The sequence below is a fragment of the Clostridium weizhouense genome, from assembly GCF_019431045.1.
In the GTDB taxonomy this organism is placed as follows: domain Bacteria; phylum Bacillota; class Clostridia; order Clostridiales; family Clostridiaceae; genus Clostridium; species Clostridium weizhouense.
In genome coordinates this window covers 1-115,343 of record NZ_JAHXPT010000006.1, presented here as the reverse complement: position 1 = coordinate 115,343, position 115,343 = coordinate 1, and the positions used below count along the sequence as shown (strand labels likewise).

The window sequence follows — 115,343 nt, the reverse complement described above, 5'->3', positions numbered from 1 at the left end:
CAAGAATATTAAATTTATTGATGCACTTTTGTATTTACACAATTGTTCTTTTTGTTTTGCCTCATTTATCTTTTTATAATTTAGAATTATATAAACTATAATAATCACTAGAAGTATACTTACTAACATTATGTTTTCTGTAAAGAACCTATGAATTATATTTATAGTTCTATAAATATAATCCTTAACAGTTACATGTTCAATTCCAAATATTTTTTTATATGTTTGTATTCTAATTGCAGTTGATGGTGCAAAAATCATTACTAAAAAACCTATTCCTAAAGATATAAATGAACTCCATATCCATAAATAAACTTTTTGCTTTTTAATTATTCTATATATAATAGTACATACATATATTATTATAAAAGTAATTACGGTATTTTCATTTGTTAATCCTGCAAAAAAACCTAATATTGTATGTAATAAAATAAGTACCTTTTTATTCTCAAGTAAATTTCTATTATCAAATATCACTCTTAAAGGAATAGTGAATGTCAATAAAATAAAAACAGCCCATAAATAGTTTCCACTTCCAGTTCTCCAAAAGAATATTTCCCCTAATGCTGGTTGAAACAAAATAATTAAACAAAAACTTATTATTACACTAATAACATCATTTTTTTCTGTCATTTTCATTTTTCTTCCAAAAGCGTATATTGGTATCAATAATACATACAATACACTTATAATTGCATTTCCAATATAGTAGTATAATTTATTAGTACTACAAAAAATAATTGCTATCTGTTCACCAATCCTGATATTCCAAGTAGATGCTTGCCTAATAATCCTTTGCATAATTAAACTTATATGTTCTCCTATAGAAGATGGTTCATAGTGAGAAGAAAAACTAACTAAAGCAAAATCTTCTCCCATAAAAGGTGTGTTTATATTTATACTTAGAAAAAATAAAAACATTCCACTTAATATACACAAAAATAATATTAATAAATATCTCTTATTATACTTTTTAACCAACAATCGCCACCTCATTTCAAAATAAAATGATAACTAAAAATTATTTACTAATTACTTACGCTTTTTAATCTTGCTTAAACTTATTATAAAAGTTAATAATCTTATTTATTATTAATTTAAATATATTATCTTCACACCAATATTTATACAAGTACGTATCCTTAATAATATCTTGTATCACATTTTTTGAAACATTTGGATTTGTAGTTTTTCCACTTTTAATTTGTTCGAAGAAATTGCTTAAAACTAAATTTACTTCCTGTTCTGCAATATTACCTAATTCTCTAAAACTATTATTATTATGTAATCTATAATAATAGTTAGTTTCTTCTATATACAAAGGTTCTTGTATAATTGACGCTCTTAAAATAAAATCCCAATCATGAATATATTTATATTCTTTAAATCCATCTAGCTTTTTATATAATTCTTTAGTGAAAATCATATTTCCTGTAGATATAGCTATATTTTCAATCATTAATGCATGAGATACCTTCCCACATTCACAAATACGTTTTTGTATTCTTCTGAAATTATCAGCCTCTTCTCCAATTGCTAATTCTGAATTAGAATCTATTACTTCAATACTCGAGAAGGCAATTTGTACCTTCTCGAATTTCATTCTTGGTATTATTTTCGAAAACCTATTTCTTTCATATACATCATCTGCATTAATTACAGCAATATATTTTCCTTTTGCATTTTCAATCCCCTCATTAATAGTGTAATGAGCACCTTTATTTTCATAATGATCAATATATTTTATATTTGTAAATCTATTTGCTATTTCACAACTTGTTATAAAATCCTTTATTAAGTTTATACTGTTGTCTTTTGAACAATCATCTACAATAATTAATTCTATATTTTTATATTCTTGATTTTTTATTGATTCCAAACATTCAATTATATATTTTTCATAATTATATGAAGGTACTATCACACTTACCAATTCATCTATCATATTTTCCCCCTTAATAGTTTGAATCTATAGCTTCTTTAGTTGCTTTTAAATATTGTGTCCCATACCTTTCATCTGGCTCTAAATGAGTTCCTTCAGCCCATTCATTCCACGCATTTATAAAAACATATTGATATGCTTCATCATTATAATTATTAGTATAATCAACAATACCTGTTATCCATTTTTTGTATTCCTTAGGATTAGCATAAGCAAATACATTTGAATTTGCACCTCTTCTTGCTGTATTATCCCAACTTAACATAGCTCCTCTAAATGCTTTATAATAGTCTGGTCTCTTATTTACATATCTTGATACCACATCTCTATAATCATAAATATTACCACCAAATTCTTTAACTAAATTTGGCATAGTTTTAGATATTTCTCCTGTTATAATACCATGTGGTGGAAACTCAACTGCAGAATCACCGCCATATATATTTGGATCAGTTAATCCAAATGATTGAACTAATGAAACATGTAGATCATCAACTCCATTTTTCTTGCATACTTCTTTCCACTTTGTAATTGTTTCTGCTAAATTAGGGAATAATTCTGCTCTATAAATAAGTAATATTGGTGCTCCATTAACTTTTATATATCTATCATCCTTTAATATTGGAATAATGTCTTCTATAAACCTATTATCTGTATCTTCATTATGTTCTTGCTTAATAAGTACTTCTTTTTCTTGCCCATCCCATCTTCTACTCCATGTTTCATTTGCCCAACAGATACAAAATGGAAAATCAAGCCCCTTATCAGCTAATAAGTTATCCAATGGCTTTTCTAATAGTCTTTTTCCATTAAACCAATAATAATAGTAACAAAAACCATGTATTCCATATTCCTTAGCTAATTCAATTTGTTTATATTGTATACTTTTATCTTCTACTAAATTATAATATCCTAATTTCCCCGGTACATGTGGTTGATAATGCCCATCAAAAAGTGGCTTTCCTTTCGTTACATTAGTCCATTCTGTAAAGCCCTTCCCCCACCATTCATCATTTTCTGGTATAGCATGATATTGTGGTAAATAAAATGCAATTGGTTTTACATTATTTTTTAGTTGTGAATTTTCTACTATTCTATAATGATATAAAACCTTATCTATAACGTGAATATCTGATATATCTATTTTATCTTCTAAATAATTTTCTATTTTACTACTATGTATAACTAATCCTTTTCTAAAGATTATATTCTTATTTCGTTTTTGGTTAATAGCATCTTCTTTATATAATGGTGCTATATAAGCATCTTCTAATATCCTATCTTCATTAAATGTTATTATTTTTGCATTATTTTTATCTAAAACTTCTTCTATTCTTTTAATAGATGAACCTGCTAAACTATCTCCTGCTGTAACCATAATATAATATACATTATCAATATCAAATTGTTTTTTCTTAATAAATTTTAATACATCATCATTTGTAATTAATTCTTCTTCACATTCCATGTTAGTACAATTATTAATCAAATCTTTATTTTTTAATATTAACTCGTTATTAAGCTTAGTATATAAGTTAATTATTTTATTAAAATTTTGCTTTTGTACGCTTTTTACTGTATTTAAATAATAATCTTCTATTATACTATTATTTGTTGAATTAATGATTAAAACAATGTTATGATTATTCACTGATTGATACTCATAGTTTTCATCTATATATACATATGGCTCTAAAATTGATTGTTCTGAATTTCCAGTTTCAATATTTTTAAACTTATTCATAATTTTATTATATGTAAGTTTTATTCCATCTTTTTTTATACTTCTAAATACTTTTTCTAAATTATTATATGATATTTTTTCATTAATGCCAGACAAATTTAGTTTCTTAATATCTACTATGTGTTCTAGTAACAAATTTTCTTTATCATCTAAAAATAATATATTTATTTTATTTACTGTTTTTTTAAGTGAATTTATCTCTAATATTATTCCACTTTCTAATGCTTTTTCATTATTTTTAAAATATTTATAAACATCACTTCTTCTACATTTCTGTAACTTAAATTTACAAGTATTATCTTTATCATCTGTAATTTTTATTTTAATATCTTTTTCTGTATTAAATGCCCATCCTTTAAGACGTAAATCCATTTTACCTTTATTTAAAGATAACTGAGTATTTTCTATATTATAATTAAACATCTTGCTTTATATCTCCTTAATTTAAACTTGTTTAATAACTTTTTTTATTAAAGATAAATTATTATATTGTTGTATTCTATCATTAACTTGTTTAAGCTTTAATTCTAATTTTTCTATTTTCTTAATATGATCATTTATTTGATTTTGTTTATCTTTTATTATTTTTTCTTTATTTTTCATTTCATTTTCTTTATCTTTTATTGTTTCTTTTTTATCTTTTATTTCATTTTCTTTATCTTTTATTTCATTTTCTTTATCTTTTATTTCATTTTCTTTACCTTTTATTTCATTTTCTTTAATTTCTATAAATTGATTTAATTCACTTACAACTTCTTTAGATATTATTTGAACTTTAAACATTAATTCTATTTTATTTGTTTCAGGTTTAATATTTAATAATAATATCTGTGGATCGTCATTATCAAACAATATAGATTTATTATTTAATTTTATTCCATTAGTATAATAATCTATACTGTATTCTTCAGTAGTATATCCTAATATTTTATCTATGATAACTATACTTTCACTATTTGCCGGATCAACTCTTAATTGTTTTATATTTGGATTTACATCTATTTTAACTACATAATCTTCATTTTCATTTAACTCTGGATAAATCTTAAATGAATTTTTTTCATTAAATCCCTCACCATAATCATAAAATATTTGAATTATATTTTTAAAGTAATTTATTTTTTGTTGTTCTAGAACTTTTGGCACATCTATATTCGCTAACGTTGTCTGACCATATAACTTATTTAATGGATAAAAATTATCTAATACATACTTTTCAAAATTAATTTCCATGTTATTGTATTGTATTATTTCATCATCCGTAATTCCTAATAATTTATATAAACCTATATTTATTAATTCTGTCCTTTTCTCTGATTCTTCTATATATATTCTTATCGCTCTGTATATAATATAATTTATTGGAATAGGAAATTTAAATGTCCATTCATAATCAATAATATTCCATTTTTTTCCTACTATAATATTATTAAAAATTAAATCAATATTATTTAAATCAGCTGCTTTTAATGAAGGTGGTAAATTAACTCTACCAAATACTCTTATAAATTCATCTGTTAACTTAAAATTTTTTTGTTCGATTCCATAACATATTTTAGATGCATATTCCTGTATTTTTTCTAATATTTTAATATATTGTTTGTTATATAGTAACTCATCTAATTCTTCTGCTAAAGTTTTTCCATATATATATTCAAATTCTAAACAGTTTTCTAGTTTACTACATTTATTTATACTTATATCAGATCCTTTATACTGATTAAATAATAAATTATAATATACATATATATTATTAATATGCTTCTGTGCTTCATCAGTAAGTGCTCTTTTTTGGACAAATTTTGTTCCAGTTGAATCTTTTAATATATCTGTCCTAATTTTAAATTGATCAGATCTTTCATTTGAATATTTAGAATATATAATGTTTTTCACTAATTCTCCCCCCTTTTCTCCAGAACAACTAAATATGAATTCGAATATACAGGAAATAGCTCTTGTTCTATAAGAGAATCATATACTTTACCCTCATTAAATAAAATCATTCGCTCAGTATCAAAATTTCGCATATTATTATTTAATTCACCTTTTTTAGGTAAATATTCATCTGAATAAATTGTTGTTGGTAGCTTATAATCAGGATATGGATAATAAAATTTATAATTATTAATCCCACTAGACTCTATAATATTTTTCAGCTCATTTTTAGAAAAAGTTTTTACTCCACCTGTATGAGAATAATTTTCTAAACTTTCGAAATATTTGCTTACATGATCTTCTTTACAACCTGCCCAATATTTTAGACCTAATCTATTTTCTATAGCGATAATAATTTTTCCATCGTCTTTTAAATGTTTGCTTATTATTTTTAAAAAATTTTCATAAGGACGTTCTGTTGAAATGTATGATTCTGCATATTCAAATACACCTATGAGTGTTATATAATCATATTTTTCTGTAATATCTTTTTCTATTTCTTCAAAATTTCCTACTAAAATTTCTATATTATCTTTGTTTTTGTTTCTATATGCATTAATAAGACTTCTTTTTTTTGATAATTCTATGCATGTAACACTTTTGGATTTATCTGCTAATGTCCCTGTAATTGCACCACATCCAGATCCTATTTCTAACACATTTTGTTTCTTATTTATAGGTAACCATTCAATAATATTTGATCTTATGTGAGACAGATGATACATTATTGCCCATTTCTTACGTTCAGCAATAATACTATTAAATTGTTTTTCCTCATAATTTTTTACAATGTCTAAAAGTTCTTCTTCAACTTCTCCATCACTGTATAAATCCACACCAGGATAATATTTATAGTTTAAAGTTATATTACATATTTTTTCATCCATATATATATACCTTTCTTAAATCCTTTAATTAGTTTATTTTTATATCTGAATTCATATCATAAAAACCTACTGAATTTTTATCTGAAATAACAGTTATATTGCACACATCATAAAGCCTATGATATACAGTAAAATTTCCATCTCTATAACCAGTACATCCTAATGATAATAGATATTCTCCACCTTGCAAATTCATTTTCTGTGTAAAAGTTATTTGCTTTTCTTTCCCTTTTTCTAATTTATTTACGTATACTTTTTCCAACATAGTATTCGTTCCTGTAATATCCGTACCTTTTAAATCCTTGATTGTAAAAGCAAAAATAGGATCTTCAATTTTTGAATTAAAAATAACTTTCATTTTAATGCTACATACTTCATTTTTAATTACATTATTAGTTATTAAACCTTTATTATCTATTATAGCAAAATCAACTATTTCAGCCATCTTATTCCCGTATTCTAATTTATTAGGATTAATATTCATTAATTTGTTCCATTTTTCAATTTTTTCTGTTTGTTGTTGTCTATCTTGATTATTCTCTTCCGCATCTTCTAATTGATTTACTAAAACCTTCTTATATATATCAATTACTTCTTTAGATTTACCTTCGCTTAATTTTTCTCCATTATTTAACAGAATTACTCTATCACAGTATTTCCCAACACTTCCAAGATCGTGACTTACAAATAAAATTGTTTTCCCTTCTCTTTTAAAATCCTCAAATTTTTTATAACATTTAGCTTGGAAAAATACATCGCCTACTGAAAGTGCTTCATCAACAATCAAAATTTCAGGTTCAATATTAATAGCTACTGCAAAAGCTAATCTTACAAACATACCACTTGAATAAGTTTTTACAGGTTGATTAATGAATTCACCTATATCTGCAAATTGTATAATGTTATTTACTTTTTGATCAATTTCATCTTTTGTAAATCCCATCATAGTTCCATTTAAATATATATTTTGTATTCCTGTATATTCTTGATTAAACCCGGCCCCTAATTCTAATAATGCAGATATTCTGCCATTTACTTCAACACTTCCTTTAGTTTGATTTAACACTCCTGTAATAATTTTTAATATAGTAGATTTTCCTGAACCATTAGTTCCAATAATACCAACTGTCTCACCTTTTTTAACTTCAAATGATACATTACTTAGTGCATAATGCTCCCTACTATATATTTTCTTTGATAAACTTAATGATTCCTTCATTCTATCTATTGGTTTATCATATAATTTATAAACTTTACTTAAATTATTCACCTTTATAGCTATATCTGACATTTATACCTCCTGCATTCAATTGCTAATTAATAATAATTAACTAGTAATTGTGAACAAAGCCTCTATTTTCTTATTAATTTTATAAAACATCTGCAAAGTGTGGTTTAAGTTTTTTAAATATTACTGCTCCTAATAGAAATAATCCCAATGCTATTATCCAAAAATATGCAGTTTGAAAATATCTTTCAAAAAACCAAACATGATTTATAAATGTATCTCTATATCCTTCTACTATATAATACATTGGATTTAATTTTACTATCCATTGATATTTTCCAGGTACTATTGTATAACTCCACATTATAGGAGTCATCCACATTCCAACTTGCAAAAATATGTTTATTATTTGTCCTAAATCTTTAAAAAATATTACTATTGCACTTGTTGCATATGATATTGCAAGCACCATAAAAAATGTACAGAATGAATAGTATATTAATTGTATAGTATATTGAGTAGGATAAAAACCATAAATTGCTCCTACTAAAAATAAGAATCCAATAAACACTAAATGTATAAATAGTGCTGAAATTATTTTTACTATTGGAAGTATACTTATTTTAAATACTACTTTTTTAACTAAATAACTATACTCTAACATACAATTTGTTGCATTAAGTAAAGCTTCTTGAAAGAAAAACCAAGGTACTAATCCAACCATAAACCATAATATGAATGGTACATCCTTTATTGGCGATCCCGCTTTCAATCCAAATTCAAATACAAACCAATAAACTAATATTGTAACTATTGGTTGAACAAAAGCCCATGTTATTCCTAAATAAGAACCTGCATATTTTGTTTTAAAATCATTCTTAGATAAATTCCATATAAGAGTTTTATTATTTTTTAGTTCTTTAAATAATTTTACAATAATTATTGATTTTTTAATAATTAGAAACATAAGCATATCTATACATATACAAATAATAAATTTCAATATTCGGTTTACTAAATTTTGATTATCATTTAAATTTGATATTAAACTTGAATCTAGTTTATAATTTATATATGAATCATTACCTATAGTTTCTATATTAAAAGAATTATTATATTCAGTTATATCTCCAATTTGATTTTGATTATTTTTATCTAAAAATTGCTTCATATCTAAGTTTATATTTTTTCCTAAATATGATATTTTTATATCTGAAATATTTATATTTGAAGGTTGATTACCTAAATCGAAGCGTAATTCTTTTATATCTTTTGGAATTGAATATTTTATAGTTTCCTCTTTATTAGCTTTAGTATAATTAACTTTTTGAGATTGTTCTTCTGTCCATGAAGTATCATATCCGTAAAATAATTGATACGTATCTGCCTTTTTAGATATTAATTTATAGCTCAAATTTACATTTCTATTATCTAAATTACAATACTTAAATACTAGTAAATTTGATATAATAACTAACAATAGTAGCATTATATATTTTATATACTTTTTTTTACTCATATTAAACTTATCCTCTTAATTCTGTTAAATATCTTTTCAAAGCATCTTCCCACTTAGGCAATAAATTAAATCCACCATCTACAAGACTCTTTTTAGAAAGTCTAGAATTTAAAGGTCTAACTGCCTTTGTTGGATATTCGCTTGTTGGAATAGGATTGATTTTACAATTTAATCCTTCCATTTTCATAATTTCTTTTGCAAATTCTGCCCACGAACATGTTCCTTCATTAGTTGCATGATATACTCCATACTTTTCTGATGCAACTATATCACATAAAACTGGTGCTAAATCTGCTGTGTAAGTTGGACTACCAATTTGATCACATACTACATTTAAACTTTCTTTTTCTGCTCCTAATCTAATCATTGTTTTAATAAAGTTATTTCCATTAATACCAAATACCCATGAAATTCTAACTATAAAATACTTATCTGAAATTTCTTTTACTTTTAATTCACCTTGATATTTAGTTTTTCCGTAAACTGATAATGGATTGATATTACCCTCTACCTCAAATGGTTCCTCTCCTAATCCATCAAATACATAATCAGTAGATATGTAAACCATCTTTGCATCTATTTTTTTACATGCCTTTGCTATATTTTCTGTTCCATATACATTCACTTTATTACAAACTTCTTCTTCATCTTCTGCTCTATCAACTGCTGTATATGCAGCACAATGTATAACACATTTTGGCTTTAAATTTAAAATATATTCATTAACAGCATTCGTATCTGTTATATCTAAATCTTTTATGTCTATTCCTAAACATTCAATATTTCTTATTTTTAATTCTTTTACTACATCATATCCTAGTTGACCATTTACTCCAGTAACTAAAATCATATTTTTCCTCCTTTATAGTAACCCCTTTTTAGTCATCTTAATAATATATTTAAATATATTATTAGGTATAAAAGGTAAAAAAGTTTCTACTAATATAGAAATTTTATGAAACTTTCTATATTTTATCATTATATTTAAATCTTTAAGTGATGGTTTAATAGAATATCTCTTTCTTGCTTCAATCCATTTTAAACAATCACTTATATACTCTAATAATTCATCTCTATATGCTAATCTTTTTTTTAACGACTTATAACGTTTTAAAAAAGCATCTATTCTCATTTTATAATATGTTTGTTTATCATAAACACCTGTTAATATTCCTGTTTGATTAAAACTATGCTGTCTATATCTAACTAGGGACTTATTTATAAATTCTATTTTTCCTTCTATAGCAGCTATAATTGCAATCCATTGATCATGAATTAATGTTGTTTCAAATGGTATAGCTTTTTTAGCAATATCTTTTTTAACCATCATTGCACATCCTGTTACAAAGTTAACCATTAATAAATCTTTAGCTAAGTTATAACCTTTTTTATAAACAATTCTTTTTCGTATATCAGTTAAACTATTAGCTATCTTTTTATCATTTTCATCAATTATAGAAAGATCGCTACATGCAAGTGTAATTTCTTTACCTATGAATTTTTCTATCATTAACGATATTTTATTTGTTTCCCATATATCATCTTGATCACAATAAGCAAAAAATTCTCCTTCACCAACTTTAGTAAGATATTCAAAAGCCTTATTAGAACCTTGATTTTTTTTACCTCGAATTAAAGTATACGAAAAATTTGTAATATATTTTTTAAATAATTCTTCATCTACAGGGAATTCAGGACAATCATCATAAATTAATAATTCTAAATTACCATAAGTTTGATTATTTAATGAAATTAATTGCTTTATAAGCCACTCTTTATTTGGTTTATAAATGGCTAAAAGTATACTTACTAATGGTAAAGTATCATAAATATTCATTTTATTTAATTTATAATCCTCTTTTTTAACCATATTGTTCAATTGACAATGGACAATGGACAATAGACAATTTCGGATGAAATTCTTTTAGAATTTCTAAAATTATATAATACATTTGAAAAATCACATAGTGATTTTATCCTTCATTGTCAATTGTCAATCGTCAACTGTCCATTCTCCTTATTTATTTTCAAAAAATTATTAATTGTACTTTATAAACTATCTATTTGTGTACATTTTCTCATAGTAATTTGCATATTCACCACTTAAAATATTTTCCCACCAAGTTTTATTATCTAAGTACCATTTTATAGTCTTTTTAATTCCTTCATCAAACCCAGTTGTAGGAAGCCATCCTAGCTCATTATGAATCTTAGTTGGATCTATTGCATATCTCATATCATGACCTTTTCTATCTCCTACAAATTTAATTAAATCCTCAGATTTTCCAAGTTCATGAATTATAGTTTTAACTACACCTAAATTAGTTCTTTCATTATGTCCACCAATATTATAAACTTCTCCTATAGTTCCTTTATGGATTATTAAATCAATTGCACTACAATGATCTTCTACATATAACCAATCTCTAACATTTTCACCAGTTCCATATACAGGCAATTCCTTATCATTTAAAGCATTAGCTATCATTAATGGAATTAACTTTTCTGGGAAATGATATGGACCATAATTATTAGAACATCTTGAAATTGTAGTTGGTAGTCCATAAGTTCTATTATACGCTCCAACCAAAAGATCAGCTGATGCCTTACTTGCTGAATATGGGCTTGAAGTATGAAGTGGAGTTTTTTCTGTAAAGAAAAGATCTGGTCTATCTAAAGGTAAATCTCCATAAACTTCATCTGTAGACACTTGATGATATCTTTTAATTCCATATTTTCTACAAGCATCAAGTAAAATTTGAGTTCCAATAACATTAGTCTTTAAGAATATTCCTGGATCTTCAATAGAACGATCAACATGACTTTCTGCTGCAAAATTTACTATTATATCTGGTTTTTCTGTTTCAAACATATTATAAACAGCATCTCTATCAGCTATATCTATTTTATAAAAACTAAAATTAGAATTATCTTTAACCCCCTTTAAAGTTTCCATATTTCCTGCATAAGTTAAAGCATCAACACAAATTATTTTATAATCATTATATTTATTAAGCATATAGTGAACAAAATTTCCACCTATAAATCCTGCTCCACCAGTTACTACTATCTTCATTCGATACACTCCTTTTTTCAATGAACAACTTATTTAATTGACAATGGACGATTGACGATGGACAATGGACGATTTTAGATAAAATTCCTAATGGAATTTCTAATGAAAATATATATTTTTAAGAAAAGCCGCAGGCTTTTCATCCTTAATTGTCAATTGTCCCGTATCAATTGTCCCGTGTCAATTGTCAATTATTGTCCCCTGTCAATTGCCAATTAATGATGCATTGTTCATAATTTCTTATGAATTACACATTAAGTATACTAATATATAAAACTACAATCGCTATCCTTAAGAAATGGTGCTTTTTTATCCTTTTCTGAAATTATTGGGTTTTCTATTCCCCATTCAACACCTATTTCTGGATCATCAAATTTAATACTTCTATCACTTTCATGATTATAATAATTATCTGTTTTATATACAAACTCTACATCATCTGTTAAAGTTAAAAATCCATGTCCAAATCCTCTTGGAATAAATAATTGTTTCTTATTTTCTGCCGAAAGTTCTACTGCTACCCATTCTTTATATGTAGGAGAACCCTTTCTCAAATCAACAGCTACATCCAAAACTGCACCTCTAACACATCTTACTAATTTAGCTTGTGCATGCTCTCCATTTTGAAAATGTATTCCTCTTAAAATTCCCTTTTCCTTTGAATATGATTGATTATCTTGAACAAAATCACAAGCAATTTCTGGTGTTTTAATCTTAGAATAAGTTTCCATAAACCATCCTCTTTCATCTCCAAAAACCTTTGGCTCTACTATATAAACACCTTCTAATTTAGTTTTAATTAAATCCATTATTTTAAAACACCCCTCTTTACAATTGACAATGGACAATTGACAATGCACGATTGACGATTGACGATTGACAATTTGAGATGAAATTCCTAACGGAATTTCTGAAAATATATTTTTTAAGAAAAGCCGCAGGCTTTTCATCCTCAATTGTCAATTATTTACCCATTGTCCATCGTCAATTACTACTATTTCTAACTATACTATTTAATATTCTACATATTTCTTTACAATCTTGTAACAAAGATTTCATTTCATTTTTACATAATATATCACTTAATAACATAAGTTCTAACCAATGTTCTGTTTCATCTGCTTCTTTCAATGCAATACTAATTTTATTTCTAAAATCTGCCTTACTAATTGCATTTATAGATTCTTTTACATTAGCACCTATACTTGTTCCTGAACGAAGTAATTGCTTTGATAATACAAATTCTTTTTTATTATTAACTAAATATCTATAAATTTCTATTATTTTTAATGCAAAACTAAAGCATTTATCAACTATTATATTTTCCTTCATAACATCCTCTTAAATCTCAGATATTATGAGTCTTGACACTTATTAAATTAACAATTCTAAATTAGCATCTGAATTTGTGAAAACAAATTTAATGCAATATATACAATCAAAAACTACTTAGTAGTTTTGTCCTTCATTGTCAATTGTCCTCTGTTAACTGTCAATTAATATATAATTTTTCCTTCAGCTACATTTTTTAAATGTTCACCATATGGACTTTTTCCATATTGCTCTGCACTTTGAAGTAAAGTTTCTTTATCAATCCAACCATTTTTATAAGAAATCTCTTCTAAACATGCTATTTTAAGTCCTTGTCTAGTTTCAATTACTTTTACATATTCAGTCGCTTCTGTTAAGCTATCAACTGTTCCTGTATCAAGCCATCCATATCCTCTGCCTAGAGTTATTACATCAAGTTTACCTTCTTCAAGATAAATTCTATTTAAATCAGTAATCTCTAACTCTCCACGAAGAGATGGTTTTAATTTTTTTGCATATTCACAAACTTTATTATCATAGAAATAAAGTCCTGTAACTGCGTAATTAGATTTTGGTGCCTTTGGTTTTTCTTCTAAAGAAATAGCTCTACCATTTTCATCAAATTCTACTACACCAAAACGTTCTGGATCATCTACATAATATCCAAAAACTGTTGCACGCTCTTCATTTTGTACTGCTTTTTTAAGATGAGCTGTTAATCCATTTCCATGGAATATATTATCTCCAAGTATCATTGCACAGCTATCATTTCCTATAAATTCTTCTCCTAATATAAAAGCCTGTGCTAATCCATCCGGAGATGGTTGAACTTTATAAGATAAATTTATTCCATATCTTGATCCATCTCCTAATAACTTTTCAAAATTAGGTAAATCCTTAGGAGTTGAAATTATTAATATTTCCTTTATTCCAGCTAACATTAAAGTTGATAGTGGATAATAAATCATAGGTTTATCGTATACTGGTAAAAGTTGTTTAGATGTTACCATTGTTAATGGATAAAGTCTTGTTCCACTTCCACCTGCTAATATTATACCCTTCATAAAAATCCTCATTTCTTTAAAATTTCATATTTTTAATCATTATTCTCTTTATTTTACCATATAGCACTAAATAAATAAATGTAAGTTACAATAATTTTCCTTTGTCATTTCTTCCCTACACTAGATTTCATCTCACATTGCAAATTTATGTATATAATGATATTATCAACTTAAATAATTAGAATAATGTATAAGTTCTAATAAAGTTTGTTCATTAATATAAAATTTAAACTATTTATAGATGTGATAACTTATTAGAACATATAATTTGAGTAAAAAAGATAATTTCTTGTTACTTTTTAAATATTTATATTGTACATGTAGTCACATATAAATAATATAATGTAAAGGAGAACATTTATGATAAAAGAAAATCAAAATTTATTAAATAAAATTAATGCTTTTTCAGATATTTTAATTTTATTTATATCAATGATATTAGCATATTTAATTCGTTTTTATCTATTTTCACCTGATACTGAATATATTAGGTTAATTAAATATATACAATTTACTATTATTATTGTTCCAATAAATTTAATAATATATAACTTTTTTAATTTATATCATTCATTTAGAACAACAGCTTTTAAAAAAGAATTTATTCAAGTAATTAAAGCAAATACTATTTTAACTGCATTATTATTATCTTCATTATTTGTTTTTAAATTAGTTGATATATCTAGATGGGTTGTTGTTATATTCTACTTTGTAAATATGGTTTTAGTTTTATCTAAAAGATTAATATTAAGAAAAACTCTATCAAAGATGCGTTCAAATGGTATAAATTTAAAACATGTAATAATTATAGGTGCTGGTGAAGTTGCAAGTGAATATTTAAAGGTAATTAAATACAATAAAAGCTTTGGTTATAGCTATGCTGGATATGTAGCAAATTCTTCAAACTTTGAAGGGGACAAGCTTGGAAACTATACTGATTTATTTGATGTTTTAAGTAAATATAATGTAGATGAAGTAGTTTGTGCACTTGATATTGAAGATGCTAAATATTTAGAAAATATTGTTTCTGCTTGTGAAAAAAGTGGTACTAAGATTTCAATAATACCTTTTTGTTATAAATATATCCCTAGTAAACCATATATAGATCAAATAGGAAGTATTCCTCTTATTAATATTAGAAGAGTTCCTCTTGATAACTTTGGAAATGCTTTTATGAAAAGAATTTTAGATATAATAGGTTCTTTATTCTTGATTACATTGACAAGCCCTATAATGATAGTTACTTCATTGATAATAAAATGTACTTCTAAAGGTCCTATAATATTTAAACAACCTCGTGTTGGATTAAATAAAAACATATTTACAATGTACAAGTTTAGATCTATGAAGGTTAATTCTGAGGAACAAACAGGTTGGAGTACAAATAATGATCCTAGAAAAACTAGATTTGGTTCTTTAATTCGTAAATTCTCTATAGATGAATTACCTCAATTTTTTAATGTATTAAAAGGTGATATGAGTTTAGTTGGTCCAAGACCGGAACTTCCTCATTTTGTTGATGAATTCAAAAATGAAATACCTCTTTATATGGTAAAGCATCAAGTAAAACCTGGAATAACTGGACTAGCTCAAATAAATGGATATAGAGGCGATACTTCTATTAAAAAGAGAATTGAATATGATATACATTATATTGAAAATTGGGACATCCTTATGGATATAGGAATCTTGTTTAAAACGGCTTTTAAAGGATTTAAAAATAATGAAAAATTAGTAATCAAAATTCAAGAAAAACCAATAATTCAAAATAATACAAATGTACAACAAAATAAAATTAATGTATAAAAGGTTGTACTACAGAAATTTATATATTGTTCTGTAGTACAACCTTCCTTTTATAATTTTTTCTAGTTCTATCACTTTAAATAAACCTATATTATTCAGCATATTCAAGAATTTCTCGTATTCCTTGAATCTTCTCTATCGTTAATCCTGTTATAGAACTTATCATTTCTAGTTTCTTGCAACACTCCCTTGTACAATGTTATAATATTTTATATTTGTATAGTAACTTACAAAAATAAAATATATAGGATGTGTGAACATTGGAAAAAAAGAAAAATATTTATGAAGAGAATTCTTTAGGCTTTTTTCTTCCCATTTCATTTATACTCTTAATTATTCCTTTAATTGTTCGTATGAAACTTGTGAAAGTTGATTCATTTGCTTCTGATGTATTAGGTTCAGCAACACAAAGTGATTTATTTTCACAAAACAAAGCTTTTTGGTTAATGCTTTTTTGTATTGTATTAATTATAATTGCAGCTATATCTTTTAGAAAAATATTTAGAAAAACTGATAAAATCGTTACTTCTATTGTAATTTTAACAGGAGTATTTTTAATTTTAACTTTACTTTCTGCAATATTTTCTGATTATAAGCAAGCTGCATTTCGGGGAGTATTTGATAGAGCTGAAGGATTTATTACAATTGCTTGTTATATTACATTGTTTATTTACTCACTTTATACGTTTAAAACAACAAAAAATTATAAATATATGATTATTCCTATTCTTATTGTTATTTTAATCAATGCTTTTTTAGGAGTTTTTCAATATATAGGTAAAGATTTAATAAATTCTAAGTTAGGTGTATCTTTAGTTGTTCCTAGTGAATACAATGTTAAACCTGGTGAACTTAATTTACTTTTTGAAAAAGGTAAATTATATGGTACTTTATTTCACTATAACTATGTTGGTAGTTTAGTTGGAATTGTGTTACCTATATTATTTTCTTTAACAATATTTGAGAAAAATATTAAACATAAAATAGTATTAGGAATTGGAACTCTACTTTCATTATGGTTATTATTCGGAAGTACATCCCGTGCTGGTATTATTGGCATCACTGTAGCTACTATATTTGGAGTTATAATTTTCGGAAAAATAATTTTCAAAAGATGGAAACCTCTATTAATTGGTGTTTGTGCTTTAGCTATTGTTATTGTTGGACTTAACTTTGTAACTAAAGGTTCTATATTTGAAAGAATTCCAACTTTAGTGTCAGATGCTTTTAGTGTATTTAAAGATACTAGTGATTTTGATTACACAGAGCATGTTCCTATTAAGGATATAAAACACGCTAATAAAGGTGTAGAAATTCTATTACCTAATGATACATTAAAAGTAGTTGCTCAAAATGGAGCTTATAAATTTACAAATTCAAATAATGAAGAGATAGAATATGTAAGAGATAAAAATTTATTATCAACTCAAGCTGAAGGATTCAAAAATATTTCATTTAGTTTTGGAAAACTTAGAGATAAATCTACTAGAGCAGATGGGCTTGTATTAAATGTTGATGGAAATCCTACATTTATGTTTGAATTAAAACCTGATAATAGTCTTCATTTAGTAGATGCAAATAGTTATATAAACACTGAAGTAACCTTCCCTGAATCAATTGGTTTTAAAGGAAAAGAACAACTTGGATCTGCAAGAGGATATATTTGGTCAAGATCATTACCTTTATTAAAAGATAATATTTTATTAGGTAAAGGCCCTGACAGTTTTATATATCAATTTCCACAAACTGATTTTATAGGAAAATACTATGCTTATGGTACTCCTAATATGCTTATTGATAAACCACATAACATATATTTACAAACAGCATTAAATGAGGGAGTAATTGCTTTATTAGTATTCTTAGCTATTATGATTATTTACATCGTTGATAGTATGAAATTATATGCTTTAAAGAAAGAATACAATAAGCAACAAATCTTAGGTGGGGTAACTTGTCTAGGCGTTATTGGATATCTATTTGCAGGAATATTTAATGACTCAGTTGTAAGCGTTGCTCCTGTATTCTGGATTGTTCTAGGAGTTGGTGTTGCACTTAACTTTATTAATAGAGAAGAACTTAAAAATTAAATTTTCTTTTAAAGTATAATCAATATATAAGATTAACTTAAATAGACCTTTGGTGAGTATACCCAAGGTCTATTTTTATATATTTAATTATAATAATTTATTTATGCAGTAAATATATTCTCCAAAATCTTTTATATGATTTTCAATTATAGATTGAACGATTTTCATACTTATTGCTTTATAATCATGAACTGCAATATTTCTAAAACCCACCATAGATTTCATCTTTTTAGTTAATTCATCATCTATTATATTATTTTTATTAAGCACCTCAAAAGAATCCATACTATTTTGAGGAATTCCCAATTCCTTTTCTGATACAATGTGCATTGCTAAATCTATAGACGCTTCACATGCTCTTTGTATATTTAATATTATAGAATCTTGTTTTGTATAATCATTTAAATTTTCTGGATTGTAATCATATACTTCATTAATTCTATTTAAACATCTTTCAATAGTTTCAATCTTATTATAAATCACATCATTTCCCATATACTCTTCCCCTTTCTTTTATTTTCTTTAAAATGACTTCACGCTCTTCATTAAGCATTGCATAAGACTTAAGAGCTCTCATTTCAAAAAACATTCTTTTTGTATCATCACTACAATATATTCTCTTTCCTGTGCCTATTACTTGAGCTTTAAATACTGTAGATGATGTATTTAAATTTATCAAATCTACTTCTCTTTTAAAAATATCTGCTAATTCTTGAGCTTTTATAAAACATTCATAAGAATCTACATCTTTCTCTGTTAAAAATGCAATATCAATATCACTGTCATCTCTCAAGGTCCCTTTAGCTGCTGAACCAAATAAGGCACATGAAAATAAATAACAGGTCCAAAGTTGCAATGGATATTTTTCATCAGGCAAGGAGATTAATTGTCCTCATAGCATGCCTATTAGGTCAATTTAACGACGCAGCATGATGGAAAATAGGCTAGCAAATGGACTTGTTATTTTTTGATTGTGCCTAATATTGCAATAGGATTAAATTCTTCTTTTAATATTTCAATAGCTTTATCTAATTGAATCTCCAAAATTAATCCCTCCTTAATAAATATTCTTATCATAATTATATATTATAACCAATTTAATGTGAACAACTACACCACGTTTTAATTGACAATTGACAGTTGACAATGAACAATTAATTGTTGAAAGCCACAGGCTTTCTAAAAATATATATTTAGAAATCACTTTGTGATTTCATCCTAAATTGATAATTGTCCATTGTTCATTGTCAATTAAAAAAGGACCCCCTTAAAAGGGAGTCCCTAATTAATTGATGCTTGTACTAAAAGTACATTACAATTATTATACTAATTAACTTTTATCAGACTATCTGATCCAAGCTCCATTAGCTCCTAAAGTGTAACCATCAACAACTGTGTTAGCTTGCATAGCTCCTGAAGCATTGCAGAAGTACCAAGTTCCGTTGTCGTTGATCCATCCAGTTTGCATAGCACCTGAAGCGTTTAAGAAGTACCAAGTACCATTTACGTTAGCCCATCCAGTTAACATAGCACCTGAAGCGTTAGTGTAGTACCAAGTTCCGTTGTTGTTGATCCAACCAGTTTGCATTACACCTTCAGCGTTTAAGTAGTACCAAGTACCGTTTAAGTTTAACCAAGCAGTAGCTTTAGTTCCATCTTCTTTAACATAAGTCCAAGTTCCATCAGCAGCTTGTACCCATCCTTTAGTTACTTCAACTGGTTTTTCAGTTTCTTCTTCTTTGTTTCCGATTACTGAATAAACTTCATCATCTTCATTCCAAAGAACCATGTTATCTTTGTTGTAAACTGACATTTTTTCCATTGATCCGTCTACTTTATAAACTTTATCCCAATCTTCTTTATTATCGAATTTGTAAACAAATCCTGATTTTAATATCCAAAGATTTCCTTCAGCATCAACTTCGAAAGCTTTAACATCATCTTCTTGATCAGCTTCATTTTCATTTAAGTAGTAGTATCCTTTAGATGTTTTTAATTCTAAAGATCTAACATCTACTTTGTCACCAGATTCATCATAAGTATATGCAAGAATCTTTCCATCAACTACTGAATAAGTTGTTTCAGTTAAAGTCATTGCTGCTCCATCTTCATCTGCTACAGCGTAGTTAGTTACTGTTTTAGCATATTTAGCTCCATCTATATCATCTGAAGCTTGAGCTTTAGATATTTTTTGAATTACTTTGAATTCTACTGTTGATGTTGCTGTAGCAACAGCTTTACCATTGATTTCTTTTATTGTATCAGTTCCAGCAGTTATTTCTATAGTTGCTTTTCTGTATATGTTGTTTTTATCTTGTCCAATTACATCTGCAGCTGTTATTTTAGCTCCAACTTCTTGTCCAGCTCCAACACCATCTTCTTTATCTTCAGTGTTCTTTAAAGTAACTGTTTTAGCAGATGTTCCTGTAGTAACTTCAACTTTTATTTTTCCTAAGTTGTAGTCTGCATCTATGTAGTTACCTTTAGCATCTGAATAAACGTTCTTTCCGTCATACTTAGCTTCATACCAAGTTTCTCCGAATTTTGAACCTTCCATTTTTTCTAATTTTGGAAGATCTTTTGCAGTTGCATCAGTGTATCTGTCATCATTATCTTTTTTAACTTTGTTTCTTAATGCTACAGAAGCATCATCCATATTATCTTCAGCTACGCTATCATCTGTAACTTTACCATTTGTTAAATCAACATAGTAATCATCTGTATCAACAGTAGCATATTTTTCTCCGTATATTGAGAAGTCTGATCCTGTATCAACATCTTCTAATTCAGTGTATTTTCCATTGTTTAAGAAGTATACTGCATCAGTATCTCCATCTTTAACATTACCATCTATAACGAAAGCGCCATTCTTGTATGCTACTGCGCTATAAACAGTACCATCTTTAGATTCTATTCTTTTATAATCTGCAGCGTTAACACCAGTTGCTGGAACTAATGAAACTACAGCAGCAGCAGCTACTAATAAAGCTGTCATCTTGTTTGCTCTTTTAAACATATTGAAATTCCTCCTAAGTTTTATAAGTATACTATAAATAATACCATCATTGCCTAAAATGTAAAAGTCAGATTTTGTTATTTATGGTCAAAAAAAGTGTAAAAACACTATTTTTTTAAAATTTTTTTTTATTTTTTATTTTAAAATCCTATTTTTATTCTTTTTTTGGTTATTTTATATTTATTTTCCATTCAATAATTAAACTTTTAATAAAAAATTTAGTATATATATAATTTTTTTCCTTGTATTATTATTTAATTAATTACATTTTTTTCATAATATTCTCTTGTATTTTTTTGAAAATATGTATGTTGATTTTTTATAAATTATTCTGTTAATCACCTCTTAATCAATAGTTTAGAATATTTTTATAATTTTATTACTGGAATAAGTTAAAATTTAACTTTTCATTTATACTTTTATCAAACATAAATTTATTATATAATAGTAATTTAAGGCCAAAAAAACCACCTCACACAATCCTAAAATTGTTTGAAATGGTTTTTTATATATAATATTACTTATTTAAAGTATTTAAACTTATACTTTAACTAGTTTTCTTAAAGTTAATATCTATAAATTTACTTTATTATTACTTCAGTCTGGAGAACTGGAATATGTTTTAAACCAAAAGTAAATCTTATATTTTGTTTCGCTGGTATATAATACAATCATATTAATTATATTTAGGTCCTTTTTTCATCCTTCTTTATATTTTTTATTTTTTAACAATTATTTACACTAAATATTTATCTATGTTAATACAAAAAAATACTACCTTAAAAATTCATACATCTCTATCTCTGTACTACAATATTAATCCCAGCTTAAAATATAGATATAAAAAAAGTAGATATATTTACTTAATGATATCTTATAAATTCTACTTTAATCTTCTATCATTTCTGAGTGAAATTTATTTCGTTCTTAAAACATTAGGAGAATTTCACAAGATTTTTTCAGAAATAATAGACTCATTTAAATACAATCTATCATATATATATAGCAAACTATACCTACTATTATTTAATATTTTTATCTTTCCCAAGATAATAAATAATCTCATATTTCATAAAAATACAATATATAAAAACAAGAATACATATAATCAATAATATAATTAGAGCAAACATTTTATCCTTTATAATTATACATGCCTTATTTATATATACTACTTTCCTTAAGGTAATCTATATAAAAAAATAACATTCTTTATATACCCTACTTTCCCAACATAATCTGTATAGAAAAATAACAATTAATACGAAATGATGCATCAAGAAAATAAGCTCTAGCATTTCTTGATTTAAATATGTACTTTGCGTTAAGAATATTGTTACTGTTTGAGTGCATGCACCAGTTTAACAATATTTAGCAAAGTACATATTTAAATTTTAGAAATACTTAGCTAATTTTCTAGCATCTGTAGTATTAATTGTTATTTTTAGATTCCAGAATTATCTTATCCAAGCTCCATTTGCTCCTAATCTGTATCCATCTACAGTTGTATTAGAAAGCATTCTTCCTGATCCTTCTAAATAGTACCATGCTCCATTATCATTTAACCAACCAGTTTTCATTGATCCATTAGAATTTAAATAGTACCAATTTCCTCTATCATTAAGCCATCCTGTCTTCATAGCTCCAGATTCTTGCATGAAGTACCATGTTCCATTAACATATTGCCATCCAGTTAACATATTACCATTACCATTTAAGTAATACCAATTTCCTCTGTCATTAAGCCATCCTGAATGTGCCATAGAACCATCAGCATTTAGATAGTACCAGTTACCATAAGGACAAACCCATTTATTAGATTGCATTATGCCATTGTAATCCATGTAGTAATACTTTCCATTTGAGTTAACCCAATTATTTTTAATTTGATTTCCAGCTGTATCAAAGAATATCCAATTTCCATTAACATCTTGATCCCAACCAGTCTTTATATCTGGATCTGTTTCTGATCCTGAATCACTCTTTCCATCAATTACTGAGTAAACTTCATCATCTTCATTCCAAACAACCATATTGTCTTTATCATAAACAGATATTTTTTCCATTGATCCATCTACTTTATAAACTTTATCCCAATCTTCATCGTTATCCCATTTATAAACGAATCCACCATTTAATGCCCAAAGGTTACCATCAACATCTATATCAAATGAAGTTTCATTTTCTAAATCTTGATCAGAATCTTTAGATATATCTGTATAATAATGTCCACTTCTTGATTTTAGTGAAATTGTTTGTGCATTTATATTTTCACCATCAACCTTATATTCAATAAGTTTTCCATTAACTGCTGTAAATTCTCCACCTAATAACTCTTCTCTATCTGCATCTTTATCAGATATAACATAGTTATTTACAGTTTTAGCATATTTAGCTCCATCAATATCCTTAGAAGCTTGAGCTTTAGATATTTTTTGGATAACCTCAAAGCTTACTGAAGAGCCATCTGCTGATTTTTTGAATACATCAGAATGTTCATCAATTTTAACACCATTTATTTCTTCTAATGTAACTTTAGATGTACCTATACCTTTTGCATTATTTGCAGCATTTTGAATTTCAGTAGCATCTGCTATTATTTGTGCCTTTGCTGCATTTGCAGCAGCTATTGCTTTTGCATCTTTTTGAGCAACATCAGTTTCAGCATCATATGCATTTTGCGCAGCATTAACTATAGCATCTTGTACAGCTTTTACAATACCTGTAGCACCAGCTGTTAAGGCATCTTTTATTTCTTGAAGAGTTGTTTTTCCATCAGTTAATTTGTTAGCTTCTGGAGTTACTACAGTTACTGCAGCAGCTGTTGTTTTAACTGTTTCAACTGTTGCACCTTCTAAGCTTGCTTCATTATCAACTTGATCTTTTATTGCCTTTTTAACACTACCTTCTACATTAACACCTTCAACTGCATTTACAGCTTCTTTAATATCATTAATTGTAAGGTTTGCAGCAGTTCCATCAGTAACTAATGAATTATCAACATTAATTGTAATAGTTGCTGTTCTATAAATATTGTTAGAATCTTGAGCTATTACATCTGCATCTGAAACTTTTGCACTTAATGCTTTTTTATTATCTCCAACATTATATTTATCATCTGTATTTTCTATATTTACACTCTTACCATCTGCTCTCACTCTAACTTTTCCTAGATTATAATCAGCATCGATATAATTTCCTTTTACATCTGTATAAACAGTTAATTCACTATCTTTATCAGTTGCTCCATTAGTTATATAATCAGCTTTATAAGTAGTCTTATACCAAGTCTCACCATACTTTGAACCTTTAAGTTCTTCTAAGTTATTCTTAAGAGTATCATGATCTGAATATCTATCATCAGCTTTATTTTTTATTTTTTTTCTTAATGATGTTGCAGCATCATCCTTATTTTCATCTCTTAACCCATCATCATAAACTTTACCTGTTGATAAATCAACTGAGTAATCATCATCATCAAATTGAAGATTTTTTTCTGCAAATATTCCTGTAAATTCTGAACCTGTATCTATATCCTTTAATTCAGAATATTTTCCATTATTTAAGAAATATACTGCTTCAGTATCTTCATCTTTTACATTACCATCTATAATAAATTTACCATCTTTATAAGCTTGTGCACTATAAATAGTACCGTCCTTAGATTCTATTCTTTTATAAGAAGCAGCATTTACTCCTGTAGCTGGAACTAATGATGTTACAGCAGCTGCTACTAATAATAATGATGTTATTTTATTTGCTCTCTTTATCATACTTCTTCCCCCTGACACATTTTTTGCACCCCTGGGGTACCCCTGAGGTACCCCAGGGGTGCAATTTTATATACGAAATTGTAAATTTTATAACACTTATTTAGTTTTGATTTTTAAATATTACACTTTTATTTAGTTTTGATTTGTATATTATCAAATTAATTGATTTTAGATTTTAATAATAATTTATTTATTATTTTTGATTTTATTTTGTATTACGGAAATTTTTGATTTTTATAATTTTTTATATAAATATGTTTTAAAACATAATTATTTTATATTTAAAATCTTAAGTCTTAACTTGTTAAACATCTAATCTTATTTAATTTAATCGATATTTTTATATGATTAAATTTCCTAAAGAATTTATCTCTTTTTTTTACTCATCTGTTATATAATACAAGTAAAAAAAGTCATTTCGGTACCTTTTTGAAAATTTATTTATTTTTTGTCGATTTTACAGTTTGATTATTATGAGTAATAAATATATAAGCTCCTTATTATATTGGCGTTTAATACCAAATATAAATATCCTAAGATTTATATTAATGAAAAATCTTTATAGAACTTATATAATTTAGATCTTTAAGATAAGACTTAAGATAAGAAATAAATAAGGTAATTTTAATCGTACTACTTAAATTATAGTTTTAAATATATAGCTTTAGAATTAGCTATAAACATGGATCAATAAAACTATTTAAACCCAGTGTACTATTAAAAAAATTAGTGGGAATTTATTTCCTGTTTAACTGTTTCACTATACAATACAATATTGATTCTAAATTTCGGGCCTTATTTTAAACTTTTTTGTTATTTTTTTATTTTTTAATAAAAAAATTAAATACAATTAATTTTTCATCCATAAAGTGTAATTATATTCCTTTTTATGGATTATAATAAAGATATGAAAAATATTTATTTTTATACATATTTAACTAAGTATTAAATTTTACTTCTTTCAAATAATAATAATGTCAATATTAATATTTCTAACTGATTAAATGTTATCTTCAGTTTTATTAATCTCTTTAATATAGTGCTTCAGCTTATTATATAAAAAACATTAAGGAAGTGAAATTTTATATGAATAAAGAAAATGCATCTTATCCTCCAAAAATAAGAACAGATTATCATCCAACAAGTGAGAAAATAGAAAGTGTTTCTGTTGATGGATCTGTATCAATTGATTTACCTAATCCAGCAGTAGATAATATTGTTGTAAATAATATTGCAAATGCAGAATTTGATTATACTCAAGATTTAATGAGTCATGAGGATCTTGAGTTAAACAATAATGCAACGGAAAAAAATTATATTAAATATTGCAATAAATAATAGTAGTCTTAATAGCACCCTCAAAACAATGTCAAAAAATTTTTTCATAAAAAATAAGAGCAAACTTAAATAAAAAGTTTGCTCTTATTTTTATCATAAGGATATTTATACTATATTTTTATATATTAATATTGAACATTCCAATTTTGTTTTGTTGCATATAATGAAACTCCATCTTTTTCACTTGTTTCAAAGATTGTTACTTTCCCATTAGTTAAATTGTTATATGCATTATTTTTATTTACACTACCAGAAGCTCTACTAATTACTCCTATATCTGCACCAACATAATTTAAAAAATCTAAAGTTGATGATGTATTCAATCCATGATGAGGAACTTTTAATACATCTACTTTCTTATTAAGTAAAAGATCTAACTTTGAATAATCCTTTTCTGCTGGCCACTCTATATCTCCAGTAAACAATGCACCTAAATCTCCATAATTTAAATATACAACTGCAGATTGATCATTAAGTATCCAATATTTAGCTGGAATTCTTGAATCAAATGTGCTTAAGTAACTCTTATCTGGTTGAACAAATTTTAATATACCCTCTTCATCTATTGCTTTATATTGTACTGCATCTAAAAAAGGAATATCTAATTCTTTTATTAAATTCAAAGTTTTTTGATATACATGATAATCTTTTTTCATATCCTTAATAGTAGAAGCAAATTCTCCTTCTTCTTTTAAATCAGAATAATCTTCCATTCTTGTACGATTAGGCATATAAATCTTATTTACTTTAAAATTCTTAAGAACTTCATATAATCCACCTATGTGATCAGAATGAGGATGTGTTATAACCACATAATCTATTATTCCCTTTCCTTCTGCATCTTCTTTAAGATTTTGATCCTCTAAAAAATCAATCAATGTATTTTGACTTGATTTATTGTTATCTCCAGTATCAATTAATGCAGTTTCTCCATTTGGAAGTTTTATATAAATACAATCTCCATCTCCAACATTTAGATATTTAATATATAAATGTTCTTCCATTATTCCAGTACCTTGATAAACTCCATCATTATCAAAATGTTGCATTTTTCCATCTATAATTATATTTCCAACTGCTAATTCACTATTTGCTTTAACATAATATTTTTTATCATTTAAATCTATCCATTTATTAGATATCATTTCGCCATCTTTATTAGAATAGTACCATTTTCCATCTCTTAAATAAACTCCAGTTGCTAATACTCCACTACTATGAAAATAGTACCATTTATCATCAATATAGTTTTTTCCAAAAATCATGGCCCCTGATTCATTAAGATAAAATTTATTTGTTCCATCTTTAAACCATCCAGTTTTCATTTCCCCATCATCATCTAAGAAAAACCAATTATAATTAATTAAAGACCAGCCTGTCCTCATTATTCCAAGATCATTAAAGTTATACCATTTGCCACCTATTTCTTGCCATCCAACAACAGCTGAATAATCATCATCAAAGTAATATTTATTCTTATGAAGTTCATAATTAGGATCTTGACTTGGATCAATTATTATTGTTACATTGTTTGATGTGCTTGTACTTTTCTTGTGTTCTTTTAACTTATCATTATCTTTAATTTCTTTATCTTTTTTATCTTCTATCTTAGAATCTTTATCTTCTTCATTTTTAATTTCTTCTTCATTTTCATCATCTAAAACATCAATATCTTCATTATTATCTGAATTAATATTGTTTTTTTCTTCATCTAATATCTTTTTATTTTCTTTATTATTATCCTTAAATTTATTATTTAAGTTAACATCCTTTAAAACAGCTTCTATAGTTTGAGGATTAGATTTAGTCCCTTTATATATGTACTCATCTAGTTCAACCCAACCTTTTTTCTTCAACATACCTTCTTCAGTAAAGTAAAATCTTTTTCCGTTTATTACTTGCCATCCTGTTTTAGGCTTTACCTCATCTTCATCGTCCAAAAGTTCATCAATAACCTTGTTAGACTCATCATCTAATTTATCATCTGATGCATTGATTGTTTTTTTATCAGAATTTTTGGTCTTATCAGAATCACCCTTCCCCGTAGTATTCTTTTTCAAATCTTTATTTTCTTCTCTATTATTAGATTTATCTATACTATTATCTTTTGTTTCTTTATTAATTTCATTTTTATCAATGCTTGTACCATTATTTGTATTAACAGTAGTTAATTCCTTTTTTGTAGCTGCAAATGCAGTTACTTGAGGACATATTCCACTTATAAATGCGATAATCATAACTAAAGTTATTACTCTTTTAAATTTATTCTGCATAATATTCATTTGCTAAAATTATATAAAAATTATATTTTGATAATGACTTACGATAAATATATACATTCCAACAACTAAAAAACGTTATACTTTTTTTGTTTTGTATTATGTTGTAATATGATTTCTACAATCAAATTTTAAATTATCTTCAACAAGGTGATTTAAACAAATGTAGATTTTAAATTTAATATATATTTTTTTAATTTAAAACATGATATATTCAAAATTCACTTAATAATCACTTATATAAATTTAAATAATAATTATTAAGTTTACTTGTCCATAGTATATCTCTAACTCATTCATATTAACTTATATTTTAAATTAAATATATAACTAATAAATTTTATTAACTATCATTATCAATAATAACCTTTATAAATTTAAAGCAAAAACCCCTCCCTTCGAAAACTTTTTCAGATTATATTATACCCTATATAGAAAATTTTCTCATAATTATTGTAAAAATTTAAGAAATTTTTAAGTAAGTTGCATTAAATAATATAATAGATTAAAGAGTTCGTTGTCTATTATTTTTTAAATATACTTAAGTCATATAAAAACAATACTTTAAATATGTTATAAATACATTATTTAGTATCGATACTATAATTAACTAACTTTATAGTAAAAAATTATTTTTATAAATTTTATCTATGATTTTAAATAATTAACTTAAAATATCTTAAACTTTTATACAGGGGTAAGTTAGAATTTAAATTTATCTTTATTATTTTTTTGAATGTTCCTAAAATAAATTTTTATTCTATAACTAGTATCTTCGATTTTATAATAGCTATACTTACAAATAATAACAGTAAAAAAAATTCATATAATAAATAAAAATTTTTTAAATAAAAAATCCCCCATATACCCCTAGGGTACCTCTGGGGTATATGGAGGTTACCCCTGGGGTACCCCAGAGGTATTAATTTAAAGCTAGATTAAATTTTTCATCCATAAATTTTTTGGTATCTTTTATAACATCTTTCCAGTCATCATTTCCAACATACCAAAATTCTGCTGTAAATTTTCTTACACCAAGTTCCCATGACTTTTTAATTATTTCTTCAAAATTAACATGTCCTGTTCCGAAAGTAATTTCTCTGAATTTTCCTGGAACAGTCTCTTTTAAATGTACAGCAGCAATATGTCCTCTTCCTGTTTCAAAATCTTCAACAGCAGTTGTACCATAATCTAAAGTAGCATTTGTTACATTTCCGCAGTCTGGATAAACTTGAAGATATGGTGAATTAACTAAATTTACAAAATCCATTGCTTTTTCTACAGTATTCATAAATTCTGTTTCCATAGTTTCAAAGGCAAGTATTACGCCCTTACTTGATGCCATTTGAACAGATAATTTTAAATTTTCTTCAAAATATCTTTTAGTTTCATCATTCCCTTGTTCATAATAAACATCATATCCAGCAAGTTGAATTATCCTTATTCCTAAATCTGAAGCTAAATCTATGGCCTTTTTCATTATTTCCATACCCTTAAATCTAGTATCTTCATTCATGCTTCCTAATGGATATTTTCTATGACCACTAAGACACATTGTTCTAATACCAATTCCTGTTTTGAACATTAAATCTACAAGTTCTTTTCTTTCCTCACAAGACATATCAAGTCTAGCTAACTTCTCATCTGTCTCGTCTATACTTATTTCAACTGTATCAAATCCACATTCCTTAGCACAATTTAATTTTTCTTCCCATGATAAAGAATTTGGCATAGATTTTTCATACAATCCTAATGTATATTCCTTCATAAGATCACATTCACTTCCTTTACAACTTCTAATTCAAATACATACTTTTATATTTCTCTATTAATTTACCATGTTTTAAGTACAAATTGATTTTTAGTATGTATTTGAGTCAAGTTTCCTATTATACTTTTGTCCATGAGTTTTATACTAAAATATCAATATATTAAACATGCTACTTTCTATTGACCATAGTAAGCATTAGGCCCATGTTTTCTCATAAAGTGTTTATCCATAAGGTCTTTTGGCATAGACTTAATATTTTGATTAGCTAAAACTTCTGTATTCCATGCCATCATTGCAACTTCTTCTAATACAACTGCATTATGAACAGCTTCCATTGCATCTTTTCCCCATGTAAAAGGCCCATGATTTTTTACTAATACTGCTGGTACATGCTCTGGATTTATATGTTTAAATGTATCTACTATAACTCCTCCAGTATTATATTCATAACTTCCTTTAATTTCTTCTGGTGTCATATCTCTAGTACAAGGAATTTCATCATAAAAATAATCCGCTTGAGTTGTACCATATGGATTAATTCCTCTTCCTGCTTGAGCAAATATAGTTGCCCATCTTGAATGAGTATGAACAATTCCACCTATTTCTTTAAAATCATTGTATAGTTTAACGTGGGTTGGCGTATCTGATGATGGCTTGTACTTTCCTTCTACAACATTTCCATCTAAATCAACCACAACCATATCTTCTGGTGACATTTTGTCATATTCAACACCTGATGGTTTAATTACTATAAGTCCTTTTTCTCTATCTATTGCAGAAACATTTCCCCATGTAAAAGTTACTAAATTATATTTAGGTAAAAGCATATTAGCTTCATAAACTTCTTTTTTTAAATTCTCTAACATATATAATCCTCCTTACTTTGATGAAATACATAAGATTCTTATAACTATACATTCCACTTATTAACTTCTCTTACTTGAAAAATTTAGCTTTAATTACTGCATTTAATATTTAATTTCAAATTGTCATGCTTATTAATTGCTATATTTTAAGTTAATATTGATATTGTAGTATAAGGGTGAACTGGCATTGGAATTTGCTTTTTAGAACTCTTTTCTTTAATCTGTTACAAAATAAAGTGCTGCTTCTCCAAGTTCTCTATTAGCTGAAATTATGATGTCTCTATCTTCGTCATGTACAACAGCTACATTACTTGGTCCTATTCCTGCCTCAATAACTTCTGTTTTAAATGTAAGTTTTTCTTTATCTTCACATTGAATTACAAATAATTCTTTTTCAACTCTTCTATATCCACCAATTATGCTTGGAATTCCTCTTAATTTTCCTCCCCAAACAACATGTCCAAAGTCCATTTCTTTAGGGTATTTATAAATTGGTTTATATTCTCCATCTATTTTTTTATTTATTAAAAAGTTACTTCCATGAAAATCTTCAATTGTAACTAATTCATCTTCACCATCTTCATCAATATCAACTACTGCAATATCACTAATAGGTCTGTCCATTATTTGTTCAACATTCCAGTCATCATTTTCATTTTGTGGTGGAGTAACTACGAATGCTCCTTCTTCACAAGTAACTATACCTGCCATCTTTCCATTCCAAGTAGTTCTACAATATCCATGATTCTTAGTTAATCCTTCTTTTATAACCTTAAGTTCTATAGGTTGACTTAAATCATCTGGAAGTACCCCTACATATATCTTACCTGGATCTGACCAATCATCTTTAAATTCTTTTGAATTACATAAAACTGAACCTAAAAAGTAATTAACTCCATTAGCTGTTAATATATCAAATCTATGAACATATGGTAAATCTAATATAGTCTTTACATCCCAAGTTCCATCCTTTTCTGGTCTTGCCCAAACTATTGTTGCTTTTTCAGATTGAAAAGTTGGGAAAAAGTTTTGAACTGCTAAAAAATCTCCATTTTTACCTGGGATAGGAATCATAGACATTGTTCCTCCTGGTCCATCCCAAACTGTTGATTGTTTAAAGTCCTCTCCTGTATAACTATAACAAGCACCTTCTCCTTCTGTTGCAAGTAAAATGTGTCTTTCACCATTTACAGTAGTACTTCCTGTTGCATAACATCTATGTAGTTCTGTTAAAAACTTCTTTTCAAATTTCATAATTAATTCCTCCACCTCAATTTTTTGAATGTGACTTATATACACATTTTTAAAACAGTATATTTACTTTTAATAAAGTAACCCTAAACTGCTATTATTAATCTGTTTAATTTTAAAATATATATTTTTATCTATACATGATCCCCCCTAAGAACCTTAGTTCTTTTATTTATCTGTTTTTATAAATTTAATATGTTGTAAAGGTAATATGTTCTTAGGTAATTTCTTTATGTTCTTAAGTTGTTAGGTTTTATATATTCTTAGGTAAATATTTTTAATGCCCAGATGCAATTTAAATTACATCTGAGCTATTTACTAATTGAACTAAGATTCATTGGATGTTTATATCTATAAATTTTTAATTTATATGTGTTTTAAAATAGTGTTGATATTTTAGTATAATAGTTAACTGGCATTGGAATTTGCCTACAATATTAACATTCACTTAAAACATAGTTACTATTTTTTATTTACTACATTTTCTATTACTTTTTCTTCAATTTCTTTTTCTGATAGAACATTTCTTAATCCTATAACTATAGTTCCTGCATCTTCAGCTCTTTTAAAGTTTGATTTTAATACTTCTGAACAAAATACTACATCAAAGTTAGATGCTTGGCTTTTAGCTTCTCCCACACTGTTATGTTGAATTGTTACATCTATACCTAATTTTTTAAATACTTTACCTATTTTCATCTTTATTATTTGGCTTGATCCCATTCCACTTCCACATGCTGCTATTACTCTTAACATAATTAACATCTCCCTTAAATTTATTTTCTAATTCAAATTAATTTTTAAATATAAAGTTCTTATTAAATTTAAATATACATTTTATTTAAGCTCATTCTATTAACTCATCTTTTAAACAAAATTTATTTAAAAAGCATTAAGTAAATATATATTTTTTAACATTTGTTTTTAATTATATTAATAGTGTTTCAAAACCAAGCTAGAGTATTCTAATATTAATTTTTTAACTCTAGCCTAGTTTTTAAAATCACACAATTTGTCTTAGGCACATGAAGTAAAAGAATAATTTAAATATGTGCCTTATAATTTTAAATTAATGACTAAGCTTCTAATTTACTAAGACGCTTCTAATTCATTAAGATATTCTTCATAATCTTCAGCTATTTTGAAATAACCTTTTTTATTTTTTCTATATTGAAGTTGAGGTATAGCTAATAGTGCTATTAATGCAATTCCAAATCCTACATAGTGTAAGTTATTCATTAGTACACCAATTACTGGCCATACTGTGGCAAAGTCAAAGTTTCCATGCCATCCTCCAAACTGTGCTAATCCAAAGTAGTATGCTGCAAACGCTCCACCTAATACTTGAATTATTCCAGATGCAAAAGGGATAATCATTGCTGCTTTTAAGCCACCTTTTTTATTTGCATATACTGCAAATGTTGCATTATCAAAGAATACTGGTACGAAACCTGTGATTATTAGTACTGGACTCTTAAATACTATTAATCCTAAGATTGAGATGAATTGTCCTAATGCTCCAAATAAGAATCCTATTGTTACTGCATTAGCATGACCAAATCCATAAGTTGCAGCACAGTCTACTGCTGGTACTGAACCTGGTAAAAGTTTATTTGAAATACCTTGGAATGATTCTGTAAGTTCTGAAACGAACATTTTAACTCCAAGTTGTAATATACTTAAGTAAACTGCAAAGTTTAATGACTTTTCCATTATATAGAATATAAAGTTTCTATCTGCACTAAATCCTTTGTCTATTTGATGTAATAAGTCTGGTCCTAATATCCCCATTATTATTCCAAAGAAGAACATCATTAGGATACCTGTTGCAACAACATTATCGTTAAATATTGATAAGAATCCTGGTAATTTAAGATGTTCTATTGATTTTTCTTTATTACCAATTTTTCCTGCTATTTTATCTGTAAGCCAAATACCAAACATTTGTTGATGACCAACTGCAAAGCCCCCACCTTCAGTTAATTCTTGAGTAGCTTCAACTGTAAGATTTGATGATACTGCCCAATATGTTCCTAGTAATAAACCAAGCATAATTACTGCTTGTGTATCAATTATATTAGGGAAACAGAATAATACTATCCATAAAGCTGTTGAAGATTGTTGCACCATTATGTGACCTGTAATAAATACTGTTCTTATCTTTGTTTGCTTCCTTAACAAAACTAATACTATGTTAAAAATAAATGCTATTAAAAGTACTATCATCATAAGTGAAAATGATCTTCCTACACTTTCAACTGCTGATTGTGCTGCTGTTTGTCCAAAATATGGATCTATAACTGCTGCTGTTAAATTAAAACGGTCTTTTAATCCTGCTAATATGGGACGGAAATTATTTACTAGTCCACCTGCTGCTACATTAAGTATTAAGTAACCAACTGTTGCTTTTATAAATCCTGCTGCTGCCTCATATATAGGTCTTCTTAATAGTAAGTAACCTATAAGTACTATAAAACCTATAAAGAATGCTGGGTTAGTCAAAATATTAACTTGGAAGAACTTCCATATTGCTAATAGAAAATCCATTTTTAATTCCCCCTTAAAAATTTAATAAATTATTATGTTTGATATTAGTTCGTAACGCTATTATTAGCATCTAATGGGATATTATTAATAAGATAAAATTAACTTTTTCATAATTTTTGAGGATTATAAACTCTCTTATATTATTGACAACTATATGAGATTATAAGACTTTAAGGATTTCTTCTAAATCTTCTTTAGATTTAGCTTCAATTAACATTTTTACTAACTCTTCTTTTTCTACTATTTCAACCATACTAACTAAGTTCTTCATATGAAGATCATTATTAGTTGATGCTAATACAAAGAATAATTGTGCATCTTGTTCTGGATCATCACTAAAATGAACTGCTTTTTCAGTTTTCATAAAACAAATAGCTGTTTCATTAACACCTTTTCCTTCTTGTGCATGTGGTATACATATGTTAGGTGCTATTACTATATATGGACCATATTTATTTACATTTTCTATTATTGAATCAACGTAAGATGGTTCTATAACTCCTTGTTTAATTAAAGGTTTACATGAAGCCTTTACTGCATCTTCCCATTTTTCAAATCCTTCGTGAAATGAGTATCTTTCTTTCTCAATTAATTCTTTTAACATAATGCCCTCCTGATTTATAGGGGGAGAATATACTCCCCTTTTAATTTCATAACAGCTATCTGCTTTTGAATAATAACTTTTATTCTTTTACATCTAGTATTTGTAATAATATTAATTAATGCTAAACTCTCATTGATAATGCTTTATAAATTTCAGTCAAATACAAGTTCTCCCTGAAACTAAAAACTTCTATTTATATTTTTATAGGAATGATGTATATGGTAAGTTTATTTCTGTTGAGAAGCAATCATCAAATCCTCTTGGATAATGATATTCTCTCTTTTCATTATCTACTGGGAATGTAAATTTTCCACCTACTTGCCATATAAATGGATTAAATTTATATTGTAATCTGTCTTTTCTCATATCAAATAATTCTAAAATTTCCTTTGTATCAGCTTGGAAATTTGACCATATATCATGATGGAATGGAATAACTACTTTTGTATTTAATGATTCTGCCATTCTTAAAATATCTATTGATGTCATCTTATCAGTAATTCCTCTTGGATTTTCTCCATATGAGCCTAATGCAACATCTATTTTATGTTCATTACCATGTTTAGCATAATAATTTGAATAATGTGAATCTCCACTATGATAAAGATTTCCCCCTGGAGTTTTTATTAAATAGTTAACTGCTTTAATATCCATATCAATTGGCATTGTTCCTCTTAAGTCACCTTCTGGTGGAGCTGTAATTAATGCTGTTCTATCAAATGCTTCTAATGCAACTATTTCTATATCTTTAACCTTTACTGTATCTCCTGGTTTAACAACTATACATCTTTCTTTTGGAACTCCCCAACCTACCCATTTATCTACACATGCTTGAGGTCCTATAAAAGGAATGCTTGGATCACAATTTTGCATAACTGCCGCTGCAACGTTTACATCGATGTGATCATTATGATCATGTGTTGATAAAACTGCATCTATCTTTTTTATACCAAATGGATCTAATACAAAAGGTGCTACTCTTAAATTAGGTTGAAGTTTTTTACCTCCACACATTCTAGCCATTTGATGTTCTGGATTTATGTATGGATTAGCTTTTGTTTTCTTTCCACTTCCACACCAGAAATCTATACATATACTTGCATTACCTTCACTCTTAACCCATATACCTGTACATCCTAACCACCACATTGAAAAAGTTCCAGGTTGTACAACTTCTTGTTCTATCTCTTCATTTAACCAAGTTCCCCATTCTGGGAAAGTATTAAGTATCCATGATTCTCTTGTAATGTTTTCTACTTGTGACATTTTAAATTCCTCCTAATTATACTATATTTTTCTGTTCGTTTTGATTTATTTCTTAAGTTTTATATCTTTTTGAATGTTTTCGATTTTTTATGATATTTTTTTCTTTTTTTATTTGAACTTTATGATTTGTGTTTTTGAACTTTTTGTTTGTTTATGAGTTTATTTTAACTCAAACATTCAAATAATTCAAGTATTTTTTGAATGTTTTTAATTTTTTTATTATTAAAGCCTTTTTTGAATGTTTTAATTGAACTTTTTGAATGTTTATTTTATAATTAATATAAGCACTTATTAAACAAGTTTTATTTTTAACACAAAATTCAATATATATACTCTAATTAAGTTAATACATTTATAATCTTTTATAATCTTTTATAATCTTTTATAATCTTTTATAGAATTTTTATAGAAAATTATATCTTTAATTAACATTATCTAGTTATAGCCATATATATCATAAATTTTTAAAAACATATTAAAACTTGATAATATTATTTATATTTTGAAACTATGAAGTTTTTATTGTTACATTATCTATTGTTTTAAAATAGGTAATACTATGAACTATATATAGTAAAACTTTTAAATGTGTTTAGATTAAATTTGAAATTATAATATTACACATTTCAAAAACTAATAAATATTAACAATTTTGCCTATTTATTAGAATAAACTTATAAGGCACATTCAATATACATGTTATTTCAAATAATTATTTTTAAATATTAAGCATTACAGATAAATTAAAAATATTAGGTAAAGGTGACGATTATTATGAAGAAAACACAATCTATAGTTTCTAAAAGAAGAGAAAAAATTTTAGATTATCTTAGATCAAATGAAAGCATAAATACTAATGACTTAGCAGAAATATTGCAGATTTCTCCACTTACTTTAAGAAGAGATTTGCAAGCATTAGATGAAGAAGGATTAATAATAAGATATTATGGAGGTGCAAAATTAGTTAGCGATACGGATAATAATAATACTACTACTGATGAAAATTTAGCTGTTAAAGAAACTGATATTAACTCTATACTTACTCAAAAGAAAAATGTTATTGCAAAGTATGCAGCTGATTTAGTTGAAAATGGAGATACAATATTTATAAATTCTAGTTCAACTGCACTTTTAATGTTAAAGTATTTAGGTGATAAAAGAGTTTATATAGTTACTAACAACGGTAAATCTCTAAACTCTACTATTGGTCCAAATATTGAATTAGTACTGACAGGTGGGCAAGTTTATGAAAGAAAACAATCTTTAGTTGGAGAATTCGCTACTTATATATTATCTAAAATTACAGCAAATAAATGTTTTTTAGGGGTTAGTGGAATATCCGCTGATTCTGGAATAAGTACTTCAGTACTTCAAGAGACATTAATTAATCATGAAATGATTAATCGTTGTAGTGGGCCTATATATATCTTATCCGATAGTTCAAAAGTTGGTAGACATCATAACTTTTCTAGCGGAGATATAAATGAAATTTCCCATCTTATAACAGATTCTGATATAGATAAAAATGAAATTTCTCTTCTTGAAGAAAAAGGAGTTAAAGTAATAACTTTAGACTATTAAATTATAACAAAAGTGGCTATGCCACGTTTCAATTAACAATTGACAGTTGACAATGGACAATTCAGGTTGAAAGCCACAGGCTTTCTTTAATATATATTATTTAGAAATCACACAGTGATTTTATCCTAAATTGTCAATTGTCTATGGTTCATTGTAAATTCACCCTTATACTAGAATATCAACACTATTTAAAACATAGAAAATATGAAAAAACCCCACATATACCCCTGGGGTACCCCAGGGGTATATGTGGGGTTCAACACTTTAAAGGACTATATTAATCTCTTTTTAATGTTTTAAATCTATCTGCTGCAGCTACTTTTTCTGAACCATCTGTTATTACTTCTACAATTATAGGTTCACTGCATGAATATAACTCATCTTTTATTTCATGAAGTTGTTCTAAATCACTTATTTGATATGATTTTATTCCAGCAGCTTCACCTATTGCTTTTATTGAAGTTCTTTCTTGAACTACACCTGGAATAGATCTACCAAACATAAAGCTCATTCCTTGTTCAACATAGTTTAATCTTGCATTATTTAGTACAAAGTATACCACAGGTAATGAATATTGTTTTGCTGTTAAGATTTCACTACCGTTCATGAAAACTGATCCATCTCCTACAACAACAGCATATTTTTCTGTATTACCACTTAATGCAGCTCCTATTGAACCAGCTACACAATTTCCCATTGCTCCATGATTTAAACTAGCAATAAAATCTGATCCTTTAGGAATGAATAAATACTTGTACATATAATTCATAAATTCTCCTATGTCACACATATAAGTTGTGCTAGGATTTAAAATATTTGGAAGCATTTCAGCTAACTTTCTTGCTGATATCCCAGTATGATCTTTTACATAATCTTTATTAAGCTTTTCTACTTTAGTGATAGTCACATCTTTAGCATTAACTTTATTATCAATTACTTTTAAAGCTTCAGTTATTTCATAATATACTTTAAATCTTTCTATATGATCTTTATTTAAACTTTTCTTATTATGATCTATTTGAATAACTTTAGCTCCTTCAAATAATGAATTATTAAAGTTTCTTGTTGCACTTTCACCTAAGCTAGATCCTAAAACTAAAACACAATCAAGGTTTTCTGTATCTGCATAATTTTGAGCAAAATCAGTACTGTTAAATCCATAATTTCCTATATTAAATTCAAAATCACTATCTATTGAACTCTTTCCTTGTGGAGTAGTTGCTACATACCATCCTAATTTTGATGATATTTTTTTAATCATCTCATTATGACCTTTAGCACCTCTTCCAACTAATATTAAACCTTTTTTAGAATCATTTAATATGTTAACCGCTGTATTTAAAGCTTCTTCATCATAGTTATACTCTATTTTTTCTGGTGTATAAGGCTTGTACTCACTATCTTCTATTTCCATCATTGGAAGGTTCATAGGTATTGATAAGTGAACTGGTCCTTTAGGATCTTGCATAGCTAATTTAACAGCCTTATCTAATTCAGTTAAAACCTCTTCCTTTTTCATAATAGTCTTACTATATTTAGTTATACTTTCTGTTATAGGTGCTGTGTCTAATTCTTGAACACATCCTTTTCCTATATTGTCAGTTGCAGCATATCCACTTATAACAAGCATAGGAATATTATTTATGTAAGCATCTGCTATACCATTTATAGCATTAGTTATTCCAACTCCTCCACATAATATAGAGCAGCTAAGTTTTTTGCTTAAATCTGAATATTTACATGCAGAATATGTTGAACTAGCTTCATTCTTTGCAACTATAACTTTTATATTTGTGTCATTAAGGGCATCATATATACCTGCAACATTTCCTGATGGTATTCCAAAAACATATTCTACATTACAACTTTCAAGATAATTAACAATAGCTTTAGATAATTTCACTTTTTAACATCTCCTCAATATTTAAAATTTTACTATATTTCTTTACAATTTCAATTGCTTTTGATTTTTCTTCTTCTAAATACTTATGTTCTTCTTTAAATATTGGCATAGTAACAAAAAATACTATTTCACTATTTAAGAAAAATGGTATAAGACATGTTGATACTATTCCAAATTCCCTTAAGCAACTTGGTTTACTTAAATCTAATTTTAGCTTGTCTATAAATAATGAGTCTTTAGTTTCCATCATTTCAGACAAATAAATATCTTCAGTTATTTTAAGCATCTTTGAAGCATGATATTTCTTCCATTCTTCAAAAGAAATGTCTGTCAATTGTTTGTAATATGGCTTTATATAAGATTGATCTACAATTTTATGTACACCGATATCTTCATAATATATTACGTCCTTTAATTCGATAAACATTTTGTCCAATGTCTCTCTTGTATTCATAATAAACTCCTTTCTAAAAACAAACTCATTTTAATTTTACCATAATTTCGGGTTATTTGTTAAATATACCAATAATTATGAGTTATTTTTTATTATTTAGGGAGAATTTACTCTTTCAATTGACAATGCACGTTTTCCAAACATAGTGCAAGAATAATGGTTCTATTGAAATCCACAGGCTTTCTTCAAAGATATTTTAGAAATCTTATTAAGAAGATCTCTTCCTTCATTGTCAATTCAAAAACCTCTCCATAAACTTAGATTTCATCAATGTTTGAAGCTTCTCAAATTCTATACTTCCTAAAAAATAAAAAAAGATTTCTAAGTTTTAAAGGTAAAAATTTAACTAAAAAACTTAAAAATCTTTTAATACAAAATGTAAGATTTATTTTAAGAATATAATGTATAAAATTTTATATAAGATTATGAATGATAAATGTAAAATTTCTCTTAAATAAGCAATGTGTAAATTCTTATTTATTATAAATATTTTTATTATGCTACTAATTCCACCATTTCATCTTCATTTTCAACTTTATTTATACCTCTTATCTTCTTTTCTTCAGCATAAGCAACAATTAATAAAAGGCAAATCCCAATTGTAAGTGCGCCATAGAATATTACAAATACATCATTCCATCCATGAAAATACATTCCACCAATATTTATACCTGATGATTTAGGATCAGCTATTTTGGCTAACATAACTTTAGCTGTAGAATCTCCAAATAAATATCCAAAAGTACCACTTAAACCATTAGCAACAGCAATTGCTTTTTTAGGTGCAAATCCAACAAGAGATACCCCTATTAATAATTGCGGTCCAAATATTAATGCACCAAGGAAAAATAATGAAACATTTACCATAGCAACACTTGTAGCATATCTATATCCTAAAACTGCAAAACCAGTAAGTACTAAACAAAATACTGCAACTATTGCTCTTCTTCCTTTTAATAAATCAGATATAAATCCCCAACTAAGACTACCTATAAGAGCACCTATTTCAAAATAGAATATTGTATTAACTGCATCTCCCATTCCAAAATGTAATTGTTCAGTAACATATAAAGGAGCCCAGTTATCTATTCCTATACGAACAATATAAACAAAAACATTTGCTACACATAAAATCCAAATCCAAGGATTTTTTAATACATATTTTTTAAATACTTCAAACTTACTCATCTTGTCTAGTTCTGCACTATTTTCTGCTTTAACTTCACCAAATATTTCTTCTGCAGAGTTCCAACCTAGTTCTTCTGGTTCATCTTTTCCTACAAATAACATTGTAAAACCAATAATAGCTGCTATTATTGATGGAACTATAAACATACCTGCTACATTACCATGAAAAAATTTATTCGCTCCCCATAATGCTAACATTCCAGCTAATGCTCCACCTATATTGTGAGACATATTCCAAAAACCTAAATATCTACCCCTTTTATTGGTAGGAGTCCATCTAGTAATTGTTGAATATGCACTTGGTCCACCTGGAGCTTGAAAAAATCCACTTAAACCCCATAGTAATAATACAACTCCAGTACATTTATTCCCTGATATCAACATAATACCGATTACAAAAACCATAGTTGCAGACATCATAAGTAAAAATGACACTATACGCTTTGCATTTTTACCATCAATAAAATATCCTAATAGAGTCTTACCTAATGCATAAGTTATAGAAAATCCAAAACCTATATATCCAAGTTCAGATGTTGTAAAGCCTAATTGTTCTTTTAAAAGTGGTTGTCCAGCTTTAAGGTTATTTCTAATTAAATACATAGAAGCATATACTGAAAATACAACTAAAAATGCTTTTAAGAATTCCTTTAACCACATCTTTCTTTGATCTTCAATTGATAATGTAACTTCTTTTTTATTAATACTAAAAAAACTTGTCAATTTACTCATATCTATCCTCCAAATTATCTTAATAAGATAAATAAGTTTAAAATATTTATCTTTTAAATTTATTTATATATGTTGCAAATTTAAATTTTTAATCAAAAATATACAATTATTTAATTTATTAAACAATTATTATTGCAATATATATTAAAATTTATCTCCTAAATAATAAATTTTAATGTTTTAAATTTTAAATACTAGAAATTGAAAGTTTTTAAGTTATTAATTTAAAAAGTTACAGTATATATATTGCAATTTAAACTCTACATTTATTCAAATCATCTTGTTAAAGATAATTCGAAACTAAATTGAAAATTTTATTGTAGAAATCATATTACAACATATATATATCTTTAATTAAGTTGTTTTAAAAAATCTAAATCGTTTTTTATTTGCAAATTTAAGATTTAAAACTATTCCACATCTTAATTAACCATTCTCTATCTTCACTAGCTTTTTTGAAATCATAATTATCATATATATTTGTTTCGCAATCTTGTTCATAATTATCATCTTTTATATCTTTTCTTGTAGATTTACCTTGAGAAATACTTATTATAGCTTCCTCACCCTCTTTGCTTGTACAAAAATCTATAAAATACTTGCCAACGTCTTCATTTGGACCATTTTTAATTTTTGAAATTGCATCTATATTCCATCCAGTTTTTTCAGGAATATTAGTTATTACATTAAATCCAGAATTTTTAACTAATAATTGATCTGCTATAAAATTTATACCCATCAAATATTCTCCAGTTGCAACTTTTTGTGCTGGAATATATCCATTAGATGTAAACTGTCCTACATTTGATTTCAATTCCTTTAAAAATTCTATAGCTTTTTCTTTACCCATATTTTGTACAATGGATGCTATAATTGTATATCCTGTTCCTGATATATTAGGATCTGGTATTACAATTTCACCTTTATAAATAGGATTAAGTAAATCATCATACTTTTCTGGCATTTTTAATCCCTTATCTGCAAATTCTTTATCCCATCTATCCTTATTTATAATAATAGATAAAATATTTAATTCTAATCCTGTCCAATAACCGTCTTTATCTTTATACGCATTAGGTATGCTATCATAATTTTTACATATATATTTTTCTGAAAGTTGCTCTTTTTTCATTATATTATGAGCATCACAAGTTCCACCTATAAATATATCTGCTTTAGGATATTTTTTCTCACATTTAATTCGTTCTAATGCCTCTTGTGTAGACATCCTGATATATTCGTATGTACATCCTGTTTTTTCCTTAAACATCTCTAAAAGTGTTCTGCCTAATTCATCTCTAGATGCTACATAAACAACAATATGCTTTCCTTCTAAATTTAAATATCCATCTTTATAAATTACTTTTGAGCTTTTTTTATTACAAGCAATAAGATTAAAAGACATACATATAATTATAATAAAACAAATAAATTTCTTATTATTCATTACTAACTTTCCCCTCTAATGTTGATGAATTTAACTTTAATATTTCCCCACATATATCTTTATTGTTACCTTTAAAATATATATGTTGTCCATTTTCATCTCCCATATATTGGACAACAAATATTCCATTTTTATAGACATCAATATTTATAACATTGCAGCTTTTAACTTTTATAAAAGTATCATCTTTATCATAAATATAAATTTTTATATGTGATAAAACTTCCTTATTTTCTTTTGTCAAAGCTTTAATTCCATCATCATTATCAAGTTTAGTTGAATTACTTATTAAATCTTTTAACTTTTCCTTATCAAAATCATTCAATTCTTTTATTTTATTATTAGAATCACTAATAACTATTCTATTTCTAGTATTTATGAGATTAGCTATATTAGAAGTTGAATATAAATAAGCTAATAAATCATTTTTCAACCTATTTATTAATGGTAATTTATTATTATCATGATACATACGATTATTTAAAATAAGCACATCACTTATTTTAAAGTTATCTTGCATCCCATTTAAATAGTAAACATTTGCATCAATGCTTATATTATCCCCTTCTATAATACCGTTCTCTTCTTCTGAGAAATCATTCATAATATCACTCATAGAATTCCATATCATTTGTATAGAATTCTCATCTTCAAAAACATAATCACCCCATTTTTCATTAGAAATTTCAATTTTTATAGGTATAGACATATTTATTTTATTTACAACATCATCTTTATCACTTATTATTTGAACTCTATTGTATATAAGCCTATAATTTAAGATTGTCATTATAATACAAACTGTAATTATAGTTGTATATATGCCTATTATTTTAGTCTTTAAGCTAATTTTCTTCACTTATGTTTCCTCCTATATAATAAAAATTTAACATCTCATAAACATTTCACTTATGTTTCGTAAATGTAACATTTATTATTTTTTATAATATATAAATTCTAATAAAGTTCTTTAATTAATATAAATCTTAAAATATTTATAAATGTAACATCTTAATTAGAAGATATATTTATTGCAAAACATATATTACTTTATTTTAAATATAATTTTTACATATGTACCTTCTCCAAAATTACTTTCAATCTTTATATCACCATTTTGCTTATTCATTATTTCTTTACATATGCAAAGACCTAGCCCATTACCATTATTGTTAATTGAATTTAAATTATTTACTCTATAAGTTGGCTCAAAAAGTTTAGGTATATTTTCCTTAACTATACCTATCCCATCATCTATAATATTTAAAATTACTTCTTTATTTTCAACTTGTAATTTTATTTTTATATTGCTACATTCACTATATTTTATAGCATTATCTAATACATTTAAAATAACTTGCTTAGTCTTGTCCTTATCTATTAAAACTTCAATATCAAATACATTTTTAATTATTTCTATTTCATATTTTTTTATTCTTGGGTTAATAATTACTAAAACCTCTTCTATTATTTCTTTTAAATTACATTTCTTTTTATCTATTTTAAATTCACTTTTTCCAAGCTTTGATAGATCAAGAAGTTCTTCTACTAATTTTAAAAGTCTTATTCCTTCTTCTTTTACATAAACTAAACTTTCATCTATATCATTTTTATTCTTTAATTTAGGTATAATTTCAGAATATCCTATTATTGCTGTTAAAGGGGTTTTAAATTCATGTGTTACATTATCTAAAAAACTCTTTTGTTTTTGTTTTTCTTCTTTTAAACTTTCAATATAATTTTTTATACTCTCTGACATTACATTAAAAGCTTCAGCTAAGTCCTCAATCTCATCTCCACTTCTAATTTTTATTCTATTATCATATTCTCCTTGGGTAACTTTTTGAGAAATTGTCTTTAATTTTTTTATAGGTCCAACTATTTTTTCTGAAAGAAGCTTACTTAAAAGCCACGATATAAGAATTGATGTACATGCTAATATGCCCATAATTATAAACATATTATCTATGAGTTTTTCACTACTGTCTAAAGGATATATGTATCTTACACAACCTAATGTTGTATCTTTAAAATATATAGGACTTGAAAATAATACATATATATTTCCATCGATTTTTTTAACAACATATGCCTTATTTCCCTTTATAGCATTAGTTATATCTTCATCAAAAAAAGTAACATTATTAGAAAGTGAGTCTGTCATTATTTCACCATTTTTATTATAAATTTGAATTCTATAATTCATTTTTTTAGATAGGTATGTATTAATTAATGGTGCTTTATGTTCAAAATCTCTTTCAATATCATCATCTTTATCTTTTTCAATATAGTTTGATATGTAAACTTGAGTATTATAACTTTCTTTGGTTAATAAATCTATATTACTTTTTATTATGTTATTATATAAATTATTTATAATTGTTATATATATAAAAATTATAATTGGAATAAATATCCCCATATTCATCAAAATTATTTTTGTTTTTATATTAAAATTAAATCGCATTAAAAATACATCCTCCTAATGCCTTTATTTATAAAATTAAATAGTCTCTTTTTTAAATTCTAATTTATATCCCACTCCATAAACTGTTTTTAATTTATTTGAATACTTGCCCATTTTTTTTCTAACTCTTTGTATTAAAATATCAACCGCTCTCGTATTAACATCATACTCATCACCCCAAACTCTTTCTAAAAGGTTTTCCCTAGTAAAAACTTTATTGTAATTTTTCATCATAAGAAATAATGTATCAAACTCTTTATAAGTCATAAAAATTTCCTCTTCATCAATAAAAACTTTTCTTTCATCTTTTAGAATTTTTAATTTTTCAAGCTTTATTTCATTATCATTTTTTACTCTTGTTTTTTTTGTAACTCTTTTGCTTACTGCTTTTATTCTTAAAATAAGTTCTGTACTATTAAATGGTTTTATTATATAATCATCAGCTCCTAATTGTAACCCTAAGAGCTTGTCATTCATTTGACTTTTTGCTGTAAGCATTATAACTGGGACTTCACTATTTATTTCTTGAAATTTCTTTATAACATCATATCCACTTATATCTGGTAACATTAGATCTAATATCACAAGTTGTGGTTTTTCAGTTTCAAATTTTAAAATTGCATCTGCTCCAGTCGTACTTACAATTGCTTCATATCCTTCTACTTCTAAATTTAATCTAATTAAGTTTAAAATACTTCTTTCATCATCAACTACTAATACTCTCATAAAATAACCACCTTTAATAATTATTTATTCTGTTAAATTATTTAAAATCTTATCATTTTCTTTATCATATTTCAACTTTATTACATTAGAGACATATACCACTCTATTTTCCATGATATTTTTTAGCCATGCACCCTTTCTAAACGTAGTGCAGGAATAACGGTGCTGAATATGATTATTTTTTTACGCATCTGCCTTTTCGAACGTATGTGAGAAAAATCTGACAGCCGAATATATTTTCTTTTTATTCTTTAGGTTTCATTTCTTAATCTTTAAGCAAAAATATAATCTAAGTTATCATCAATGTTTAAAATATATAATTTCTAAAGAATAAAAAAGATTTTTAAGTTTTAATAGTAAAAAATCTTACTAAAAAACTTAAAAATCTTTTAATATAGAATGTAAAACTTGTCTTAAAGAGCAGTCTATAATACTCTTATTTTAGTAAAAATATGAGTATTATAAAAACTATTCATTTAAGAAAAATCTTAAACGCTAAGTAATTAATTATAAAACTTATTTTATGCATATAAATTTAAATAAAATTTATTCATTAATATAATTATAAATATTAATTATTATAACTTTCTATTATATTTAAAAACTTATATAGCTTGATCAATATTTGAAATAATTTTTATCTTATTAAAAAATTCTTGATCTATTTTTTTTATTTGCATCCCAGCAATAGCGCTTTCTGGCATAAGCATATATTTACTCTTAAAATTTGATTTAATATAAAGTTCACTCATTTTATCATAAAATGGTTTTACATCAGGAAAAGATGTTTTTAAATTTGAATTTTCTATAACTAATATTAATCCACTTGTGTTATTTGATTTTGTAAACGTTATGAAGTCAGACATGTAGTTTTCAGCATCTTCCTTTGAAAACATTCCTTCACTATGTAATATAGCCTTGTTTCCTATAACCTCCATAGTGTAATTAGACATTTTGTTTTTCTTATCAATTTTCAATGTTATCCCTCCAAATAAATAATCCAATTTTTGTTAATTTAATATGATATTTATATATATATTTCATTTCTAATAATAACACATTAATGCATATTATTCCATATTATCTTACAATATTACATATTTTATACTTTCATAAAATTACATATATGTAAATATATTATTAAATTAAAAATAGATAAAAGATTTATTATTATATCTTTTATCTATACAAACTAATAGACTCGTAAGCTTATCTATTTATAGCATATTTCATTAACAAATTTAGCTAATAACTTACTCATAACTGAACTTGCTTCCCTGCGTGACACGGAATATATAACTCTTTTTTATTCTTCTATCCTAAATTCCCAGCACTTTCTAAATCTGATATTACCTTTATAGTATCAAATATTTTATCTCCATTTTTTTTGATCTGAATGTTTGCAATTTCACTCTCTGGCATAATTATATACTTTTCTTTAAAATTAGTATTTATATAAACTTCAGATATTTTATCGTAAAATAATTTTGCATCTGGAAAACTCATATTAAAATATTTATTATCTATTATCAAAGTTAAATTACTTGTATCCATTGAATTAATAACTTGCATAAAATCATTCATATAAGATTGCATATCTTTTTTAGAAGAAATTCCTTCGCCTTTAACTATTAATTTGTTTTCTTCCACACTCATACTATATTTAGATAATACACTTTTTCTTTGAATTTTTATCTGTCGCACCTATTTTACAACTCCTTATGTATTTTAATATCTTAATTTTATGCTATTTTAAAGGAGAAGGTCTTTTACCTTCTCCCTTAATGTATTTATATCATTGATTTATAAAAACAAATACATTTTTAATCTTTTTAATTTGCTAATTATTTTAAAATTATTATCATTTATACATTAAAATTCTATTTTATAAACATATTACACAGTAAATGATAGCATATTTACGTATATTATTCCATTATTATTTATATTTCGATTTATTATTTCTAAATCATTAAAAAAAAGATAAAAATTTTTAGTATTTTTGTATTAAAATAATTATAAATTTAATTATTAAATTTATAACCAAGAACAAAAGTAGCTATTCCACTTTTCAATTTACAGTTGACAATGAACAATTTAGTATAATAATACATAACAAAAAAACTATTCCAAATGTATAAATACTTTTTTGAAATAGTCTCATAGTTTTTAATATATAAGTTTCAATGAAATTTGTTCATTAATATAACTCTCATAATGCTTATAAAATGTTATGATTCACTAATATATTGAGTAACTTATATAAAAAATTTATGATATATATGCTTCTATTAGATATTGTTAATTAAAGATATAATTTTCTATAAAGATTAAATAAAAAATTATAAATGTATATATGTTGTAATATGATTTCTACAATAAGATTTTCAATTTAGTTTTGATTATCTTTAACAAGATTATTTGAATAAATGTAGAGTTTAAATTGCAATATATATATTAAATTAATTAGAACATATATATTTATAACGCTTCATTAATATTTGATATTATTTTTACTTCATTAAAAAATCTGTTATTAGATTTTTTGATTTGTACCCCTGCTATATCATTCTTTGGCATAAGTATATATTTTCTTTTAAACTTTGTTTCTAAATAAATATTAGCTAATACATCATACAACTTTTTTGTATCAGGGAAACCCATTTTTAAACCAATGTTATCAATAACTAATATAAATTCACTAGTATTAAGCTCTTTAAAAATATTAATAGTATCATTTATACAAGTCTCAGCATCTTCCTTTGAAAACATTCCCTCAGCTTTAAGCAATAATTTATCATCTATAAGCTCAATACTATAATTAGATAGTTTATTTTTCTTTACCAACTTTTTTATTAAATCCACTAGAATTCCCCCTATAATAACACTTAATAAAATGTCATGAATCATAAATTAAAAAATTCAGTAAATGCCTTTATTGTGTATTCATTATCTTTAACACTTGCTAATTCTCTTATTGAATGCATTGAAAGTAATGGTGCCCCCATATCTATTACTGGAATATTTAGTTTAGATGCACTTATTGGTCCTATTGTTGTCCCACCTCTTACATCTGATCTATTAACAAATTCTTGACATGGAACTTGTGCCTTATTACAAACTTCTTTAAATATTGCTCCTGCATAACTATCAGTTGAATAGCTACCTGATGCTGCTATCTTTATTACTGGTCCTTTTCCAAGAACAGGTCTATTAGTTGGATCATGTTTTTCTACATAGTTTGGATGAAGTGCATGAGCTAAGTCAGCTGAAATCATAACTGAATTTGCTAATGTCATTTTAAATCCTTCTCTATCTTTTCCAAGAGCTAAAGTAATTCTTTCTAAAATATTTTCAAGTAATGAAGAATTTGCTCCTTGCGCTGTTAAACTCCCTATTTCTTCATTATCAAGTGCAACTAAAACTTTTGTTGCTTTATTTTCTTTACTTTCAACTAATGCTTTAAGTCCTGTATATACCATCCAAAGATCATCTAATCTTCCTGCTGATATAAATTCTTCTTGCATGCCAATTATGCTTCCTTTTTCAAACTCATATACAAATAGATCAAAATCTAATATTTCAGATTCATCTACATTTAAATTTTCACTAATCAATCTTATTAAGTAACCATCATTTTCCAATTCATCATTTGCCATAGTAAGCAATGGTAAAGTATCTTTTTGCTTATTATATTCATATCCTTCATTTATACTTCTATTCATATGAATAGCTAAACTTGGTATAATTAACACGGGTTTATTTAAATCAAGTAATTCTACTCTTGGTTTCATAGGATTTTTACTCTTTAATGTAACTCTACCTGCAATTGATAATGGTCTATCAAACCATGTACTAAGTATTGGACCACCATAAACTTCAGTATTTAATTTTACATAATGACCTTCAACTTGCATTTCTGATTTTGGTTTTATTCTAAACCCAGGTGAATCTGTATGAGCCCCTATTAATCTAAATCCATATTCTTCAATATTTTCTGATCCAACTTCAAATGCGATTATAGCAGATTGATTTTTCATTACATAATACTTTCCGCCTTCTTTTAAATCCCACTTTTCAGTTTCTCTTACTTCTTTATATCCCTCTTTATCTAAAATTTTCTTTACTTCAAAAGCTCCATGAAATGCACTTTTACTATTATTTATAAACTTTAATAAATCCTTTGCATTATTCATTGACCAAATCCTCCTTAACAATATTTTAAATTTAACCCTTAAATATAAATATGTTTGTATTTTACATACAAGTACGTATACTGCCATATTATCAAATTATATTAATTTTATCAAACTAACCTAATATTCTATTAAGTTATTAAATGCAATTTACATTTAATAAGTAATTTATTTGAATAATTTCCTGCAATTTGATACATAATTTACACAATATATTTTTATTTTTGAATAAGACAAAAGAAAGTATCTGAATTATAATGAAGTTTATTCATTAATATGAGTATTAAAAGCATAATCTAAGCTTAATTATAATTTACATATTAGTCCATATTATAATTAAGTATATTATATTTTATATATGATTTTCTTAAAATTTTAGTCCCTTTAAACATATTAAAAATAGTAAATCAGTATACTCAAATTTTACAAATAATTTTTACTGTATTAGAATAAGTTATACTTACTTGTATATGATTGGAGTGAATTTTATGTTTTCTGAATTTCTAGTTAATAAATTTATTAAAGATAATACTAATATAAAAAATGATGCTGTTAGAAATTCTTATGGTATCTTAGGGGGCATAATTGGAATTTGTGTAAATGCAATTCTTTTTTTGATTAAACTTTCAGTTGGTTTTTTTGCATCTAGTATAGCAATTATTGCAGATGCATTTAACAACTTATCGGATGCTGCATCATCTCTTATTACTATTTTAGGTTTTAAACTTGCAAGTAAACCAGCTGATAAAGAGCATCCTTTTGGGCATGGTAGAATTGAATACCTTTCAGCATTAATAGTTGCTTTTATGGTTATGCTTGTTGGATTGCAGTTTATAAAATCTTCTATTACAAGAATAACAAATCCTGAAACAGTTAAATTTGAACTTATTCCTTTTATTCTACTTTTAATTTCTATAGGACTTAAGGTTTGGCTTTCAATATTTAATAAATTCATGGGAAACAAAATTAATTCATCTGCTTTAAAAGCAGCTTCTGTTGATGCATTAGGAGATGTATTTACATCTAGTACTGTTGCTGTTTCATTCTTTCTATCAAAATTTACATCTCTTCCTATTGATGGTTTCATAGGACTTGGAGTTGCAGTTTTTATAGTTTATTCAGGTTTTTCTTTAGTTAAAGATACACTTAATCCTCTTTTAGGAGAAGCTCCTGATCCTGAACTTGTTAAAGCAATTCAAAATATGGTTTTAAGTTATGAAAATATTACAGGAGTACATGATTTAATTATTCATAATTATGGTCCTGGTAAATGTATGGCATCTATCCACGCTGAGATACCTGCTAGCATTGACATAATGAAGATACATGAAATTATAGATAAAGCTGAAAGAGAAATATCAGAATCACTTAAAATCTATTTAGTAATACATATGGATCCTATATGTATTATTGAAGGAGAAGTTAAAAAAGCTTATGATGAAATATTAAAATTAATCAATGAGTATGATCATATTGAATCTATTCACGACTTTAGAGTAATAGGAGAAGGGGATATTAAAAATTTAATATTTGATGTTGTTCTTAACAATTCAATAAAAATAAATTTAACTGATGATGAAATAAAAGAAAATATATCTTCAAGAATAAAATCAATACATCCTAATTATAATTGTATAATAACATTAGATAAACATTTCCTTTAGCAAAGTGGCTATATTATATTTCAATTGACAATGGACAGTTGACAATGAACAATTAAGGTTAAAAGCCTTTGGATTTATTAAAAGTATCTATTTTAAAAATCACACAGCTATTTCATGCTACATTGTCAATTGTCCTAATAGTTACACTATAAAGAGAGTTCATCTTCTTACCTAATAAAAAATATCCATTATAACTTTGACTTGTTATTTATTTTTATGTGCCTAAGCAAAAATCTATAATAAAAATATACCTCATAGATATGTTAAAAATATTCTATGAGGTATATTTATTATATTTAATTATTATATATAGGATATAAACAGAGTTCTTAGTTTCAGGTGAAACTTGCTTTCAACTGAATTTTAGAAATCGTTATATAGGAGCATGTAGCTGTTATGCAATTACAGATACTAGCTATCGGACAAACAGAATTCTTAGCTTCAGGTGAGACTTGCTTTCGACTGAACTTTAGAAATCGTTATTTATTATAAGCAGTTAAAAAAGGAGGAAGTTTTTTTAATGAAATGTCCTTACTGTAACAAAGAGCTTGGTGAAAAAAATGAATGTGTAACTTCTTGGTGTTACGCTTTTAAAAAAGTATTTCCTAGATATGATATTAAAGAAAATAATGTTGAAAAGGAAAATACTAACGTTATAAAAAATACTAGTGTAAAAAATAACATTAATATTAAAAATTCTGATTCAACTAAAAATATCACTAACAAAGATATTAATGAAAATATTCAAAAAGATACAGCTACTAAAAAATCTAATAACACTGCAATTTATATTATGCTTGTAATTGTTGCTGCTTTAATTATATGTTATATTTTTTTGTAGCTTTACTTGTCTTTAAATAATAAGTTAAATTTGTAATATATATTTTATTTGAAAAATTATATAAGATTAGTTCATAGAATATATAAACTAATCTTTCTAGCTATATATAATGCAAAATAAACTAATACATTAAATATATTTTTTTGAATAAACCTAACTATAAATTTACTACTATAATTATCCTTAAGTAAAGAACTCTGTTTATATAGCACCAAGTTTATTACATATTGTATCTATATTATTATAAGTTTTAGCTATTCCTTCTATATTAGTATTAAGTTCATTTATACTTGCAGATATTTCTTCAATAGCTGAAGCTGTGCTCTCGACATTTTCACTTATACCATTAACTTCATTTAATGTAGTTAAAATTGAATCATTTAATGCTTTTGATTTTTCACTAACACTATTAGATTGATTTAATACTTTAGAAGTATTAATATTTATATTTTCAAATAAATCTTTAACTGAATTTGTATGATCATTACATAATTGAATTGATTTTTGTTCTTTTAAAATCTCATTAGATACATCTGTTGTTTTATTAGATATTCCACTTAAAATCTGTGCAACTTGATCTGTTGATGATTTTGAATCCTCTGCTAATTTTCTAACTTCTTCTGCAACTACTGCAAATCCTTTTCCATGTTCTCCAGCTCTTGCTGCTTCTATTGATGCATTAAGCGCTAAAAGATTAGTTTGTGCTGTTATATCATTTATTGTATTAATAATCTCTATTATTTTAGAATTTTCATTGGATAAATCATTTATTAAATTTACAACATTTATAATATTTTCATTTACTTTTGACATTTCTTCTGATAATACAATTACTTTGTTAGAACCATCCATTACCACATTTTCTGTAGACATAGAAGCATCCTTCATTGTTTCAATAGCACCTGTTACCTCTTGAACATTTTCTACGCCAATTGACATTAATGATTTAACATTATTCATTACTTCCACTTCTTGTGTTGCCTTATTTGCAATATCACTAGACACACAGGTAATCTGACCTGATACCTCTTCTGTCATAGAGATACCATCTTTAATAGTTATATTAGCCTCGTTTAAAACTGTGATAGTTTCATTTATTTCAGATACTAACATTTCTGCCTTAGCTTTAGCCTCATTACTCATTTTAATATTATCTTCTAATTTAATATAAGTTTTCTTGGTCATAATACAAAGTAATATAAATATAAATAAACCAGATAGCATATATGAAATTAAAAACACTAGTTGATCATATCCTACTTGCTCAAATATAGTTTGTTTATTTTTCATAAAAAAATACACCATAAATCCAGTACTAGCTATGCATTGAATTACCATAGGCATTATCTCTTGATATAATAATATTAAAAATATTGATGAGAAAAATATCATTAAATTTCCTAGTGTTGGTGATGTCTGCATTAATATAACTGCAACAGTTGTTATTGAAAATACCATAAAATACATCGATGGTACTATGTACTTCATCTTTATAAGAAAAGCTTCAATAATACTTAAAATAATTGCTGCAATTATTAATGATATTGATGATATTATTGGCACATTAAGAAAAAAATTCACTATTGCTCTTAACAATACTGAACCCATAAATATCGCCAGTAATATTTTATTTTTCTTATTTATCATTTCTACATGATTCATAGGTCTTCCCCCTCATACAAATTACCTTATTTTAAAATATGTATAATATACATATAATGTTAAAAATTTATCAATTAATTATATTTTTCTTTATGTGTCTAATATTAACATATTTAATTATTTTTGTATATATTATTACATTTTTTATTAACATATTTATACAAATTATCTTTTTATTCTTTATTTATTGTATTTAAATTAACCCAAAATGTTTAATTATAATTTTATTGATATTACTAGTAATGTTTTATATAAATTAGTCGAAATATATCCTAAAAGAAAAAATACAAAAAAAATATACCCCTGGGGTACCCCAGGGGTATATGATTATAAAACCTTAGATAAAAAATCTATTGTACGAGAATTTTGCGGACTTTTAAATACTTGTTCTGGTGTTCCTTCTTCTATAATATTTCCGCCATCCATGAACACTATTCTATCTCCAACTTCTCTTGCAAATCCCATTTCATGAGTAACTACAACCATTGTCATTCCTTCTTTTGCTAAATCCTTCATAACATTTAAAACTTCTCCTACCATCTCTGGATCTAATGCAGAAGTTGGTTCATCAAATAACATAACATCTGGTTCCATAGCTAATGCTCTAGCTATTGCTATTCTTTGCTTTTGTCCACCTGATAATGATGAAGGATAAGCATTAGCCTTATCTTTTAAGCCAACCTTATCTAATAGTTCCATAGACTTTCTAGTTGCTTCTTCATTTGATAATCCTTTTACTTTTACAGGTGCTAAATTTATGTTTTGTAATACTGTTTTATGTGGGAATAAGTTAAATTGTTGAAATACCATACCCATCTTTTCTCTCATTTTATTTATGTTAACATCACTTGATGTTATATTCTTACCTTCAAATTCAATGGTACCTGAAGTTGGTTCTTCTAATAAATTAAGACATCTTAGAAATGTACTTTTACCTGATCCTGAAGGTCCAATTACAACAACCACTTCTCCCTTTTTTATATGATCGTCAATCCCTGTTAATACCTTATTTTTACCGAAACTTTTGTGTAAATCTTTAACGTGTATCACTTACCTTCATTCTCCTTTCTACATATCCTAATACTCTTGTTAATGTAAATGTAATTATAAAATATATTATAGCTGCAATTATTACTGGTTCTAAACCAAGAGCTGTATTACCTTTTACTGTATTTGCATTATACATAAGTTCTGCAACACCAATAACTGATACCATTGATGATTCCTTAATTACTGATATAAATTCATTTCCAAGTGCAGGTAATATATTCTTAAATGCTTGTGGTATTATTATTTGTACCATAGCAGTATTTTGAGTCATACCTAAACTTCTAGCTGCTTCCATTTGTCCTTTATCCACTGCATCAATTCCTGCTCTTATTATTTCTGAAACATATGCTGATGAGTTAAGTGCTAATGCTACTGCACCAACTGCCATATCTGGAATATCTATTCCTATTAACTTAGGTAATCCTATATAGATTATGTATATTTGAACTAGAAGAGGAGTTCCCCTTACAAATTCTACATAAGCTGTTGCTATAAAACTTATTAGCTTAAACTTTGAACGTCTTAAAAGAGTTAAACAAAGTCCTAAAATTGTTCCAAATAATACTCCCACCAATGCTAGTATTATTGTAAACCCTGCACCTCTTAAAAAATATTCATAATATTTTCCTAAAAATGTAAAATTCAAAATTGTCCCTCCTCATCTATTCAATATCCAATTACACCCCTGGGGTACCTCCGGGGTACCCCAGGGGTGTAATTCTTTTTTTCAATATATTAGTCCATTAATTTATTTGCTTCTATTACAAATTCATCAATTTTCTTTTCATCTTGTAACTTCTTAATTGTTTTATTAATTTCTGTTTGCAATTCAGCTGATCCTTTTTTCATAGCTATTGCAGAACCACCCTCTTCATCTTCTAATACAAGTGATGTTAATGCTATACCTTCATTTTTCTCACAATTAAATTGAGCAACTGGTAATTCAACCAATATTGCATCTACTTTATTGTTCTTTAAATCTAATACTAAATCAGTAACTTTTGCTAATGCCTTCTTTTCTGCATCTGGAAGATTTTTATCTACTAAACCTTCTTGAATCGAACCTTTTTGTACACCAATTTTCTTACCTTTTAAATCATCAAGTGATTTGATTTTATCTTCTTCACCTTTTCTAACAACAAATCCATGTTGTGCTGTATAATATATGTTTGAAAAATCTGCATTTTCTTTTCTTTCATCTGTTGGTGTCATTCCTGCAAATACCATATCAACTTTTCCTGCTTGAAGTGCTACAAGTAAACCATCAAAATCCATATCATTTACTTGAAGCTCTACTCCTAAATCTTTTGCAACTTGTTCTGCAATGCTTATATCAAATCCAACTATTTTATCTTTTCCATCTACTTCTTTATGGAATTCATATGGTGGATAATCAGCGCTTGTACCAACTACAAGTTTACCTTTTTGTTTAATTGCTTCTAATGAATTTGTAGCTTCTTTAGAATTTCCTTTACCTTCAGTTGTTTTATTTCCTGCACATCCTACAATACTTATTGCCATAGCCCCAATTGCTACAATCAATCCTAATTTTTTTAATAATCCTTTATTCATTATTAATTCCCCCTGTTCATTTAAACTATGTATTAAATTCGTTCCCTTTATGCTTTAGCATAATTATACATCACAAATTAATATTTATGCAAGTGTTTTTTGTATAAATATTAATTTTTAGTTTATAATATTAAATATTATAAATAAAATATTATCTATAACCACCTCCATTCATACTTTTTCATCTAAAAAAGGAGCTACTACAAACTTAATTTATACATTTGTAGTAATGTTTAAGATTTAATATATTTAATGCATAAGTAGTACTTCAAGGTACTCTCTACTGCATAAACACTATGATTAGATTATGCAAAAATATATTTATTATACTAAAAAAGAGCCAAATACAAATTAAAAATTAATTTGTATTTGACTCTTTTTTATTTTTAAAATAATATTAATATTCATTTTATGCATATCAATATGTATATATGCATAAAATATTCAATTATAAAAATACTATATTTTCTTGTTTTTATATCTATGTTTTCAAATAATGTTGATATGTTATTATTTTTTTATTACAGAAAGTCTGTGAAGAGCTCTTGTACACATTATATATTTTACTAATGAATCTATTTCATGATTTTCAATAACTATTACACCATCAAATTCTAATCCTTTAGCTAAATATGCTGGAATTAATACTTTTCCACCTTTATATAATATATCTTCTCTATCAAAACTTTGAATACTAATTCTTTCTTTAATCATATGAGAAAATTCTCTTAAATCATTATTGCCATTAAATATTACAGCAATATTTTCAAGACCCTCATCCTCATAATCCTCAATTATTGAAATAAGAGTATCTATAAACTCTTCATTTGAGCAAACTTCTTCTACAATTACAGGTTCACCATTTCTAACTAATGGTACTATTCTATCTTCTTTTAAGAACTGCGTTGCATATTCCATTATCTGTTGAGTTGATCTATAACTTTTATTTAAATCGTATTGTTTAACCTCTACTGGAATTTTATCTTTATTAAATAATGGTTGTAAATTAAGCATAGCTGGCTCTTCATCAGTTGTTATTAATCTTTGATTAGAATCTCCAACTATTGTGTAACTCTTGCACCCTGTAAGTTCTTTTATAACTTCAAATTGTATAATACTATAATCTTGTGCTTCGTCTATTACTATATGTTTTACTTCTTCTTTAACTTTTTTACCTTCTAATTTAACCATTAAATATAATATTCCGCTCAAGTCCATATAACCAAGTTCTTCTGTATTAGTTAATTTTTTATATAGATCTATAATATTTTCATGATTAATCCATTCATCTAATTCTTTTCTTGAATTAATTACATGTCTTATTATTTCTCTAATTTTTATTCTTCTTAAAAATTCTATATTATTTTTCTCTACATCAATTTGGTCTTTAGGTAAAGATGCTATCTTTTCCTTTATTTCTGCATTTAATTTATATACTTCTGCATCTCTTTTATCCTTTATTTTAGAAATAAGCACTCTTTTTATTTTTTCACTTCTTCTAAATAGTGGCATGTAGTTATAGTGAAGATTAAATAACTCCTCAATTTCTTTAACATTAACTATTTCTTCTCCATTAAAAGTTATTGGATTTATTTCAAAATAATTATCAGTTAGTTCTTTAATATTTTTATTTAAAAATTCTAAAAACCTTTTTGAACTTTTTTCTTTATATTCTTTAAGAGATTCTTGATTTCCATTCATAGCTTCTTCCATATAACTTCCAAAGCTCTTTACATCTGATACTTCTATCCCTATTTCTTTTTTAGCAAAATTTTCAAAAGTATTTTGTTTTATTCCCCCTTCTCCTAACGAAGGTAAAACTTGAGCTATGTAATCCATGAAAATATCATTTGGTCCAAAAATTAATACTTTATCACCAAACTGTTTTCTATAATTATAAAGCAAATACGATATTCTATGAAGAGCTATTGTAGTCTTCCCAGAACCTGCAACACCATTTACAACTATAGCCTTATTTTTATCTGATCTTATTATTTCATCTTGTTCTGATTGTATAGTCATAACTATATCTTTCAATTTATCTGATGAATTTTCAGTAAGAACCATTTGAAGTATTTCATCTTTAATATCAACTTCAGAATCAAATACTCCTTTTAATTCTCCCTTTTTTATAATTATTTGTCTTCTTGATAATATATCAGCATCAACTTCTCCTGTAGGACATGTATACTCTGTTTTTCCTAATGTTCCCTTATAAAATAGTGATGCTATCGGTGCTCTCCAGTCTACTATAACAGGCTCATAATTTTCTTCCACAGTTAATCCATATCTTCCTATATAAATTTCCTCTGGAAGATTTTCTTCTTCCATAAAAGTTACTTTACCAAAATAAGGTGATTCCTTTAATATTGTAAATTCATTTAATCTTTTATCTATAGTTTTATAAGCTTCTTCTTTAACATAATTTTCATGATCAAAATAATCAATAATTTGATCTTCATCATCTTTATACTCTTCAACAAACTTTTTTCTAGCATCAAGAATGTATTTTGCTACACCTTTTCTTCTTTCTAGATATTTAAGTATTTCTTGATTTAAAATCTTTTGAACTTCATCTAACTTATTTTGCTCTGTTAAAAAATTTATTTCTTGATTCAAAATAATTTTCTCCTCCACCTGTTAAATTAACTATTTATCTTTTTTCTCCTTTATCCTTCAAGTCATTAACAGCATCATCTATAATGGTATCTAATTTTGATCCATTTTCTACATTTACCCCTATCGCTTTTAAGAACTCACGTTTTTCTTGTTCATCTTCTTCTTTTTTTAATTTTTCATTTTCAATTCTATCTATTTCTTCATTTTTTCTTCTTGTTTCTTCTTGTTCTTCTCGTCTTTTTCTTTGAAGCTCTTTTTGTTCTTCATCCTTTAATTTCTTTTCTTTATCTTTTTTATCTTTTTCTTCTTTCATTTCAGGATACTTCTCATAAACAATATCCATAAATTCATCTCCAAAAAGAGTTTCTTTATCTAGAAGTATATTAGATATTTTATCTAATAAATCTCTATTTTCTCTAAGAATTTGTCTAGCCTTTTGATGTGCTGTTTTTATTACTTTTAATGTTTCTTCATCTAAAATAGTTGATGTTTCTTCACTACAATTCCTAACTGCTCTACCATCTAAATATCTATTTTGAACTGATTCAAGTGCCATCATATCAAATCTGTCACTCATACCATATACTGAAATCATACTTCTAGCTGATGCAGTTGCTCTTTCAATATCATTTGAAGCTCCTGTTGATACCACATTAAACACTTCTTCTTCTGCTGACCTTCCACCTAGCATAACTGTAATTTGATTCATTAAATCTTCTCTAGAAATTAAGTATTTTTCTTCTTCTGGAAGTTGCATAGTATATCCAAGTGCTCCCATAGTTCTAGGAACTATTGTTATCTTATGAACTGGATCAGTCCCTTCAAGTAAAGCAGCAACTAATGCATGACCTACTTCATGGAATGCAACCAATTCCTTTTCCTTCTTAGATAAAATTCTATCTTTCTTTTCTTTACCTGCAATTATTACCTCAACAGCATCTCTTAAATCCTCTTGAAGTACAACTCTTCTTCTATTTCTTACTGCTCTTAATGCAGCTTCATTAACTATATTTGCAAGATCTGCTCCTACAGCTCCTGGAGTTCCCTTAGCTATTTCATCAAGATCTACATCATCTCCAAGATTAACATTTTTAGCATGAACTTTAAGAATAGCATCTCTACCCTTAAAATCTGGTCTATCAACTATAACTCTTCTATCAAATCTACCTGGTCTAAGTAATGCCTTATCTAAAATTTCCGGTCTATTAGTAGCTCCAAGAATAACAATTCCTTTTGAAGAATCAAATCCATCCATTTCAGCAAGCAATTGATTTAAAGTTTGTTCTCTTTCATCATTACTTTGCATTTGATTATCTCTACTCTTACCAATTGCATCTATTTCATCTATAAATACAATACAAGGTGCTTTAGCTTCTGCATCTTTAAATAATTCTCTAACTCTTGAAGCTCCAACACCAACAAACATTTCAACAAAACTTGAACCTGAAAGTGAGAAAAATGGAACTTTAGCTTCTCCTGCAACTGCTTTTGCTATAAGAGTTTTACCTGTTCCTGGAGGTCCTACAAGTAAAACACCCTTAGGTAATTTAGCACCTATTGCTGTATATCTTTTAGGACAATTTAAAAAATCTATAACTTCTTTTAGTGATTCTTTTGCTTCTTCCTGACCTGCAACATCATCAAATGTCACACCAATTTCATTCTCTACATAAACTTTGGCATTATTTTTACCGATACCCATTATACCGCCACCCATGCCTCCGCCTGAGCCCATTTTAGAAAATAAAAATTTCCAAATGAAAATAAATAAAATCATTGGTAATATCCAACTAAGAGCGAAATCCATAATAGGATTCTGCTTTGAATATGCCCCTGTAAACTCTATTTTAGGATCTGCATTTTTTAATTTATTTATTAAATCTTCATCTTTTACGTTAGCTGTATATAAAGTTTTCCCCTTAAATTTACTATCATCTACTGGAGTTATTGTTAATTTATCATTTGATATAACTACTCTAGAAACTTCCTTATTATCAATCATTTCATAAAATTCAGTATATGATATTTCCTTTGTAGTAGCTGCCTCTTTTATATAATTAGCTACACTTATAAACATAATTACTAATAAGAAATATATAATCATAGTGGTATATCCATTTTTCTTCTTTTTATTATTACGTTGCATATCATTTCATCCTTTCTATCAAACTGTGTCAGCAATATATCTTAAAAGATTACTTCCACATATTTTTCATCATATTGTTTATTTTATTTCTTCTATTTTTTGTTTCATCATAGTCTATAATAAACATATTTTCTTTTTTAATTAGAATATCTCCTTCTTTCGGAATATCTTTAATTTGTGAAATTAATACTTCTAACATATTACCTTGATGATTTTCAACCACTACATAGTTCTCTTCAATTCTATCTACTATATATTTATCAACCATATTTATACCCTTTCCTGTATATAAAATCCCATTTTCAACTATTATACCATTATATTGTTTTAAATATATATTTTAAATTTAACAGTTTATAATATTCTATTTTAACATTTCAAAATCTTTTAATGGCCAAAATTTAACTTCCGCTTTCCCTTTTATATCTGAACTATCTATATAAGGATTAATCCATCTTCTAGCATCATTTGAACGTGGTCTATTATCTCCTAAAAAGAAGTATTTACCCTCAGGAACATCAAATGTACCATTAGTTTCACTACTGTAATCCTTATTTTTAACATAATCTTCTTTTAATTCTTCTCCGTTTACACTCACAACGCCATCTTTTACTTCTATATGATCTCCTGGTAATCCTATAGCTCTTTTTATTACCGTTTCATGAAGCTCATCAGAATAGAATACAATTATATCCCCTCTATGAATTTTATCTAAGTTATATATTCTAGTTACAAATAATTTATCTCCAATGTTTAATGTAGGAACCATTGATTCACTTGGAATATATACATTGTAAACTAAAAACTTATTTATTAAAAAAGCAATAGCTACTGCCGCAAATATTGGAACTATCCATTCATTAAAAAAGTTTCCCTTCATTTTGGTTTTAGATTTTTTTGCTTCTATCTCATTATTTTCTAATTTATCCATATTACAATCTTTTTCTACCATTAATTCCTTCTCCTTAACAAGCTTATATTCAACTTATCTTGATACTTTATCATAAAATTTTACATTATGCTTAAAATATTAATGTATCTGTCCTATTCATATTTTATAATTCATAATAATATATAAACTTCTTACTAAATTTTAAAACTCTATTATATCTATGTTGTAATTAAGTTATTACATTTATAATGTTTTGTAGCATTTTTATAGAAAATTATATCTTTAATTAATATATGATATTTATCATAATTTACACTTCTTAAAATTAGTTATATTTATAATTAATTATCATTTTAGTATTTATTTATACATTTTAAATTCACTAAATGGATATATTTTCACTTTAGCTTTTCCTTCTATTTTTTCTGCATCTATATATGGATTCTCCCAGTATCTAGAATCTTCTGATCTAGGTCTATTATCTCCTAAAAAGAAATACTTATCTTCTGGAACATCAAAAACTCCATTTCCAACCTTGCTATAATCGTTATTTTTAACATAGCTTTCATCTAAAACTTCTCCATTTAGAGTAACAACTCCATTTTCTATCTCTATATGATCGCCTGGAAGTCCTATAAGCCTCTTTATTAAGGTTGCTTCTAATTCATCTGATTGAAAAATTATAATATCTCCTCTCTTTAAATTATGAGGATTATGAACCCTTGTTGCAATAAGTCTATCTTTTACTTCTAATGTTGGAATCATAGAACCACTAGTAATCCAAACACTATAAATTACAAATTTCCATAAAGATAAACCTATAATAACTGCTGCTAATATTGTTGGACCCCATTCTCTTATAATACCTTTTTTATTATTCGTATCCTCCATATCGTCTCCACCTTTCTAATTGTATACTTAAGACAAATTTAAAAAAATAATAGATTAGTATACCTGTATATTTTGCCTTATACTTTAAGGGTAAAATCAACTAAATATTAACTATTAACTAATTTTATCTCTTTTTCTTAAACAAAGTCTACAATGAATCTTTAAGATATTATTTTCTTTAATATATGTCTAAAATTAATTTAATTTCTAAAAAAGATGACTATAAAAGTATTTATCTCATACTTTTATAGTAAATTTATATATTATAAATTGTAGTAAGCTAATAAAATTTATAATCTCAATTAAGTATATCATAATTTTTTATGTTGAAACATTAATGATTTATAACAAACTTATTACATTATAATTTTACTTTATTACACTAAAAAGAAATGTGTACCAAATATAAATTCGGTACACATTTCTCTTTTATATATTATATCTTGGGAAAGAATATTAATAAAAAGCTTTTTAATTTCATGAAAATATAATAAATTAAATTTCATTTCTTATTACATCTTCATAAGTTTCTCTTTTACAGACAAGTTTTGTTTCTCCATCTCTAACCATAACTACAGCTGATCTAGGAACTTTATTATAATTACTGGACATTGAATATCCATATGCACCCGTAGTCATCATTGCTAAAATATCATTTGCTTTAGCTTTAGGAAGATTTACATATTCTAAAAATATATCTCCTGATTCACAACATTTACCTGAAATAGTAACTATCTCTTTAGAATCATCCTCTACCTTATTGGCTAACATACATTCATACTCTGCATTATAAAGAGCTGGTCTTATATTGTCAGTCATTCCTCCATCTACTGATACATACTTTCTTATACCTTCAATATTTTTAATTGAACCTACTGTATATAAAGTAATTCCTGAGTTTCCAACAATACTTCTGCCTGGTTCTATAATTAAACATGGTCTTGCTTGACCTGTTCTAGAACAAACCTCATTAACTTTATTTATTATTGTCTCACAATACTCTCTAGTTGTCCTCGGTTTATCCTCTCCACTATAGTATATACCAAAACCTCCTCCTAAATCCAGTTCTTTTATTAAATATCCAGTATTTTGTTCAATTTTTTTTATTAAAGACATCATAATCTCAACTGTATCCTCATAAGGTTTAAGTTCAAATATTTGAGAACCTATATGACAATGCAGTCCAATCAAATTTATATTAGGTAGCTCTAACGCCCTATTTATCGCATCTTCAATCATATTACCAACAGGTGAAAATCCAAATTTCGAATCCACTTGACCAGTTTTTATATAGTCATGTGTATGTGCTTCAATGCCAGGTGTTATTCTTAAAAATATATTTTGAATTTTTTTCTGCTGACCTGCAAATTTATTTAAAAGATCCATTTCATAATAATTATCTACAACAAATCTTCCAACTCCAAGTTTAACTCCTAGTTCAATTTCATATAAAGTTTTATTATTTCCATGAAACATAACTTTTTCTAATGGAAAATCTGCTTTATATGCAGTAAATAATTCACCACCTGATACAACATCTAGATATAATCCTTCTTCTTTTATTATTCTACACATTTCAAGTGTTAAAAAAGCTTTTCCAGCATAGGCTACTCTATTTCCATTTTCATTACATTTAAAAAATTTGTAATAATCATTACAATATTCTCTTATTAATTGTTCATCCATAACGTATAGTGGTGTACCATATTCTTTAACCAATTCAGTAGTTTTAATGCCCCCAACCACTAATTCATTATCTTCAACTTTCATAGTTCCAAACAGTTTCATCCTAATCTACCTCCAATAATTATTTGTAAAAAACAAACGTCACAGATAGAATTATCTAATCTGCGACATGTGGAGTTTTGGCTAATAGTACTTTATTGCTCATTGCTTATTGCTAAAGTTTTAATGCTTATAAAACATTATGAATTATATTTTTAAAACACTCTACATTATTCATATTGAAATATTATTGCAACTATTATACCTTGTAGCTCCCCACATCAAGTGACAGTTATGCACATATTATGTACATCCCCAGAAATAAACTTTTGCATAAAGAATATTTCTTCGGCCATAATACCTTTCTCTATAAATCATTATCTGCCGATTCCTTATAGATAGTAATTATTACGGCTCCTCTACCCTAGGTTTTATTATATTACCATTTTATTCAATTATTTAAAATATGATATCATATTTTTTATTTAATTCAATATTTTTTACTATAAACCTTAAAAGTTTATGAATTAATCAACTTTAAAAGCATATGATCTTTAATAATTAACAAATATCTATGCTTCTAACTAGATATTTTAAATATATAATTTTTTATTCATTTCTATACTTATCCATTAAATCTCCCATTATACTTGCAGCTGATGGTGGAGTATATGTTATTGCATTCGCACCTGCTGCTATAGTTTCCTTAACAGACTCTGTTGTTGGACCTCCCGTTGCCATTATTGGAAACTCTGGATATATTGCTCTTATATTTCTAACTATTTTTGCTGTATTTTTTCCCCCAGAAACATTTAATATCGTTGCTCCAGCCTCTATTCTTTGTGCTATATCTTCATCTTCCGATACAACAGTAACAACAACAGGTATATCAATTGTTGCTCTTATCTTCCTTATTACTTCATTAGATGTTGGTGCATTAACAACAACCCCCATAGCACCTTTAAATTCTGCATCCATTGCTAAATTTACAACTCTTTTTCCTTGAGTTATTCCACCTCCAACCCCACAAAATACTGGTACATCGGCTGCCATAACAAGCGCTTGCGTAATTAATGGTTGAGGTGTAAATGGGTATACAGCAATAATTGCATCTGCATTTGTATTTCTAATTACTGCAACATCAGTACTAAATAATAGAGATTTTATTCTTTTGCCAAAAATTTTTATTCCACCACAGTCTCTTATCACTGCTGGAACTTCAACTACATGATTTCTTAGCGTTCCCTTTATTTCTGGAACAAGTTTTACCTCTTTTGCTACCATATATATTCCCCCCTATTACTAAACATTAATAAATTCCTCTCTACTTATATAAGTTGGAGCTTCTTGGTCAATATACTCAATAGTACAAGTTTACCCAAGCTAATAAGATAATTCCTACCTCGTTATAATACCAAAATTACACTACTAATTACACTACTAATTTTAGTAGATTTATACTAGCATATATATCTATCGTAATTAGTGCCACTACTCGAACAAGTCCATTTTCTAAGCGCTAGATTTTTTTACCTATGAATTTTTGCATTCATATTTGGAACAAAGTGGGCTACTAACATAATTGAATGGAGCAATAACTACTTTATCTATCACTCCATTTAGATTTATACTCTAACATTACTCTAAATTGTATCTAAAAAATCCAACTAATAGTTTTAGCTAAATAATTATCTAAATACATTATACTCCTTTAAGTATATCTTCTTAAAGAAATTTTTCTCTTTAAGTTTTCCACATTATCCACAGTTTTTGTCCACAACTATATTTACGGTGTTAATAACATATATTATCTTATTTTTTACCATAATTTTCAAGTAATATTTGTTATTAAATTTTACAAATTTCTATATATTGTTACATATCATTTTGTATTTACAAGATGTAGAGGATTTAACTTTAACAGTAATTATTTTATCCACAATTTTATCCACAGGGTTTTTTCACCTTTCCACAACTAGTATACAAGCTTATATCTAGAGGGTTTAACCCTATTATACGTATACATATCAACAATTTTAATTCACATAGTTATGCACAGATTAGATAACCATTTATTTTTTCTCCAAATTAATCCAAATCCTGTAATAATCACTTAATCCTAAAACTCTTATATCGACTTTATCTTATATTTTTTCTCATTAGTAAAATCTTATACTACAATTAGAATTCATATATGCACTTGAATTTTTCAAGTTATTTGTTCCATAGGCTATATAATCATTGTTTTTTTCAAGTTATCCACAAACAAATAATAAAAAATCGTTGTATTCACATTAATATTAATAATTAATATATAACAACGAACAATTATTATAAAAAACTTTACTTTACTATACAAAAAAAATCACTTCTATAAAATAGATTATATTGTATTAAAACACTATTTATAGAAGTGATTGATTATTCTTTTTTAATTTTTAATGACTCTTTACATTGTAGTCTAAGAGCAAACTGACATTAAGATTATCTTTTTATTGTCTCTATTTCTGTTGTTATTCCTTCTTTAACATTTTCCATTGAGAAATTTTTTCCTGGACATAATGTGTCATAAGTATCTCCATGTCCTTGAACTTTATTAATATTATATTTAACTATTAAATATGTTGATAAGTCTTCTAAAGCTTTAATTTCTTCTTCTGTTGGTTCCTCTTCCTCTAAATTTCCTTCTAAACATATTCCTAATGTATCTTTATTTTGTCCCTTTATATGCGCTCCTATTGCATTTTCAGGTCTCCCCCTATATATAGTCCCATCTTTTCTTATATAAAAATGATATCCTATACCGGCCCACTCTTTCTTTTTATGCATTTCATTTATTTGTTGAGGAGTCAATTCTTTAGATGCTGCATGATGAAAAACTAGTACTTTAGGTTTATTCTTATATTCCAATTCTTCATCCCATTTGTATTCTACATCATGTATTCCTAATTTATTTTCTAAATTAGGTAATTGTCTTTGCAAATCACTAATCTTTATTTTTTCTCCTTGAGAATATGGATTATCTTCTAAAAACCTTACATATCTACTCTTATCAAAATATCCTAGTATTATTAATAATGAAAATGCACTAACCATTAATATAATAATTTTATTACGAACCCTTTGTTTATACATTTGTTTTATCCTATAATTTGTTCTATTATTTTTTCTTTCAATATCTTTTGGATATATTGTATAGTTCCCATTTTCATCTCTTTTTACTACTCTTTTTCGTTGGTATCTTATTCTATTTCTATTTCCATTAATAATATTATTCACGAAACATATCTCCCCCCTTTATTCTAGGTTACATAATTATTATAAATCATTTTCAATTTTTTTCCAATTTTTGTTATAAAAATATGGATAAGCTTTCACACAACAAATCTATATTAAAATATCAACATTATTTTTAAACAATGTTAATTTATTTAATAACTTTATAACGTAAATGCTTATCCATATTTATAACTTAAACATATACAAAAAAAATAATATTCCAAAATATCCTTTAAGATTATATTTTAAATATTTGTACTAACTCATTTAATTTTTGAGAAACTTCTGATTCATGCTCTACTATTGATGCAACTTCATTCATAGCTTCAGATGTTTGATGTAATCCTTCTTTTATTTTTTGTGAATTTTCTGTACTTAACTCAGCATTCTTTGCCGTATTTTCAATAGCAGCACTAATTTGCTCCATAGATGCTCCTATCTCTTGTGACATTGAAGATAACTGCAATGACATTTCATTTACAAAACTTCCATCTTTCTCATAAGACTTTCCTACTGCTTCATATCTAGCAAGAATATCTTGTACATCATTTTTAATAAAACTTAATATTTCTTGTGTATTGCTTGAAAGATTATTAAATGCATTCTCTACTTTATTGATTGTATTTTGGATCGTAACAACTGTTTTTGATGATTCCTCTGCTAATTTCCTAACTTCCTCAGCAACTACTGCAAATCCCCTTCCAGCTTCTCCAGCTCTTGCTGATTCTATTGCAGCATTTAAAGCAAGAAGATTAGTTTGTCCAGCTATAGCATCTATTGCATCCGCCATTACCTTTATTTCTTCAACAACTTTTGCTTCTTCGATAGCTTCTAAAATATGTTGTTCTTTTTCTACACATACTTTTTGAGCATTTGAAATTGTTTTTTTACTATGTTCTTGTATTTCATCAGCTTTTTCCTTTATCTTTTCTGAATTTACACTTGAAGTTTCAGCCTTTTCTGATAACTCTTCCATATTTGCATTAATTTCTTGTATAGATGCAGATATTTCTTCAATTGTACTACTATTATCTTCTATTCCATGAACTATTTTACCAGTTGCATTATCCATACTATCCATATTTGATGTTAACTCTTGAATAGCTGCTGATATTTCTTGACTTAAAGCAGAACTGGTTGAAGATCTATTGATAGTTTCTTTAATAATTCCTCTAACACTTTCTTGTGCTTTATTTAATGAGGATTCTATTTTTCCAAACTCATTATTCTTTTTAATTATAATATCAGTTGATAAATCTCCATCTCCTATTCTCTCTGCTAATTGCCCTATTTTTTTTAATGGTATGATAATATTTCTGATTGAGTATATTATCATACATATAACCAATAATAAAGCTGCTATTAATACTAATAATTTTATTGGTGAGTCACAGATTATTATGATTCCTGTAAATATACCAATAATAAATGTAAGACTATAGACTATAATAAGCCTATTTCTAACACTAAGATTATTAAACATATTTTTTTCATCTCCTTTAACTAAATCAAATTATATAAGTTCCAATAAAGCTTGTTCATTAATATAAATCTTAAAATGATTATAAATATAATGACCTAAATTAGAACATATATATATAATTTGATTATATCATTTTCCACTGATTATTAGTATATTTTGCATAAAAGTTTGGATTTAACCATTAATGTAATTTTTTTCGACAAAGAAACACTAAGAATTTAATATATTTAAAATTTTATTTATAATAAAATGTCGATAAGATAACATAATTATTACAACACTTTAATTGATAATTATTCTAATCAATTTAACATATTATTCATTTTATGTATTAAATATGTTATTTTTGTATTATTGTATAATAATTTGAGGAAATTTATGTTAAAATATTTATATCTAGAATTTAATTAGAGAAGGGGGTGTGCTATTGCTAATTCTTAGCAATAGTGATTACTAATGATATCAAATAAAATGAAAAAATTAACAGCAAACAACTCTACTATAAGAGCAATGTTTGAAGAAGGTAAAAAACTTGCAAAAATTTATGGTGAAGAAAATGTTTTTGACTATAGTATAGGTAATCCAAATGTCGAACCACCTGAAAATATTAAATCAATAATCAATGAAATTTTAAATGAAGAATCTCCAAACCTTGTTCATGGATATATGAATAACTCTGGTTATGAAGATGTAAGAACTTCAATAAGTGATTTTATTAATAAAAAACATAGTTTAAATCTTAATAAAGATAATATAGTTATGACTTGTGGTGCTGCTGGAGGATTAAACATACTTTTAAAAACTCTTTTAAATCCAGAAGATGAAGTTATTACATTTGCTCCATTCTTCGGAGAATACAAAAACTATGTAGAAAACTTTGACGGTAAACTAGTTGTCGTAGAACCAGATACAACTACGTTTGAACCAAATTTAGATGCTTTAAAAGAAAAGATTACAAACAAAACTAAAGCCTTAATAATAAATACTCCAAACAATCCAACTGGTGTAATTTATTCTGACAAGGCATTAAAAGATTTAGCTACTGTTCTTAATGAAAAGCAACAAGAACTTGGTACTACAATCTATTTAATCTCTGATGAACCCTATAGAGAAATAGTTTATGATAATGCTGAAGTCCCTTGCATATTAAAATATTATAAAAATTCATTCATTGGATATTCTTACAGTAAATCTCTATCATTACCTGGAGAACGTATAGGATATGTTGTAATAAACAATGAAATGGACGATTTTGAAGATGTAATATCATCATTAAATGTTGCTAATAGAATATTAGGTTTTGTTAATGCTCCATCATTATTTCAAAGAGTTATTGCAAAATGCCTAGATGCAGAAGTTGATGTTAATATTTATAAAAGAAATAGAGATCTTTTATATAATCATTTAACTAAAATTGGCTTTGATTGTATTAAACCTCAAGGAGCATTCTATTTATTCCCTAAAACACCAATAGCAGATGATAAAAAATTCTGTGAAGATGCAAAGAAATTTAATCTATTATTAGTTCCAGGTTCAGCATTCGGATGCCCTGGATTTGTAAGATTATCTTACTGCATATCATATGAAAAAATTGAAAAATCATTATCAGCTTTCACTAAACTAGCTGAATTATATAATCTTAAGTAAAAAAGTGGCAATGCCACGTTTCAATTGACAATTGACAGTTGACAATGCACAATTATGGTTAAAAGCCACAGGCTTTCTTCAAATATATTTTATAAATCTTCTTAAGAAGATTTCTTCCTTCGTTGTCAATTGTCCATCGTCCATTGTCAATTTAAAAACCTCTCCATAAACTTAGATTTCATCAAGGTTTCAGGCTTCTCAAATTCTATATTTTCCTAGACATAAAAAAGTGGCAATGCCACTTTTTCTTTTATATTCGTTATATTCTAAACTTATTTACTTCATTTTCTAGTTTTTCTGAACAGTTATTTGTTGAACATGCATCTTCTAATACATTATTTATACTTTCTACAATTGCCATAATTCTTTCAGCGATAAGAGTTGCTCCACCTGCTCCATCTTGTGAAGCTGAAGATATTTCTTCTATAGTATGAGCCATACCATTTATATCTTTTTCTAAAGCCTCAGCAGTAAAAACAAAATCTGATACTAAATCATCAATAAAAGTTGCATCATCGCTATACTGCTCTCCAGTCTTTACTAATGCTTCATAATCCTTAACTATAGTTGAATCCATAAACTTAAGCATATTCTTTGAGCTTAAAACTAAATCTTCAACTGATTCAGTAACCAAGCTTATTACACTTTGAATCTCAACAGCTGCTTCCTTTGAACTTTCTGCTAATTGTTTTACCTCTTCTGCAACAACTGAAAAGCCTTTACCAGCTTCTCCTGCTCTTGCCGCTTCAATAGCTGCATTTAATGATAAGAGATTTGTTTGAGATGCTATATTAAAAATAGTATCTGCCAATAATTTTATCTTTTCTATTGATTTAGATTTTTCTATTGATTTAATAATATTTTCCTGAGTTTTATCATAAATATTTTGTGCTACCTTTTGTGAAGTTATAGCCTTTTCTTTTAAAGCCTCTGCTCTTTCTTTTATCTTCTGAACTGATTTTTTACCATCTCTTGATTTTAGTGTACCAGATTGGATATTCCCCTTTATTCTAATTGAAGCCTCATTCATTTCATTAGATGATGCTGCTGTTTCCTCTAAGCTGGCTGATAATTGTTGTGTTGTAGAAGAAATACTTTCTGTATCAACATATACACTATTTAATTTTTCACTAGTATTTTCTATGCTATGTTTTATAACTTCTGTTTCATTAATTATACTTTTAATCATTCCTTTTATTCCATGCTGCATTTGCTTGATTTCTTTTGCTATAGTACCAATCTCATCTTTTCTATTTAATACTTTATTATTAATTTTCACTCTAAAATTCCCTGAAGAGAATAATCTTAAATCTTCTTGTAATAATTCTAAATTTTTAAGTATATATTTTGATCCTAATGTAACTATAATTATTAATAAAACTAATATAACTAAACTTGTAATTCCTATAGTTAATCCTAAAGAAATAAAATCTTGTCTTATCTGATCTTGAGGTAATCCAACTAAATACATTCCTATAATCTTTCCACCTGAATCTCTTAAAGGGGCGTAACAAGCTATAACAATTTCTCCTTCAACATTTATTTTTTCAATGTTATTTTCACCTTCTTTAAGAACATTTTTAATAACGTCTTCATTTACTTTAGTTCCAATAACTTTTTGTCTATCTTTATTGGTTATATTAGTAACTATTCTAGTATCATTTAGAAATATACTTGCATACAAACCTGATTTTTCTTTTATAGAATCAACAAATGAAAAGTCATTATTAATAATATTACTACCTTTATATAATATATTCCCTTCAACTTTCCAATTACCTGGATACTTTGCATCAAGTGTTGTTAAACTAATATCAAGCGAAGTTTTCAAGTCTTTTTGTGTTTTATTTTCTAATATAGTAGCTATTCTAAAATACATGATTGATCCTAATATTAAACTAAATCCAACCAATATTAACGATATTAGAATACATACTTTACTTCTTAACTTCATAAGATTCCCTCCTAAATTTTTATTCCATAATTTTATTATCATAATTTAAAATTAAAAATTTACCCCTCAAAATAGAATTTATGTTATAAACTTACAATAATTCCTCTCATATTATAATATAAACATTTATTTGTATACATTCAACTTTATTGTAAATATTTACAAAATAAAATTAAATGTCTATCTTAAAACAGATCAGAAAAATAGCTTTAGATTAATGTTTTAACTAATCTAAAGCTATTTTCTTTAATATATATTTAAAAATATTGTTTATAAATATTATATTTGGTAAAGATACAATTTGATTTAAAATAATTCTGGAAGCTCTATTTCTCCTACTCTCAATATTATCCTACTCTCAGGACAATTATCAACCTTCAATTCATTTTGATACTTCCCTTCCTTATTAGGTAATCTTTGATTATATAAAATAAATATATTGCAGACTGTCTGTGAGCCATCATTAAAAGCAAATGTATAGTTATTATCATTTTGCTTATTCATGGTTTTACTCTCTTTTACCCCATCTGATCCTAATATATAAACTTTAACATCTCCAATAATACTTCCATCTTTTATATTAATATTTATATTATTACCTGGCTGATAATCTGAAATATATGCCCCTATAGGAACAATTGATTCTTTAGCAAAAGTATTTTTCAAAGTATTAGTATCTATACTATTTATAGATATAGAATTATTATTTTGAGAACCTTTATATATACCATGAACTATTTCCGTATAATTAATATTAATTTTAATAGTCATCTCAATTTTTGGATTATCGAAATCCATTTTAAAAGATCCTTTATTTTGTTCCTCTGTATTGGTTCTATCAGTAGATACTTTATATTGTTCCTCACTGTATTTATCTAAAGAAATATTATATTCACCTGATTTTACTTTTTCATCATTTAAATCTTTTGGCCAAGTATATCTTGATTCTAAATCTTTCTGAACAGTTACTTTAGAATTAAATCCATCCTTATTACTCAATGTAACCTCTGCATCTGTATTTAATGGATTCCCTCTAGAATCCTGAAGTATTAATTTAACTTCACCGTCTTTACTGTCAACTACAACCTTAACATTGCACTCTTTAGGATCACCATTGCTTTTATAACCAAGTATTATATTTATTTTTTCTCCAGCAAGTTGCCTAAGTGGAATTAACTTTCCAACTAAATAATACTCATTATTTTCCTTCTCTACTTTTATATCCTTACTATCATATTGAACATTTTGTGAATTATATTCAATATCTTTAAGCTCTACATCTGTAATTTTATCAGATGAATTATCATTTTTTCTTTCTAATGGTATTTTAAAATCTATTTGATCTCCTGTTAAAACTTGAACTTTTTTATCTTCAGCTACCAATAATGCTTCTAATGTTGGAACTACTGTATATTCTTTTATACGTTGAGCTCCTTTTTCATCTTCTGCTACTATTTCAATACTTACGTCTTTATTAATCCTATCATTAAAATATCTACTAGGAATTTTCAAATCAAATGATGACCCTTGAGATTTCAATTTACTTGGTAAACTATTATAATTACTTATATTCTCATATTTGTCATCATCATCTTTTTCTAGTTTTACTTTAATACTATTTATTTTAACTTTATCCCCATCAATATCTTTTACTATTGCCTTAAAGTTCAAATCCTTGTTACCTGGGATTTCATTTATATTTTCTAAAGCTGTAATTGTAGGTTTATGATTAGCACCTCTTTCAGCTTTTACTATTGTATTTACAAATAACTTTAATTCTGACCTTGGATATTGGCAATCTTCTCTGGAATTTTCTCCTGTTCCTGAAAAAGTTATATTTCCTTTAGAATAAGTGTAAAAATTATTTCTTGGATCATATTTATTAGCAACATGTACTGAATTGGTTCCTCCATATGGCGTATTGCCATCATTATTATTTTTATTATTATCAGTTAATGTAAACCATGGAATTACATTTTCATCTTCAAGATTCAATTGTAAATACTGACCATGAGTTCTTCTAACTCTTATTGTTTCACCTAATTCAAAAGGATAATTAGTTATTAATGATTTATTTACTCTATATACTTCAGTACTATTACTATTATTAACATCAGTATCAGATTTTCTAGCCCATAAAGTACTTCCTATTGCTTCTTTTGAATTTCCATATGGTTTATCTTTGTCATGAGGTATCTTATTTACTCCATCAATATCATATTCATTTATATTAAATTCCTCATCTCTATACCTAGATTGTCCAATACAGTCCCTAAATTGCTTTATAAATTTATCCGAACTTCTAATATCCTCTAATTTATACCATAATGTATCGTGAGTAAGCATTAACCCTTGTCCAACTTTTATATAATCTTTAATTTCATCTAATGCTCTCTGATTCATCTTATCACTATAACAATCTGAAAAACCAGCTATAACAATATCATAATCACTTTTTTTAAGTGAATCTCTTCCAGGTCCTTTAAAAGATCCTTGATAAAAATCTTCATAACTAATTACATCTACTTTTATATCATAATCTTTTAATTCTTTTAATAAATTTTTAAACTCTACATTTTCAGCTAAATTTAAATTTTTTCTTTGATTATCTTTTAAGTCATTTCTTCCATATGGTGCCACTTGTAAAACATTTATTTTTCTTTTTTCTTTCTTTACTCTTCTAAATAATACATTTCCATCAGCGTAAGAAATAATAGGGTTATTAAATCCTAAAACATTAGGTTTACTTACTTCTATACGCCAATCTAAATAACCTATAAATTCAGGGTAATCATTATAAAACTTATACTCAAAACTATAACTTCCATCTATAATCTTCACCTTATCCATAATTTTTACTGCTTCTTCTTCTTTGAATAACCCATCACCATTAATATCTAAATATAGTTTTATTGTTACTTCTTCATCTTTAACATCATTTAAATTTATCTTAAATTTCATATTTCTTTTATCAATACTACCCAATTCATCATCCTTACTATCACCAATTGGTTTTTCTTGTACAGATAATTTTGGTCTTTTTAAACTTGAATTTTGAGTTATTCTTTCTATATATTTATCGATAATCTTATCAAGTGTAATTTCATTATTATAATACTTATTGTAATAATCATTTACACTCATATCTTCAATTAAATTATCAGTAGTTTGATTCTGATATTCCCACAAAAGTTTATTTAATTTTCTGGCATTAGTATTATATAAATAAACATCCAAATATACCAATTGACCAGAGTTAATAAAATCTTTAATTTCCTTTGACTTTAACTCTGTAATATCATTTTCCAATCCACTATAATCATTAAACTGATACCCATTATTTTTGATACTATTATCTACATATCTACCGATAACTATAACATCATACTTTCCATTTAATTCATTTTTATTACCTATAAATTCTGGCATAGACATATGCTCAACTATTATTTCATATCCATTTCTTTGTGTTGTATCTATTCCTGTTTTATTATTGCCATTAATATTTAATTTAAAACTATCAGCTGGCTCAACTTCTAAAATCCTTATTCCTTTATCTGTTTGTTCATATGGTTCTATTTTAACAGTAGGAGAATCTATAGCTATTTCTTTTAAATTTCCATTAATATCTGTATAACTTAAGTTACTTCCTTCTTTAAGTAACTTAAGTTCTCCCTCTTTCTTTGCCTTAACAGTAAATTCAATTTCTTGATATGCTGGTGTTGCAGTATATTGATTATTCTTATCTTTTGTATATACTATTGGATTTATTTTTATTACCCCATTGTTTCCATTAGTACTTTCAAATCCACTTACCATGGTTATATTATCATCAAAATTAAGATTTAATTTAACATCATCAAATGAAACTTTTATCATATTATCTGTAATTTGTTGAAATACTTTATCTATATCACCTTCAGCAGTTGGGAAAAATGTATTTTCTGTTCCTCCCATTGACTCATGTATTTCTTTCATTTTTTGATTAGAACTACTATTTTCATCTCCAAGTCCATATCCTATAGAAAAAACATTATATTTTTTTTCATTTATTATTCCGCCTATAATTTTAGCATATTCTAAACAATTACTATTCGGATAATTTACTGCATAATACTTATCATTATCATCATCTAGTACTGTATAATAGTCTATCCACTTATTGTCCATTGAAAAATTAATTGGTTCTCCACTGCTCATAAATATCATTGTTTTATTAGTATCATCTGATTTATTTAACATATATACACCTTTTCGTAATCCATCACCAATATTTCTTCCATAATCAGCTGTTAAATTATCTATAGTATTCTTCAACTCTTTTATATTATTATCTTTTATACTATTAGAATCAGTTACTTCTACTAAATCTTTATTAATATATCCTTTATTCGTATATGTTACTATTCCTATCTTTAAATTTTTCATTTTAGGCGTTTGTCCATCTGTTGAAATAGAAGTTAATGAATCAAGAAAGTTTTTTGCAGCTTTTTTTAGTTCATATATTTTTGTAGTATAATGTCTTCTAGCTGTATTATGCTCTTTGCAATATTTTACACTGCTAATTGAATGATTAGAATTTGGTCGTTCATTCCTATGTTCTTCAGGAGTATTATCTATATATTTTTTGCACGAATAACACCAATAATAATTATAATCTTCACACCATTGATTTATTTCCTTATTAATACTGCTAGACGTATCTAAAACTAAAACTATTTCCTTCGGCTTAGAATCTTCATAATAAAAACCTTGTGGATCTACTCTATATCTAACTTTAAAATCTTGACTAACTTTAGGATTTGATGGTTCTATTCCTTTATAAGTTACTTTAATTTCTGGTACTACTTTCTCATTATTTATTGCATTAACACTAACAGGTAAAATAGTGCTTAATATAAATATTATTGTTATAAAAATAGTCAGTATTCTATACTTATTCTTGTTATGTTCAAAATTAAAATTCATTCATTTTTCCCCCTTTCTTATATATTTCTAATTCATACATTAAAAAAATTATTCTTTTTCTTTATTTCTAAATGTAAATTTAATATTTACTGGATATGTTATATCACTATAGCCTTTCTTTTTAGATAAGATAATTTCTATTTGCGCAGATGTATCATCCTTGGATAATACATTAATTTTCTCTAAATTATTTGTAAGTAATTTTTCACTGATTTTCTCTTTATCCTTCTCTTTATCCTTGTCTTTACCATTATTATTTTTGTATTCAATTATATAAAGTTCTCTAACTTGTTTTTTTATTTCAAATTCACATTCTTTACCTGATGAATTTAATGATTTAATTGATATTACTTGTGTATTATCGTTTTTATCACAACTCATACTACTTGCTTGCATCCCTATTTTGCTTAATTTTTCTTCAATTGCTTGTCCTTCTGTTTGTAAGGTGGATTTAATATTAACATCAGACATTATTCTGTTATTTGTATTAAACATTTGAAATACCATTCCTAATATAACAAGTGTTAAAGCCATAACTATTATCAACTCAAGTAAAGTAAACCCACTTTTCTTTTTACTCAATATTAAATCTACCTCCATTTCTATTACTGCACATAAAAATACATTATCTAAAATTTGCACTTAAAATTTATTATTTTTTATGTCACTAAAAGTTACTTATAACAATAAATTTTATTTCTTTATTTTCCATAATCCAGTTTTTATAAATTTATTTAAATCATATTGAACATCAACACTACTTCTATCGTTTCCTTCTGCTCCATTTAATGTAGGCGCAAAGACCTCATCAAATATTTCTTTATTGGATGATTGTATTCTATTAATTACTTCTTTATCATATAATATATTTTTCTCTTCACTACCAATAATATTTAAGTCTTTATTTATCATCATACTACCATCAAAGTCCATTTTACCCTCTATTGTTACATCTCCAGCTGTTGCAATAAATGCATTTACTTTACCTGCTTTACTATAAACATAAATATTGTCTTCATCTTCTTCAATTTCTCCTTCATTTGCTCCATTACCCTCTTTAATAATTATTGTTTTATTAGGATCTTTATTAAAAATAGCCTTTTCATTATTTCCTGATTGGTTTGCTAATTTATAATTATCCACCTTATCTATATCCTCTAAATACATTAAAGATTCAACTGTTACTGCATCTTTTCCTAATGAATTATATACATCAATATTTGCACCTTTTCCCATTCTATATACCTTCGATGCATAATCTTCTCTTTTATCTGATATCTTCATATCACTTAAATTAAAATTACTTTCACCAACTATATTTTTACCATTATCAGTATAAACTGTTGCTCCTACAGTATAAGTATTTCTCTTAGGTAATGTAACTCTACCAGCACCTTTAACACTTTCTTTTCTATTAGGATCATCCCAATATTTTTTGAAATGTTTACTCTTTTTAATAACATCATCTTCTTTTAACAACTGAAGTGGATCATAATATTCAAATTTTTCAGTATCATCTAATGGTATAGAATACGCCTGATAGTTGTCCTTTATTCCTATAGATTCCCCAGTGCTATACCCATCTTTTGTACTAGTGTTAATACGAGAAACCCCCATTATATATGCTTCTTCGTTTATTTCTATAGTAGAATTATTATCTTCTCCATTGAGTATAATACTGCTAGAAGTTCTTCCATCAATAGCATCCTTATCATGTGAATGTTCCTTATCATGTTTTATATTCTTATCATTAAGGCCATAAAACTTATCTATTTTCACACTAGAATTCTTAGCTTTTAATGTTAAATCATTATCAATAAATACCTTTCCTGTTTCCTTATTATTTTTTGATTTAGTTACATTTAAATTAGACTCTTTAGAATAATCACGATTTTCTTGTCCTAAATATATATTGGTTGCATATAAATTTCCTTCAAGCATTACATCTATATTATTCACAATATTAAAAGTCTTTCCAGTAACCACATCACCGTTAAAATTCAACTTAATTTTAGAATCTGAATTTAATTTTATTCCGCCCTTGTATTTATCATAATCTCTTGTTTTCCAATCATCTGTACTTTCATCTTTTCCTTGAACAAATATATTTCCTTTAACATTTAGATTACTATTTTTAACCTTCATATTCTCTCCAACAATTAAAACTTTATTATCTAACACAACATTAGTTATTGAATTTGAAAATGATATATCTTTATATTCTGGAACCACAATAGTATAACTAGTTTGCAATCTTCTTAGATTTTCTCCGTTAATTTGTGCATTTTCATTTTTACTCTTAAATTCTGAAGTAATAGTTATATTAAACTCATTATTATCTAATTTAATTCCATCTACACTTTTTTTTAGATTATTTAATGCATCCTGTATTTCATTATTCTGTTCATCAAATTTAAGTTTTCTCTCTAATTCATTTATTTTCTTTAAATCTTCATCACTATATACAAAAAGTTCTGGTTCTAATTTGTTATCATTAGATAATTTAATGAATTCTAGCTTAGTCATCCTTTCAAATTCATTATCATCTATATTTTTTTCAATTTCTCTATTGTTAAAAGACATAGTATTATAACTAGTATTAGTTATCGAATCTGCCAAAAAATTCTCTGGGATTTTTTCCTTATATGATGCTTGATTATTATTTTGACTTTTAGATATAAAATTTTTAAAACTTCTTTCAAATTCTAATTTGGAAAGTTCTTCTAATTCATTGTTAAATTGCCTTTTAGCCTTTTTACATTCTGATGAAGTTGAATTTTTATTATTAAGAACATTATCTCGTTTTTCTTTAGCTATTTCATATAATCTTTGATGTGGTTCCCATTGACACTTTCCTGCTTTAAGTTGTTTAACCTTAAAGTCACCATATTCAGCAGCTTTATCAAATGTTTTAATAATTATATAGTAAGCTGAATCTAATCCAGATTCTGATGAATACAAATTTTTTATTTGCGTACTTTCTTTAACTCTCATCTTGTAGTCTCCAACTGTCATTGATAACATAGCTGTTCCTACCGTAATTAAAACACTAAAAATAATAACTACAGTAATTAAACTAGACCCTTTTTTCTTTCTCTTCATTTAATCACCGCCTAATTAAATCTTACATTTTGAGTAGAATATCCAGTGAATAATTTTTCATCCCTCTTAATATTTTTATTCTTAATCTCAACTGTTATATTATAAAGCTCTGAATTAATATCATATCCTTGAACCTTCCCTAAATTACCATTTACTGATACATTCACTTTTGATGAATTTTTTAAAATAATATTTAATGGAATATCATCCTCATTATATACATCTATAATAATTTTCTTTAAACTACTATCCTTATTAATAGCTCTATAATCCTTTAAATCTAAAAATAATCTTATTTGATAGTTTTCTTTATCCTTACCTATTTCATGATAGAGAGTTAAAAGTTTATTATTTTTCTCATCCTTAATTTCTACTTGCTTTATTTTATCCTTTGTTTTTGTGTTAACAATTATCTTTAGTGAATCATCAGATTCCGTATTATAATGTAAACTTTTTTCCTTATCATCTGATTTAAGTCTTATTAAACCATTTTCTCCACTAACTGTTATATTGAAATCATGAAATTTAATATTATCATTTGAATGATTAAGGGTTATCGATGTATTTCTTTCCATTGTGATCTCAGCCTCATACCCATCTTTAAACGTTTTTTTTCCTTTAAAAATACTAGAAGAATCCTCCTTTAAATTTATTCCTGAAATATCATACATTTCATTATCAATCTTATTTATACTTCCACTCTTAATATCCTCAAATACTTCTTGTCCATACAAAGCTGCCTTCTGCTTAACCTCACCAGCTTTATTGTTATTCATAGCCAATAAAATAATCCCATATATTCCACCCATCATTATCGCAAATAAAGCAAATGCTATTATTATCTCTATTAAAGTAAAACCTCTCTGTTTCTTCTTAATATTCAATCTAAATCCTCACCTACTTATTTAGGATATCCTTACTATTCTACTTACTAACTATGCTTTTATATATTGTTGATCTTATAATATGAGGGCGAACTGGCATTGGAATTTGCTTTCTATAATCTCCTAATGAAGATTTGTCAAATTAATTGCTTGTCCTAATCTTTGATTGGGAACATGCATTAATTGGACTAATCTTTATTTTTGGAGTTATTAAAGCAAATTCCCTGTCCATGAGCTTTATATTATAAGATCAACTTTAATTTAAAACATAATCTACTTATTACTCACGCTTATGTTTTTGCCATCTCCATTTACTACTACTCTTGGATCTTTAGTATCATCTCCACTTATTTCTACTTTCACTAGCTTGTCTGTATCATTTTTAATACTTATCTTCACTCCAGATTTATCATTTGAAGTTACCCTACTTTCACTTAAAACATCTATAACAATATTGTCTGATACAGGAATAAATTCTACTCCAAGTCCTCCATATTGAGATGGATATGATTCATTTGTTGTCTTGTATTTATAATAATATTTATCATCATTTTTTGTTAACACAATTTCAATTTCTTCTTGATTATTACTATCTTCATATACATAAGAAGTTCTCAAACTATCATTACTTTTTCCTATCATAACTGTTGGTAAAACAGAGGTGTTTGATTTTGATGACATAATAAAATCACTAGTTTTTTCATCTTTAGAAACTATACTATTTCCTGCTGCTTCACCACTAAATGGATCATTTTTACCATAAGTATTATTTAAACTCCATTTTAAATACTCTTCTAAATCATCATGTATCTTTGGAACTGCATATATTTCAACATTCATATTTCCACTTATCTGTTCTAAAGTTTTTTGATTTATTGATATAGAATTAACCACAATTTTTCTATTATATAATCTGATTGAATTTAAAAAGTTATTTAATTGAGCATAACTTCCATTAAAATTAAGTTCTAATTTAATCTGTTCTATTGATGTTTTCTTAGAATCATTAGATTTGTTTGAATCACCTTCACTAGTTTGTGATTTCTTCTCTTTAATTTCAGAATTACTTGAAGAAACTTGTGTTTCTTCACTTTGATTACTTTTACTATTCACACTAGAATTTTTATTATTCTTATCTATTGCCTTATAATTATCAACCATTGATTGCAATGAGCTTTCTTTCAAATTTTCTTGTGTCTTTTCCGAAGATTCTACTCCTTCAACAGCTATAGGTTTAAAATTAAATCCACCATCTAATCCACTCTTTTTAAGTAATTGATCTAGTTCTAAAATTATATGTTCTTGACTTATTGTTGGGAAAAATAGAGATGATTTATCCTTTACTTTTGTGTCCAATACCTTAATATCACTTTTCCTTTTATCTAAAGCATTAATTGTATTTATAGAATTGTTATATTTTTCTTCAATCTCATTCTTTGATTTTGTCTTATCAGCTATCTTTGAAGTCTGTTTTAAATATATAAATTGATAATAAAGAATACTAATTAATACAATACCTAATATACATAGCATCATCTTTTCTCTTTTACTTATCTTCATATTAATTAACACCCCTTATCACGCATTTTATATCAAAGGAGTATTCTCCCTCTACAGAACCACCAATATCTAATGAATTAACAAAAGCTTCTCTAATTACATCTAATTTTTTTAAATTGTGTTGCATTTCACCCACTGCTTCTCTTGATTTTGATACCCCTTGTAAAGTTAAAACATCATTATTTATCTCTAAGTTTTTAAAAGATACATCCGTTGGAATAGTTGAACGTATATCATTTAATAATTTATCTGATACATTATCTCTTTTTGAAATCACACTAGATAACTCACTTAATGTAGAATCATATTTGGATAATACATCTATCTTAAAATTTATTTTTTCTGCTTCATTAAGTTTTTCTTGAATATCAGGTGCATTTAACTTTTCATTATAAGATTCTATACTTTTATTTAATGAAAATATTCTAAATGTATTAACACCTAAAGAAATAACTATAATAGCTCCCACTAAGGCTGCTAACTTATAGACATAAATCAATGAATCTTTTTTTTGATTATTTTGTCTTTGATACTTACTAAAAAAGTTTATATCTCTCATTATCTTCTTCCCCCTATAGCCTTATAAGTGAGCCTATAACATTAACAAACTTATCTATGTTCTTAGGACTATCATTATTAGAATTAAGAGTTATTTGTGGAAGTTCTTTTACCTTTATTGTTTCTATTCCAAGCTTTAATGTCATATATTCTTCTAAACCTTTAAGCCTTGATGTTCCACCATGAATAAAAACCTTGTCCACTTCATCTCCAAAATTTTTACTCTTATAAAACCCTATTATTTTTTCTATCTTATCAATCCATTCATCTAAAGTATTCTTTATCAATTCATTTTGAGGATTTAAATCTTCTTTTTCTAAATCTATACAGCTTATCTTAAAATCCTGTATCTCCTCAATTGGAATATTGCCGCTTTCATATAAGATTTCATCAAGATAAACTCCACCAGTTTTTATTATTCTAGTAAATTTTAAAATTCCTTTATTATAAATATCAACGTCTAAAGTAGTTGCGCCCATATCAATAAAAGCAACTGAATCCTCCTTTTTGTATTGATGTTTATTAATGACATCTATATAATTAATCAACTTATTTACAGCATTATAATTAACATCTAATGCAAAAGGTTTTAAATTTAATGCCTTTAAAAAATCATAATATCCCCTTGCCATCTTTTCAGGATAAGCAATTGCTCTAATTTCTAATTTCTTTCCTGAATCCGAAAATTCTTCTCCTATTAATGTAATTTGCAATATATAATCATCTAAATTTATAGGTAAGTATTGCTGAATCTCATATCTTACAACAGTTTCTAATTCATCCTCCTGAACTTCTGGAATCATAAGCTCTCTATTAATAATTAAAGATGAATTATTAGTACAAGTAGCTTCCTTTGCACTTATACCATTTTGCTTTAAAACCTTCCCTAATTCAGTAACAAGTAGTTCACGTTTTTCTATAAAACCATCAATAATAGCTTCTTCAGGAGTAGGAAACTCTATAAACTTATCAATTGTTAAGTTACCCTTATAATAAATTCCTTCCGTAATCTTTATGCTCTTACTCCCCATATCAAAAGCCACAACTCTTCTCTTCTTCTCTCTCTTTTTAAGGGAGTTCTTTTTTATCTTATTAGTACCCTTTAATAACTTATCTTTTAAATCCTTAACATCAAGATTCATAAAATCCTTTATCTTGCTAAAATCAAACTTTAACTTATCCATATTTTTTTAATTCCCTCCCCGTTTTTATAATTGACAATGGACAGTTGACAATGGACAATTATGGTGGAAAGCCATTGGCTTTCTTTAAAAAATATATTAGAAATCACTTTGTGATTTCATCCCAAATTGTCAATTGTCCATTCTCCATTGTCAATTTCAATTAATAGTTGCTAATAGAGTAAAGTGTAAAGCCTAAAAATTAAGCTTTACACTTTGTTGTAGTTTATTTAATTATTTTCATTATCTGTATTTTCATTATCTGTATTTCCATTTACTTTTTTCATATATTCAGATGTTGTATCTTCATCAGCAGGTGCTAATGTCACACCATTTACCAAAACTTTTACATCTCCTTTATCGAATTTAACTTTAAAATTCTCACCTTTTATTGCCTTTGGAACTGTTACCCCATCAATTCTCTTAATTATCTCTTTACCATAATCATCATTTTCATCTACCGTAATGTCCTTCTCCTCTTTAATAGTTCCATTAGCAACTAACATAGCAACTGTACTTTGAATATTTTTAGCTGCTGCTATGTCATTACTTACTTTGGCATCTTGTCTAACTTGTCCAAATTTAGGAATAGCTATAGCCGCTAAAATTGCAATAATTGCAATAACGATGATAAGTTCTACAAGTGTAAATCCTTTTTTCTTTTTCTTTAAGATTTCATTGTTGATTGGTTTAATTAATGATTTGTTCATGAAAATCCCCCCCATTTTTAAATTTTGTTATAACTATCAAACATTGGAATCATTATTGAAATTATTATAAATCCTATTGCAAGTCCCATTATCACTATTAATATAGGTTCCATTAAAGAAACCGTAGCTTGGATTCTTGTTTCTAGCTCTTCATCATAGAAATCTGCTGTCTTATTTAAAATGTCATCAAGTGATCCTGTTTCTTCTCCTATCTTGATCATTGAATAAAGCATTTGAGGAAAAAAGTTAGTTTCTTTTAAAGAAGTATTTAATGGATCTCCTCTAACTACTTTTTCTTTGACCTTAGATAAAACCTGTTGAGCTAGCTTGTTTTCTACAACACCTGTAACAATTTGTAATGATTGTACTAATGGTAATCCACTTGATAATAATGTAGATAATGTTCTTGTAAATCTAGATACTATAATCATTTCATTAAGTTTCCTCAGTACTGGAAATTTAAGCTTCAACTTGCTTGATGCAATTGAACCTTTTTCTGTTTTAAAATAATATTTAAGTGCAATAACAATTCCTATTATTGCAAGTAATATTCCAAACCAATGTTCAGTTAAAGATGAACTTGCCCAAAGTAAAAATCTAGTACTCCATGGAAGTTTTGTTCCTGTTCCTTCAAATACTGTAACGAAAGTTGGCATTACATAAGTTAAAATAAATATTACCGCTCCAAGTGCTACAAAACTTAATATAACAGGATAAATCATTGCATTTTTAACCTTATTATTAATCTTATTTTCCTTTTCATAATGATTTGCCATTCTAAGCATTATGCTATCTAAAGTACCACTAGCCTCCCCTGCTGCTACTAAACTTGTCAAAAGTTCAGGGAAAACCTCTTTATGCTTTTTCATAGCATCTGATAATATTCCACCCTTCTCAACATCATCTTCAACCTCTTTTAATGTCTCCTTTAATTTCTTATTTTCCGTCTGATTAGTTAAGATATTTAAACAAGTTAGTATTGGTACTCCTGCATTTAACATCGTATAAAATTGTCTACAAAAAACAGAAATATCCTTTATCTTTACTTTGTTATTAAGATTAATTTCAATATTTTTGCTTTCAATTATCTCCTCTACCTTTAAGGGGTAAAATCCATTTGATGAAATAAAATCAATAACGTCTCCTTCAGAATCAGCTTCATGAGTTCCCTCAATTTTTTCCCCATCCGAATTCATTGCTCTATATTTATAATTTCCCATCCTCTCTGTACACCCCCTAATATAATTCTAACTTAGTCTACTTTTACCATGTTTTAAGCAAAGGTTATATTGTAGTATAAGGGCGAATTGGCCCCTTAATCTTCATTTATAAGTGTTATTGTTGCAAGTTCAGTCATTGTGGTTACGCCTTTAATCACCAAATCACTACATTCATTCCCTAAAGTTGTCATTCCATTTGCGACTGAAATATCTCTAAGTATGTCTGAATTTGATCCTGCATTTATAGCTTCCCTATGTCTTCTTGTTATCTCCATAATTTCATAAACGCCTATTCTTCCTGAATACCCAGTGTTATTACAATATCCACACCCTTTTCCCCTATATAAGGTTAAAGGCTTGTCTTTATCTACTTTAAGTATTTCTTTTTCATATTGATTAGCTTTATATGATTCCTTACATTTAGTGCATATTTTTCTTACCAATCTTTGTGCCATTATCCCAACAACAGATGTTGCAACTAAATAAGGTTTTATCCCCATATCTATAAGTCTTATTATTGAAGATGGTGCATCATTTGTATGTAATGTACTTAATACTAAATGTCCTGTAATCGCTGCTTTTGTTGCTATTTCAGCAGTTTCATTATCTCTAATTTCCCCAATCATAACTATATCTGGGTCTTGTCTTAATATACTTCTTAAACCATTTGCAAATGTAAGCCCAGCTTTTACATTTACATTTACTTGATTTACACCAGCTAAGGTATATTCAACAGGGTCTTCAATCGTTACTATATTCACATCATTTGAATTCAGTTCATTTAAAACTGTGTATAAAGTTGTGGATTTTCCACTTCCTGTTGGACCTGTAACTAAAACTATTCCATGAGGATTAGTTATTATTCTATTTAATTTTTCAAGATTCTTTTCACTTATTCCAAGTTTCTCTTTTCCAACATTATAATTAGACGTATTTAAAATTCTTATAACAATTTTTTCTCCATAAACTACTGGAAGTATTGAAACTCTAAGGTCTACATCTTTTCCACCAACCTTAACCATTATTCTTCCATCTTGAGGAATTCTTTTTTCAGCTATGTTTAATCCTGCAAGTATTTTTATTCTTGTAACTAATGGTCCCAAACTGTCTATATTAAGAACATTAACTGTCTGTAATTGTCCATCTATTCTATATCTTATTCTTATTTCATATTCAAATGGTTCTATATGAATATCTGATGCCTTCATCTCTATTGAATTTTTAAACAAATAATCAACCATTTTAACAACGGGTGCATTTTTTACATCATCAACATCTTCTACATTTATATTTACATTTTTATACTTACTACTTTCCTTTGAAAGTTGCATAGCTGCCATGCTAACTTGTTGACTACTATAATATATTTCTATGAACTTTTTAATATCATCTTTCTTTGCTATAAAGGATTCTATTTCAAATCCTGTAGATATAGCAACATCATCTATAGCAAATATATTTAATGGATCTGCAAGTGCTACTTTTATTTTGTTATTTTCAAAACCAAAAGGGATTAATATATATTTATTACATAAATTTTGAGGTATGATACTTATAGCTTTTTTATCAAAATTTATTGTATTTAAATCTACTTTTTTTATACCAGTTTGTTGTTCTATTGATTCTATTATGTCTTCTTCAGTTATTATGTTGCTATCTACAAGTATTTCTCCAAGTTTCTTTCCAAGAATTTTTTGAGATTTTAATGCATCTTGTAATTGGTAGCCTGTTATTTTTCCTGCATTTACAAGGATATTTCCTAATCTTCTCTTTTCATTAGCCATGAAACAGTCCCCCTATCACTTTTGATAAATACTGTATTTTATCTCAATTTTATCTTTTTATGTATATTTTTTCAATATTAATCATATAATAACCAAAATTTATTTAACTTTTAAGTTATTATGTATTATCTCAATTAAAAATTAATTTATTTAAATGTTGCTGTTTAATATAATGGCGAACTGGTATTGGAATTTGCTTTTTAGAATCTCCTAATAAAGATTTGTCAAATTAATTGCTTGTCAGCAATCTTTGATTGGGAGCATGCATTAATTGGACTAAACTTTATTTTTGGAGTTCTTAAGTGAGAGTCAAAAGTGAGAATCCAAATTTTATATTTGGTTCTTCAAACTTTCACAGAGTGCAATTTTATATTTTATTCCTCGAACTTACTCAACGAATGAAGATGAGTCGAGTTTCTTATTTTTTTCTGTCCATGAGCTTTATATTAAATATTAACATTATGTTAAATAAATAATGATAAATATGTTGATAATATTTCATTTCCCCATAACATAGTTATTAAAGCACCTATTGCTAAACAAGGTCCAAATGCCATACTGTCTTTTAAGTTTTTTAATTTAAAAGCTAAAATTATTATTGCTATTATTCCTCCTATAATGATTCCTAAAAATAGAGTAAGTAATACACCTTTAACACCCAAAAATAACCCACAAATTAAAGCTATTTCTGCATCCCCATCTCCCATACCTTTTGTTAGTATCACAATTAATGCTATAATTCCAAACCCTATTATTGCTCCAAAAATAGGTTGCATAAATTCATTTTTGTAAACTATATATCCAAGTGCTTCAAATGCTACTCCAACAATACCTCCAAATATAATGGATGATGTATATACATCTTGTGTATTGTAATCAATCATTGCTATAACTATTAAAAGAGATGAAAAAATACAATATTTAAAAAAGTCTAAAGTAAAATCATAATTTACATATATAAGCAAATATAATAATGCATTTAATAATTCTATTAATGGATATCTTAAAGAAATTTTATCTTTACAATATCTGCATTTCCCTTTTAAAAAAATATAACTAAATATAGGTACTAAATCTAGAGGATTTAACTTATGATTGCATGTTGAGCAGTGAGATGGTGGATAAGAAATTGATTCTTCTCTTGGAATCCTGTAAATACATACATTCAAAAAACTCCCTATAACTAGTCCTATAATAATTACTAACGCATAATCCAAAATTCATCATCCTTCCTTTAATTTAAAATTGGCATAACAAAAGTGGCTACGCCACGTTTCAATTGACAGTTGACAATGCACAATTGTGGTTGAAAGCCACAGGCTTTCTGAAAAATATATATTTTAGAAATCACAAAGTGATTTCATCCTAAATTGTCAATCGTCCATTGTCCTTTCTCCATTCAAAATATCTCATTTACCTTAGGTTTTATTAGCATTTTAGGTTTACAAAATTCTATACTTTCCTAGGCATAAAAAAATACCACCAATTAAATAAATTAATTGCTGGCGGGTTGCACCACTAACTCCTAGCTCTCAAGGTGCCCAAATTAAGAGAGCTGCTCACTGTTTCCAACTTACCTATTAAGTTATTGAGCTATATTTCATAATTTTTTAAATGATATGCCCTTTTATTTATAAATTATATCAAACTTTTTCTATTATTGTAATAATATCTATTAAATAATATTATTTTCTAATAATATTACTGTCAATATTGTTTTTAAATATAAATATATATACACCACGTTTCAATGGACAATTGACAGTTGACAATGCACAATTGTGGTTGAAAGCCACAGGCTTTCTTCATTCATTGCCAATTGTCCATCGTCCATTGTCAAATCAAAAATATAATCTAAAGTTATCTAGAAATTTGACTACGTTATAATTTCCTAAAAAATAAAAATAAGCCAATTCAAAATGATATTAATCATTTTAAATCGGCTTATCTTATCTATTAATTAGGTAAATTATATTACTAATTTATGCTTATAAAATATATTTTATTCTCTTATGCTGCTGTAGCATTGTTATTAACTTCTTCTGGAACAAGTAATTTTATGAATTCATCTTGTTTAAGAGTAGTTTTACTACTTGGGATTTCAATATTCTTTGCTTCAGCTTTAGCACTTGTAGTATTTACTTTTATACTTATTTTTGCCATATCTTTTATTTGTAAATTCATATTCATTTCTGATTTATAATCTTTATCAGAGAAAGTTTCTTTTGTAGTTAATGTTGATCCTTGCATTAAAGTTTTAGCTTGATTTAATGCATCATTGAATGATGGGTCATTTACAGATTTTTGAATATCTTTTATTGTTTGTGCATCAAATCCTAAATTTAATCCAGAGTTACTAGAATCTAAGTTATTTACCATTGCTTTTGCTGCTTTTGCAACTAATTCGATCATTTCATCTGAATTCATATTTATAGAATATTCTCTTCCATTTTGAACTAAAGGTAAATCAACCTTATTATCTCCAAAGATCATTTTACCTAAGTTAGCTAAATAATCTGGTGATTTTGTCATTTCTTTTATGGCACTCATATCCATTCCTGAATCTATTCCTATATATTCATATGGTAAATTAACAAGACCTGCTGGTGCTGTTGCTCCATTTGCAGTAAAGTTATTTACATAATAGCTCTTGTTCATATAAGCTATACCTTTATCCATATATATTTTTAATTCTGGAATATTAATTTTTCCACTTGCATCATTAAATTTAAATTCTACATATCCTTGATCTTGCCCTTTATTATAGCTTGTACCAGTAAAAGTTAACTTATTTGTTTCTCCTTGAGCTTCAATATTAACTTCCCCTGTAAATTCTGAGTTTGTTGCTTCCCATTTAGCTAAATTGTTAATTTCCTTTGAATAACTCATAGCTTCGCTACTACACCCTGCAATTGTAAACATTGATAAAGTAGCTGCCATAATAACTGATAATGTCTTTTTTAATTTCATTTTTTTAACCCCCTGTTTCTACTTTTATATTGAATTTATCCAATTTATATTGTTTATAAAATGATTATTTTGATATAAAACAATTAATAAATTAGATAAGTTTTAGCATTATTTAAATTAGTTTGGTAATTATTTTAAGTTAAGGACTATTTATACTATTTAATAATCTATTATATTTATCGGCTTATTATAACTTAAATTTAGTCATATACATATTAATATTTTCTTAAATTAACCTTAATTTTATAATTTTATCTATATATCCTTATTTTCACAAATTAAACATGATATTGAATATGATATCCCGCCTACAATTGCCAATATAATAATAGATGCAATAGCTATGATTACTTTATTAGTTACGATAATATTTAATATATCATTAGGAATTGTTTTTTCTTTTAACATAGATGGTAATGAGAATATAAAAAATGCCGGAACCATATATACTAACATTAAAATAGCTCTTCCCTTTTCCATTCCAAATTTATAATAAACTGAATACTGAATCATACATATAATTGTAGTAATTATTCCTGCAAAACATATTAAAATAATTTCAGATGTATCCATTGAACCAATATTATAAAAATGTATCATTGTAAGAATTTCTATAACCCATACCATAATATTTAATATTATTAAATACAAGAATCTTCCCATTACCATACTTGATACTTTAGATGGAAACATAGAATACATTTCTTTACTTTTTTGATTACCTTCTGAACTAAATGGTAATACTGCAACAATAATTAAAACAAAGAATAAGTAACTCATTGCCTTAAGGCTACTCTCTGAATAAAATAATGATATAGCAAAAGCCACTAAAAATAATGAGTAATACTTTATACTTCCTTTTATTATTCTAAAGTCAAACTTTAAATAATTTATAGCATTCATTATTTCTCCTCCTTTTCCTTATTTATATAGAATACAATTATTTCTTCAATAGATGGTTTTTCAATTAATAATTTATCATTTAAATTTTTTCTATCCTTATCATATATCAATCCTTTAAATCCAACACTTGATTCTTTACATCCTATTAATTTTTCTTTTATATTAGGTGTTAAATCTTCTATACCACCCTTTACTAATAAATGTTTTTCTAAAATGTTGTCTTTAGTATCATTGAACATCATCTTTCCTTTATTTATAAAAAATATATAGTCAGCTATCTTTTCTAAATCACTTGTAATATGTGTTGAAAATAATACACTCTTTTCACCATCTTCTATATATTCTTGTAGTAACTCTAAAATATCATTTCTAATTACAGGATCAAGGCCACTTGTTGGTTCATCTAATATAAGTAACTTCGTTTTTCTAGCAAATATGCTTGCAAATGTTAGTTTTATTTTCATACCTTTTGAGAACTCTCTAATCTTTTTATCCTTTGGTAACTCCCATAAATCTATATAATGATTAAATTTATCTTTATTAAATGAGGGATAAAAATCTTTTAATGTATTAATTACATCTTTTATTTTAAAAATTGTTGGAAAGTAACATTCATCTCCCACAAATCCAATCATATCTTTGAATAGAGCTTCATTTCCTTTATACTCTTTTCCAAATACACTTATTTCTCCACTGTCTGCTTTTAACTGTTGCATAATAAGTTTTATAGTTGTAGTCTTTCCTGCCCCGTTTTGTCCTACATATCCTAATATATAACCCTTAGGTAAACTTAAATTTATATTTTCTAAACTAAAATCTTTGAACTTTTTATTTAAATTGCTTATTTCAAGTGCATTCATTACTTATCTTCCTCCATCAAATTTTCTAAAATGATAATAAGTTCATCGTTTGAAACCTTTGCTAATTTTGCATTTTCAATTGCTGTAGTGAAAGCTTCTTCAATACGTTTTAAATACTGCTCTTTTACCATTTCATTATCTTTAGGAAGTACAAAACTTCCCTTTCCCCTAATAGTTGCTATAAATCCTTCTTCCTCTAAATCTGAATATGCTCTAGTTGTTGTTATAACACTTATACCTAAATCTTTAGCTAATTGTCTTATTGATGGTAAAAATTCATTTTCTGCAATTTTACCAGACATTATCTGTTCTTTAATTTGTGCTTTTATCTGCTCATAAATAGGTAAATCAGATTTATTAGATAATAATATCTTCAATCAATTTTCCTCCTTAAAGTATATATACTGTATATATAGTATTATATACAGTATATACACTATAGTCAATAGTTGGATAAAAAAAATAAACCTTATTATAATTTAAGGTTTATCCTAAAACTTAAAATTTTATTTAGGCACATAAAAATAAATAACAATTCTAAAATTGCAATGAATCTTTTTGATTGTGCCTTATGTACTTTTTAATATATATTATGAACTTTATTTTATAATTAAATCTGTAATTTAATAATACCCAATACTTTTGGATAGTACTTTTTAATCCTTAGTTAAAATAATCCTTACTCGTTAGTAAAAGTGTATTAGGCTTTTAATTTGTATAATTCATCAACTGGTAACCCTATAACATCTGAAATTTCTTCTAATCTTAAACCCATTAATAATAATTTACTTGCAATTTCTAATGCCTTTTCTTTTTTTCCACGTTCTTCACCACGTTTTTCAGCATTATTAATCATATTAATCCCCTCATAAAGAGTCTTTTCTTTCCACCAAGCTTTATTATCTTTGTTCTCATGATCTGAATCTATAAGTTTTTTTGCTGCTGAATCTATAAGATTTTTTGCAGCTTTTTTAATCGCTAAATCTAATCCTATTACTTCTTTTAATGTTATTTGTGATGTATTATTTTCCAAAAACCTAACCACCTTTCAATATCATTCATAGACTTTATCAACATTCAAATAAAATAATAGACCCATATATTAATCTATTATTTTATTTGATATACCTTACAGTTATATCGTACATACGTTCGTATATTTTTGCAAGTTATATTTTTCTTAAAAAACCATATTAAACTTAATTTTTATTTAATTTATCTTTACTTTTCTTTATTTTTCTAACTTAACTAAATAATTTTTAATTTTTCGTAACTTTTGTTACATATTAATCCTTAATATCCATATATAATCTAAATATAATCTAGCAAGTTATAAATAGGAGTGATACTAAATGATAAATATAAATAGTTTTTTAAGACAACATAAGGAAATTCTTGAAGAAGTAAACCATATTGATAAAATAATAAATAAATCTGATTATATAGAACACTTAAATGAGTTTGTTACTCATATAAATAAGCTAGCTGGTAAATTAAATGTGCATTTAGCTTCTGAGGATAAATTCTTATATCCTAGTTTAATTAATGGAAATGATAATAATTTAAAAACTTTAGCTAATTTATATATGACTGAAATGGGTAATATATCTAATACATTTACAAATTATAAAGATAATCACAACACTAAAAATAAAATAAATACAAATATAAGTGGATTTGTACATGAAACAAATATGATTTTAAAAGAAATTAAAAAAAGAATATCAAAAGAAGAATCTGAATTGTATAAATTGATTTAGTAAAATTATTTAAGTAAAAATGTACTATTATAGTAACTATTCTTATACTTTAAAAATTAACAATTATAGAAAAATCAGGTAACACAAAAATATTACCTGATTTTTATTTCTATTTATGTTTCCAATACATCTTTACTAAACAACATATAACAAAAAATGGAATAAAAAATAAATCAAAACTTTTATATGAAATTATATCAATAAGTCCTAATACCCCAATTAACAATACATATATAGTTAAAATTAATTTTATATACCCTTGTTTATTTATTTTTATAAAGTTATTAAAATTTGCTTTTAGTCTATTAATAATATACATTCTAGATTCCTACCTAATTTATATAAATTTTAATCATTATCCATTCCAAATTATTTAATGTTTAATTCTTTTTAAAAAGAATTCATACTCCAAGCAGAGCCATAATTAAACCCAAGATATATTTTAAATTTAAAATATATCTAGCTGTTCCATAAAATAATAAGTAAATATTTTCTGGATTTTGTATTGTTTTTCTAATTTAATTATTTATTATCTTTCTACATACATAATATTTATTATCATACTTTATTATCTTAACAGAAAATAATTCATCATCACCTGAGTCTTTATACTCATATATAGGTGTATTAACCTGCAATTTTGAAGCTTCTAAATTAGTCTTTGGATATTTATTAGTTTTACAAGTAATCTTCCCTAATTCTTCATCTACAAGATCTTCACTTATTTTTTCATTAGTTACAATATACACATTATTATTAAACATAAAAGTGTTTAAGCTATTTTTTTGATTATAAACATATATAAATCGAATTGTAAACATGCTTACAATTATTAAAGAAAATATTATTAAATATTTTTTTTGCATAAATCTCTCCTCAAAAATTAAACTTACTTATGTTATAACATATTACTTATAAAAAGTTTGTCTAATCAAAGTATATCTAATTTCAGGGTAAATTTTTACATTTTATGCACGAAAATTAAAATATAAAGGATCGATAATATAACAAATTAAAAATAAATTTAGAAAGGTTTTTATAATTTATGGAATTTAAAATTAATCAAAACAATTATAATAAAACATTATCTAATATATATAAGCAATCTAATAGGTTGAATAATACAATGAAAACTAATCAAAGTAATAACTTTGAAAGTAATTTGAATAAAATAAAAAATAATATAAATCCAACAAACATTTATACTAAAAATTTATCCAACTCTACAAATTATCTAAAAAATAAGGAGATTACTGATCCTAAAAAATTAGAACGTTTGAAAAAATTAGATGAAATATTTATAGATCAAAATAGTAAAGATAATTCTATCCATTCAATTGACATGATAAAAAATGTAATGAAACTTGAAATTGATAAAAATAAAGATAAATATTACGATACTGATGGAAATTTAAATATAGAAAAAGTTTTCAATGCTTGTGGCACTTCTTTAAATAATTGTACTCCTAGAGAATCTTTAGGAATTTTTTCTGAATTAAAAGAAGAAGGATTAATAGATAAAAATCAATATAATAATATATCAATTACTATTTTTGGATGGATTGGCCAAAATACTGTAAATACAAATGGAGATATAAATTTAGCTTTTAATATGAAAGGAAATTTTAAAGAATATTTAAAATTAGCCCTAGAACATAATAAATTTGGTGAATATCATGATATGTTATTAGATATTATTAACTTAATAAGATAATATTTACTGTATGGGTCTGTGTTAAATTTATTTTGATGCAGACTCATACAGTAAATATATCTTTTATATTCTGTTAATAAAAAGTCTAATTAATTTTATTCTTTATTTCATTTACAGTTAAATTTATTGAATCTAATGTATTTAATTTTTCAGTAAGCTTTTTTATTATCTCTTGATAGTTTTTTTCTCTTTCCTCTTGCTTTAAATCTCTAGTTTCCTGTGCTTTTAATATGTATACTATAAGTACACAACTCAAAATTGCCCAAATACCTTGAGTCGTAGCTGTTTTCATTAATTCATCAATCATAATTATCCCCTTTCTATAATTTTTCTTTTAGAAATTTTAAAGCTTGTCTTTTAAATTTATTAACAGCTTGTCTTGATATTTTTAATCGTTTACCAATTTCTATATCTGATAATTGTAAATAAAATTTATAAAATATTATTTCCTTATGTTTAGGTTTTAATAAAGAGATTAAATCATTAAACATTACATTAGAATATTCATTACTATAATTATTTTTATCTAATATATTTAAAAGTTCTTCATCTGAACTATATGTTAAAAAATTCCTGTAAGAATTTATTTTATAATATAGTTTTATAGATTTGTTTTTAAGACATGTTTTAATATACTTTAATACTTCTTCATCATTATTAAATTTTTTTATATTTAAATCTAATATAAGCTCATATAAGTATATAACAAGATCAGTAGACGCTTCTGGATATCTTAGTTTATAACTTAAATAATCAATTTTAGAACTAAAATAATAAAGTATTTCTACGAAATTGTTAGAGTCTTCTTTAAATAGTTCAATTTTTTCAATTAAATCTGTAGGCATATAATCACTCCTTAAGTTGCTTAAATCTGTATTAAGTGTTTTTATACCTACTAAAAGTAATAATATAAGGTTTATGTAAACCTAAATTTTGAATTTATGTATTTTTGTTCAAGATATTTTATACAAAATATGTCATATTATAATATTCGATAAATATTTATAAAAACATTACTAACTTCTTTAATAACATATACTGAATAAAAAATTTATTTGTTAAGTGAATGATTAAAGTTTAATATCTTTATATTTGGTATATATATCAGCTATCATAAAAAAATTTTTATTGATTAGTATATTTTCACGATGAGCGACATAAAAAAACATTGATAAAATTAATCTCAATGCTTTTTTAAATTTAATTTATACCTTAATATGATTACTAATTTATTTGATGTTTCACTTAACAATTCTATTGATAAATTTTTATCATTCCTTAGTAAACGAATTCATGTTTTTATTGAATTAAATTTCTATTTGTGGGATAATTTATATATATTGGACCAGGGTTACAATAACAAATACCTTTTATAGGGGGACTGGATTTATGAGAATAAAAAAATATGCATTACCTATCCTTTTGAGCATCTTAAGTAGTATATGTATTGCTTTCCTGATTGAAAACAACTTACTAAAATTGCTTGTCTGCTTAGTTACTTTTATATTGATATTATCTTATTTTTATTATTTTGATACTTTAAAGTACAATTCAAATGATATTGGTTTTAATGATTCAAATGGTTGCCAACAAGAAGTATATAAAAATATACACTCCATGATTGAAACAATGGGATTTGATGTAGAACACCTTTTGTGGATATCTAAACAAAGCAAAGAAGCTTTTTCACATTTAGTAGAAAAAAATAAAATTATTTCTGATTTTTCTACGACCAATTTAGCTTGTATTGAGACAGTTGAATCAGGAATTCATGAAGTCGTATCTAGTTGTGAAAAAATTGACAAAAGTATCTTGACTGTAGAAGAAAAAACCGATGATACTATCTCTATACTTGAAAAAAGTAAATCAGCAATGACTAATACTATTTCTTTATTATCAGAAGTAAAAAAAATATCAGATGTTTCTTTGGAGACTAATTCAAAACTTCATGATTCATCTAATAGTATAAATAAATTTGTAGAATACATACATGATATTTCAAGCCAAACAAATTTACTTGCATTAAATGCATCAATTGAAGCAGCACGTGCTGGTGATGCTGGACGTGGATTTTCTGTTGTAGCTAATGAAATTAGAAAACTGGCTGATGAAACAGATAAATTTGCAAGGGAAATTGATCAGAATGTTAAAGACCTTCTTTTAAACATTCAAGATACACAAGTGGCAACTGAAAATTCTAAAAATACAATAAACGAACTTGATGAAATTTCTAATGATACATTAAAAGTTTTATCTAATAGTTATAAAGCAATGGGACATATTAAAGATTCTATTTTAAATTTAACTGATGTTTCTAAATCAAATACTCAAGTTGCATTTGATATCGAACAAGCTCTTAGTCACTTAACATGTACTATTGAAGATACAAATCGTGAAACACTTGATTCTATTGACATGATTGAAAGACATGAAGGTAAAGTAGATGAATTACTTAATTACTGTGGAACCTTAAGTGTTGCTTCTGAAAATTTACAGTATCAAATGAGTAGCCTTAAAGGAGAAAATGAAATTATAATTGGAATTAATCCTTTTACATCTCCTGCTGATATTAAGAAAATGTATCTTCCTATTTTAGAAAGACTATTTAAAAGTATTAATCTTACTCCAAGAATTATAATTGTTAAAGATTATGACGCACTTAGCGATCAAATAAAAAAAGGTACTATTGATATGGGATGGTTCTCTCCATTTGCTTATGTTATAGCTAAGCAAACCGCAAACGTTATCCCTTTAGTGACTCCTCGTGTTAATGGTAAAACTTATTATAATGGATATATTATTACTAGTAAATCATCTGGAATTAATACTTTAGAAGATTTAAGAGATAAAACTTTTGCTTATGTTGATAAAAATAGTGCTTCTGGATATTTATATGCTAGACATATTTTCAAAGAAAATAATATGAATCCTGATAGATTATTCTCTAATGTATCTTTTGCTGGAAGTCATGATAACGTTATTGATGGAGTATTAAATGGAGCTTTTGATGCTGGTGCCACTTATAATGAAGCGTTTGATAAAGCAAAAGTTAATGGTCTTAATGTGGACAATCTAAAGATAATCTCTATGACAGATAATATACAAAAAGATGCTATTGCAGTAAGTCCTGATATGGATTCTGAACGTATAAACTTTATCAAAAAGGCATTTGTTGAATTTAATGACTTTAGTAATATAACAACTCCTGTTAATGGTTTCGTTGAAGCAAATGATTCTAATTATGATCTAATCAGAAAAGTTATGGAAAATTAAGGTTATGTTTTAAGTGAATGTTGCTATTGTAAAACATAGCTAAAATTAAAAGTAAGGTTGCCCTATTAACTAGGACAACCTTACTTTTATGTGTTTTAAATGTATATTGCTTTTTTAATATAATGGAAATTCAGCTATTAAAACATATTTTTATTTTTATATAAGTTTTAGGCACATGAAATAAAATAATAGATCAAAGAGGCATTGTATAGTTTGTGTCAGACAAGGAAGTAAATTTAGTTAATAACGAGCTATTAGATAAATTTGCTGACGCAGTATCACACAAAATAGACGAGCATACTGGTCTATTATTTTTTTAAATGTGCCTTAATTATTCAATTCCTACAACATCATATCCTTCATCTTCTATTGCATCTTTTAAAACTTGATCACTTACTGTTGTTTCTACTAAAGCATATTTATCCTGTAAGCTTACCTCTACTGAAGTTACTCCATCTAACCCTTCTAAAGCATTCTTTACATGACCTACACAATGATTACAACTCATACCTTCAATTAAAATTTTCTTTTTCATAATCTCAATTCCTCCTAAATTATCTATATTTTGATTAAGTGTTGATATTTTAAGCTTTGAAATTTCTAAGCCTTAAAGCGTTTAATAATACTGATACTGAACTAAAACTCATTGCTCCAGCTGCTATCATTGGATTTAAAAGTGGTCCTCCAAAAATATGAAGTATTCCCATAGCCACTGGTATTCCTAATATATTATATCCAAATGCCCATCCTAAATTTTCTTTTATATTTTTGATGGTTGCCTTACTTAATTTAATAGCTGTTGATACATCCATTAAGTCACTTCTCATAAGAACTATATCTGCTGATTCTATCGCTACATCTGTACCTGAGCCTATTGCAATTCCTATATCTGCTTTAGCAAGTGCTGGTGCATCATTAATTCCATCTCCAACCATCCCAACTTTATCTCCATTTGATTGAAGCTTAGCTACTTCATTTGCTTTATCTTCTGGTAATACTTCTGCTAAAACTATATCTATTCCAACTTGTTTAGCTATTGCATTTGCTGTACTTTTATTATCACCTGTAATCATTGCTACTTTTATTCCCATATCATGAAGAATTTTTATAGCCTCTTTACTATTTTCCTTAACAGTATCTGCTACTGATATTATTCCCTTTATTTGTGAATTAATAGCTATATACATAGGAGTTTTACCCTCATTAGCTAATATATCTGCTCTTTCATTTAATACTGATATATCTACATTTTTCTGTATCATTAGCTTTTTATTTCCTAGGAAAACTTTTTTTTCGTCAATCATTGCCTCTATTCCATAACCAGGAATAGCTTCAAATTTATCAACTTTCTTTAATTCTAGACCTCTATCATTTGCTTCTTTTACAATAGCTTCTCCTAATGGATGTTCAGAACCTTTTTCAGCACTTGCAGCTAGAATTAATATATCTTCTTCTGAAATATCATTCCATATAATATCTGTTACTTTTGGTTTCCCCTCTGTTATAGTTCCTGTTTTATCAAATACTATAGTATTTAATTTATAGGTAGTTTCTAATGCTTCTCCACCTTTAATTAACACACCATTTTCTGCTCCTTTACCTGTTCCAACCATTATTGCTGTTGGTGTTGCTAAACCTAAAGCGCATGGACATGCTATTACTAATACAGAAATAAATATTGTTAATGCAAAAATAGAAGATTCTCCAGCTATTAACCATGCTAATGATGAAATGATAGCTAAGCTAATTACTATTGGTACAAAATATGCTGAAATAATATCAGCAAGTTTTGCTATAGGTGCTTTTGAACCTTGTGCATCTTCAACTAATTTAATAATTTGAGCTAAAGCTGTATCTTTTCCTACTTTTGTTGCTCTATATTTTATAAATCCAGTTTTATTAATACTTGCTCCAATAACGCTGTTACCTATTGTCTTTTCAACTGGAATGCTCTCTCCTGTAAGCATAGATTCATCAATTGCTGTAGTTCCTTCTATTACTTCTCCATCTACTGGAAGCTTTTCTCCTGGTTTAACTAAAATAATATCTCCAACCATGACTTCTTCTACTTTAACAGTTATCTCATTATTATCTCTTATAATAGTTGCAGTTTTAGGTGCTAGACCCATCAATGCTTTAATAGCCTGTGATGTTTTTCCTTTTGAAACTGCTTCTAAATATTTTCCTAATGTTATTAATGTTAAAATTACACTTGCTGATTCAAAATATAAGTGCATTGCATATTCATGATTTCCTTGATTGATTTTAAATATCGTAAATACTCCATATAAGAATGCTGCTAAGGTACCTATTGATATTAATGAATCCATATTAGGACTAAGTTTAAATAAATTCTTTAACCCAATCTTATAAAACTTATATCCTACTAACATTACTGGAAGTGTTAATACAACTTGTATTAATGCAAAATTCAAAGGATTCATCATTGGATCAATTATAGATGGTAACCTCATTCCAACCATATGTCCCATACTTATTATCAATAATGGAATAGTTAAAACTACTGATATAATAAATCTTGTTAATAATTGCTTTGAAGGATTTTCTTCCTTTTTATCTTCACTTTGTTTATTGATTGATTCTTCATCAATAAGTTTATATCCAGCTTTATCTACTACATTCTTGATTTGACCATAATTTATTTCATCTTCATCTATTGATATTGTTAATCTTTCAGTTGCAAAATTAACAGCTGATTCTTCTACACCTTCTAATTTTTTAGTAACTCTTTCAACTCTATTTGCACATGCTGAACATGTCATTCCTTCAACTTTAAAATTATAAGTCTTTATATTTTTCTTAACTCCATATCCAGCCTTTATAACTGCATCTTCTATATTTTGATTATTTAGTTTATTTTCATCAAACTCTACATTTAAAGTTTCCGTAGCAAAATTAACATTTGCATTATCTATTCCTTCTAATTTTTTTACTACTCTCTCAACTCTGTTTGCGCATGCTGAACAACTCATTCCTTCTATTTTAAATGTCTTTTTATTCATATATTCACCCCTATCAATTCTTAGTTTTATTATCAATAAATGTTGATATTATTCTCTAATTTGTCTATTTAGAAAGTATTTTCTCTAAAACTTTATTCATTTCTTCAATCTTTTGATCAGTATCATTATTAAGACAAGCTTCTTTTACACAATGACGTAAATGCCCTTGCAATATCATTAAATCTGCTTTTTTTAATAACGATTGAGCTGCTAATATTTGATTTGCAACATCTATACAATATCTATCATCTTCAATCATTTTTATTATTCCTTCAATTTGACCTTTTGCTGTCTTTAAAGATTGCAATGCTTTTTTTCTTTCTTCGCTCATACTCTTCCCCCTCCCCCCCAGGGGGGTATATTATAATTAAATTATATAACTAATTTTTAATTTGTCAATTTAAAAAGCTTCTAATTTTCTATACAATAAAAAACTTAGAGTTAATTTTAAATAAACTACTCTAAGTTTTTTTATTCCCATTAATATATATTCTAATTCATTTCATCTTTTAATTTTTTACAAAATATATACTTAACCAAATCCCTTTTGCTACTTTTTCTATATCTGCTCCTAATAATAAACTTCTAACATTTTCAGACTGTCCTTTAACTTTGCATTTATAAATTTTAATACTACAATGTCACTATCTACTTGATATTTCTATTAATGATTTTTCTGCTAAACTAGCAAAATATTTTGCATAATCTAAAATCACATTCTCATCTATTTGAAACTTAGGATGATGATGTGCATATGACTTTCCTATTCCAGTAATTATAAAGGCTCCTGGTATCTTTTGTTGATAATATGCAAAGTCTTCACCTTCTAATCCCATTGAAATCTCTTTTACATCAAAATTTAAATTTTTTGCTACTTCAATTGATAGTCTAACCCATTTTTCAGTATTATTTGTTGCTGAAGAAGAAGAATGCCAAATAAGTTTTGCACTTCCTCCAAACAATTGTGATGTACCATTAATAATTTCATTCATTCTCTTAAATATTAAATTACGATCACTTTCATTTAAAGTTCTAACTGTACCTTCGATATAAGCTGCTTCTGGAATTACATTCCATGTATTTCCACTTTCTATATGAGTCACACTTAAAAGTGCATTACTAGTTGGACTTATATTACGACTTACTATAGTTTGAAGTGACATAATTATATTAGATGCAATAATAATTGGATCTATTGACTTTTCTGGCTTTGCAGCATGACTTCCTACTCCTAAAATCTCTATTTCAAATCTATCAACAGCTGCAGTCATTGCTCCAGTTTTAACTCCAATAACTCCACTATCTAAATCTGGTGTATTATGAATACCAAATATAACATCAACATCATCTAAAACTCCAGTCTCAATAATCTTCTTAGCTCCATCTGCACTTTCCTCTGCTGGTTGAAATATAACTTTAACTTTCCCCTTTAAATTTTGTTCATTTTTTTTAAGCAAGTAAACTGCTCCCAAAATAACTGCCATATGAAAATCATGTCCACAAGCATGCATTTTCCCTTTAATTAATGATTTATATGGTAAATCTGTTTCCTCTTCAATTGGTAATGCATCTATATCACACCTAATAGCAATAACTGGTCCTTTAGCTCTCCCATTAATTTCTGCAACTAAACCTGTTTTTAAATTTAAATCAATAATATCTATATTAACATCTTTTAATAATTTTCTTAAATTATTTGTAGTTTCAAACTCTTGATTTGGTAATTCAGGATTTTGATGTAGTTTATGATAAACTTCTATAAGTTCATTATTTAAATTTTCAACTATACTTAATAACTCTTCTCTACCCAATTTAACTTCCTCCCCAAGATTTATAATCAATTTACAAAATTTCATTATACTTTTATAGTGAATTATCCTTTAATATTATCTTTAATATCTACAATTATTCATTTATTAAATTCTAAATAACAATGCTAGTATAATATCTATAATAGATTAAATTATTAATATTGATATTATATAAATAAATTTATCCTTAAAAGAATTCACCTCTTGTCTGATAATTTAAAAGACATAATAATCTATAAATAAAACCGTATTTTAAGTAAATATTGATATTAAAAAATTACATTAAATAAAGAAAATATTTTTAGATAATATTTTTTAACAAATTTATATTGATAATTAATAATAATTATTATATAATAACATTAATATTTGGAGGTGAACAATTATGGTTAATATTGGAGATTTAGCTCCTGATTTTGAACTTCAAGGTTCAGATGGAAAAAGTCATAAATTAAGTAATTATAGAGGGAAAAAAGTTATTTTATACTTTTACCCAAAAGATAATACACCTGGATGTACAGCTGAAGCATGTGATTTTAAAAATAATTACACTACTATACAAGATAAAAATTCAATAGTAATTGGAATTAGTAAAGATAAATTATCTTCTCATGATAAATTTATTAATAAATTCAACTTACCATTTTTATTATTAAGTGATGAAGAAAAAATTGTTTGTTCATTATATGATGTATTAAAAGAAAAAACTATGTTTGGAAAAAAGGTTATTGGAATAGAACGAAGTACTTTTTTAATTAATGAAGATGGATTGATTGTTAAAGAATTTAGAAAAGTTAAAGTTAAAGGACACATTGATGATATTTTAAGCTCTCTCTAACAATTGTAATTCTCTAAGTTTTAAATAATATTTATACTAAAAAATTTAATATAATCTAGAGCTTAGTTGATTGTAATTAATTTATATATATTTTTTACACACACTAATTTATATAAGTTTAAATACAGTTTGTTTGTTAATATAAATTTAAAAATATTTACAAATAACATGACTTGCTAGTATAATGATGAACTTATATATAATAACTCCCAATTAAATTAATAGAGCTAACTCAAGTTACTGAGTTAGCTCTTAATATTACTTTTTAATCTTATTTTGGTAAATTACTTAATTGTTCTGCATAGTCAGCATACCAATCTTTCACATCTCCAAATGTACCTACAATGTCCATATGATCTGTATTTATAAGCTTAGGCATTACATTCCATTGTCCTTTTTTAGCTTGACCATTAAATTTTTCAATTATATCATCTGAAGCTACTTTAGGTCCATCTTGACTATACGTGTTTACAACGCCATCATTTGGAAACCATTTTTTATCTATTATAGGAAGCCCATTTCTATTACGTGTATATCTTCCCATTTCTGTTGCTGTTGGATAAAACAATGGATTCATTGGGCCAATTTGTGGCATAGAATGATCACTAATTAGTGATTCTCTTGTTGCACATGTTGACCAAGAAAAATAATAAACATCTGGTTGAGCTTTTACCCATTTGTTAAGCTCTCTTGCACCTTCTGTTGATAAATCATAAGTTGCTATATCTTTTGTTTTATCCCATATATCACTATTTAACACCTTATCTATATAGTCTAATTTAGAGTCGCCATCTTCTTTTTTTAATCCCCATTGATCTAGTTTAAAATCATACAATGAATTAATAAAATTATTATGTCCTGTTACTGTTCCTAAAACACCAAATGCAGAACTTAAAAATATTCTTCCTGGAATTGCATCAGCCAAAGTTGTTCCATTATTTGGTGTTGATATTGTTGTTACACTATGGATCCAATGTTTTCCACCTTCAAATAATGGTGATAAATTTTCTTGTCCACATGCTTTTTCTTCTTCACAGCCTTCACTTAATAATTGTGTTAAAGTACGTATGGTTTGTCCACCCATACTATGTCCCATTAAATGAATTTTATTCTCATTACTTATTTTTTTGTATACACCTGGATATGTTCTACCATATCTTTCATGTCCAAATTTTCTAGCATGTGCTTCACCATAGTCTACTGTACCACCAACTATGTATGCATATAATTCACAAGCTCTATCCCAGTTACTAGATACAGGTCCTACTGTTGCTGTATAAGTTTCATGACCTAAATCTCTTAATTTTTCTTGGATGTCAACAACTCCCCCCCAATATTTATATCCTAATAGTTCATCTCTTCCAAATCCTAAAAATCCATGAACTAAAACAATCGGATAGTCATTTCCTTCTGTTATATTAGTTGCTGCTAAATTAGGTACTTCTATTGGAGTTGCTTCAGTAATATCAGTAGTCTCTTCTTTTTCTATTTTATCTATATTACTAATTTCATTTTCAATACTAGTTATTTCATTTTCTTCATTAATACTTTTATCTATTTCAGATGTATTTGATAATTCTTTTTCCTCATTCTTTTCTTGCACATCTGATTTTTCTATTTCTTTTTGTTGATTTAATTTTCCTGATTCTTTTTGTGATTCTTGTGCTTTATCGTAATTTGTATTTTCTACTTCTTCAGCTATACTTTTTTCTGATTCAATAAATGTTTGAGACTTTGATTCATCATCAATAGTTTGCACCTGTGTATTTTGAGGTACATTTATTGGTTCAGCCGCTCTAGCGTTTAATGGTAAACTTGTTAGCGTCATAGACACCGCCAATAAAGTAATACCTATTAATTTAGTTAAAGATTTCTTCATCTCTTTTCCCCCTTATTTTTAACCATATACTCTTGTCCTGACCTTATTTATATAGTTTTTATCTTATAAAATTGTATCCATATTTTTCAATATAAATTAATATACTAATGGGGAATTTTTTCCCCATCTAATTATTAACTATAATTCCTACATTGGTAATTTACTTAATTGTTCACAACGATTTATATACCAATTTTTAACATTACCAAAACGTCCTATTATATCTTCATGGTCCATGTTCATAAGTGTAGGCATTGCATTCCATTCGCCCTTTTTAGGAGTACCATCATAATCTACAATAACATCATGAGATCCTAATTTAGGTCCATTTTCACTTATGCAGTTTACATAACCATCATTTGGCCACCAATTTTCATCTATAACTGGTTTACCTGCTTCATTACGTGTATAACTACCCATTACAAAAGAGTTTGGATAAAACATCTTATTCATTACTCCTGGTTGTGGAATTTGGTATCCTGTAAGTATTGATTCCTTTGTTGCACAAACTGTCCAAGAGAAGTAATAAACATCTGGTTGAGCTTTTACCCATTTATTAAGTTCTTCTGCTCCGTATGTTGATAAATCATAACTTGATATATCCTTTGTTTTATACCATATATCACTATTTAAAAGACGTTTTAAATAAGAAAATTGTAATTCATTTTTTCTCTTTGTTAATCCCCATTGATCTAGTTTAAAATCAAATACATTTTGAACTAAAGCATTATGACCTGTTGCTGCTCCTAAAACTCCAAAAGCAGGACTTGCCATATCAACTATTGGATTCCCATCAGCTGCTGTTGTTCCATCATTTGGTGTTGCAATTGTTGTTACGCTATGAATCCAATGTTTTCCACCTTCAAATAATGGTGATAAATTATTTTGGCTATATGCTCTTTCTTCTTCAGATCCTTCACTTAATAATTGTGTAAGTGCACGAACAGTTTGTCCGCCCATACTATGTCCAACAAGATGTATCTTTCTTTCATTACTTATATTTTTGTATATACCTGGATATGTTCTACCATACCTTTCATGTCCAAATTTTTGAGCATGTGCTTCACCATAGTCTACTCTTCCACCTACTATATAAGCATAAAGTTCACAGGCTCTATCCCAGTTACTAGCTACAGGTCCTACTGTTGCTGTATACACTTCATATCCTGCATCACGCATTTTCTCTTGAAGGTCTACTGTCCCCCCCCAATATTTAAATCCACCTACTTCATCTCTTCCCCATCCCATAAATCCATGTACAAGTACAACAGGATAATTGTTTCCTTCTCTTGTTGCAGATAAATCTACAGTTTCTGTTTTTTCTTCATCTAAATCCACTGCTAATGGTGAATTCTCTATAGATGATTCATCTTGCGTATTTTCTATTGTTGTTTGTTCTGTAATTTCCGCTGCCATTGCATTATTAATTGGAAAACTTGTAACTGTCATTGCAGCTGCTAATAGTGAAATCCCTATTAACTTAGTTAAAGACTTTTTCATTTTTCCACACCCCTATACAATAATTTTAACATCTTCTTACTTTGATTTTTTTCTTTTGTTAAAATAACTGTATATCTCACCTCACTTCTGATGAACCAACAACTATCTATATTTAAGAAAATTTCTTTATCATTACTTATTTGATTAATTCTCATATTGCCCTATCAATATAGTTGAATTACAACAAATATTTCCATGTAATTGATTACATTAAAAATTATTTAATTCTTCTTTTTTATATAAGTTCCTCATTATACTGGTAAATCATAGAATTTATAAGTATTCTATGATGTATATTAATGAATAAACTTTATTGGAACTTATCTATCTTAAATATATAATCTGATAGTTTATTAATTCTTAAATTTAAAATATATTTAAAATTTAATATATTTACACTTTAAATATAAACCTAGTTTCTGTTTATCTATTAAATATGCTTGTCTATATTTTAACGTCACATCTACTATAAATTTATAAAATAAATATACTTATAGTCTTATGGTAACAATTTGAATGATAATTTTAATAATTTAAAACTTGTATTTAATCTTAGAATTTAATTATTACTTGATCAAATATTTATATACTAATAATTTTTTTCTTTTACTACATCAAATAACAAGATATTGATTTCCACCCATTTTATTAGAATAAATATTGATTTTTATCATTTTTTAACTCAATTTATTTACTTATAGATTTGCCTATTTTATTATTTATAAAGTTTATATTTTCTTTTTATCCTTTGATAATATTTACTAATATCCGTTTTGCAAAAAATTATGTACTTAAATAGTGTATAAATTTAAATATATTTGCTAGTTATATTAATATGTATAAATTTAATTAAAAATTATATAAGGTTCAATTAATAATATTTACATTTTATATTATATATGTATTTATTGCAAACGTTTTAATTTTATGTATATATTTTACACGAATATGTTGTTTATATTATATTATCTTATTTTGTAATTTTCAATATATTCTTAATATTTATTTAAATATTTTTATCTACACAAAAAAACAAAGATAGATATTATTTTCATTATAATATCTATCTTTAATATTACTTTAATCTATATTCTTAAATTAAACTATATTTTAAAATGCAACCTTAAATTAAGTATATTCTAAATCTTAAATTTAGAAATTTCATCCTTTAATTTTTGAGCATCTTCTTTGGATTTTAATGCATTCTCTAAAACATAATTAGATTTATCATTAACTTGTAATACACTGCTTGCAATGTCAGTAGTACCACCTGCTCCTTCTCCAGCTGCTTGTGCCACTCCATCTATAGTTTTAATTACATCCTGTAATGATGCTAAAAGTTCTTCTGAACTTGAACTGAAATCTGCCACAAGATTATCAACAAAATCAGCATCTTTACTATATTTATCTGCTACATCTAACATATTCTTATAATCACTATCTACTTCTACAGACATAAATTTTAATAATTTATTTGAACTATTTGAAAGATTTTTAACAGCATCTGTTACTTTTCCCGTTATGTTTTGAATTTCTATTACTGTATCTTTAGATTGTTCTGCAAGTTTTCTTATCTCCTCAGCAACAACTGAAAATCCTTTTCCTGCTTCTCCAGCTCTTGCTGCTTCTATAGCCGCATTAAGTGCTAAAAGATTAGTTTGTGATGTTATTTGCATTATAGATTCAGAAAGTACATTTATTTCTTCAACAACTTTTGATGATTGAATTGCTTCTTTTAATTCTATTTTTGTATTATTAAATATTTCATTTGTTTTTTTCTGTGAAGCTTGTACACGTTCTTTAGTATCTTCTGCTCTTTTATTTATCTCTCCTGCTTTAATTGCTCCATTTTGAGACTTTTGTGCAATAGAATTAAGAGCTTGTTCTATTTCTTGAGATGTTGCTAGCATTTCTTCTGCTGATGCTGTTGTTTCTTCCATATTGGCTGCTAGTTGCTCTGTAGTTGCTGAAACTTCCTCTATGTCTGAATTTAAATTTGTAACATTATCTTTTATAATCTCTACAACGTCCTCTATACTCTCAGAACTTTCATTGACTGTTTTAATAATTTCTCTTAAATTTTGTATAAATTTATTTAAACTTACTGAAAGATCTTTTATTTCATCTTCTGAATCTACTTGTATTTCTTTAGTTAAATCTCCTCCTCTTTCTGCTAAAGAATCTAACTCTGATTTTAAAAGATTTAATGGATGTGTTATGGACCTAATAATAATTCCTCCAAAAATTACACTTGCTATTCCTAATAATATTATTACAGAAATATTTATTTTCATAGCACTATTATATTCTTTGTCACCTTCTAAACTGATATCTACTGTTGCTTTTTTATTGAATTCAACCATATTTGTCAAGTATAAAGAAACTTTATCAAATGATTCTTTTGATTCTCCCATCATTATTTTCATAGCTTCTTCATTTTTACTCTCTCTACTTAAAGCAATAATTTGATTATGTAGTTCTAAATATTTATTCCATTCTTCTTTTACCATATTAAACAATTGTTTATCTTCTTCAGTTTCTATTGTATTAAAATACAATTCTAAATTTTTTTGTATTTCTTTATTTTTTTCTTCCATTGCTTTTTCTTTTTCTTGCATAGTTTCTTGATCGGTTGTAATAATATGATTATATTCAAGTAATCTAAACTTTGATTTCATAACATTAATTTCTTCTGAATATATAATTCCTGGAATAGCATCTTTAGTAATAACTGTTGATTTTTGATTTATACTATTCAAAATTTTTATAGAATAAATCCCCATAGACACAATAGTAATTATAAAAATAACTACCAAAAAAATTAGTTTATTTTTTATTGTTTTTAACATCTTTCGTCTCCTTACCTAAATATAAAAATTCGTCCTATAATTATTCATTCGTTTATAAATTTATTAACTTTAGCTTTATATTTTAATTATATTATATATATTTTTAAATTAGTTTTCTAAATAAAACATTTAATTATCTGTTTATTATAGTAATTTATTAAATATAAAGTTATTATTACAATATATCTTCTAAAAATAAGTTTTAATTATTTAGTCGTTTTTTGTAGTTTTTCTTTTTTATTTATTAACTATAAAAACTCACAAGTAACTAAGCTACATTTTTTATTAAAAAGTTAATTAACTTAATTTAGAGTCTTAAAAATTTTCTAAAAAGATAAATTTTAAAACTCTATTATTTTCTTTAAAATAAAAACTTCCTTGCTAATAAATTTTAGTAAGGAAGTTTTTATAAGTGTGTGTATTCTTTAATATATTTAATTATTTAGTTAAATATTCATCTATAGCTTGAGCTGCTTTCTTTCCAGCGCCCATAGCAAGTATTACTGTTGCTGCACCTGTAACTGCATCTCCTCCAGCATAAACGCCTTCTTTAGTAGTTAATCC

Annotated in this window: 87 protein-coding genes and 2 riboswitches (1 of these 89 running past the window's edge); of the genes, 11 read left to right on the top strand and 76 right to left on the bottom strand. The window is 26.2% G+C overall.

What is annotated here, in order from left to right; genetic code table 11:
• The 13 genes from KYD98_RS09180 to rfbA all read right to left on the bottom strand — a co-directional run.
• Positions 1-981 carry the 5' portion of a DUF6056 family protein gene (locus tag KYD98_RS09180; RefSeq protein ID WP_219779440.1) on the bottom strand. The gene continues 807 nt to the left of window position 1, outside the view, so only the first 981 of its 1,788 coding nucleotides appear in the window; its start codon is at positions 979-981; its stop codon lies off the left edge, out of view.
• Positions 982-1,045: 64 nt separating this feature from the next.
• A complete protein-coding gene (locus KYD98_RS09175; protein WP_219779438.1) occupies positions 1,046-1,945 on the bottom strand; it encodes a glycosyltransferase family 2 protein in 900 nt (299 codons plus the stop codon).
• A 10-nt stretch (positions 1,946-1,955) separates the two neighbouring features.
• On the bottom strand, positions 1,956-4,109 hold the full coding sequence (locus KYD98_RS09170) for a glycosyltransferase WbsX family protein (RefSeq protein ID WP_219779437.1): 2,154 nt from the start codon (positions 4,107-4,109) through the stop codon (positions 1,956-1,958).
• A gap of 21 nt (positions 4,110-4,130) precedes the next feature.
• Complete coding sequence (locus KYD98_RS09165) at positions 4,131-5,579, bottom strand: hypothetical protein (protein WP_219779435.1); 1,449 nt, start codon at positions 5,577-5,579, stop codon at positions 4,131-4,133.
• Positions 5,579-6,508: a class I SAM-dependent methyltransferase gene (locus tag KYD98_RS09160; RefSeq protein WP_219779433.1), complete on the bottom strand. Its 930-nt coding sequence runs from the start codon at positions 6,506-6,508 to the stop codon at positions 5,579-5,581. Before KYD98_RS09160 ends, KYD98_RS09165 begins: the two co-directional genes overlap by 1 nt.
• Positions 6,509-6,536: 28 nt before the next feature.
• Positions 6,537-7,799: an ABC transporter ATP-binding protein gene (locus KYD98_RS09155; protein WP_219779432.1), complete on the bottom strand. Its 1,263-nt coding sequence runs from the start codon at positions 7,797-7,799 to the stop codon at positions 6,537-6,539.
• A 79-nt stretch (positions 7,800-7,878) separates the two neighbouring features.
• On the bottom strand, positions 7,879-9,255 hold the full coding sequence (locus KYD98_RS09150) for an ABC transporter permease (protein WP_219779430.1): 1,377 nt from the start codon (positions 9,253-9,255) through the stop codon (positions 7,879-7,881).
• A gap of 7 nt (positions 9,256-9,262) precedes the next feature.
• Positions 9,263-10,105 (bottom strand): dTDP-4-dehydrorhamnose reductase, encoded by an 843-nt coding sequence (rfbD, locus tag KYD98_RS09145; RefSeq protein WP_219779428.1) that lies wholly within the window; start codon positions 10,103-10,105, stop codon positions 9,263-9,265.
• Positions 10,106-10,117: 12 nt separating this feature from the next.
• Complete coding sequence (locus KYD98_RS09140) at positions 10,118-11,092, bottom strand: glycosyltransferase (protein WP_258049711.1); 975 nt, start codon at positions 11,090-11,092, stop codon at positions 10,118-10,120.
• Between the two features lie 219 nt (positions 11,093-11,311).
• Entirely contained in the window at positions 11,312-12,331 is a 1,020-nt protein-coding gene (gene rfbB, locus KYD98_RS09135; RefSeq protein WP_219779425.1) for a dTDP-glucose 4,6-dehydratase, read from the bottom strand.
• A 263-nt stretch (positions 12,332-12,594) separates the two neighbouring features.
• On the bottom strand, positions 12,595-13,140 hold the full coding sequence (gene rfbC, locus KYD98_RS09130; RefSeq protein ID WP_219779423.1) for a dTDP-4-dehydrorhamnose 3,5-epimerase: 546 nt from the start codon (positions 13,138-13,140) through the stop codon (positions 12,595-12,597).
• Between the two features lie 175 nt (positions 13,141-13,315).
• Positions 13,316-13,663 carry a four helix bundle protein gene (locus KYD98_RS09125; protein ID WP_219779421.1) on the bottom strand — a complete coding sequence of 116 codons (348 nt, stop codon included), beginning with the start codon at positions 13,661-13,663 and terminating at the stop codon, positions 13,316-13,318.
• Positions 13,664-13,827: 164 nt separating this feature from the next.
• A complete protein-coding gene (gene rfbA, locus KYD98_RS09120; RefSeq protein ID WP_219779419.1) occupies positions 13,828-14,706 on the bottom strand; it encodes a glucose-1-phosphate thymidylyltransferase RfbA in 879 nt (292 codons plus the stop codon).
• Between the two features lie 360 nt (positions 14,707-15,066).
• Between rfbA and KYD98_RS09115 the strand changes: the two genes are divergently transcribed.
• Both KYD98_RS09115 and KYD98_RS09110 read left to right on the top strand, forming a co-directional pair.
• Positions 15,067-16,512 carry an undecaprenyl-phosphate glucose phosphotransferase gene (locus KYD98_RS09115; protein ID WP_219779417.1) on the top strand — a complete coding sequence of 482 codons (1,446 nt, stop codon included), beginning with the start codon at positions 15,067-15,069 and terminating at the stop codon, positions 16,510-16,512.
• A 260-nt stretch (positions 16,513-16,772) separates the two neighbouring features.
• Positions 16,773-18,602 (top strand): O-antigen ligase family protein, encoded by a 1,830-nt coding sequence (locus KYD98_RS09110; RefSeq protein ID WP_219779415.1) that lies wholly within the window; start codon positions 16,773-16,775, stop codon positions 18,600-18,602.
• Between the two features lie 87 nt (positions 18,603-18,689).
• On the opposite strand, the gene hepT is transcribed toward KYD98_RS09110, so the two are convergent.
• From hepT to KYD98_RS09090, 4 genes are all read right to left on the bottom strand, one after another.
• Complete coding sequence (gene hepT, locus KYD98_RS09105) at positions 18,690-19,097, bottom strand: type VII toxin-antitoxin system HepT family RNase toxin (RefSeq protein WP_219779413.1); 408 nt, start codon at positions 19,095-19,097, stop codon at positions 18,690-18,692.
• Positions 19,087-19,479, bottom strand: a complete 393-nt coding sequence (mntA, locus tag KYD98_RS09100; protein WP_258049710.1) for a type VII toxin-antitoxin system MntA family adenylyltransferase antitoxin — start codon at positions 19,477-19,479, stop codon at positions 19,087-19,089. The genes hepT and mntA overlap by 11 nt, the downstream gene beginning before the upstream one ends.
• A gap of 468 nt (positions 19,480-19,947) precedes the next feature.
• Entirely contained in the window at positions 19,948-21,618 is a 1,671-nt protein-coding gene (locus KYD98_RS09095; protein WP_219779411.1) for an N-acetylmuramoyl-L-alanine amidase family protein, read from the bottom strand.
• Positions 21,619-23,075: 1,457 nt separating this feature from the next.
• Positions 23,076-25,391, bottom strand: coding sequence for a PspC-like choline-binding domain-containing protein (locus KYD98_RS09090; RefSeq protein WP_219779409.1), 2,316 nt, complete (start codon positions 25,389-25,391; stop codon positions 23,076-23,078).
• A gap of 1,086 nt (positions 25,392-26,477) precedes the next feature.
• Between KYD98_RS09090 and KYD98_RS09085 the strand changes: the two genes are divergently transcribed.
• On the top strand, positions 26,478-26,729 hold the full coding sequence (locus tag KYD98_RS09085; RefSeq protein ID WP_219779407.1) for a hypothetical protein: 252 nt from the start codon (positions 26,478-26,480) through the stop codon (positions 26,727-26,729).
• A 125-nt stretch (positions 26,730-26,854) separates the two neighbouring features.
• Here the strand turns inward: KYD98_RS09085 and KYD98_RS09080 are convergent, their stop codons facing one another.
• The 8 genes from KYD98_RS09080 to ulaG all read right to left on the bottom strand — a co-directional run bounded on the left by KYD98_RS09080 (position 26,855) and on the right by ulaG (position 37,313).
• Positions 26,855-29,002 carry an MBL fold metallo-hydrolase gene (locus tag KYD98_RS09080; RefSeq protein ID WP_258049709.1) on the bottom strand — a complete coding sequence of 716 codons (2,148 nt, stop codon included), beginning with the start codon at positions 29,000-29,002 and terminating at the stop codon, positions 26,855-26,857.
• A 928-nt stretch (positions 29,003-29,930) separates the two neighbouring features.
• Positions 29,931-30,776 carry an L-ribulose-5-phosphate 3-epimerase gene (locus KYD98_RS09075; RefSeq protein ID WP_219779404.1) on the bottom strand — a complete coding sequence of 282 codons (846 nt, stop codon included), beginning with the start codon at positions 30,774-30,776 and terminating at the stop codon, positions 29,931-29,933.
• 179 nt (positions 30,777-30,955) lie between these two features.
• On the bottom strand, positions 30,956-31,645 hold the full coding sequence (gene araD, locus KYD98_RS09070) for an L-ribulose-5-phosphate 4-epimerase (protein WP_219779402.1): 690 nt from the start codon (positions 31,643-31,645) through the stop codon (positions 30,956-30,958).
• 216 nt (positions 31,646-31,861) lie between these two features.
• The gene (locus tag KYD98_RS09065) at positions 31,862-32,899 is read right to left on the bottom strand and encodes a hypothetical protein (RefSeq protein WP_219779400.1); all 1,038 of its coding nucleotides are present in this window, start codon (positions 32,897-32,899) and stop codon (positions 31,862-31,864) included.
• Positions 32,900-33,358: 459 nt separating this feature from the next.
• Positions 33,359-33,652, bottom strand: coding sequence for a PTS sugar transporter subunit IIB (locus tag KYD98_RS09060; RefSeq protein ID WP_219779399.1), 294 nt, complete (start codon positions 33,650-33,652; stop codon positions 33,359-33,361).
• Between the two features lie 336 nt (positions 33,653-33,988).
• Positions 33,989-35,443 carry a PTS ascorbate transporter subunit IIC gene (ulaA, locus tag KYD98_RS09055; protein WP_219779397.1) on the bottom strand — a complete coding sequence of 485 codons (1,455 nt, stop codon included), beginning with the start codon at positions 35,441-35,443 and terminating at the stop codon, positions 33,989-33,991.
• Positions 35,444-35,603: 160 nt separating this feature from the next.
• Complete coding sequence (locus KYD98_RS09050; protein WP_219779395.1) at positions 35,604-36,047, bottom strand: PTS sugar transporter subunit IIA; 444 nt, start codon at positions 36,045-36,047, stop codon at positions 35,604-35,606.
• A gap of 201 nt (positions 36,048-36,248) precedes the next feature.
• Positions 36,249-37,313: an L-ascorbate 6-phosphate lactonase gene (gene ulaG, locus KYD98_RS09045; RefSeq protein WP_219779393.1), complete on the bottom strand. Its 1,065-nt coding sequence runs from the start codon at positions 37,311-37,313 to the stop codon at positions 36,249-36,251.
• Between the two features lie 774 nt (positions 37,314-38,087).
• On the opposite strand from ulaG, the gene KYD98_RS09040 reads away from it, so the two are divergent.
• Entirely contained in the window at positions 38,088-38,894 is an 807-nt protein-coding gene (locus KYD98_RS09040) for a DeoR/GlpR family DNA-binding transcription regulator (RefSeq protein WP_219779391.1), read from the top strand.
• A gap of 277 nt (positions 38,895-39,171) precedes the next feature.
• Here the strand turns inward: KYD98_RS09040 and KYD98_RS18420 are convergent, their stop codons facing one another.
• The 11 genes from KYD98_RS18420 to KYD98_RS08985 all read right to left on the bottom strand — a co-directional run bounded on the left by KYD98_RS18420 (position 39,172) and on the right by KYD98_RS08985 (position 52,007).
• Entirely contained in the window at positions 39,172-40,797 is a 1,626-nt protein-coding gene (locus KYD98_RS18420; RefSeq protein ID WP_219779390.1) for a thiamine pyrophosphate-binding protein, read from the bottom strand.
• The gene (locus KYD98_RS09030; protein WP_219779388.1) at positions 40,784-41,251 is read right to left on the bottom strand and encodes a hypothetical protein; all 468 of its coding nucleotides are present in this window, start codon (positions 41,249-41,251) and stop codon (positions 40,784-40,786) included. The genes KYD98_RS18420 and KYD98_RS09030 overlap by 14 nt, the downstream gene beginning before the upstream one ends.
• Before the next feature lie 495 nt (positions 41,252-41,746).
• On the bottom strand, positions 41,747-43,171 hold the full coding sequence (gene uhpT / locus KYD98_RS09025) for a hexose-6-phosphate:phosphate antiporter UhpT (protein WP_219779386.1): 1,425 nt from the start codon (positions 43,169-43,171) through the stop codon (positions 41,747-41,749).
• A 397-nt stretch (positions 43,172-43,568) separates the two neighbouring features.
• The gene (locus KYD98_RS09020; RefSeq protein WP_219779384.1) at positions 43,569-44,618 is read right to left on the bottom strand and encodes an ABC transporter substrate-binding protein; all 1,050 of its coding nucleotides are present in this window, start codon (positions 44,616-44,618) and stop codon (positions 43,569-43,571) included.
• Positions 44,611-45,477, bottom strand: coding sequence for a DUF3919 family protein (locus tag KYD98_RS09015; protein ID WP_219779382.1), 867 nt, complete (start codon positions 45,475-45,477; stop codon positions 44,611-44,613). Before KYD98_RS09015 ends, KYD98_RS09020 begins: the two co-directional genes overlap by 8 nt.
• Positions 45,478-45,663: 186 nt before the next feature.
• A complete protein-coding gene (locus tag KYD98_RS09010; protein WP_219779380.1) occupies positions 45,664-47,085 on the bottom strand; it encodes a sensor histidine kinase in 1,422 nt (473 codons plus the stop codon).
• A 36-nt stretch (positions 47,086-47,121) separates the two neighbouring features.
• The gene (locus KYD98_RS09005; protein ID WP_219779378.1) at positions 47,122-47,811 is read right to left on the bottom strand and encodes a response regulator transcription factor; all 690 of its coding nucleotides are present in this window, start codon (positions 47,809-47,811) and stop codon (positions 47,122-47,124) included.
• Between the two features lie 605 nt (positions 47,812-48,416).
• Positions 48,417-48,788 (bottom strand): hypothetical protein, encoded by a 372-nt coding sequence (locus tag KYD98_RS09000; protein ID WP_219779376.1) that lies wholly within the window; start codon positions 48,786-48,788, stop codon positions 48,417-48,419.
• Positions 48,789-49,125: 337 nt separating this feature from the next.
• On the bottom strand, positions 49,126-49,515 hold the full coding sequence (locus tag KYD98_RS08995) for a hypothetical protein (RefSeq protein ID WP_308462450.1): 390 nt from the start codon (positions 49,513-49,515) through the stop codon (positions 49,126-49,128).
• Between the two features lie 777 nt (positions 49,516-50,292).
• Positions 50,293-50,676 (bottom strand): hypothetical protein, encoded by a 384-nt coding sequence (locus KYD98_RS08990; protein ID WP_308462449.1) that lies wholly within the window; start codon positions 50,674-50,676, stop codon positions 50,293-50,295.
• Positions 50,677-50,717: 41 nt separating this feature from the next.
• The gene (locus KYD98_RS08985) at positions 50,718-52,007 is read right to left on the bottom strand and encodes a M18 family aminopeptidase (RefSeq protein ID WP_219779372.1); all 1,290 of its coding nucleotides are present in this window, start codon (positions 52,005-52,007) and stop codon (positions 50,718-50,720) included.
• 488 nt (positions 52,008-52,495) lie between these two features.
• Between KYD98_RS08985 and KYD98_RS08980 the strand changes: the two genes are divergently transcribed.
• Both KYD98_RS08980 and KYD98_RS08975 read left to right on the top strand, forming a co-directional pair.
• On the top strand, positions 52,496-53,671 hold the full coding sequence (locus KYD98_RS08980) for a cation diffusion facilitator family transporter (RefSeq protein ID WP_219779370.1): 1,176 nt from the start codon (positions 52,496-52,498) through the stop codon (positions 53,669-53,671).
• Between the two features lie 520 nt (positions 53,672-54,191).
• On the top strand, positions 54,192-54,512 hold the full coding sequence (locus tag KYD98_RS08975; RefSeq protein ID WP_219779369.1) for a hypothetical protein: 321 nt from the start codon (positions 54,192-54,194) through the stop codon (positions 54,510-54,512).
• A gap of 201 nt (positions 54,513-54,713) precedes the next feature.
• On the opposite strand, the gene KYD98_RS08970 is transcribed toward KYD98_RS08975, so the two are convergent.
• The 13 genes from KYD98_RS08970 to KYD98_RS08910 all read right to left on the bottom strand — a co-directional run bounded on the left by KYD98_RS08970 (position 54,714) and on the right by KYD98_RS08910 (position 71,831).
• Positions 54,714-56,174, bottom strand: coding sequence for a methyl-accepting chemotaxis protein (locus KYD98_RS08970; protein WP_219779367.1), 1,461 nt, complete (start codon positions 56,172-56,174; stop codon positions 54,714-54,716).
• Between the two features lie 327 nt (positions 56,175-56,501).
• The gene (locus KYD98_RS08965) at positions 56,502-57,224 is read right to left on the bottom strand and encodes an amino acid ABC transporter ATP-binding protein (RefSeq protein WP_219779365.1); all 723 of its coding nucleotides are present in this window, start codon (positions 57,222-57,224) and stop codon (positions 56,502-56,504) included.
• Complete coding sequence (locus KYD98_RS08960; RefSeq protein ID WP_219779363.1) at positions 57,211-57,870, bottom strand: amino acid ABC transporter permease; 660 nt, start codon at positions 57,868-57,870, stop codon at positions 57,211-57,213. The genes KYD98_RS08965 and KYD98_RS08960 overlap by 14 nt, the downstream gene beginning before the upstream one ends.
• A gap of 89 nt (positions 57,871-57,959) precedes the next feature.
• The gene (locus KYD98_RS08955; protein ID WP_219779361.1) at positions 57,960-58,796 is read right to left on the bottom strand and encodes an ABC transporter substrate-binding protein; all 837 of its coding nucleotides are present in this window, start codon (positions 58,794-58,796) and stop codon (positions 57,960-57,962) included.
• Positions 58,797-59,306: 510 nt separating this feature from the next.
• Entirely contained in the window at positions 59,307-61,415 is a 2,109-nt protein-coding gene (locus tag KYD98_RS08950; protein ID WP_219779359.1) for a HelD family protein, read from the bottom strand.
• 34 nt (positions 61,416-61,449) lie between these two features.
• Entirely contained in the window at positions 61,450-63,561 is a 2,112-nt protein-coding gene (gene ftsH / locus KYD98_RS08945) for an ATP-dependent zinc metalloprotease FtsH (protein WP_219779357.1), read from the bottom strand.
• 49 nt (positions 63,562-63,610) lie between these two features.
• A complete protein-coding gene (locus tag KYD98_RS08940; protein ID WP_219779355.1) occupies positions 63,611-63,829 on the bottom strand; it encodes a DUF3006 domain-containing protein in 219 nt (72 codons plus the stop codon).
• Between the two features lie 96 nt (positions 63,830-63,925).
• Positions 63,926-64,492 carry a signal peptidase I gene (gene lepB / locus KYD98_RS08935; RefSeq protein WP_373368730.1) on the bottom strand — a complete coding sequence of 189 codons (567 nt, stop codon included), beginning with the start codon at positions 64,490-64,492 and terminating at the stop codon, positions 63,926-63,928.
• A gap of 321 nt (positions 64,493-64,813) precedes the next feature.
• A complete protein-coding gene (gene lepB, locus KYD98_RS08930; protein WP_219779351.1) occupies positions 64,814-65,344 on the bottom strand; it encodes a signal peptidase I in 531 nt (176 codons plus the stop codon).
• 495 nt (positions 65,345-65,839) lie between these two features.
• Positions 65,840-67,132: a diaminopimelate decarboxylase gene (gene lysA, locus KYD98_RS08925; RefSeq protein WP_219779350.1), complete on the bottom strand. Its 1,293-nt coding sequence runs from the start codon at positions 67,130-67,132 to the stop codon at positions 65,840-65,842.
• Positions 67,133-67,330: 198 nt separating this feature from the next.
• Positions 67,331-67,499: riboswitch (Lysine riboswitch) on the bottom strand.
• A 179-nt stretch (positions 67,500-67,678) separates the two neighbouring features.
• A complete protein-coding gene (locus KYD98_RS08920) occupies positions 67,679-68,353 on the bottom strand; it encodes a hydrolase (RefSeq protein WP_219779348.1) in 675 nt (224 codons plus the stop codon).
• Positions 68,354-69,553: 1,200 nt separating this feature from the next.
• The gene (locus tag KYD98_RS08915; RefSeq protein WP_308462448.1) at positions 69,554-70,348 is read right to left on the bottom strand and encodes a peptidoglycan recognition protein family protein; all 795 of its coding nucleotides are present in this window, start codon (positions 70,346-70,348) and stop codon (positions 69,554-69,556) included.
• 238 nt (positions 70,349-70,586) lie between these two features.
• Entirely contained in the window at positions 70,587-71,831 is a 1,245-nt protein-coding gene (locus KYD98_RS08910; RefSeq protein WP_219779347.1) for a methyl-accepting chemotaxis protein, read from the bottom strand.
• 456 nt (positions 71,832-72,287) lie between these two features.
• Here KYD98_RS08910 and KYD98_RS08905 point away from each other — a divergent pair, with 456 nt between their 5' ends.
• Positions 72,288-73,478, top strand: coding sequence for a pyridoxal phosphate-dependent aminotransferase (locus tag KYD98_RS08905; RefSeq protein ID WP_219779346.1), 1,191 nt, complete (start codon positions 72,288-72,290; stop codon positions 73,476-73,478).
• A gap of 259 nt (positions 73,479-73,737) precedes the next feature.
• On the opposite strand, the gene KYD98_RS08900 is transcribed toward KYD98_RS08905, so the two are convergent.
• The 17 genes from KYD98_RS08900 to KYD98_RS08820 all read right to left on the bottom strand — a co-directional run bounded on the left by KYD98_RS08900 (position 73,738) and on the right by KYD98_RS08820 (position 97,165).
• Positions 73,738-75,432 carry a methyl-accepting chemotaxis protein gene (locus tag KYD98_RS08900; protein WP_219779345.1) on the bottom strand — a complete coding sequence of 565 codons (1,695 nt, stop codon included), beginning with the start codon at positions 75,430-75,432 and terminating at the stop codon, positions 73,738-73,740.
• A gap of 306 nt (positions 75,433-75,738) precedes the next feature.
• Positions 75,739-80,400, bottom strand: a complete 4,662-nt coding sequence (locus KYD98_RS08895) for a DUF5057 domain-containing protein (protein ID WP_219779344.1) — start codon at positions 80,398-80,400, stop codon at positions 75,739-75,741.
• A 48-nt stretch (positions 80,401-80,448) separates the two neighbouring features.
• Positions 80,449-80,982 (bottom strand): PilW family protein, encoded by a 534-nt coding sequence (locus KYD98_RS08890; RefSeq protein WP_258049707.1) that lies wholly within the window; start codon positions 80,980-80,982, stop codon positions 80,449-80,451.
• 111 nt (positions 80,983-81,093) lie between these two features.
• Positions 81,094-83,502: a hypothetical protein gene (locus KYD98_RS08885; RefSeq protein WP_219779342.1), complete on the bottom strand. Its 2,409-nt coding sequence runs from the start codon at positions 83,500-83,502 to the stop codon at positions 81,094-81,096.
• A gap of 11 nt (positions 83,503-83,513) precedes the next feature.
• The gene (locus KYD98_RS08880; protein WP_219779340.1) at positions 83,514-84,386 is read right to left on the bottom strand and encodes a type IV pilus modification PilV family protein; all 873 of its coding nucleotides are present in this window, start codon (positions 84,384-84,386) and stop codon (positions 83,514-83,516) included.
• A gap of 273 nt (positions 84,387-84,659) precedes the next feature.
• A complete protein-coding gene (locus tag KYD98_RS08875) occupies positions 84,660-85,946 on the bottom strand; it encodes a GspMb/PilO family protein (protein ID WP_219779339.1) in 1,287 nt (428 codons plus the stop codon).
• A gap of 1 nt (position 85,947) precedes the next feature.
• On the bottom strand, positions 85,948-86,505 hold the full coding sequence (locus KYD98_RS08870; protein WP_219779337.1) for a PilN domain-containing protein: 558 nt from the start codon (positions 86,503-86,505) through the stop codon (positions 85,948-85,950).
• Positions 86,506-86,518: 13 nt separating this feature from the next.
• On the bottom strand, positions 86,519-87,688 hold the full coding sequence (pilM, locus tag KYD98_RS08865; RefSeq protein ID WP_219779335.1) for a pilus assembly protein PilM: 1,170 nt from the start codon (positions 87,686-87,688) through the stop codon (positions 86,519-86,521).
• A gap of 227 nt (positions 87,689-87,915) precedes the next feature.
• Positions 87,916-88,395: a prepilin-type N-terminal cleavage/methylation domain-containing protein gene (locus KYD98_RS08860; RefSeq protein ID WP_219779333.1), complete on the bottom strand. Its 480-nt coding sequence runs from the start codon at positions 88,393-88,395 to the stop codon at positions 87,916-87,918.
• 17 nt (positions 88,396-88,412) lie between these two features.
• Positions 88,413-89,615 (bottom strand): type II secretion system F family protein, encoded by a 1,203-nt coding sequence (locus tag KYD98_RS08855; protein WP_219779331.1) that lies wholly within the window; start codon positions 89,613-89,615, stop codon positions 88,413-88,415.
• A 95-nt stretch (positions 89,616-89,710) separates the two neighbouring features.
• A complete protein-coding gene (locus tag KYD98_RS08850) occupies positions 89,711-91,399 on the bottom strand; it encodes a GspE/PulE family protein (protein ID WP_219779329.1) in 1,689 nt (562 codons plus the stop codon).
• A gap of 464 nt (positions 91,400-91,863) precedes the next feature.
• Complete coding sequence (locus tag KYD98_RS08845; protein ID WP_219779327.1) at positions 91,864-92,616, bottom strand: prepilin peptidase; 753 nt, start codon at positions 92,614-92,616, stop codon at positions 91,864-91,866.
• Between the two features lie 278 nt (positions 92,617-92,894).
• Positions 92,895-92,978: riboswitch (cyclic di-GMP riboswitch) on the bottom strand.
• 431 nt (positions 92,979-93,409) lie between these two features.
• Positions 93,410-94,369 carry a hypothetical protein gene (locus tag KYD98_RS08840; RefSeq protein ID WP_219779326.1) on the bottom strand — a complete coding sequence of 320 codons (960 nt, stop codon included), beginning with the start codon at positions 94,367-94,369 and terminating at the stop codon, positions 93,410-93,412.
• A 255-nt stretch (positions 94,370-94,624) separates the two neighbouring features.
• Positions 94,625-95,272 carry an ABC-2 transporter permease gene (locus KYD98_RS08835; RefSeq protein ID WP_219779324.1) on the bottom strand — a complete coding sequence of 216 codons (648 nt, stop codon included), beginning with the start codon at positions 95,270-95,272 and terminating at the stop codon, positions 94,625-94,627.
• A complete protein-coding gene (locus tag KYD98_RS08830; RefSeq protein WP_219779323.1) occupies positions 95,272-96,132 on the bottom strand; it encodes an ABC transporter ATP-binding protein in 861 nt (286 codons plus the stop codon). The genes KYD98_RS08835 and KYD98_RS08830 overlap by 1 nt, the downstream gene beginning before the upstream one ends.
• Complete coding sequence (locus tag KYD98_RS08825) at positions 96,132-96,509, bottom strand: GntR family transcriptional regulator (protein WP_219779321.1); 378 nt, start codon at positions 96,507-96,509, stop codon at positions 96,132-96,134. The genes KYD98_RS08830 and KYD98_RS08825 overlap by 1 nt, the downstream gene beginning before the upstream one ends.
• Before the next feature lie 323 nt (positions 96,510-96,832).
• Positions 96,833-97,165 carry a hypothetical protein gene (locus tag KYD98_RS08820; RefSeq protein WP_219779320.1) on the bottom strand — a complete coding sequence of 111 codons (333 nt, stop codon included), beginning with the start codon at positions 97,163-97,165 and terminating at the stop codon, positions 96,833-96,835.
• Positions 97,166-97,484: 319 nt separating this feature from the next.
• Between KYD98_RS08820 and KYD98_RS08815 the strand changes: the two genes are divergently transcribed.
• Positions 97,485-97,892 carry a hemerythrin domain-containing protein gene (locus KYD98_RS08815; RefSeq protein ID WP_258049705.1) on the top strand — a complete coding sequence of 136 codons (408 nt, stop codon included), beginning with the start codon at positions 97,485-97,487 and terminating at the stop codon, positions 97,890-97,892.
• A 518-nt stretch (positions 97,893-98,410) separates the two neighbouring features.
• Here the strand turns inward: KYD98_RS08815 and KYD98_RS08810 are convergent.
• Positions 98,411-98,758: a hypothetical protein gene (locus KYD98_RS08810; RefSeq protein WP_219779318.1), complete on the bottom strand. Its 348-nt coding sequence runs from the start codon at positions 98,756-98,758 to the stop codon at positions 98,411-98,413.
• Between the two features lie 260 nt (positions 98,759-99,018).
• Here KYD98_RS08810 and KYD98_RS08805 point away from each other — a divergent pair, with 260 nt between their 5' ends.
• Positions 99,019-99,606, top strand: a complete 588-nt coding sequence (locus KYD98_RS08805) for a hypothetical protein (RefSeq protein ID WP_219779316.1) — start codon at positions 99,019-99,021, stop codon at positions 99,604-99,606.
• 85 nt (positions 99,607-99,691) lie between these two features.
• Here the strand turns inward: KYD98_RS08805 and KYD98_RS08800 are convergent, their stop codons facing one another.
• Both KYD98_RS08800 and KYD98_RS08795 read right to left on the bottom strand, forming a co-directional pair.
• Positions 99,692-99,913 (bottom strand): BhlA/UviB family holin-like peptide, encoded by a 222-nt coding sequence (locus KYD98_RS08800; RefSeq protein WP_219779315.1) that lies wholly within the window; start codon positions 99,911-99,913, stop codon positions 99,692-99,694.
• Positions 99,914-99,926: 13 nt separating this feature from the next.
• Positions 99,927-100,451 carry an RNA polymerase sigma factor gene (locus KYD98_RS08795; protein WP_219779313.1) on the bottom strand — a complete coding sequence of 175 codons (525 nt, stop codon included), beginning with the start codon at positions 100,449-100,451 and terminating at the stop codon, positions 99,927-99,929.
• 544 nt (positions 100,452-100,995) lie between these two features.
• Here KYD98_RS08795 and phnD point away from each other — a divergent pair.
• Positions 100,996-102,879 carry a phosphate/phosphite/phosphonate ABC transporter substrate-binding protein gene (gene phnD / locus KYD98_RS08790; protein WP_219779311.1) on the top strand — a complete coding sequence of 628 codons (1,884 nt, stop codon included), beginning with the start codon at positions 100,996-100,998 and terminating at the stop codon, positions 102,877-102,879.
• A gap of 331 nt (positions 102,880-103,210) precedes the next feature.
• Here phnD and KYD98_RS08785 read toward each other — a convergent pair whose 3' ends face one another.
• From KYD98_RS08785 to KYD98_RS08770, 4 genes are all read right to left on the bottom strand, one after another.
• Positions 103,211-103,414, bottom strand: coding sequence for a heavy-metal-associated domain-containing protein (locus KYD98_RS08785; protein ID WP_219779309.1), 204 nt, complete (start codon positions 103,412-103,414; stop codon positions 103,211-103,213).
• 49 nt (positions 103,415-103,463) lie between these two features.
• Positions 103,464-105,902 (bottom strand): heavy metal translocating P-type ATPase, encoded by a 2,439-nt coding sequence (locus KYD98_RS08780; RefSeq protein ID WP_219779307.1) that lies wholly within the window; start codon positions 105,900-105,902, stop codon positions 103,464-103,466.
• A gap of 64 nt (positions 105,903-105,966) precedes the next feature.
• The gene (locus KYD98_RS08775) at positions 105,967-106,233 is read right to left on the bottom strand and encodes a metal-sensing transcriptional repressor (RefSeq protein WP_219779305.1); all 267 of its coding nucleotides are present in this window, start codon (positions 106,231-106,233) and stop codon (positions 105,967-105,969) included.
• A gap of 313 nt (positions 106,234-106,546) precedes the next feature.
• On the bottom strand, positions 106,547-107,713 hold the full coding sequence (locus KYD98_RS08770) for an amidohydrolase (protein ID WP_219779304.1): 1,167 nt from the start codon (positions 107,711-107,713) through the stop codon (positions 106,547-106,549).
• A gap of 385 nt (positions 107,714-108,098) precedes the next feature.
• Here KYD98_RS08770 and KYD98_RS08765 point away from each other — a divergent pair, with 385 nt between their 5' ends.
• On the top strand, positions 108,099-108,551 hold the full coding sequence (locus KYD98_RS08765) for a peroxiredoxin (protein ID WP_219779301.1): 453 nt from the start codon (positions 108,099-108,101) through the stop codon (positions 108,549-108,551).
• Positions 108,552-108,822: 271 nt separating this feature from the next.
• Here KYD98_RS08765 and KYD98_RS08760 read toward each other — a convergent pair whose 3' ends face one another.
• From KYD98_RS08760 to KYD98_RS08750, 3 genes are all read right to left on the bottom strand, one after another.
• Positions 108,823-110,430, bottom strand: a complete 1,608-nt coding sequence (locus KYD98_RS08760; protein WP_219779300.1) for an esterase/lipase family protein — start codon at positions 110,428-110,430, stop codon at positions 108,823-108,825.
• Between the two features lie 147 nt (positions 110,431-110,577).
• Positions 110,578-111,930: an esterase/lipase family protein gene (locus KYD98_RS08755; RefSeq protein ID WP_219779298.1), complete on the bottom strand. Its 1,353-nt coding sequence runs from the start codon at positions 111,928-111,930 to the stop codon at positions 110,578-110,580.
• A 1,139-nt stretch (positions 111,931-113,069) separates the two neighbouring features.
• Complete coding sequence (locus KYD98_RS08750) at positions 113,070-114,779, bottom strand: methyl-accepting chemotaxis protein (RefSeq protein WP_219779296.1); 1,710 nt, start codon at positions 114,777-114,779, stop codon at positions 113,070-113,072.
• Positions 114,780-115,343 lie beyond the last annotated feature (564 nt).

Excerpts from the sequence above, each read along its gene's own strand:
- pilM (WP_219779335.1), bottom strand. The coding sequence starts at position 87,688 with ATGGATAAGTTAAAGTTTGATTTTAGCAAGATAAAGGATTTTATGAAT.
- KYD98_RS08850 (WP_219779329.1), bottom strand. The coding sequence starts at position 91,399 with ATGGCTAATGAAAAGAGAAGATTAGGAAATATCCTTGTAAATGCAGGA.
- KYD98_RS09040 (WP_219779391.1), top strand. The coding sequence starts at position 38,088 with ATGAAGAAAACACAATCTATAGTTTCTAAAAGAAGAGAAAAAATTTTA.
- KYD98_RS08800 (WP_219779315.1), bottom strand. The coding sequence starts at position 99,913 with ATGATTGATGAATTAATGAAAACAGCTACGACTCAAGGTATTTGGGCA.
- KYD98_RS08860 (WP_219779333.1), bottom strand. The coding sequence starts at position 88,395 with ATGAACAAATCATTAATTAAACCAATCAACAATGAAATCTTAAAGAAA.
- KYD98_RS08835 (WP_219779324.1), bottom strand. The coding sequence starts at position 95,272 with ATGAATGCTATAAATTATTTAAAGTTTGACTTTAGAATAATAAAAGGA.
- KYD98_RS08805 (WP_219779316.1), top strand. The coding sequence starts at position 99,019 with ATGAAAACTAATCAAAGTAATAACTTTGAAAGTAATTTGAATAAAATA.
- KYD98_RS08970 (WP_219779367.1), bottom strand. The coding sequence starts at position 56,174 with ATGAATCATGTAGAAATGATAAATAAGAAAAATAAAATATTACTGGCG.
- phnD (WP_219779311.1), top strand. The coding sequence starts at position 100,996 with ATGAGAATAAAAAAATATGCATTACCTATCCTTTTGAGCATCTTAAGT.
- hepT (WP_219779413.1), bottom strand. The coding sequence starts at position 19,097 with ATGGGAAATGATGTGATTTATAATAAGATTGAAACTATTGAAAGATGT.
- KYD98_RS09160 (WP_219779433.1), bottom strand. The coding sequence starts at position 6,508 with ATGGATGAAAAAATATGTAATATAACTTTAAACTATAAATATTATCCT.
- KYD98_RS09170 (WP_219779437.1), bottom strand. The coding sequence starts at position 4,109 with ATGTTTAATTATAATATAGAAAATACTCAGTTATCTTTAAATAAAGGT.
- KYD98_RS09090 (WP_219779409.1), bottom strand. The coding sequence starts at position 25,391 with ATGATAAAGAGAGCAAATAAAATAACATCATTATTATTAGTAGCAGCT.
- KYD98_RS08900 (WP_219779345.1), bottom strand. The coding sequence starts at position 75,432 with ATGAAGTTAAGAAGTAAAGTATGTATTCTAATATCGTTAATATTGGTT.
- KYD98_RS08755 (WP_219779298.1), bottom strand. The coding sequence starts at position 111,930 with ATGAAAAAGTCTTTAACTAAGTTAATAGGGATTTCACTATTAGCAGCT.
- lepB (WP_219779351.1), bottom strand. The coding sequence starts at position 65,344 with ATGGAGGATACGAATAATAAAAAAGGTATTATAAGAGAATGGGGTCCA.
- KYD98_RS09030 (WP_219779388.1), bottom strand. The coding sequence starts at position 41,251 with ATGAATACAAGAGAGACATTGGACAAAATGTTTATCGAATTAAAGGAC.
- KYD98_RS09020 (WP_219779384.1), bottom strand. The coding sequence starts at position 44,618 with ATGAATAATAAGAAATTTATTTGTTTTATTATAATTATATGTATGTCT.
- lysA (WP_219779350.1), bottom strand. The coding sequence starts at position 67,132 with ATGAAACTGTTTGGAACTATGAAAGTTGAAGATAATGAATTAGTGGTT.
- KYD98_RS08795 (WP_219779313.1), bottom strand. The coding sequence starts at position 100,451 with ATGCCTACAGATTTAATTGAAAAAATTGAACTATTTAAAGAAGACTCT.
- KYD98_RS08875 (WP_219779339.1), bottom strand. The coding sequence starts at position 85,946 with ATGAAGATAAGTAAAAGAGAAAAGATGATGCTATGTATATTAGGTATT.
- KYD98_RS08815 (WP_258049705.1), top strand. The coding sequence starts at position 97,485 with ATGATAAATATAAATAGTTTTTTAAGACAACATAAGGAAATTCTTGAA.
- KYD98_RS08780 (WP_219779307.1), bottom strand. The coding sequence starts at position 105,902 with ATGAATAAAAAGACATTTAAAATAGAAGGAATGAGTTGTTCAGCATGC.
- KYD98_RS09005 (WP_219779378.1), bottom strand. The coding sequence starts at position 47,811 with ATGAGAGTATTAGTAGTTGATGATGAAAGAAGTATTTTAAACTTAATT.
- KYD98_RS08840 (WP_219779326.1), bottom strand. The coding sequence starts at position 94,369 with ATGAAATTAAAAAAGACATTATCAGTTATTATGGCAGCTACTTTATCA.
- KYD98_RS09155 (WP_219779432.1), bottom strand. The coding sequence starts at position 7,799 with ATGTCAGATATAGCTATAAAGGTGAATAATTTAAGTAAAGTTTATAAA.
- KYD98_RS08910 (WP_219779347.1), bottom strand. The coding sequence starts at position 71,831 with ATGTTTAATAATCTTAGTGTTAGAAATAGGCTTATTATAGTCTATAGT.
- KYD98_RS09150 (WP_219779430.1), bottom strand. The coding sequence starts at position 9,255 with ATGAGTAAAAAAAAGTATATAAAATATATAATGCTACTATTGTTAGTT.
- KYD98_RS08750 (WP_219779296.1), bottom strand. The coding sequence starts at position 114,779 with ATGTTAAAAACAATAAAAAATAAACTAATTTTTTTGGTAGTTATTTTT.
- KYD98_RS08955 (WP_219779361.1), bottom strand. The coding sequence starts at position 58,796 with ATGAATAAAGGATTATTAAAAAAATTAGGATTGATTGTAGCAATTGGG.
- KYD98_RS08885 (WP_219779342.1), bottom strand. The coding sequence starts at position 83,502 with ATGAAGAGAAAGAAAAAAGGGTCTAGTTTAATTACTGTAGTTATTATT.
- KYD98_RS08785 (WP_219779309.1), bottom strand. The coding sequence starts at position 103,414 with ATGAAAAAGAAAATTTTAATTGAAGGTATGAGTTGTAATCATTGTGTA.
- KYD98_RS09140 (WP_258049711.1), bottom strand. The coding sequence starts at position 11,092 with ATGAATATTTATGATACTTTACCATTAGTAAGTATACTTTTAGCCATT.
- rfbC (WP_219779423.1), bottom strand. The coding sequence starts at position 13,140 with ATGGATTTAATTAAAACTAAATTAGAAGGTGTTTATATAGTAGAGCCA.
- KYD98_RS08920 (WP_219779348.1), bottom strand. The coding sequence starts at position 68,353 with ATGGTAGCAAAAGAGGTAAAACTTGTTCCAGAAATAAAGGGAACGCTA.
- KYD98_RS09080 (WP_258049709.1), bottom strand. The coding sequence starts at position 29,002 with ATGCAGAATAAATTTAAAAGAGTAATAACTTTAGTTATGATTATCGCA.
- rfbA (WP_219779419.1), bottom strand. The coding sequence starts at position 14,706 with ATGAAGGGTATAATATTAGCAGGTGGAAGTGGAACAAGACTTTATCCA.
- KYD98_RS08870 (WP_219779337.1), bottom strand. The coding sequence starts at position 86,505 with ATGAGAGATATAAACTTTTTTAGTAAGTATCAAAGACAAAATAATCAA.
- rfbB (WP_219779425.1), bottom strand. The coding sequence starts at position 12,331 with ATGAAGATAGTAGTAACTGGTGGAGCAGGATTTATAGGTGGAAATTTT.
- uhpT (WP_219779386.1), bottom strand. The coding sequence starts at position 43,171 with ATGAGTAAATTGACAAGTTTTTTTAGTATTAATAAAAAAGAAGTTACA.
- KYD98_RS08895 (WP_219779344.1), bottom strand. The coding sequence starts at position 80,400 with ATGAATTTTAATTTTGAACATAACAAGAATAAGTATAGAATACTGACT.
- KYD98_RS09060 (WP_219779399.1), bottom strand. The coding sequence starts at position 33,652 with ATGTTAAGAGTAATAGCAGCATGTGGAAGTGGAATGGGATCAAGCCAA.
- KYD98_RS09115 (WP_219779417.1), top strand. The coding sequence starts at position 15,067 with ATGATAAAAGAAAATCAAAATTTATTAAATAAAATTAATGCTTTTTCA.
- KYD98_RS08765 (WP_219779301.1), top strand. The coding sequence starts at position 108,099 with ATGGTTAATATTGGAGATTTAGCTCCTGATTTTGAACTTCAAGGTTCA.
- KYD98_RS09010 (WP_219779380.1), bottom strand. The coding sequence starts at position 47,085 with ATGCGATTTAATTTTAATATAAAAACAAAAATAATTTTGATGAATATG.
- KYD98_RS08985 (WP_219779372.1), bottom strand. The coding sequence starts at position 52,007 with ATGAATAATGCAAAGGATTTATTAAAGTTTATAAATAATAGTAAAAGT.
- KYD98_RS08980 (WP_219779370.1), top strand. The coding sequence starts at position 52,496 with ATGTTTTCTGAATTTCTAGTTAATAAATTTATTAAAGATAATACTAAT.
- KYD98_RS09075 (WP_219779404.1), bottom strand. The coding sequence starts at position 30,776 with ATGAAGGAATATACATTAGGATTGTATGAAAAATCTATGCCAAATTCT.
- KYD98_RS09125 (WP_219779421.1), bottom strand. The coding sequence starts at position 13,663 with ATGAAGGAAAATATAATAGTTGATAAATGCTTTAGTTTTGCATTAAAA.
- KYD98_RS08830 (WP_219779323.1), bottom strand. The coding sequence starts at position 96,132 with ATGAATGCACTTGAAATAAGCAATTTAAATAAAAAGTTCAAAGATTTT.
- KYD98_RS09065 (WP_219779400.1), bottom strand. The coding sequence starts at position 32,899 with ATGAAATTTGAAAAGAAGTTTTTAACAGAACTACATAGATGTTATGCA.
- KYD98_RS08855 (WP_219779331.1), bottom strand. The coding sequence starts at position 89,615 with ATGGGAAATTATAAATATAGAGCAATGAATTCGGATGGGGAAAAAATT.
- ftsH (WP_219779357.1), bottom strand. The coding sequence starts at position 63,561 with ATGCAACGTAATAATAAAAAGAAGAAAAATGGATATACCACTATGATT.
- KYD98_RS09175 (WP_219779438.1), bottom strand. The coding sequence starts at position 1,945 with ATGATAGATGAATTGGTAAGTGTGATAGTACCTTCATATAATTATGAA.
- araD (WP_219779402.1), bottom strand. The coding sequence starts at position 31,645 with ATGTTAGAGAATTTAAAAAAAGAAGTTTATGAAGCTAATATGCTTTTA.
- KYD98_RS09050 (WP_219779395.1), bottom strand. The coding sequence starts at position 36,047 with ATGTTAAAAGAATTAATTGAGAAAGAAAGATACTCATTTCACGAAGGA.
- KYD98_RS08810 (WP_219779318.1), bottom strand. The coding sequence starts at position 98,758 with ATGCAAAAAAAATATTTAATAATATTTTCTTTAATAATTGTAAGCATG.
- KYD98_RS08940 (WP_219779355.1), bottom strand. The coding sequence starts at position 63,829 with ATGGTTGATAAATATATAGTAGATAGAATTGAAGAGAACTATGTAGTG.
- KYD98_RS08760 (WP_219779300.1), bottom strand. The coding sequence starts at position 110,430 with ATGAAGAAATCTTTAACTAAATTAATAGGTATTACTTTATTGGCGGTG.
- KYD98_RS09085 (WP_219779407.1), top strand. The coding sequence starts at position 26,478 with ATGAATAAAGAAAATGCATCTTATCCTCCAAAAATAAGAACAGATTAT.
- KYD98_RS08975 (WP_219779369.1), top strand. The coding sequence starts at position 54,192 with ATGAAATGTCCTTACTGTAACAAAGAGCTTGGTGAAAAAAATGAATGT.
- lepB (WP_373368730.1), bottom strand. The coding sequence starts at position 64,492 with ATGGATAAATTAGAAAATAATGAGATAGAAGCAAAAAAATCTAAAACC.
- KYD98_RS09095 (WP_219779411.1), bottom strand. The coding sequence starts at position 21,618 with ATGTTTAAAAGAGCAAACAAGATGACAGCTTTATTAGTAGCTGCTGCT.
- KYD98_RS08775 (WP_219779305.1), bottom strand. The coding sequence starts at position 106,233 with ATGAGCGAAGAAAGAAAAAAAGCATTGCAATCTTTAAAGACAGCAAAA.
- KYD98_RS08905 (WP_219779346.1), top strand. The coding sequence starts at position 72,288 with ATGATATCAAATAAAATGAAAAAATTAACAGCAAACAACTCTACTATA.
- ulaA (WP_219779397.1), bottom strand. The coding sequence starts at position 35,443 with ATGGATTTTCTATTAGCAATATGGAAGTTCTTCCAAGTTAATATTTTG.
- ulaG (WP_219779393.1), bottom strand. The coding sequence starts at position 37,313 with ATGTCACAAGTAGAAAACATTACAAGAGAATCATGGATACTTAATACT.
- rfbD (WP_219779428.1), bottom strand. The coding sequence starts at position 10,105 with ATGATTTTAGTTACTGGAGTAAATGGTCAACTAGGATATGATGTAGTA.